Source organism: Acinetobacter sp. YH12069 (assembly GCF_013419675.1).
Classification (GTDB): Bacteria; Pseudomonadota; Gammaproteobacteria; order Pseudomonadales; family Moraxellaceae; genus Acinetobacter; species Acinetobacter amyesii.
The window spans coordinates 57672-168292 of the sequence record NZ_VOZS01000009.1 but is presented as its reverse complement, the minus strand read 5'-3'; the positions used below and the strand labels follow the sequence as shown (position 1 = coordinate 168292).

Below are 110621 nucleotides of genomic sequence, written 5' to 3'. Positions count from 1 at the left end.
AGCAAGAGTGAACCACCTGATCCCTTCCCGAACTCAGAAGTGAAACCTCTTAGCGCTGATGGTAGTGTGGGGTTACCCATGTGAGAGTAAGTCATCGCCAGCTCATTATTCGAAACACCCCCTGACTAGTCCAGGGGGTGTTTTTTTATGCAAGGGGAAAAAGGGAAGAAAAAAATAATAAGAAAAGCAGAAGAAAAAACAGGGAAATGATAGATATTTAAAAATAATACGGCTAAACAGCGCTAAAAATTTACATCAAGGTGAGTCTATATTCTTTATAGTGAAGTTCAGTCTCCAATGTATAAAAACAATAGGATGTGCAAATGCTCCAAGATCTCAATAAAGTCTCTATTTTAGAGATATTGCAGCAACGCTTTGAGGCAAATATGCAGCGTCATCCAGAATTGCTTTGGGATGATGTTAAAAAACAATTGATTGCACAGCCCTCAAAACTAAAAACTGTAATCGAAATGGAAAAAACAGGGGGTGAGCCAGATATTGTGAGGCTGAATCGGCAATCTCATGACCTGATATTTTATGATTGCAGCTTAGAGTCGCCAAAGCCTAGACGACGCTTATGTTATGACCGTGATGCCTTGGAGAATCGGAAGGATCATCCTCCCAAAAATAACGTAATAGACATGGTTCGAGACATCGGTGCTCAGCTGCTTACAGAAGAGGACTATCGAGCGATACAGCAAGTTTTTCATTTCGATTTAAATACTTCGAGCTGGATCGTGACGCCAGCAGATATTCGGCAAAAGGGTGGGGCACTGTTTTGTGACCGACGTTATGATCATGTATTTAGCTACCATAATGGCGCACAGTCATATTATGCGTCTCGTGGATTTCGCTGTAAGCTGGTGATTGCTTAATCTCAGCGCTATCAAGGTATTTAAAACAATCTAGAGTGTTCAAACGAACTTTTCTAAAGATATATTTTCGTTTGTTTTTTAGACATTTAAAATTTTTCTAAACTAAAGATAGAAATAAATGATGGTGTGTCGTTCTGAAGTTGAATGAAAGAATAGAAGAATTAGACCTAAAAACAAGGACATTATTATTTAAAAAAAGAAGTTAAATAATCATATATTGATAATGTTTAATAATTAAACTAAAGCATGAAAAATAACACAATTAACATGTACTTATAAGAGACTAGATTTATTAAACATACGTCTAATATCCCTAGAAAACACTGTTCCGTATATTCCGTGGCTGTTGAATTTTACTTAAAAATTCAATGAATGTTATGGACAAGTACTCATGGGAGATGAGAACGATGACAACGGAAAAAATAGACATAAATTCTGTAGTCGATAAGGCTAAATTTACCCCGTTCCACTTCAATGTAGTGGCTTGGTGCTTATTGATTATTTTATTTGATGGCTACGATTTAGCGATTAATGGCGTGGTTTTACCATTATTGATGCAAGACTGGGGCTTAAGTGCAATGCAAGCGGGGATGCTTGCCAGTACTGCGCTCGCAGGGATGATGTTTGGTGCCATGTTCTTTGGTTCTTTAGCAGATAAGATTGGCCGTAAAAAAGTCATCATGATCTGTATTGTTTTATTTAGTGGTTTGACCTTTGCCGGTGGTTTTGCGTCAAATCCAACAGAATTTGGTATTTTGCGTTTCTTGGCTGGTTTAGGGATTGGCGGTGTAATGCCTAACCTTGTGGCTTTAACGTCGGAATACGCGCCGCAGAAGATGCGTAGCACACTAGTAACGACGATGTTTAGTGGTTATGCAGTCGGTGGTGTGATGGCGGCACTTTTAGGTTCATGGTTCACCCCTGACTTTGGTTGGCAAATCATGTTTTTTATTGCAGGTATTCCACTTTTCCTTTTACCTGTCATTTGGAAATTCTTACCTGAATCTTTGGCATTTATGGTGAAAGAAAACAAACAGGAAAAAGCCCGCAGTATCGTGAAGCGCTTAGCGCCTGAAGTGAAAGTGACTGAAAATACAGTGTTCACTTTACCGCAAGAAAATGTACCTGAAGCTGCTAACGTGGTGAGTTTGTTCCGCCGTGGTCGTGCCGTAAATACATTGCTGTTTTGGGTGGCGTTCTTTACGTGCCTATTGACCATGTATGCGCTAAGCAGCTGGTTACCAAAACTGATGATGGCAGCCGGTTATTCTATGGATAACAGCTTGATGTTCATGATGGTCATGAACGTTGGCGCAGTTGTGGGTATTGTTGGCGGTGGTATTTTGGCTGACCGTTTCCATTTAAAACCTGTGCTGATGGTTTTGGGTATGATGGGGGCGATTGTGATGAGCTTGATGGGCTTCCAATCGAATCAGTTCTTGCTATACATCTTGGTGTTCTTGGCAGGTGCTGCGTCTATTGGTTCGCAAATGCTGCTGTACAGCTATGTGGCGCAGTATTACCCACTTGCTGTACGTTCGACAGGTATTGGTTGGTCTTCTGCCATTGGTCGTATGGGTGCGATTGTAGGGCCGATTCTGATTGGTGGTTTGCTTGGTATGAACTTACCTGCGCATTTCAACTTTATGGCGGTGGGTTTACCTGTACTGATTACTGCGATCGCGGTTGCATTGATCATGCATGAAAACGACAGTGATAAAATTGATGTTAAAGAGGCAACTACAGCCAAAGCTTAAGTTGTTATTCTTTAAAAAGAAAAGCCTCCGAAAGGGGGCTTTCTTTTGTAGATATAGGAATTTTTTTTCTCTAACAACTTAATATTTAGAAAACTTAGTTATATATTTAGTACTAATTTCTTAATTAAAATCAGAAATTTGGTATTTTTAATGGAAGCAGAGGAATTAGAAAGTTTATTAAATGAAGATAAAGAAAATTTAAAAAATTTTATAAAACGTCTATTTGAAGATAATCCTAATATGTATTTATCCGATTTCTATATGTTAGGTGCAGTAAAACGTAGTTATGGAAATATTAATGGACTCAGTACGCTTATTCATTCTAGAAATATGAATGCTACTCGTTGTTTACTTAGAGTCCATTTGGATACGGTCTTACGGTTTCAAGCATTCTGGTATGTAGAAAATATAGATCAGTTTGTCCAAAAAATATTGCAAGGAGAGAGTGTAAGCAAATTCAAAGATAAATTAGGTAATAACTTAACGGATAGCTATCTTGCTGATATTTTGTCTAAAAACCATCCTTGGGCAAAAATGTATATAAAAATTTGTGTAGTTATATCCATTTTTCAGATGCACATATTTGGGATGGAATTGATCCAAAAAATTTTAATAATGGAAAGTTCACTTTTCAAATCACGGAGCAAGATACAAAGTATCCTGAATGGAGTTGGAATGAAATTTTAGAATGTACACATAATATTAATATAATTTTTCAAAATCATTTGGAAAGCTATTTATTATCTCGAAATAATCTTTTAAAAGGTGAGCATAAGTGAAACTCAATTCCATCTCCCCAACCCCTGAAGACGATGAAGAACTGCATCTGCCTGAACTGGTGTACTGGGCATCTTTAGGTGAACTCGCAGAAGTCGAAAAATCTTTAGCGAATGGCACAGACGTAAACACTGCCGATGAAGAAGGCTATAGCGCACTGCATGCAGCCGCAGAAAACGGCTATTTAGACGTAGTGAAGCTTTTGGTAGCTAATGGTGCAAATGTACAGCATAAGACCCAATACACAGCATTAGAGCTTGCAGAAATGGCAGGCAATGATGATGTGGTAGCTTACTTAAAAAATTTGTAAGCCATAATATTTTATGAATCAACATTATAAAATACCCGCATGCAATATGCGGGTATTTTCATTTTAGTATTATTGTTGCTGTTGCTGTTGCTGTTGCTGTTGCTGTTGCTGTTGCTGTTGCTGTTGCTCAAGCTCCTGCTGAATCGCTTGATTAAACGCAGGCAAGTCATCTGGACAACGAGAAGTAATGAGCACCCAACCACCCGTATTACAGCGGTGCACCTGCTCATCGACCCAATGTGCACCCGCATTTTCCAAATCCAAACGAATACTTTTATAAGACGTCAGAGTTTTATCACGAATTCGTTCAGCATTAATGAGCGCCCAAGGACCATGACAAATTGCAGCAATAGGTTTTTGATGGTCAGCAAAGTTTTGAATAAGTCGCAGTGCATCTTCATCGATCCGTAGATGATCTGCATTGACAGTTCCGCCTGGAATTACTAACACATCATAGTCTTCAGCATTTACGTTGCTCAATTGGGCATTGGGTTGAACTTCAGCTTCGACCTTTTTGTCGGCTTTTACTGTTTGGACAACCGCATGTTTAATAGCGGCATGAATGGCTTCAATTCCCTTTTCATTTAAATAATTTAATGGTTGGATCAGCTCGTCATGTTCAACACCGACATTTGAAGTTATCACTAAAGCTTTTAAAGTCATGATTGACTCCTTGCAATGAGGATTGTCTACCACGCTAACAAGCTGACGGATTTGGGTATGTAATAATTTCGCAGGAAACTGTAAGAAGTTTTGACAGAGATGTTATGCGAAAGTTCTAGATTAGAGCGAACTTTTAAAAATCAGCTAGAAAAAGAAAACCCCAACATCCTGTTGGGGTTTTCTTCGTATTTCGTATTTTAGATACAACTCCATGTCATATCTCACGTCCTGATGCAGAAACTTATTGTTATTGTTTTATGTTTCGGAAACTTCCTGTTTCCTGATAACTGTAGATTAGGCCTGTTTGAATAAATTGAATAGCAGCAATTTTCTGCATGCCATGTAAGCCAAAACGTACAAAATTATTCTGTTACCTTTCCAAAGAAAAATCATCTGATTAATTGATTAGAATCAAATGATTATAAAAGGGAAGGGAACAATAAATGAAACAATGTATACAATATTTTCGAACGCCTAGCCTCATCGTCGGTATCTTGATGACAGCCGCATGCCATGCGGAAAACACCACAACTACAGCACAAGATCAAACACCAAGACAAGCTCAAAAATCGGCACAAATCCAGCAAGAACAACGCTTTAAAATACAAAAAATCGCTCAATTTAATGAACCTTGGGCGTTTCAACAACTCCCAGATGGACGCTTATTGCTAACTGAAAGAAAAGGTCAACTGATCATCTTTAACCCGCAAAATCAGCAGAAAATACAGGTGAAAAACCTTCCCAAAGTAGCCTATGGTGGACAAGGCGGCTTAGGTGATATTGCACTTGATCCACAGTTTGAAAAAAATCATCAGATATACCTGAGCTATGCAGAAGCAGGACAGGGCGGTTTTGGCGCTGTCATCGAAAAAGCCACATTAAACCTCAATGAAGCTGTGCCAAGTTTAAAACAGCGAAAAATCATTTGGAGGCAAATTCCAAAAGTAGAAGGTCAAGGCCATTATTCACACCGTATGCAATTTGGAACAGATGGAAAATTATGGGTGAGTTCGGGCGAACGTCAGAAGTTTGATCCTGCACAAGATCTGCAGTCAAATTTGGGTAAAGTGTTGCGCTTAAATAGTGATGGAACGCCTGCTGCGGATAATCCATTTCAGACCCAAGGCGAAGTTGCCAAGCAAGTCTGGAGCTTCGGGCACCGTAACCCTTTAGGCATGGCATTTGATGCAAAACAGCAGCTTTGGGTGGCTGAAATGGGCCCGAAAGGCGGTGATGAGTTAAATCTCGTGCAGCGAGCGAAAAACTATGGCTATCCGCATGTGTCGAATGGCGATCATTATGATGATCAACCGATTCCTGATCATCATACACGGCCTGAATTTGAAGCCCCTGCCATCAGTTGGACACCGGTGATTTCACCGTCGAGTTTGATGTTTTACCAAGGGCAAAAGTTCCCCTTGTGGAAAAATAAAGCGCTGATTGGTGGTTTGTCGTCTCAAGCAATCGTGATTGTGGACACAGCACATCAACCGGCAACAGAAATCCAGCGTATCGACATGAAACAGCGGATCCGTGGCTTGATTGAGGCCAAAGATGGCGCAATTTGGGGGATTGAGGATGGTGAAAAAGCATGGTTATTCAAAATTGAGCCAAAATAGCGACTAAAAAATAAACAAAAAATTCAAAAAATAAAAAAAAGCCCCTCCGGGGCTTCTCACATACAGGCCTGCACGAATTTCAAATCCGTCACCTAAGCCGCATAGTGCTCATCGGCATTAAATGCATTGGCTTGAATTTGAATTAATTTACGATTTCCTTGTTCTCCATTCATTCGCCAATGCGCAATTTTAATATTATCGACGATCGCAACATCACCTTTATGCCACTGCAAAAGCAGGGCATCTTTATACATCGCATCAAAAAATTGCTGCTTTTCGGCATCGCTCCATTCAATTTGTTGACCTTCTGGCGTGTAAATTTCCCAAGTCAGTTGCATGCCGTCCGCTGTCGAATCGATTTCAATCTCCCCGCGATTTTCAAAGCAATTTTTGGCCGCCTGATGGGCAAATGGATTGGTATTATTAGCAAAAGCCCACGGCTGAATCACATGCTTTTTCGTATCGGGGTGATGAATCACCAGTGGCGAACGCTGCAAGGTCAGTTTGGCTTTTTTATCTTGTCGAATCTCTAGACTAAACGGGCTCTTTTTCAGCAATAATCGGTCAAATAGCCCCACCTCGCGCGCCGAGACATAAGAAAAATGGTTCCATGCACCAAGATATTTTTCCTGTAGATGTTTCGGAAAATTCTCCCAAATCTGCTCTAAGTTATTAAATCCTGTTTCTGCCAAATACGTCGAAGGTTCCTGACAAAATAAGGCGATATAACGCGAGCGTTCTGAGCGCACGCCACCTTCAACATGTGGGCCTTGTACCGAGTTTTCGACTGGACCCAATTGCACTGTGTTGCGATCGATATAACGACGGTAGTCGCCTGCGCCGAGCAATTTCTCGCTGTATTTTCGCATCCAAGATGCAACCCAGCTGGGCATGTTGGGGTTAAATGCATTCCATGGCGTAAACTGAAAATATTGTTCAATCAGTTGGTTAAATTGTTCGGGTTGCTCGATGTTAAAACCACGGAACAGCAAGATGCCATTTTCATGGATTTGTTGTAAAAGCTCTTGTCGATGCGCGCCAATATATTGTGCAAGATCTTGCGGGCTATTGTGTTCTGGAGCGGCATGAAAAATGCGGGTAAAACTATTCAGTTGTTGCTGTTGCAATTGCATAGGTCATTCTCTAATTTTTTAATTCAATTTTTATTGTTGTCGCCTAATCCCTAAGCGCTGACAGTTCGAGCTGCTGAACTCGCAGCCGTTATTCTGTCTAAAATCTCTGCCGATTATAAGTACAGTTTTACTGTTGCGATGTAAGTATTGTTGATAAATTGCGATTTTTCGACGAATAGAGTGCGATAGCTGAATGAATGACGACATGAAAAAAGCCCTCGACATCCTATCGAGGGCTTTTTAGATTCATTCTAAAGATATGACTCCTGTCATACCGATCAGCGTTCCTGCTGCATGTGCATTATTTATTTTTATTGCAAGACATCCTGTCTCTGTATGTTCTTACTATAGGCGCGTTGCTGTTGAGGCCATAGGCGTAAATACTGCAAGCGCTGTAGGTAAATGCCTACAGCAGAACGTCGCTAAATCCTGCTAGTGTAGTGATTTAAATAACAACAATGAGTTTCGCGCATGCCTGCAACACAAATCGATATACGGATGCAATACAGCATAGAACAAGAACAACAGTTGATAAATGCTGTCTTTGACGCCTTACAACAGAGTTTTCAACTACCTTCATATGACCGCAATATGCGTTTGCAAGTGCATGCGCCACATCGGTTTCAGGTGTTTGATCATTTGACGCAGCCTGAGCGCTTTACACATATCACCATTGATTGTTTTGCGGGACGAACCGTAGCAACCAAGCGTAAGTTATATCAAATGTTGGTGCATAATTTGGTGGAATTTGGCATTCCAGCCGACCATATCATCATAACATTACGTGAAAGCCCTCTAGAAAATTGGGGGATACGAGGTGGTCAAGCCGCTTGTGATGTCGATTTAGGTTTTCAGGTCGATGTTTAGTCTGTGCAAATACATGGAATGTTGCTTTCACATCGCCTAAACGAAAAAAGCCCCGACATCCTGTCGGGGCTTTTTCGGATTCATTCTAGCGGTATAACTCCTGTCCTACCGTAAGCTTCCTGCTCATTGTCTTATCATTGTTGTTTTATGTTCAGTGACATCCTGTCGCTGTATGACCTTAATATAAAAGTAATCCAATAACGTGAATAGTGTCTATTATCCGCATCTGATGTAAGCCAAAACGTACAACACCTAAATTATCATTCTGTCCGTCGCGTCAATATATTGCACAGCATTAAGGCTCTCGATCGTTAGATCTATGTATCCATATTGATCTAAACCGCTTTTAAAACAGCAGGAAGCTGGTTTTGAAGTGACTAAAAGCTTTATCAGCGGTGTTACATATTTTTGCGATTAATTGGTTGAATGGTGAACTAATTTATCAGACATTAAAAATTCATAATGAAAAATATACAGGGAATAAGATCGATGCTAAGAATACTTACACAACAACGGACGACATCAAATCTTCAGCTCGCATTAGGCTGCGTTATTGCGCTTAGTGCTTCAGCAAGTTGGGCAGCATCTCCACAAGAGATTAAGCAAATTGCGGAAAGTCAAAAGCAAAGTTATTTAGAGACCTTGAAAACCTTGGTCAATATTGAATCTGGCAGTAAAGATATTGAGGGTTTGAATCAAATTGCTAAGGTGGTCGCAGAGCAATTAAAAGCCACAGGGGCTGAGGTGAACGTGATTCAGCCCAAAGACATCATGAAACTCGATGGTGCGCCAGATCAGACAGGGCCGATTGTCAAGGCGGTACTGAAAGGCAAAGGTAAAACGAACATTATGTTGTTGGCACATAATGATACGGTGTATCAAAAGGGCCAATTACAAGGTCAACCGTTTCGTATAGATGGTAATAAAGCCTATGGTTTAGGTATTTTGGACGACAAGCAAGGTGTTGCTGCAGTGATTCATGTCTTGGATATGCTGAAACAGCTGAAGTACCAAGATTACGGCACCATTACGGTGTTAATTAATTCAGATGAAGAAATCAGTTCACCCGGCTCGCGCCAATTGATTATGGATACAGCTCAAAATCAGGACGTTGTCCTCTCCTTTGAAACCGGTGGTTTAGAGGGAAGTTTGATGTTAGCCACTAGTGGGATTGGTGCGGCTTATTTAGATATTAAAGGGCGGGGTTCGCATGCGGGGGTAAAACCTGAAGCAGGGGTCAATGCCTTGACAGAACTGGCTTTTCAGATTCAACAATTAGAAAATCTATCCAATCCGAAAACGGGTTTAAAGCTGAATTGGACTGTTGCGACGGCTGGAAAAACCCGAAATGTGATTCCTGACCATGCGACAGCGCAGGCAGATGCTCGTTCCTTAAAACCACAAGATTTTGCTGAGTTGGAAAAAACCTTGAAGCAAAAAGTCAAAACCAAAAAATTGGCGGAAAGTCAGGTCGAGGTCAAATTTGAAGTCCGTCGACCACCTTTAGAAGCCAGTCCACAAGCCAAAAAATTGGCCGCGACAGCCCAGCAGATTTACACAAACGAATTAAAGCTGCCGATGAAAGTTGAAACGACCGCTTGGGGTGGTGGTACTGATGCCGCTTTTGCTGGGGTTAGTTCGAGAGCCGCGATCATTGAGGGACTAGGCATGTCAGGTGATGGATTACATTCAGATAAAGCTGAATATATTTTGACAGATTCTATCGTACCGCGTTTGTACCTGGTGACGCGTTTAATTGTGGAGAGTTCTAAAAAGTAATCGTATCCGATTGGGTGAGACCCATTGAGCCATGGCCCTGAGTTCGGTTGTGGCTCATGTTAGAGCTATTCTTGTGTAGCATTTGAAATGAAAAAAGCCTCGACATCCTGTCGAGGCTTTTTTCAGATTCATTCTAGCGGTATAACTCCTGTCCTACCGTAAGCTTCCTGCTTAGTCTTATCATTGTTGTTTTATGTTCAGTGACATCCTGTCTCTGTATGTTTTAACTTTATCGTGGATGATGCATGGGGTATAGCTGCCATCTGCCGAAAATAATGTAAGCCTGAACCTACAAAAGGCGGCATTTATCACGCGAACGGCAAGAATTAAGCACTCACATATTGCAGTAATTTTTTGAAAATCGCTTTAACCGCTTTGCTATCAAATTCATTCGGTTCGAATTTATCTGCTTGATTACGCGTGAAAATGTCACGAATTTCAACCACAGCATTACTGTCAATTAAGCCCAATTGGGTTGCCACTTGGCGAATTTGATCAATCGAACGTGAACCATTGGTGCCACCATAGCTAACGTATGCTGCAGGTTTTCCGCCCCATTCTTTACCGAGGTAATCCAACGCATTTTTGAGTGCAGGGCTATAACCGTGGTTATATTCAGGGCTAATGAAAATAAATGCGTCGCCTTGCGCGATTTTATCTGCCCATACTTGTTGTTTGGGTTGGTCATAAATTCCTGTTAATGGCGGATGTGCGCCTGCAAAAATTGGCAGATCCCATTCTTTTAAATCGACAATTTCAGTTTCTACGGTACTGTAGTCATAGCTTTCGATTTCTGAAAGTAGCCAGTTGGCAATTTTAATTGCCGTACGGCCTTCGCGGACACTGCCGACAATAATATGCAGTTTCATCATATTTCCCGTCTTGTTTTAAAGTCTTGCATTAAATTAATATGAATTCGGTCCGTTGCATATACAGAAAATGTATCGAGTCGATTGATAGTTATAAAAATAGTGATAAAAAAAGCTCCCGAAGGAGCTTTTCATTTGCTGAAACTTAGATCAGTTTTACGCCTTGTTGACCGGCAGGGGTCACTTTGAAAATTTCAACTTCAAAGGTGATATTTTTACCGGCTAGAGGGTGGTTGAAATCCACTTCGGTAATGTCTTCACCTACAGTTTTGATCACCCCATACAGACTTTGTTTGGCTTTATCTTCAAACTCAATCATATGGCCTTCAACAGGACGTTGCTCAAATTTGACAGTATCAAATTTTTGTACGTTTTCCGGGTTCCATGGACCAAAAGCATCTTCAGGAGGAAGGCTCACAGTACGGCGGTCACCTGCACGTAAACCGAATAAAGCTTTCTCAAAACCCGGTAATAAGCTGCCATCACCCATGACAAGGCTGACAGGTTCAGCACGGCTACGGGTATTGTCAATTTCTACGCCATTTTCAATAGCAACAGAAAAGTGAAGGTCTACTTTAGAACCTTCTTCAATACGAGTTTCCTCGTTAGGATTGATAAAATCAGTCATTTTGCGCTTCCGCACGTTGAATTCGGTGTTTTTCTAAGAAAAACGTATCGATAAGAAGCAGAATCGTGCCTAATGTAATGGCACTGTCTGCAATATTAAATGCAGGAAAGTGGCTGTTGTTGTAATACACGTGAATGAAATCCACCACATAACCTAAAGATACGCGGTCAATTAAGTTGCCTATTGCGCCGCCTAAAATCAGGGCAATGGCAATCGGAAGGACTTTCACGTTTTTTGGCATACGCATGAGCCAAAATACAAAAATGACAGACACAAGTCCTGCGAGTGAAGTAAAGAAATAACGTTGCCATCCACCGGCATCGGACAAGAAACTAAAGGCAGCGCCATAGTTATGTAGTAATGTCCAATTTAAAAAGGGCATGACAGGTACAGGATCTGCGTAGTTCAGATGTGTACTTGCAATCCATTTGGTCCATTGATCCAAAATAATGGCAACAATGGATAAGCCCACCCACACTAAATTGTGTGGGTAGAATTGAAAGAAGCCCTTTTTTTCTTGTGGATTAGGCATATTTTCTCTCTTCGCCTTGACCTGTAGGAAGGTTAATAATACAACGAGAACAAAGACCTGGATGTTCGTGATGTGTATTCACATCTGGCAGTACATGCCAGCAGCGTGCACATTTTTCACCGTCAGCAGCAGAGACTTTGACATTTAAACCGTCAAGGTCAGAGGCTTCGCCTTGTGCTGCGTCAAATTCATTAACAATCACTTGAGAGGTGATGAGGACAAAACGCAGTTCTTCACCGAATTTGTCTAAAACAGCTTTCAGTTCAGCATTGGCCCAAAGTTCAACTTTGGCAGACAAGTTTGAACCCACAGTTTTTGCAGTACGTGCAGCTTCAATAAACTTGTTTACTGCAGATTTGACGGTGATCAAGGTTTGCCATTCAGCTTCAGTCACCAGATTCGCTGTAGAGGCTACAGGAATGTCATACCACTCCGCAGTAAATACATATTTCTCAGATTGCTCTGGAATCAACGGCCAAGCTTCTTGTGCGGTAAAGCTCAAGATAGGAGACATCCAACGGACAAAGGCTTGAACCAAGTGATACAACGCCGTTTGTGCAGAATGACGCGCTGCTGAGTCTGCTTTGGTGGTGTACTGACGGTCTTTGATGATGTCGAGGTAGAAACCACCCAAGTCATTAATACAGAAGTTGGTCAATGCGCTAGTCACGATATGGAAGTTCATATCTTCATAAGCTTGTTGAATAGTTTTTTGTACTTCCGCAGCACGTTGCAAGATGTATTGATCCAGTGCGATCAATTGATCGACAGGCAAAGCATCAGTCGATGGTTTGAAGCCATTCAAGTTAGCCAACAAGAAACGCAACGTATTACGGATACGGCGGTAACCATCTGATGCACGGCTGAAGATTTCTTTACCTGCAGTCATTTCATAACGGTAGTCTGCAGACGCAATCCAGAAACGTAGGCCATCTGCACCCATGTCTTTAATGATGTCTTGCGGAGTGATCACGTTACCGATCGACTTCGACATTTTGCGGCCTTTTTCGTCCACAACGAAGCCGTGAGTCAATAAGCCTTTGTACGGTGCGCGGTTATTAATCGCCATAGATGTTAACAATGAAGATTGGAACCAGCCACGATGTTGGTCAGAACCTTCAAGGTACAAGTCAGCAGGGTCTTGCAATTCTTCACGTTCACGAAGTACTGCAAAGTGTGTTGTTCCAGAGTCAAACCAAACGTCTAGAGTGTCACGAACCGCATTGTACTGCTCTGCATCTGCACCGATAAACTCAGATGCATCACGGTTATACCAACCGTCAATACCTTCTTGTTCAATCAGCTTCGCGACTTCTTCGATTAGCTCAGGGGTACGCGGGTGAAGTTCGTTGGTATCTTTATGCACGAAGAATGGAATTGGCACGCCCCATGTACGTTGACGTGAGATACACCAATCTGGACGACCTTCAATCATCGATTGGATACGGTTTTTACCCCAATCCGGTACGAAGCTGATGTCATTTTCAATCGCGTTCAATGCACCTTGGCGTAAACCTTTTGCATCCATGCTGATGAACCATTGCGGTGTTGCACGGAAGATAATCGGTGTTTTATGGCGCCAGCAATGTGGGTAGCTATGTTTGATCACCACATGTGCCCAAAGTTTGCCTGCTTCGGTTAAAGCAGCAATGATTTTTGGATTGGCTTTGTAGATGTGTTCGCCTGCAAAAATTGGCGCAGTCGGTAAATATACACCGTTGCCGCCAACTGGATTGTCGACTTTCAGGTTGTACTGTAAGCCAACTTTATAGTCGTCCACACCATGGCCTGGCGCGGTATGTACAGCACCTGTACCACTGCCGTCTGTGACATGCTCACCTAAAATCACTGGTACTTGGCGTTCAGCAATTAACGGATGTTGTAGTACTAGATTTTCAAGTTTTGCACCAGCAAACTCAGCGATTACTTCAACTGCGTTAAAACCATAACGTTGCGTTGCAGATTCAACCAATGATTTTGCAAGGATGAAGTTTTGCGCTGCTTTGTCTTCGCCAGTTGCTTTCACCAATTGGTATTCAAGTTCAGCGTGTAGAGCAACCGCTTGGTTGGCAGGCATAGTCCAAGGTGTGGTTGTCCAGATTACGATATCTGTAGAATCGCTAACTGTAACACCTAGGCGTGCAGATAAATCAGCTAAATCAACAACGCTAAAACCAACGTCAATCGCATCTGATTTTTTGTCTTCGTATTCCACTTCAGCTTCAGCTAAGGCAGAACCACAGTCCAAACACCAGTTCACAGGTTTAAGACCCGGCTCAATATGGCCTGCTTTGGCAATTTCACCGAGCGAACGAACGATGTCGGCTTCTTGTTTGAAGTTCATGGTGAGGTAAGGGTTGTCCCAATCACCAAACACACCCATACGCACGAAGTCTTTTTTCTGTAATTCAACTTGGGTGTAGGCATATTCACGGCAGGCTTTACGGAAAGTTGAGGCATCTACTTTCACGCCGACTTTACCGACTTTTTCTTCAACTTTCAGTTCGATTGGAAGACCGTGACAGTCCCAACCTGGTACATACGGTGCGTCAAAACCGTCCATTACACGGCTTTTGATGATGATGTCTTTCAGGACTTTATTCACCGCATGGCCTAAGTGAATTTGGCCATTTGCGTATGGAGGGCCGTCATGAAGCACATATTTTTTCTTGCCAATACGCGATGCACGAATCTGCTGATAAATGTTGTCGGCATACCACTCTTCTAACCATTTCGCTTCACGTACTGCGAGATTTGCTTTCATCGCAAATTCAGTACCTGGGAGGTTTAGCGTGGCTTTATAATCCACTGCATTTTCAGGAGTTTGCTTATCGCTCATGCAAGTTGTCTTCCAAATTTATCAGCCCGTTGACTGACGCGTTTTACAATAAATAATCGGGGTTTAAAAGGGGAAATGAGGGTGCTGACCTCGAAACTCAAGGAGCTTTTCGACGTCGTCATCAATTCCGGCTTTCAGTGCTTCAAGCGAAGGGTAGTCCTTTTCGCCATGTAAAAAGTTCAAGAACGTCACCCGCATTAACAGGCCATACAGATTAGCAGAAACATCAGGAAAATGTACTTCTAATCGCCATTCAGGATGTTCCTGTTTAATTGCGGGACGCGTACCAACATGCCCTGCACCAAACAGGGCAGAGGGTGCATAACCTGCAACCCCTAATTTGTCAGCATTTTCGTTTTTTACTTTATCTGTTAAAGATTCGGTTTCACAAATGACATCGACTGCATAAATGCCATTTAAACAAGGTTTATGACGGTTTAAACGCACATTAATGGTAGGAAAATTAATGGTGCGACCGATTTGATCGCCATACTGCACACGACCGGTGATGCTATAAGGACGACCTAAAAGTTTTGCGGCATGGGCAAGGTCGCCTGCTTGTAATGTCTGACGAACCAGTGTCGAACTGACACGTTCGCCATCAACTTCGACATTTTGCAGGGCTGTGACTTGGAAGCCGTATTGGCGTAAAAATTCGCTATTGCCTTGGCGGTTTTTGCCAAAGTGATGATCTTCGCCCAAAACTAAACTTTGTGTATTGAGTTTATTTTTTAAAATATCGGCAAATTCTTCGGCGCTGAGATTACGAAAGGCATTGTCAAATTTCGCCACCACAATATAGTCGACGCCTAGTTCAGTTAAATATTCGACTTTTTCACGTAGTGAACTGATTCGAGGCGGTGCATCATAAGCTTTAAAGAATTCAAGCGGTTGTGGCTCAAAAATCATCACAGCTGTTTTTAAGTTTTGTTGCTGTGCTATGTCTTTGAGCTGGCTGACCATCGCTTGATGACCCAAATGTACACCATCAAAATTGCCAATGGTCACGGCAGTTTTGGGGAGTTCTAAGTGGGGCGCTAAAGCATTCAGACGGAGCAGCTTCATGGGCGAATCAATTGTTGAAAATGTTTGAGGGCTATATATTGCCATAATCTTCTGCGTTCGTCTTGTTGTTGTGTTTTTACTCAAGTTTTTTTATGCAGAGATGAATTTATTATCAATAAAATAAATTATAAAAATAAATATTAATCAATTTTTCTTATTTAATGGTGTGCTTAAACTATAGACATTCCATTTTGATGAGCATCATGCGATGAAAATGCCATTTTATCAACTCCAGCATAAACAAGACTTGATTCGTCATTTCACCCCAAACTGGTTTACGGTGGTGATGGGCACAGGTGTGGTGGCCCTCATTTTACCATCTATAGCGGTGGCGCCGCAGTGGATGTGGTCCTTCGGAGCAGCGCTGTGGCAGATCAGCATCGTGTTGTTCATATTGTTTAGTGGGATGTATCTCAGCCGATGGATATTGTACCCACAAGCAGATTTTCCAGCATCCAGTGATGAGTTTATTTCTTGGGGCGATCCCCATGGCACTGGCAACCCTGATCAATGGCGCATTGAAATTTGGCACCACGCTGTACACTGAGTTTTTGGGCGTAAGCATCATCACATGGGCTGAATATTTATGGTATGTCGATGTGTTGATGGCAATTGCGATTGCATGGTGTGTTCCCTTTCTGATGTTTAGTCGTCAGCAACATGCGCTGCAAGGCATGACCGCAGTATGGTTATTGCCGATAGTGGCTTGCGAGGTGGCTGCCAGTTCAGGCGGTTTATTGTTGGCGCATTTACCTGCACAGGCTCATGCTGTCCATATTTTGCTGGGGAGTTATCTGCTTTGGGGAATCTCAGTATTTCCAGCATTTGCCATCTTAAGCATCTTGTTGCTGCGTCTAGCTTTACATCAATTGCCAAGCAAGGATATGGCGATCAGCAGTTGGTTGGCCTTAGGACCGATTGGGACAGGGGCTTTAGCGCTGTTACTTTTGGGCGAGCAAGCCCCACGTATTTTGACAGCAGTAGATTTGGCTGATTTGGGACAGGTGTTGCTTCAAGGCGGTGTGTTTGCAGCCCTTGTTCTGCTCGGATTTGGTGTATGGTGGTTTGGAATCGCTATACTCATCACGCTAAAACATTTGCGAGATTTACCCTTTAATCTCGGGTGGTGGGCGATGACGTTTCCATTCGGCGTTTTTAGTTTGGCGGTCATCCATTTGGCGGAACAGACGCAATTACACGCTATTCAACAGTTCGGTACTTTTTTTGCAGTATTGCTCTGTACGCTTTGGTTATTGGTGATGCTGAAAACCATACAAGGGTTTTATCGCGGTAGCTTATTTTTTTCTCCGTGTTTAAAAGCGTATTGTGATGCTCAGAGCGCATCTTAAATGATGTCGGGTGAATATAAATCCGTTGAAGAAAACTATAGCGCGTTGGCTTTGACGGATTTCAGCAAACAAATATAGAGCTTGTGCAAGCGTGTGATGCAGTTACGTTATTTTGCTATCCAAGCAAAACATTCATGTATAAAATTTGCGCGTATTTTCAAGAGATCAACTGGCTTCGAGATATAAACTTGCTTGAAGTGTAGGAACTAGAGCAAGGCATATGGATTAAAACAAAAAGATAAAAATAAGGATCGAATTATGTGTAATCAAACCAGTTTTTGGGATGATGCCAAAGGATTATTAGAAGAATGGTATGTCGCTTGTACCTCTAAAGAACTCAAAAAAGATCAACCTTTTTCAGCCACCCTGTATGGTAAAAAAATTGTTCTGTTCCGACAAAAAGATGGAACAGCTGCTGCATTGCTCGATCAATGTGTACATCGTGGCGTGCCTTTGTCTCAGGGTAAAATGACTGATGGCTGCGTGACGTGTCCATATCATGGCTGGTCGTATCAGGGCGATGGGCATGTGGCGCATATTCCTAGTGTCAATGGACAATTTTTTCCAGAAAAACCGCATCCTTTTAAACAGCGTAGTTTTGATGTATGTGAGCAAGATGGGGTGGTATGGATTTATCTCGGTGAAAAGCCCAAACAGGAACGCCCGGAAATATTTAAATTACCGTTTTATGATCAAGCCGGCTGGGTCAGCTATTACATGGTCGGCAGTTATGATGGCGAGATGGGCGCTGTTGCACAGAATATAATGGATGTAACCCATACCATATTTGTCCATGAAGGCTGGTTTCGTTCAGAGTCGGGAAAAGCCGTGGATGCCACCATAGATGTCGGGCCGCGCAAAGTAGTCGTTGACTATCATGACCATGATGCAGATGTCGGCATGATGCCATGGCTGACCAATCCGCATGGTGCTGAACAGGTCCACCGCGACAGTTTTATCGCGCCGAATATTACCTTGGTGGAATACCATTGGGGAGAGCCATTGGGCATGGTGTTTAATAGTCTGATTAGCCCTGTGGGGCCGTATGAGTCACGGGTTTATACCTGTGTCAGTTATAAATTTCCGATTCCAAAATTGTTGTCTAAGGCATTGATGCCGGCTGTGAATGCCTATACTTGGGTGGTCAACAAACAAGACATTAAAATTTTGTCAGCGCGAAGAGCTGGCATCGAGCATATGCCGATGACCCATTCGCATAGTGTACGAGGGGATATGGCACATATTGCATTAGAGAAGATTTTAGATGCCTTACGTCATGACCAACAATTGGCACCATCTTTTATTGGCAAGCGGCCGATGCAATTTCAAATTTGATAGCATTCAAATCTGCGTGAGGAATTTATTTTCTGAGCAATGTGATTTTTGAAGATGATTTTTTCTGCGCACGTGCAAATGTATGCTATATGAAGGCATCAATTTGAGGAGACCGCTATGCGTCAGCAAATCGCTTTAATTATGGCACTGCCGAGTGAATCTAAAGGCTTGTTTGAAGCCGCAGGCATTGAAGTACATTACAGTGGTATTGGTAAAGTCAATGCCGCATTTAAAGCCTTTGATGTGATTCAAAAAACCGGATGTCATACTTTGCTGAATTTGGGCACTGCGGGAAGTTCACATTTTGATGCACATGCTTTGGTTGAAGTAGCTCAATTTGTACAACGGGATATGGATGTATCGCCTTTGGGTTTTGATGTGGGGGTGACGCCGATGGATACCGATCATCCTGCTGAAATTCAGCCAGAGAGCATGTTTAGCCATTTGCCTAAAGGAATTTGTGGTACAGGCGACAGCTTTGAAACTGGGCTGCCGAAAGTACCGTGTAATCTTGTCGATATGGAAGGCTACGCAATCGCTAAAGTATGTAAAAAACTGGGTGTTCGCTTTGTATCGGTAAAATATATTACCGATGGTGCGAATGACACAGCGCATCTGGATTGGGAAGAAAATTTATTATTCGGCGCAAAGAAATTATTGAAATTATATCAAACAGTCAAATAAGGCATTTAGCTAATTTCGGTCGGCGACCATAGAATGCTATGGTCGTATGCCAATTCGACCCAATTCAATTTACTTTTCTGGGCGTGGAATTACACCGTAAAGCATCATATGAACGGTATGTTGAATAATCCGTTGTTGCATACTGCGATTACGTAAGGTTTTTCCAGTGACCATTTCCATTTGGGTTGCAAAGTCAGCATAGTTTTGCGTAATTGCCCAAATGTTCAGAATTAAAAGTTCTGGATCAATATCTTTTGAAATTTTACCTTGCTCTTGCCAGTTGCTAATGACTTTGGCTTTGCGTTTCACTAATTTTTTTAGTGGGCCTTTTAAAATTTCAAGAATGTGTGGTGCGCCCTGAATGACTTCAAGTGCGAACAAACGTGAGGCTTTCGGTTGCGTACGAGATACTTCAATTTTCTGCAATAGATAATTGGTGATCGCTTCTTCAGGCTCAAGGTCTGCTTCCAACATTTGTAGCGGAGCAAGCCACTTTTGTAGAACCGTTGTCAGAACTTCAACATAAAGCGCTTCTTTATTTTCATAGTAATAGAAAATATTCGATTTATGCATTTCTGCAATCTGTGCGATCTCATCCAAGCTGGCGCCATTGAAGCCATACAGGGAAAAGACATCCAGTGCTGCATTAAGCAACTGGTGGCGTTTCTGGGTACTCTTTTTTTGTTCCATTAGCTCTTTTAAGAAAATGAAAAGGGAATATTGAATTGTACGGCAAATCAACAGATTTGTGCACAATCATCGTTTCTAATTTTATGAATTTTGGCAGTTTATTCTGTTCAACGGTCAAATAAATACGACGAATACCATAATATTTCAAATAATCATTTTAGGGTGAAATTTAAATAAATCATTATTTTTAGTCATGGATTTATATGATTTATCGTAATTTTTGTGATGTATTTGTCAACAGGCGATAAATCTCCCCTAAATGCTAAACGTGGTTATGTTGCGATATTGCTCTAGAACAGGACAGGAAGTCACACAGTTTAAGTGATGATTTCCTGCACAAGTACAGCTTAAGTGGCCAACACTGCTTGTAAGACCTGTTGTTCAAGTTCAGTAAATTCAATGCCTTTTTTTCGTGGACGGGCCAAATCGACACGAAATTCTTTGGCAATATGGCCTTTATCGAGCAAGATTATACGGTCTGCCAACTGCACGGCTTCACTTACATCATGTGTGACCAAAATTGCGGTAAAACCTTGTTCAGTCCAGAGTTTTTCAATCAAATTCTGCATATCTAAACGTGTTAAGGCATCGAGCGCACCCAGTGGTTCATCTAGCAGCAAAATGCGTGGTTTATGTGACAAAGCACGTGCCAGTGCAGTACGTTGACGTTGCCCCCCTGACAGCTGTGTTGGCCAAAGCCCCGCTTTGTCTTTTAAACCGACTTTTTCGAGGAGTGCTGTAGCATTGGCGTGTTGGTCTTTGCTTAAACCAAGTTGTACATTTTTCTCAATGCTACGCCAAGGCAGGAGGCGAGGGTCTTGGAACATCACACGAATATCATCACTGGTGATGCCTTCACGAATATGACGTGCAGACTTAAATTTAATTTCGCCATAACTCGGTTTTTCTAAGTCGGCGATGAGGCGAAGCAGGGTACTTTTACCACAGCCACTACGACCGACAATCGCCAAGAATTCACCGGGTTGAATATGCAGGTCAAGGTCTTCAAGGACTTTAACATCGCCATAAAATTTGTGTAGTTGTTCAATCAGGATCTCTGCGCCCAACACTGCATGGGGATTGATATCCTCGACAGAAGAACGCTGAGGTTGGGTTGAGTCGTCTGCATGACGGCTTATGCTTAAATCGGTCATCACATGCTCCTTATTTTTGGTAACCCGAGTGCCAACGGAGTAAATATTTTTCTAAGGCAACAGCCAGTACATCGGCTAATTTACCGAGTAGGGCATACAATAAAATCCCGACCAAGACGATATCGGTTTGTAGAAATTCGCGTGCATTCATGGTCATATAACCGATGCCGGCTTGTGCAGAAATGGTTTCTGCCACAATCAACAAAACCCAAACGAGCCCGAGTGAAAAACGCAGACCAACCAAAATAGACGGCATCGCCCCCGGTAGAATGATTTCTTTATACAGTTGCCAGCCACTCAAACCGTAGCTTTTGCCCATTTCAATCAGTTGAGGGTCTACAGAACGAATACCATGATAGGTATTGATATAAATGGGAAAGAATACGCCAATAGCGACTAAAAAAAGTTTGGCCGATTCATCGATCCCAAACCATAAAATCACCAAGGGAATCAGGGCAAGAGCAGGAATATTACGGATCATTTGCAGCGTGGTATCGAGTAGCGTCGATGCTGTTTTGGATGAACCATTCAGCAGCCCTAAAAAAAGACCTAATCCACCGCCGACTAAAAGCCCAACCAAAGCACGACCGGCACTGATTTGAACATGCTTCCACAGTTCACCACTGATCAGTAAGTTCCAAAAGGCCACCACCACCGCACTTGGCGCAGGCAAAATACGACTTTCTAACAGCCCTGTAACAGAGGCAATTTGCCAAACAATAATTAATGCAATAGGAAACAACCAAGGCAGCAAACGCTGCCCGAGTTGTGTTCCACGTGAAACCTTCGGTGCTTTGAAGGTTTCAACAGAAACAGTTTTGGACATTAGGCCGGCTCCTGAATCTTTTCAGCTTTTTTATTTTCATCTGGTGTGTAATTGTTCGCGACAATCTCACCAAATGGGCCGGTTAAGTTAGGTTGAACCAATTTCTGACGTGTTTCCAATGGCAGTAATGGGAACACTAATTCTGCAAAACGGATCGACTCTTCAAGGTGTGGGTAACCAGAGAAAATAAAGGTGCTAATCCCGAGATCGGCATATTCTTGGATACGTGCGGCGACGGTTTCAGGATCACCAACGAGTGCCGTACCTGCACCACCACGAACCAGACCAACACCGGCCCATAAGTTTGGCGATACTTCTAATTTGCTACGGTCGCCATTGTGCAGTTCAGCCATACGGCGTTGACCAACAGAGTCCATGGTTTTGAACTTGGCTTGCGCGGCTGCAATGGTGGCATCGTCGACATATTGGATCAGCTCTTCTGCTGCTTTCCATGCCTCTTCATTGGTTTCGCGCACAATGACATGTAAACGAATGCCATAATTCAGTTCACGTCCTTTGGCTTTGGCTTTTTCACGCACCACTGCAATTTTTTCTTTTACCGCAGCAGGTGGCTCACCCCAAGTCAAATAGGTGTCAACTTGATCTGTTGCCAGTTCAACAGCAGCCTCTGAAGAACCGCCAAACCATAATGGTGGGTACGGTTTTTGTAGCGGCGGATAGAGTAATTTGGCGTCGTCCACACTCAGACGTTCACCATGGAAGGTATAGCTTTCACCGGTATGTGAGCGGGTTAAAATTTCACGCCAAATGGTGGTGTATTCCGCGGCAGTTTGGTAACGCGTTGCGTGATCTTCATAGACACCATCACCCTTGAGTTCCTGCTCATCACCGCCTGTAACTAAGTTCAGTAAGATACGGCCGCCAGATAAACGGTCAAAAGTTGCAGCCATACGTGCAGTTAGTGCAGGCGTTGTCACCCCCGGACGTAGCGCCACTAGAAATTTTAAATTTTTAGTGGCATCAATCAAGCTTGCAGCTGTAAGCCATGGATCTTCACATGAACGACCTGTTGGAATCAGAACGCCTTCATAGCCAAGATTATCCACCGCTACTGCAATTTGCTTCATGTAGGCATGATCGACTTGGCGTGCACCTTTACTTGTTCCTAAGTAGCGACTGTCACCGTGGGTAGGGATAAACCAGAAAATTTTCATGTTCAGTTCCTTGTATTTTTGATGGCTCGGGTATCAATGTGATGAAGGTGTCCAAACTTGCTTTTGGACTTGAATGTTGTTTGGAATCAGTTGGACTTGTTTAAATAAGTCCGCAATATTTTGCTGTGCTTGTATGACCTCAGGTGTCAGCGAGCGCACAGGAGATGGTTTGGATCGGCGTGAAAAGGCTTGCGCAGCAATATTCTTTTGCAGCCCTGTGCTGTTTTTATAAATCTCTAAAGCCACATTTTGGTTCTTCACAATCCACTGATCGGAAGCGTCTAAGGCCTTTAAAAATTTAGCTGGGGCATCAGGGTGCGCTTGAACGACTTTTGGATTTGCCACATAAAATGAATAGGTCTTTGGAAAATCACCAGATTGAATCAGCACTTTAGCTTGAGCATCCAACTCCGCTGCAGATAAAAACGGGTCCCAAATGGCCCATGCATCAATTGATTTTTTATCAAATGCGGCACGTGCATCTGCTGGTGGAATCCAAATTGGTTGAATGTCATTCCAAGTCAAACCGGCTTTTTCTAAAGTCTTGGCTAATAACTCATGCGCACTCGAGCCTTTTTGTACAGCAACGCGTTTGCCACGTAATTCTTGAATGGTTTTGATTGAGCTATCCGCTGGAATCACGACAGCAAGCGACTGTTCAGGCACCACTTCATAGCCAATATAATTCAGGTCTTTATTGGCAGCTTGGGCAAAAATAGGCGGGGTGTTGCCGACATAGCCATAATCCACCGCACCGACCGCAAGGGCTTCTAACATTTGTGGGCCAGCAGGGAACTCCTTCCACTCAATGTGAGCGCCGGGAAATTGTTGTTCAAAGAGTTTTTGTTCACGGGCAACCAGCAAATTTAGGGCTGATTTTTGAAAACCAATAACCAAGGTTTTTACGGCTGTTTCAGTTGGTTTTTCACGATCCTGCTGTGCTGTTTCTTGTTTTTGGCACGCACTGAGTCCAAGGCCAAAAGTGGCTAAAGTCAGTATGGAAAATGTTCTTAGAATACGCATGGCATCGCCCTTATGCTGTGGTCGGCTTATTTGATAATGGCCGACTCAATATTTAATTTATTTGGAATTAATTTTTCGTTATAAAACGCATCAGCGACTTGCTGCTGTTCTTGCGCCACTTGTGCAGTAATCGGCGTCACTTGATTGCCTAAGCGAGAAATTGATGTTTTAAGCACATCTAGACCTAAGCCGGTTTTGCCTTCGAGTAACTTGGCCGCTTCGTCTTGATTTTTTGAGACCCATTGCGCGGTCAAATTCAACTCATTCACCACAGCTTGCAGGACTTTTGGATTTTCCTGAGCAAATTTACGATCGGCCAAATAGAACTGGTAGTTCTTCACCAAGTTTTCGCCATTGGCAATGGTGCGAGCATTAAGTTGATGCTCAGCGGCAGAAAGGAACGGGTCCCAAATTACCCATGCATCAACTGCACCTTTTTCAAAAGCAGCACGTGCATCGGCAGGTGGTAAATACACGACATTGATGTCGCTAAATTTGAGTTGATTGGCTTCCAACAACTTGAGCAAGAGGTAATGCACGTTTGAGCCTTTGTTTAAGGCCACACGTTTACCTTTTAAGTCCTGAATACTGTGAATAGCCGAATCTTTTTGCACAATTAACGCTTCAGCTTTTGGAACTGCAGGTTGGTTGGCAATGTAAACCAAATCGGTTTGAGCGGCTTGAGCAAAGATAGGCGGTGCTTCACCGACTTCACCAAATGACACGCTGCCCACATTGAGGCCTTCAAGCAGCTGTGGACCCGCAGGAAATTCCACCCATTTGATATTTACACCTTGGCTTTTTAAGGCTGTTTCTAAAGTTCCGCGTTCTTTTAAAATTGGCAATAAGCCATATTTTTGGAAGCCGATATTTAAGGTGACATTTTCTTCAGCCTCTTTTTTGCCACAGCCCGACATCATCATGGCACCCACAACCGCTGTAGACAGTACAAGTGTTTTTGTCCAAAGTTTTGCTTTGTGCGTACGCATGTGTTGCTCCTATAAAGGCCTAAAGTTGCAGAACTGTTGATTTATGAACACATAAGCTAAAGAGTTTTCTTTTTCGAAAAAAATAAGAAAACTTAAATTTAAAATCAGGAAAAAAGATAAATAAAAATCAGCAAAACTTATGAAAAATTATGATTTTAGAAAAACATATAATGTGCAGAGGTATTATTTTAAGTTGTTGAAATTATTTTATTTATTATGGTTATTTAAATGGCAGATATAGTTATTCTGTGGCTTGCAAAGTGATTGAAGGGTTATGCCAAGGGATTCGGCATAACCTTATGCAAAATAATGCTATTCAGCGCATAAAAAAAGCCACTTTAAAGTGACTTTTTACAAACCAATGAGTTTCTTTGATAGTTATATAAGGCCTGACGGGCATTCGGTAAGTCATCGACACTGACTTGTTCAAAACCTTGTTCAAGGAACCAATGCGCTGTTCGTGTGGTCAAAATAAACAATTGTTCGATACCTAAATCTCGCGCTTTTTCTTCTAAATAATGCAAAATTTGGCTACCGCGATTTGATTTTCGATACCCTGGATGCACAGCTACGCACGCGATTTCAGCAGAGCGTTTTTCATTCCCTGTGACAGGAATCGGGTATAACGCAGCGCAGGCCAAAATCGTACCGTCACGTTCAATCACTGCAAATTGTCCAATTTCATTTTCCAGACGTTCGCGTGAGCGATAAACCAAGATACCTTCTTGTTCGAGAGGACGTAAGAGATTGATTAAGCCGCCAACATCTTGAATATCGGCAGTACGTACTTCTTCATAATGCGCATCAGTGATCATGGTGCCAGAACCGTCACGTGTGAACAATTCTTCGATCAATGCGCCATCATAAGCATAGGAAATGAGATGAACACGATGTACGCCTTGAAGGGAGGCATCTTTGGCAACGCTTAAATGCAGGGCAATATCGGGGTTAGAATCTTGATATTGCAAAATATGCTGATCAAGTTGATGAGGCGTAATTTCGCGTTGTAGCTGCCCATGTTCATTGTGTAAACCATGTTGTTTGCCCAAGAAAATTAACTTATCCGCTTTTAAGCTAATGGCGGTTTTGGTCGCAACTTCTTCAGCCAATAAATTAAACACTTCACCTGTCGTGGAATAACCTGTTGGCGCAAGCACCACAATATTTTGGCTCTCTAAATGACGTTGAATCGCATCGATATCGACGGAACGAACTTCACCAGACAGTTGAAAATCGATACCGTCACGAATGCCATACGGTTTTGCCGTGACCAAATTGCCTGAGACCACATCAATACGCGCGCCGTACATCGGTGAGTTGGCTAAACCCATAGATAGGAGGGCTTCAATTTGCAGACGAATGGAGCCAACAGCATTCATCACAGCAGGTAAAGATTCGCGAGTGGTGATGCGACGATGATGATGAAATGGTGTCTGGATGCCGCTGCTTTGTAAATTATAATTGATTTGCGGACGAGCACCATGCACCAAAATTAGACGAATACCAAGTGAGTGTAATAAGGCAATATCATGAATAATGTGTTGAAAATTTTCATGTTGCAGCGCTTCACCATCAAACATGATGACAAAGGTTTTGTTACGATGCGCATTAATATAGGGTGCAGAATGACGGAACCAATGCACATACTGTAAGGTTGTGCTGGAAGATGGTTCAGTGATATTCGTTTGCATGCCTATGCCTGTTTATTCGCTCTGTTATGGATGATTCTAAACAAAAACAGATGACAGCGGAAAGCAAATATAAAAAAACACCTGAACAGTGTTCAGGTGTTGGGAAAGGGACTCAAGAGATCGTTGAATGATTAGCCATTCTTAATTCGAATGATGCGATCGGTACGATCATTGACTAGCACGTAATCACCATTGATTTTGTACCATTGTTGATAACGACCGGTGTTCGGTAAGCGGCGTGCTTCACGATCACTCACTTTGTAGCGGCTTGAGTCGAAATAACGTGGAAAGCTTTGACCGACACGCCAATCACGGCTTGGGTTTACACGACGAGAGTCATTACGGTCGTAGCGATTATTGTCATAACGGTTGTTGTTATTCCAATTGCTCGGACGGTGGTCATTGTTCCAACGGTTATCTTGATGTTGGTATGACGGATGGTAACGGCGGTCATCTTGACGATGGTCTGGTGCAGCGATTGCTGCTGTCGTTGCCATTAAAGCCGATACTGAAAGAACTAAAGTCGATACGATTTTGTTCATGGGACACCTCTATACATTTCTAATCTGTTTTTCGATGATTCAAAATTAGCGAGAAAGTTCAGAGAAAGCGTGGGGGTAATATAGTTGAATTGTGAAATGTATGGAGGAAATTTGAAGGTGTGCAAATGACCTGAAAGCTAGGCAGCATCAGGCTTTTCGGTTAAATGTTGAAAAACCTCATAAAAAAACCCAGAGTTAATCTGGGCTTTAAAAAATATGGCGAAATTTAATTCAAAATGGCTTACATACCTAAAATTTTCAGAATACTGTTACTATCTGAGTTGACCAATATGTAGTCATTATTGATTTTATACCATTGCTGATTACGCGATGGTTTAGGTAAGTTATGGTCTTTATAATCGACTTTATAACCATTACCACGATAATGCTGTGGCATCACATAGCCCGTTTGCCATTTATGTTGTTGCAAACGTTTGACTCCACGTTGTTCACGCATACGGCGTCGATCTTCAAGATCGTCATCGTCCTGATAACCACGGAAATCACGATCTTTTTTCATTTGACCATATGCATTGCCGCGTGGGCCATCAAAGCCACGTTCATCGTTCTTGAAGTGAGGCGCTGCAGACGTGATGCTGCTTGCTATTAAAGCACTGAAAGAAAGAGCCAAAATTGGCAAAATCTTTTTCATGTTCAACCCTCATGAGTAATTTATCTTCAATATCACTACTGTACGCATTAAATGCAGAGAAACTGTGAAGAAAGATGAATATTTCTTTAAATAAAACGAAGAGATTGCGGATATTATGCGATAAATTTCGCGCTGAGAACAATCTTTCCATATTGAAAGCGATGGTCCGATAATGCGTGCTTTTTATCCTTGCAATGCAGTCTTGATCAAATTTGAGGTCTATTGTAAGCACGATCAAAAACGCCCATCAAGTCTTGATGGGCAAATGGGGTAGAGATACTGGACTGGAAAAGGTGAGTAAATCCGGGTTTTAGTACCACTGCTCATTGAGGCATTGGAGTGAATAAATCGCTTGAGCCACAGATTCAGCTTGCTCGGCATCGTCCATTGCAGAGATCAAATTTTCAGTCAGTTGTAAGTTTTCAATTGAACGAATGGTTTCAATTTTGCGTGTTTGATCAGCCATTTGGGTCTCCTTGCCGTCGGTCTATGTCATGGCCAGCAGTCTATGCTTTTATACTTAATTTGAAAAACCGAATATTATTATAAAAATAATTTAAAAATACGATCAATGGAAAGTTGGGTAATGAAGCTGTCTATTGATCAAAGCTTGTTGAATTTCAAATGCTAATCTAAGGGTTTAAAAAAAGGGCATCAAATGGCCCTTTTTAAACATGAATTTTTCACTTGGAACACACTTAGTATGCGTATTTCAGGTCAGTATAATCCGTTAATGATTTTTGAATATGAGCTTGAATAAATTCATTAATATCTTCAGGTGTCATTGCTGCACCTTGTTTGGTAATCACATGCTCAAACGGTGCTTGATCTTGCGCAATGATGCGATAAACAAAGTTAGTGATCACTTGAAAGCCTGCTTCTTGCTTTTGAATGCAAGTGATATAGAAATAGGCATGCTCAAAGTTTAAGTCAGTATGCGAAAAAATAAATTGTTCAAATAATTTTGCATTTTGACCGACATCTAATCCTTTTAAATCGTCCACGATACTCGGGTCGAATTTCATCCCATATTTTGCTGAAATCGGTTGACCATCGACCAGTAGGTTAACCATGCCATCCTCAGTTGGAGTCACTGTAATATTGCTAAAGTCAGACATGTATCAATCCAATGTTTTTAAAGAATGCCCCAAGTATCGGCAAATTTGCTAAAAACTCAAGTCGACTTTCGCGTGGTCACTGCAAAATCAGTCGGTTAATGATGCGTTGTAAAGATTCAAGACATAAAAAAAGGAAGCGCGATCTTCCTTTTTAAATTGGGTTTTCACCCTATTCATCTTGGGCATCTATGCTGGCACCGGTTAAATGCAAGCTGTCGTCACCCATTAAATATAAATATGCAGGCATGATGCTTTCAGGCGTAGGCAAAGTTTTTGGATCTTCGTCTGGATAAGCTTTTGCACGCATGGCAGTACGTGTCGCACCAGGGTTAATACAGTTAAAACGAATATTGGGGTGTTCATTTTCTTTAGCGAACAATGTGCTTACGGCTTCAATGGCAATTTTTGAAACCGAGTACGCGCCCCAACGTTCACGGGCTTCACGTCCCACACCCGAACTGGCAAAGACCACTGAGGCATGCTCAGATTTTTGTAGTAGTGGCATCAGCTCTTGAGTCAGTACAAAGGGCGCGCGAAGGTTCACCGCCATGACATCATCCCATACATCCACAGGATAATGTTCTAGTTCAGTTCGCTCACCCAAAATCCCAGCATTATGCAAAATGCCGTCTAGGCGACCAAATTGCTTTTCTAAGGTATCGACCAACAGCTCATAATCACGAGGAGAGGCACTAGACAGTTGTAGCGGTAAAATCGCCGGTTGGGGGGCACCCAAGCCTTCAATTTCATCGTAAATCACTTCTAGTTTATTCAGTGTGCGTCCATGTAAGACCACGGTTGCGCCATGTAAGGCATAACTGAGGGCAGCCGCACGGCCAATACCATCGCCCGCACCTGTAATCAGGATAATGCGATCTTTGAGCAGATCGGGGCGAGGTTGATATTCTGAATATTTCATCCGTACCTCCTCGTTTTATTGTGTTGTGTTCTATCGTTATAAAGTCGCTGTGTTGAGCGTTTTCGGTTTGATGACCAAATCATGAATGGCTTCATGCAGGTCAGCAACAGTCTTCACTATACAATCTGCATGCCAAGCTGTTAAGTCATCTTTGTGTTGTAAAGGTAAATAGCCATAAGCCGCAAGAATCGTGTACATCTGCGCATTACGACCTGCATCGATATCACGTGGATGATCACCGACATAGATACAGTCTTGAGCATCTAGATGAATGTGCTTGGCGGCTAAATACATCGGCTCTGGGTCTGGCTTGGTTTTACTGACATCATCTGGGCAAACCAATACCGAGCAGCGCTCAGTCAAATTCAGCGCTTTGAGCAACGCTTCACTGAGTGAGCGCGGTTTATTGGTGACGATACCCCACGGAATTTGATGTTGTTCTAACTCTGCGAGTAGTGGATACATGCCTTCAAACAGATCGGTATCAACTGCAATATCAGCACCATACAGATCTAGAAAGCGTTGACGATGTGCCAGAAAGACAGGATCTTCAACGTCTAACTCTGGATAGACCAGTTTGACCATGGCACGCGCGCCTTCAGATACTTGTACACGAATGTCTTCTGCACTGACCACCGCAATGCCTTTGTCACGGCACATGTCTTGAATAATACGAATAAAATCAGCCGCGGTATCAATCAGTGTACCGTCAAGATCAAAGAGTACAGCTTTCATTAGGCTTCTTTCACCGTATGAACCATGTAGTTCACATCCACATTCGGTGCGAGCCAATAGCGTTTGGTGATTGGGTTATAATGTAAACCCGTCATATCTTTGAGTTTTAACTGGGCTTGACGAATATCATGAGCTAATTCTGAAGGCTTAATAAACTTCGAATAATCATGTGTGCCTTTAGCCAACATGCGTAAAACATATTCCGCACCAATAATCGCAAACAAATAGGCTTTAGGATTACGGTTAATGGTCGAGAAGAATACATGACCACCCGGTTTTACCAGTTTTTGACACGCTAAAATAATTGATGCTGGATCAGGTACGTGTTCCAGCATTTCCATACAGGTAACGACGTCATATTGACCTGCTTGCTCTTCTGCCAATTGCTCTACAGGCACTTGGCGATATTCAATATTTTGCACATTTTCTTGTTCGGCATGTAGGCGTGCAACATTTAATGGCGCTTCGCCCATGTCGATACCCAATACTTGCGCACCGCGACGTGCCATACTTTCAGCTAAAATACCGCCGCCACAGCCCACATCTAATACTTTCTTGCCAGTGATGCCATTTGAATGCTCATCTATCCAGTTCAAACGCAAAGGATTAATCATGTGCAAAGGGCGGAACTCAGAATGCTGATCCCACCATATGGCTGCGAAAGCTTCAAATTTGGCAATTTCTTGTGGATCAACATTCAATTGCGACATCGGTTGCACCTCAATCAAGTCTTTATATTTTAGAAAAAAGTTTATGGGAGTTAGTGTAGCGCGTCCTGAAAAAAAAGCGATAAAAGCCTTAAAAAAGTTCACAGAATGAAAACGAAATCGACAGATTTGATTTATAGTGTTGCCATAAACTAATCATAATGATTTTGAGGACGATAAGTTCAATGAAAAAATTCCTTTTAGGCACGATTACAACAGCTATTTTGGCTTTTTCCGGCAGTGCGATGGCAGCACAATTTGTCGCGGGGACTGATTACACGGTTATTCCAAAACCGATTAAAGTCGAACGTCCGGGTAAAATCGAAGTCCGTGAGTTCTTTTGGTATGGCTGCCCACATTGTTTTACATTAGAACCGCATATGCAAACGTGGTTAAAGCAATTGCCTAAAGATGTACGTTTTGTCCGTACACCTGCAGCAATGAATCCACTTTGGGAACAAGGCGCGCGTGCTTACTATGCATCGGAAGCACTAGGTGTTCGTCAAAAAGCACATTTACAATTGTTCCATGACATTCATGTGGGTCAAAAAAATATCTTAGAACAAGGCGCATTTGCTAAGTTCTACACCCGTTATGGTGTTCCTGAAGCGAAATTTAACAGCACATTTAAATCATTTGCTGTGTCTTCAAAAATTGCTCAAGCGAAAAGCTTAGCGGCTCAATATCAATTGAGCGGCGTGCCTGCGATTACCGTCAATGGTAAATACATCGTACAAGGTGAAGATGCACGTACCGTTGAAATCGTGAAATTCCTTGTTGATAAAGAACGCAAAGCGAAATAACAGATATCATAAAAAAGCCGCACTCGATGCGGCTTTTTTATGGCGATAAATTTTGTGGATCAGAGATTTGAGCCAAAGATCGATCCCAATGTAAGATGCCACGAAATAAGAGCTGAACTTGAGTCTGAGCTTGGCGGCGAAATTGTTGTAGCGCATCAGTACGTTGTGGAAGGTCAATATGTCGATGTATGTCAATCCACTGCATTGCCCAACTTAAGGCCAATTCAAACAAAATTTGTCCCAATACTTTGAGGTCTTGTTCGGATTGAATATGTTGAGTCGCTTCAACTTGAGCCAGTGCATGGGCCAAATCGGTACTGAGAAAATTAAACTCACGAGTAATGGCTTGTCTTAAGAATGCTGAACCACCCCAACGTTCAGCAATAAGAAACATCCATGCCTCAGGAAATTGCTCAACGGCATGAAATAAATAATCCAGACTTTGTCGTGTGCGTGCATCTGGTGCTTGAAAGCATTGCTGACTCAGTTGATTGAGGACATTCCGAAGGTGCAGGGCCATTTGGTCGACTAGTTCCAAACCGAGCTCATCCATGTCCTGAAAATGGCGATAAAACGCAGCAGGAACCAAGCCGACATGACGGGAAATTTCGCGTAAGCTCAGACTGCTAAAAGAACGGCCTGTGGTACTCAATGCAAGCGCTGCATCAAGGATAGCTTTACGACTTTGTTGCTTACGTTCTTCCCGTATCGACATGCAATTCGTCCTGAATTTTGCGTGGCTTCAGTCTAACAAATTTCCTGATGTCGTACGATGGGCCTATCAAAACTTGGATGAATGGATTTTGTAAATGCACACGAATGCGTCCCGAATCTGGCTGTACCTTCTGTTATAATGTGCCGCAATCAATTTTGTCAGATTAAGGACTCATTATGCGTATCGACCAACGAGCATTAGATCAATTACGTGAAGTAAAAATTACCCGTAACTACACACGTTATGCGGAAGGTTCTGTATTGGTTGAATTTGGTCATACAAAAGTTCTTTGTACTGCAAGTGTTGACAACTCAGTACCGCGTTTCCTTAAAGGAAAAGGTCAGGGTTGGGTGACTGCTGAATATGGCATGTTACCTCGTTCAACACATACACGTACTGACCGTGAAGCGGCGCGTGGTAAACAAAGCGGTCGTACTCAAGAAATTCAACGTCTGATTGGTCGTAGCTTACGCGCGATGGTGGATTTGAAAAAATTGGGTGAAAATACCATCAGTATCGACTGTGATGTGATTCAGGCAGATGGCGGTACACGTACAGCATCAATTACAGGTGCAGCTGTTGCCTTGGTTGATGCAATGAATGTCTTGCTTGAAAATAAAAAAATTAAACAAGATCCATTAAAAGGTTTAGTTGCTGCGATTTCTGTAGGGATGTATCAAGACGAAGCATTACTTGATCTTTGCTATGAAGAAGATTCAAGCTGCCAAACAGACATGAACGTAGTGATGACACAAGCTGGTGAGTTCATTGAACTTCAAGGTACAGCAGAAGACAAACCGTTTACACGTACACAGTGTAATGAAATGCTTGAACTTGCTGAAAAAGGCATTCAAGAATTGATCAAAAAACAACAAGAAGCTTTAGGCTGGTAAGTTGTTTGATTCAGTTCAAACTGAATAAAGAACGCATCTTCGGATGCGTTTTTTTATGCGTTGAATATAGAAAATCCAACACGAATCGGCTATTCAGTAGCGTGTCTTTGGCTCAAATTAATAGGATCAGGATGCTTTGAAGGACTAAAAATGAAAAATTGGATGATGTATTTTTCTTTGTTCATCGTATTGTTGATCAGTGGTTGTGATTTTTTTGGAAATCAGGATCAAGAGCGTGAAGGTGGTCGTTTTTCTGAACAAAGTGAAAACTCAAAAGATCAGGACGATGATCAAGATGAGCGCGAGCAGCATGAAGACGATGCGGAGCATGAAAAGGACTCCGAGCATGAAGATGAAGCTCGACGAAGTTCAAAACAACAGCAAGATGATGATTAAGTCATGCTAGATCTTAAGCATCAAAAAGGGTGCTACAGCACCCTTTATTTATGTTTAGAGTAAGTCTAGAGCGTTAGGCATTAAAGCGCATCGATAAATCAATCGCTGTGACATCTTTGGTGAGTACACCCATCGAAATATAATCGACCCCTGTCGTTGCCACTTCACGTAAGTTTGCAATGGTGATATTGCCTGAGGCTTCAAGTTTGCAGCGACCATTCACGTGTTTGACAGCATCAATCATTTGTTGCTGACTAAAGTTATCCAACATCACAATATCCGCACCTGCTTCCAACGCTTGGTTGAGTTCGTCCCAAGTTTCTACTTCCACTTCAACGGGTTTACCCGGAGCAATGGTATGCGCTTTAGCAATAGCTTGGCTAATGCCACCAGCAGCCATGATGTGGTTTTCTTTAATTAAAAACGCATCAAATAAACCTAAGCGATGGTTTTGACCACCTCCGACAGCAACTGCATATTTTTGTGCAATACGTAGGCCTGGTAAGGTTTTACGGGTATCGAGTAGACGAGTATTCAAACCTTCCAGTTGTTGAACATATTCAGCTGTTTTAGTGGCTACAGCCGATAATGTTTGCACAAAATTCAGTGCAGGGCGTTCAACGGTTAATAGGCTACGTGCAGAACCTGCTAATTTTAAGAAAGCCTCACCTGCTGAGACACGTTCCCCATCATTTTTTAACCATGTGACTTGTACACTTGCATCAAAAGTTTGAATGAGCGCATTGACCCACGGTTGCCCTGCTAGCACCATATCTTCACGACTAATAATTGTTGCGGTCGCTTGTTCATCTTCTGGAGTTAACAGGGCTGTAATATCGCCTTCGCCAATATCTTCTTGTAGTGCGTGTTGAATATTGATTTGGATTGATTGTTCAAGCAAAGATTGCGATATGCTCATAAGAAGTTCCGTATCTTTTTAACCCAGGAAAATGTGCGCGTTATATTAGCATTGTTCCTTAAAAATGAGCGATTTTTAACTCCTTTCACAGACTTGAATTGAGATTTCAATGTGAAAGTTTTAGCATTAAAACTTTCAAGTAGGGCTCGGCGTTTTGATCTGCAGCATTGCAGGCCGGCTTAGACACAGGATTTTTTTATGTCACAAGCAACAACATTTCAGGTGCAGGATGGGCAATTGCTAGGTGCGCGTCAAGTTCCATCACCGAATTTTAACCAGCGTCCTGAAGATACCGAAATTCAGCTTGTCGTCATTCATAATATTAGTTTGCCACCTTCTCAGTTTGGCGGTGGTTATATCGAACAATTTTTCCAAAATCAGTTGGATTGGTCGAAACATCCTTATTTTCAAACCATTGAAGGGATGCAGGTATCGACACATTTATTGATCCTGCGTACAGGCGAAGTCCTACAGTTTGTCAATTTTAATGATCGGGCTTGGCATGCTGGTCGTTCAACCTATTTAGCGCAAAAAGAATGTAATGATTATTCGATAGGTATTGAGCTCGAAGGAAGTGATGATTTACCTTTTGAAGCTGCACAATATGCCGTGCTGACAGAGGTCGTGGCGTGTTTACAACAGGCTTATCCTAAAATTCAACAACATATTGCAGGGCATTCAGATATTGCACCGGGACGTAAAACTGATCCGGGTCCATTTTTTGAGTGGAACGCTTTTCGTCAGCAGCTGCATCATTTTAAAAACAAATAAACAATACACACTGCGTTTAATAAACCAATGAAATTCCTTGACGAGTTTCATTACAATAGGCGCACTTTCAAAAGTGAGAAATACCGATGGCGCTTTGGCGTTCGACAGTTATTGTCAGTGCAATGACTATGTTGTCCCGTGTATTGGGACTGGTACGGGATATTGTCCTGTTAAATGTATTTGGTGCAGGTAAAGACTTCGATACCTTCGTGGTTGCCTTTCGTATTCCTAACTTTTTTAGGCGCTTATTCGCAGAAGGGGCATTTTCACAAGCCTTTATTCCTGTATTGACTGAATATAAAACCAGTCGAACCCATGCCGAAGTCCAGATTCTGATTAGCCGTGTTTTTGGCTGTTTAGGTCTGGTGATGACTAGTTTGACGTTCATCGCAATGGTGGCGGCACCCGCGATTATTTATATCTATGCACCGGGTTTCCATGGTGATGCAGACAAGTTTGCGTTAGCTACCGATATGTTCCGCCTAACGATTCCTTACTTACTGTTTATGTCCTTAACGGCATTTGCCAGCAGTATTTTGAATAGTTATGGCTCATTCAGTACACCTGCGTTCGCTCCAGTGTTACTTAATGTCGCGATGATTGCCGGTGCGCTATGGTTAACCCCTTATATGGCCGAGCCAATTATGGCTTTAGGTTGGTCTGTTGTCGCTGCAGGCTTCTTACAATTGGCGATTCAGATTCCAGAGCTGTGGCGTAAAAAATTACTGATTCCACCGAAAGTTGACTTCAAACACGAAGGTGTTGATCGCATCATGAAGTTGATGCTGCCAGCACTGTTTGGTGTCTCAGTGACGCAGATCAACCTACTGTTGAACACCATTTGGGCGTCTTTCATGCAAGATGGTTCGGTGTCATGGTTATACAGTGCCGAACGGATGACCGAATTGCCATTGGGCTTAATTGGTGTCGCGATAGGTACCGTAATTTTACCTTCGTTGTCTGCGCGTCATGCTGAACAAGATCAAGAAAAATTCCGTCGTATGATTGATTGGGCAGCTAAGGTCATTATCTTGGTGGGTGTGCCTGCAAGTATTGCGCTTTTCATGCTCTCTACACCTATTATTCAGGCCTTATTTGAACGTGGTCAATTTAGCTTTGAAGATACACAGATGACCGCATTGGCATTGCAATGTATGAGTGCCGGTGTGATTTCATTCATGCTCATTAAAGTGTTTGCACCAGGGTTTTATGCGCAACAAGATACCAAAACTCCTGTACGTGTAGGTTTAATGGCGGTCGCAGCCAATGCCATTCTTAACGTGGTGTTTATTGGATTCTTTAAACTGATTGATTGGCATGCTGAGCATATGGCCTTGGCATTGGCATCCTCTGGTTCCGCATTAGTGAATGCAGGGATGCTGTATTTTTATTTACATAAGCGCAATATTTTTCGCTTTGGCGCACATTGGAAAAAGTTGGTGATTCAGTTTGCGATAGCCAATGCTGTGATGATTGCTGCACTGTGGTATGGCTTAACATGGTACAACGGTGATGTATCTGCGTGGATGCGTGTCGCGGAAGTGATCATCTTATGTGTGATTGGTGTTGCTGCTTATGGTATCGCCTTAATTGCAACAGGCTTTAGACCACGTCACTTAAAACCATAAAGCTAAAACCATACAACGTAGTAAGTTTACGTGGATGTAAAAAAATAAGAGCCTATAGGCTCTTATTTTTTTGATTGAGACTCAAGATGATAAAAACATACGTTTCTGATTCATGAGTCTGAGGGGAGTAATTTGTAGTTTAAAACGACATTCAATCAGTCGCCTAAACTTTTCCTCGAGAGAGGAAACCAACAATTGCGAGAATGACTGCAATAACCAAAAGAATAACAGCAAAGTCTTTGGATAAGCCTGCCACACCACCAAAACCTAGCAGACTCGCAATCAAAGCAATTACAGCGAAAATAATAGCCCAGCGGAACATAGTTTTATCTCCATGTGATTTTTTATTCTGTCTCATCAGTATAGGAGTCACAGAAAGCATGCTATGTATTCTTTTGTTTATTTAATGTTCAATATTCGGTAACTTAAACAAGGAATTTATGTGCGGGTTCAGTTAATATGCCTGCCACCTTCGTTGCGAGCGAGAAGATGACCGATACTCTACGCCCACATTTTTGGAAAAAGCATGCTTTGACTGAACTCACCCATTTGGAGTGGGAGTCCCTCTGTGATGGTTGCGGGCTTTGTTGTTTAATCAAGCTTGAAGATGAAGATACGCAAGAGGTGGCTTACACCAAAGTGGCATGCAAACTTTTAGATTGTGAAACCGCCAGTTGTTCCGATTATCCAAATCGCAAATCACACGTTGCAGACTGCATACAGCTGACACCTGAACAAATTCACCAATTTCATTGGCTACCGCCGAGCTGTGCTTATCGTAGAATTTCTGAAGGGAAAGATTTACCGCGTTGGCATCATCTAGTGACGGGAAGTCGTGACAGTATTTTGAAGGCACGAAAGTCTGCCGCAGGGCGTTGCATCAGTGAAGAAGACGTCAACCCTGATGATATTGAAGATTATATTGTGCGTTGGGTACGCTAAAGGACACAGATACGCTCAATTTTGGGTCTAGAGTTGATCTTGTATCATGGCCAGAAAGTCTTGTTCTGACAGAACCTGAAATCCATGCTGTTTAAGGAGTGCTGTGGTTACTCCATAGCCCTCAATTTTTGTACGCGTAAAGCTGCCGTCATAAATATAATGACTACCGCAAGACGGACTACGATCCTTCAATACCACCACATCAACCTTATGCAATTGGGCCAATTCCAACATGCGATGGGCACCCGCGATAAATTCAGCACTGACATCTGTGCCCAAGACATCTTTGACTTGGGCTGTGCCATTGAGCACATCACTGGCTTGACCATTTTGAATTTCTGCAGGAAAACGTGGACAGCTCAGGCCGCCCATCATTTCTGGGCAGGCCGTAATGACTTGGTGAGTCTGCATCAGTTGGCAAATTGCTTGTTGTGTATTTGATTTGGCATCATAACGAACGGGTTGGCCTGCCAGACAGGCACTGACTAAATACTTCAGTGTCATCGTGTCTTGCTCCACAAGTTTTAGTGACTCAAAAGTTCCATCGCATGGTCATAACTGAGCGGACGATAAAAGTAAAAACCTTGTCCAGTATGACAATTACATTCTTTTAAGGTATCGACCTGTTCCGGTTTCTCTATACCTTCGACTAATATATTCAGGGAAACACTCGCACCAATTTGTGTAATCGCTTTGACAATGGCAAGTGCTGAACAGTCGGTATGCATGCGTTCCACAAAATTACGGTCGATTTTAATACAGTCGACAGGGTAGTTACTTAGACGTGTTAATGATGAATGACCTGTACCAAAATCATCTAAAGAAATGTGGATGCCATGGTCTTTCAATAAATTGAGGGCGCGAATCACATAATTTGAGCCACGTTCTGACAGGCTTTGCTCGGTAATTTCGACCTCAATAATATCTGGTGATATACCAAACTGCTTTAAGCGATTCAGTAGTTTTTCCGCATAATCATCACGTAAAAATTCGACAGGTGCAGCATTTATTGAAATCGGTAGCGGTTGCAGTCCAAGTTCAATCCATTTTTGAATATCTTGAAAGATTTTAATTTGCATTGTTTCACTAATGCGTGAAGCCAATTCATAATCTTGAAATGCAGCAAAAATTTGAGAAGGTAATTGTAATTGTTGGTCTTTATCGTACCAACGCAGCAAAGCTTCAAAGCCGACCACTTGACTGTCAGAAAGGCGAACTTTGGGTTGATAAAACGGAATAATTTGATTGGACTTAATCAGGCTGCGGGCTAGCGTTAATTGGCGAGTGGTGTTTTCAAGAATTTTAAACATGGTGTGGTTGAACATTCGCACCCCACCACGACCACTGCCTTTTAAATCATTCAGTGCAATATCTGCGCATTTAAGTAAATTCGAGGAATTTTGTGCATCGCGTGGGTAGATCGCACAGCCAATACTCATACCTATATTGATGCTTTGTCCATTATAGAAAATCGGCATATCCATTTGCTGACAGGCGATGCTGGCAATATCTGTTAATTGTTGTTGCGATTTTAAGTTCGGAATAGAAATGGCAAATTCATCGCCACCTAAGCGTGAAACCACGATATTTGCATCAAAACAGTGCTGAAAACGCTGTCCAAGGGTATGCAGTAAATGGTCTCCAGCACTATGCCCTAAGGTGTCATTAATATGCTTAAAATAATCCAGATCGATCAATAACAAACCCAGTTGTTGCTGATGTTCTCGTGCCACTCTTAAGTGACTTTTAAAGACTCGACTAAACGCACGGCGGTTTAATAAACCTGTTAAATCATCCTGTTCAATGATCCGTTGGAGTTTATTTTCCGCCAGTCGCTGTACCGTAATATCACGGGAGACACAGAGAATTTCTTTGACTTGACCATATTCATTGAATACTGGGCTGAGCATGTTATCCCAATAAGCCATGGGTTCATCGGCCACTTGGCTCATGCCGACAAAGCGAGATATTTTGCCTTCTTTGGCTTCTGCAAAAGCATTCAGACACGCGTCGCGGACTTCTTCAGGCAATAATTTGTGCCATGACATACCAAACTCAGTTTCAGTCGGCGACACACCGAGAGCTAAGCAACCAGCGCGGTTCATATGCAGAATATGACCGTCTAGGCTTAATAATTTAATACAGTCGACACTGGCATCTAACATTTGATTACGGCTGTCGAGTTTTTCGCGTAATTCTGCACATTGGGTATGTTGTAATTGTATATTCTTGGCTTGAGGCATTTGTTGAAATGAATATATAGATAGATCAATGCCTTGTTGAACTTGAGGTATTTGCTTTTGCTTTAATGATTGCTTCATACAATCTGTCCAATTGGGTCAGGCAAGCTAAAAATGGGATATCTAGCCGATCATACTTTAATTTGATCGATAAGGGATAAGATCTCTTGTTACATTATAGTTAACATTCGCCTAAGGATTTTTACATGCAAGATACTTAAATAATGACATCAAACCAGCCTCTTAAATTGAATATCGAATAAAGCAAAGATTCTGCCAAGGCAGTGTTAGAATAGAAAAAACGTCCCCAATTGCCGGAAACGAAATAATAAGATGTCAGACAGCCAAATTCCTCTTCCTGAACGCATGCGTCCTCATGATTTATCGCAAATTATTGGACAAGATCACCTTTTGGGTGAAGATGCACCGTTACGCCAGATGATTGACCAAGGGCATTTGCCATCGATTATTTTTTGGGGACCTCCGGGTGTAGGTAAAACCACAATTGCATTGTTGTTAGCGCAGGCCGTTGACCGACCATTTATTAGTTTATCTGCGCTCAATACTGGGGTGAAAGAGTTACGTGAAATCATCGCCGATGGTGGAGATTTATTGACACCTGTGGTGTTTATTGATGAAATTCATCGCTTTAATAAGTCACAACAAGATGCCTTACTGAATGCTGTTGAAAAGGGCAAAATTACCCTGATTGGTGCAACCACAGAAAATCCCTCATTTGAAGTCAACAATGCCTTATTGTCGCGTTGTCAGGTGTATACCTTAAATGCTCTGGATAATGACGTAATTCAGCGCTTATTGGATCAAGCCATTCACCAAGATTCGTTTTTAAAAGAGCGTTATATTCAAATCGAAGAATATGAAGCTTTATTTCAATTTGCCGCAGGTGATGCTCGTAAAGCATTAAATCTTTTAGATTTAATCGCCAGTACGTTTGAGCCAGACTTAGAAAATATCATTAACAATGCGGTGGTGGTCAAAGTTGCGCAGCAAAATATTGCACGCTATGACAAATCGGGCGAACAGCATTATGATTTAGTTTCGGCTTTTATTAAGTCGATTCGAGGCAGTGATCCAGATGCCGCTTTGTATTGGATGGCTCGAATGCTCAAAGGTGGTGAAGATCCTGTTTTTATTGCCCGTCGTATGTTGATTGCGGCATCTGAAGATATTGGCAACTCAAATCCAAATGCTTTACTGTTGGCTGGAGAATGTTTCCGATCTGTGCAGGCAATTGGTATGCCTGAATGTCGAATCATTTTGGGGCAATGTGCGGTGTATTTGGCAACCAGTGCTAAAAGTAACAGTACTTATTTGGCCATCAACAAAGCCTTAGATTTGGCAGAAAAAACCTCGAATCTACCTGTGCCATTGCATTTGAGAAATGCACCAACCAAATTGATGAAAGAGCAAGGCTATGGCGTGGACTATTTATATCCACATAATTATCCTGAACATTTTGTCATGCAAGACTATATGCCGCCTGAACTGAAAGGCACTAAGCTGTATGAGTCTGCACGCAATAAACGTGAAGTCGAAGGTGAGCGTTTGCAGCAACGCCGTTGGATGCAACAACAACAGCAACAATGATTTGAATGATCATAATGAAAAGGCGCTTCGGTGCCTTTTTTTATGTCTAATTCACGCAAAAAAAAGCCCAACTCAAGGCGAGCTGGGCTGAAAAAATAGGATGCCTTTGGGGAGATACATCCTAGAGGGTAGATGGAAAATCTGGTCGGCATACACATTGGAAACTTATAGATCCTAATGCTGCCTGGTATGTGGCTATCTTAGTGTGAACTTGGCTAAATGTGAAACAGAGGATTTTTATGGTTAACATTTGTTTTTTCGATCATGGATTAATCGAGTAATATTTTATTAAAAAACCGAGCTAAAGAGCTCGGTTTTTTAAATCGATGAACGAATTAGATATCAGAAAGGTCGATACCTAAACGTGCAGCAACTTCTTCATACGCTTCAACCACACCGCCTAAACCTTGACGGAAACGGTCTTTGTCGAGTTTTTTCTTAGTGTCTTTGTCCCATAGACGGCAGCCGTCTGGAGAGAATTCGTCACCCAATACGATACGGTCGTGGAACACACCAAATTCAAGTTTAAAGTCAACAAGCAACATGTTGCCTGCATCGAATAGACCTTTAAGTACTTCGTTTACTTTATAAGTCAATTCTTTCATTTGAGCGAGTTGTTCTGCAGTCGCCCAACCTAAAGCAATCGCTTGTGATTCATTCACCATTGGGTCGCCTAACGCATCGTCTTTGAAGAACAATTCGAAAGTTGGCGGAGTAAGTTCTTTACCTTCTTCAACGCCTAAACGACGGCAAAGTGAACCTGCTGCATAGTTACGGATTACGCACTCTACAGGAACCATGGTTAATTTTTTCACTAAAACTTCAGTTGGAGAAAGAAGTTTTTCGAAATGAGTTTCGATACCAGCCGCAGCCAATTTTTCCATGATAAAGGCGTTAAAACGGTTGTTCACCTTACCTTTGCGATCCAGTTGTTCAATTTTTTCACCGTTGAATGCAGAAGCATCGTCACGGAAAACTAGGATGAGGTGGTCAGAACTATCTGTTTCATAAACAGATTTCGCTTTACCAGTATAGAGCAAGGTTTGTTTTAACATGAGGGAACCTTTTTCGAGAAAAAATGCCTAGTACGACTAGGCTGGCCAATTTTGGTAAATCTGAGCTAACAGATCTGCAGCTTTTTCTTTGTCTGCAAAACTGTTATCGGCATTGAACACAGCGATGTTATTGCTTGAACCTACAGAAGAAAGTCTTAAAACATAGGTCTGTTGATCGACCTTGACGGTTACTTCGTAACGGTTTTTGCTCTGACCAACAATGGTATGGTTAAGGCTGCTGAGGGTAGCAAGTGTGTATTGCCAAATTGTAGCAGAATTTCCTTCAACTTTGATCAGCGGATTTTGATTTCCATCCACCAATAGTTGAGGACGGCTAATATTTGTACTGTCTGTTGAAGAATCTGCGACGACATTATTTTTTTCCTCGGCTGGGCGAGGAAGGGCATAGCGGTTGCCGCGCTTGTTTTCAAGATTTGGCGCATGCTCAATTGCAAGCGGGTCAACCGATGGAGCTGGATACAAAGGCGTTGCAGGACGAACCATCGACCCTTCAGGGTATTTCAGTGGTTCAACATCTGTGGTTTGTTTATAGTCCAGTGTGCCGTTATTAAAGGCAAGTGAACTACAACCGGCTAATGTAAACACTGAAAGTGCCAGGCTAAGTCCTAAACGTAATTGCATGATGTTTGCTCTTCTTTATTTGATAACGCCCGCAGTGATGAGTGCTTCACGAAGCGGAGTGCGATATTGTTCTGCAAGGGGTGTTAATGGTAAGCGAATGCCTGTTTCAATCAGGTTCATCTCATGAAGTGCCCATTTCACAGGAATTGGGTTCGATTCGCAAAATAATATTTGATGTAAATTTGCAACAGTATTGTTTTGTTGCTCGGCTTGAACTGCATCACCTGCCAAAGCGCTTGCGCACATTTCGCTCATTTCTTTTGGCGCCACGTTCGCAGTAACCGAAATGTTGCCTTGAGCACCTAAACCCATCAACTGATAAGCCGTTGCATCATCACCTGAGTACACCACCATATCTTTGCCTTTTAGGCCTTCAATGAGTTCTTGACCACGTGGAACATCGCCAGTTGCGTCTTTAATCCCTACGATTTGTGGAATATCAGCAAGACGGATCACGGTGTCATTGTGCATATCTACACCGGTACGGCCAGGTACGTTGTATAGAATTTGAGGTAAATCAACAGCTTCAGCAATCGCTTTGTAGTGCTGATACAGGCCTTCTTGGGTCGGTTTGTTATAGTAAGGTGTTACTAATAATGCCGCATCTGCACCTAATTCTTTGGCTTCTTTGGTGAGTTCAATCGCTTCGTGGGTTGAGTTTGCACCTGTACCGGCAATAATTGGAATGCGTTTGTTCGCCACACGGATGATTTCTTTGATCACCTGAGTGTGTTCGGCCATGCTTAGGGTAGAAGCTTCACCTGTAGTCCCTACAGCAACAATACTGTTGGTGCCTTGCTTTATATGCCACTCAACCAGCTTCTCGAGGCTCTTCCAATCTACGCTGCCATCTTCAAACATTGGGGTGACGATTGCGACAATTGAACCTTGAATGGTCTGAGCTTGCTGAGTCATTTTGAAAAGCTATCCTATTTGTCCATCCGACAAGATGAAATATAGATTTCTGGATGGTTTCGAATTTTGATTTGTAGCATGTTCATTGGGCTATACCCAAATTGAATAATGCTTACGCAAATTATGACTGATCAAACGCATAAGAACAATATGCTTTGGTCAAAGCCATAAAATTCTTTATACAAATCAAACTTAAAACAATCAAGTGTAAAATAGCGGTTTTTTTGCAGTCTGAAAATTGTTCAGCAGGGCTGAATCTAGAAAATGTGTTATTCAATCGAGAGGGGTGGCATGGCTGATGGGGATTGATTAAATCATCAGCAAAGGGTTGATCTATCTCTATTCCGTGCTTTTTAATCAGAATTTAAGATTAAATAACAATGACTAAAGATTTAAAAACTATATCAATTCGCTCGGGTTTTATTACAAATGATTGTTAAAAACTTGGGTAATAATCTTTTTTATATCTAATAGAAATAGACATGTTTTTATGAGTGTTTAAAAAGATCGCTTGATTTGACTGTTCATTGCACGATTCATATTTTTTTATTTTAAATTTTTAATTGTTTTTACGACTTTGTGACTTAAAGCACAAAAACTATTACACCATGCACGTAATCCAATTTTGGACGAAAGGCTTCAACTTATTGGTAGTTATATCCTTTATAAGGCTCAGCGATGATGCGACTTAATTTGAACGCTGATGACAACAAGGATTCTCCAATGGAAAAGTCAGATAATAAGCATGCTATTGTCACGGTAGCAATCTGCTTCCTTATTGCCGTAATCGAAGGTCTGGATATTCAGGCTGCAGGTATTGCAGCAGCAGGGATTCGTGAATATTTCGGGCTGGATAGCTCGCAGCTAGGGGTGTTTTTTAGTGCCGGTATTTTAGGATTATTACCTGGTGCTTTGGTGGGTGGTCGGATTGCAGACCGAATGGGCCGTAAAAAAGTATTAATTTGGTCTACGGGGATGTTCGCCATCTTTACCTTATGTACGGTATGGGTAAATAGCTTCCATAGCTTACTCGCTGTACGTTTTCTTGCAGGTGCAGGTTTAGGTGCAGCAATGCCAATTTTAATTACCTTGGCATCTGAATCGGTAACGCCACAAAATCGTGGTCGTGCAGTCGGTTTGATGTACTGTGGTATGCCTGTGGGTGCGGCAATCTTATCATTGGTCGCAATGACGGACTTCGGTGCAAACTGGAAAAATATTTTCTATTTAGGCGGTTTATTACCGATTGTTGTGATTCCATTGATGATTTGGTTCCTGCCCGAATCGCGTGAATTCTTGAAAGCCAAAGATCAAGCGGTTCAAGCGACCGCCAATGGCGAAATGCAACAAGGTGCTTTCAAAAACCTCTTTAACACAGAAAACCGTTTACGTACTTTCTCAATTTGGGTGAGCTACTTCTTCACCTTGATGGTGGTGTACATCATGTTGAGCTGGTTACCGTCGTTGTTCACCGAACTCGGTTTCACTCGTAAAGATGGTGCAACTGCGCAGTTCTACTTCATGGTGAGTGCAACCATTGGTACGATCATTTTAGGTATGTTGACTGATCGTTGGAAGAAAGCTTATGTGATCATTTTGATGTACGGCGGTATTTTGGCAGGTCTATTTGCGCTGAATGGTGCAGGTTCATTGACTCAAATGTACATGGCGTCAGCTTTAGTCGGTGCATTCGTGATTGGTTGCCAAGGTGTATTGTATGCCTTCGGTGGTATCGTGTATCCGACACAGTTACGTGGTACGGGTGTTGGTGTTGCTTCAGCCGTTGGTCGTGTCGGTGCAATGTTAGGCCCTGCAATTGCGGGTCAGCTATTGGCAGCAGGTTTTGGTGCGGCAGGGGTGATTACCGCTGCAATTCCATGTATCGCAATCTCTGCAGTATTTATGTTGTTGTTGGTACGTCGTATTCCATCTTAAGGAACATGTCATATCAAAAAAAGCCCGCATCATGCGGGCTTTTTTTATGGCGACAATAGAAGTCGCACTAATGCTCTAAACCAATATAAATAAATGTATTTTATGTAAAAATACAGCAGAAAGAGAAAATAAAAAATCAACGTAGAGGGGCTATGTCAGCAAGAAAACTGGTCGCAATTTTTAAAGTTGATCAACGTGAATTCAGTTTGTATCTACATCAATACGAACTTATCTTGGAACTCAAACCTGTATTTCAAAGACATCGCCAACAGCCGAGACAAAATGCGTGGTTGGCCTTTGCCGATGAACCTACCCTAGAAGATGTTGCTGAAAAGATTAATGCGTTTGAGGTCATGCAGCAGACACGCAGCCATTTATTAAAATATATCTTTCAACATCAACCGCGATATTTTTATTTTCATGCTTCGACTCGGCGAAAAGCCCGTATTTACCCACGCTTTGCACAACGTTTGGTTGAGCATTTGCCCAAGTATCGGTATTGTCAGGAAGGACAGTCATTTTATTTTTATGCACAGGACTGAATACTAAGGCTTTTAAAATATGAGCGAATCAGTAGAGTCGCCGAAAATGCATGACAACGGATGGAGAGATATGCAAAAAAATACAGCGCTGATTGTGGTCGATGTACAAAATGGTTTTACCCCGGGTGGTCAGTTGGCTGTTGCCAATGCCGATCAAATTATTCCAGGGATTAATCAACTGGGGCAATACTTTACGAATATTGTGCTGACTCAAGATTGGCATCCAGCCGACCATATCTCTTTTGCTGAAAATCATCCTGAGCATGTACCTTATGACAGCATAGAGCTGAATTATGGAACGCAAGTATTGTGGCCGACGCATTGTGTACAAGGCACACAGGATGCCGAATTGCATCCTGATTTAAATTTACCAACGGCGCAGCTAATTATCCGTAAAGGTTTTCATCAGCATATCGACAGCTACTCTGCTTTTATGGAAGCAGATCAGAAAACTTCAACAGGTTTGGCGGGCTATTTGCGCGAACGTGGTATTGATACAGTCTTTGTGGTTGGGATCGCCACGGATTTTTGTGTTGCATGGACGGCAATGGATGCACGTAAGCTTGGTTTTGAAACTTTTGTGATTGCTGATTTGACCAAAGGGATCGATTTACAGGGTTCTTTACAGCATGCATGGCAAGACATGTTGGCGAATGGGGTGAAGCGTATTTACCTGAAAGATATTGTGCAGCAGCATGCACAGGCATTATCTTTGGCATGACCCAGTGGGCTCAGTTGAGAAAAGGCACAAGGGTGTGCCTTTTTTTGTCCCTGTATTTAAATGGAAGATGCCTATGTCGGCTTTCTTAAAATTCACTCAATTTGTGCAGAAAACATTTGCGATTTGGGTGGTGCTGTTTGCAGCGCTCGCCATGTTTTTTCCCGATGTATTTGTTTGGTTAAAAGCATATATCCCATGGATGCTAGGCATCATTATGTTGGGTATGGGCATGACCATGACACTGCAAGATTTTAAAAGTGTATTGCAAAGCCCTAAAGCTGTGATGATCGGGGTTTTGGCACAGTTTATTGTGATGCCGGGATTGGCTTTTTTCTTGTGTAAATTATTACAACTGCCGACAGAGATCGCGATCGGGGTCATTCTTGTCGGTTGCTGTCCGGGTGGAACGGCTTCTAATGTCATCACCTATATGGCAAAAGGTAATACCGCATTATCTGTTGCCTGTACCTCTGTTTCGACATTACTCGCACCGGTTTTAACCCCTGCGATTTTCTATTTGCTGGCAAGCCAATGGATCGAAATTAATGCGGCATCGATGTTGGTTTCAATTTTACAAGTGGTTTTATTTCCGATCATTGTGGGGTTAATGATTCGAACTGTCTTTAAGCACCGAGTGGATGCCTATATACAGGTCATGCCATTGGTTTCTGTTGTGGCAATTGTAGCGATTGTGGCAGCAATCATTGCGGGTAGTCGAACACAGATTTTGCAATCAGGTTTACTGATTCTTGGGGTAGTGGCCTTACATAATGGCTTGGGCTATCTATTGGGTTTTTGGGCCAGCCGACTGTTTAAATTGCCCTATGCAGACTGTAAAGCAGTGTCGATTGAAGTTGGGATGCAAAACTCAGGTTTGGGTGTGGCATTGGCGGCGACCCATTTTGCCGCTTCACCTCTGACCGCTGTGCCGAGTGCGATTTTTAGTTTGTGGCACAATATTTCGGGTCCCGCACTGGCAACCTATTGGGCAGCACGGACGAGTGAGCCCAAAGCATCGGAACAAGACAAGCCTGTTCAATAAACAAAAAAATTCAGTAAAAAAGAGGGTAATCTCCCTCTTTTTTGATGTCGAAAATAAATTTTACGATTTGATGAACACGGTTTTAGGGAGTTGCATGCTTTTTTAATTGATTAATGCTATTTGTAACATAAGTGTCATCTCCGCTGCCTAACATGCCGGCAACCACTTTAGATATAGACTGTTTCAAACAGCATTGAGAGGGTATGCAACATTTTCAGCATTCATCAGAGACCTATTATAATCGTGAATTGTCGCTTTTAGATTTTAATCGGCGGGTCTTGGCTCAGGCACTCGATTCAAGTTTACCGTTACTTGAACGCTTGAATTTTCTCATCATTTTTTCACGCAATTTAGATGAATTCTTTGAAATTCGCATTGCGGGGCTAATGAAACAACGAGATTTGAATGCGATTGCACGGACGCCAGATGCCATTCCGACTGAAGTGGTCTTAGATGAACTTTCCCTAGTGATTCATGGCACAGTTGCACAGCAATACCAGACCCTTAATCATGCTGTATTGCCTGCATTACAAAGTGAAGGCATTCGCTTTATTCAATTTAAAGATATTTTAGAAAAACATAGGGCGTGGATTAGCCATTATTTTAGTAAAGAAGTACAACCAGTTTTAACACCGATTAGCTTAGATCCATCTCATCCGTTTCCACGCTTGGTCAATAAAAGCCTCAACTTTATTGTGAGTCTAGAAGGCAAAGATGCCTTTGGTCGTGCCATTGAAATGGCGATTGTACCTGCGCCACGTTCGTTGCCGCGGTTAATCAAAATGCCAGCCGAGGTTGAAGGCAGTGCAGAGACACAAATTTTCCTGACCGCCATTATTCAGCAACATATCAATGACCTATTTCCTGGGATGAAAGCGACGGGCTGTTATGCCTTTCGAGTGACACGCAATGCAGATTTAGTTCTGGCTGAAGATGTGGATGACTTGGCGGTGGCATTAAAAGATGAATTGTCTTCACGGCGTTTTGGTCGGGCAGTTCGCTTAGAAATTGAAGATGATTGTCCGCAAAGCATTATTGATTATTTGTTAGATGAATTTGATTTGAGTGAGCAGGAGCTCTATCGCATTGACGGCCCGATCAATTTATCGCGTCTCAGTACAAGTTTTAATCGACCTGAACTGAAATATCCGGTCTATACACCAATTATTCCTAAAGTTTTTCGTAAACAAACCGCTATTTTTGATGTATTAAAAACACAAGATGTGTTGTTACATCATCCGTTTGACTCCTTTCAACCGGTCATTAACCTATTACGTGAAGCTGCAAAAGATCCTCAGGTTTTAGCCATTAAGCAGACGCTTTATCGCAGTGGGCCAGATTCGGACATCGTACAAGTTTTGGCGGAGGCGGCTCGCAACGGTAAAGAAGTTACCGCAGTTATCGAACTTCGGGCGCGGTTTGATGAAGAATCCAATATTACTGTGGCCAATATATTGCAAGAAGCTGGGGCTGTCGTGGTGTATGGCATCGTGGGCTATAAAACCCATGCCAAGATGATTTTGATTGTACGCCGTGAAAATAATCAGCTGCTACGCTACGCCCATTTGGGAACAGGTAATTATCACGCAGGCAATGCGCGGATGTATACCGATTATGGCCTGATGACGACGCATCCCGATATTTGCGAGGATGTGCATCGTATGTTTCAGGAACTGACCGGTATGGGCAAGATGGCGAAGCTGAAAGCTTTATTGCATGCACCATTTACCCTGCATACTGAATTATTGAAACTAATTGAACAGGAAATTGTTGCTGCACAAGCGGGAAAATACGCACGAATTATTGTGAAGGTCAATGCACTTACGGAACCGCAACTGATTGCTGCTTTGTATCGTGCATCGCAAGCAGGGGTACGTGTAGATTTAATTATCCGTTCGATTTGTTGTTTGATTCCTCAGGTCAAAGGTATGTCTGAGAATATTCATGTGAGATCTATCGTTGGGCGCTTCTTAGAGCACACTCGAGTGTATTATTTTGAGCATGCAGGCGAAAAACGATTGTACTGTGCCAGTGCCGATTGGATGGGACGTAACTTATTTTCACGGGTCGAAACCTGTTTTCCAATTTTAGAAAGCCGTTTGAAAAAACGCATTATGAAAGATGGTTTACTTAACTATTTGGACGATAATCAAAATGCATGGGAAATGCAGTCGAATGGGCAATGGGAGAAAGTCGCGGTGGAAGCAGGTGCCGAACCACATAACGCGCAAAAATATTTGATTGCACAGAAAATTTCGACTGTTTAAGACAAAAAAAATCCCGACTCAAGTCGGGATTTTTGATTGCGCTAAAACCTTTACGAGGCTTTTGACTGTTTGGATTTTAAAATTTCAGTTCTGAAGTTTTGAGCCAATTCAGCGGCATCACTGTCCATTCCATTGAGCATAAACGCATGACGCGTCAACACATTGGTCGGATTTGGCAAGCTGACCAATTGGAAATGATCTGAAATCTCTTTGAGCAAAGTTGTCGGCACATGAATGGCACTTTCTTTGGCAACCAATTGTTGGACTAAACGCTCAGCCGCTTGTACAGAAGACAATTGCATGGCTTCGACAGAGCTTGAAATCGCGCTACGGGTTTGTAAAACGAAACGTTTTTCTTCACGGTAGCGTTTATATAAAACATCTGAAAGCAATTGGAATACTGAGCTGATCATGGTGAGGCAACGCAGCGCATCTGGAGTGTCAGCGGTCATGCTGATGGTTGCACCATGTTCATCAAACTTATGTACCGTACTGATGTCAGAACTGTTCAATTTATAATGTTGAACACAGAGTTCTGTGGTTTTATTCAAGAAAATTTGGCAGAGATTAAAATACGGCACAGACACGGTTTTGTTGACGCTATCGAGAAGCTGTTTCGGATCATAAAATTGAATATTTAATGCCAAGCTGTTGCTGTCGAGAACCACTGGTTTCATGTCTTTATGCTGTTTTGCTTTGGCTTGCGCATTTTGCTGCGCTTGAGCAATCGCCACAGCGGCATTATGTTTTTCTTGTTCTAAGGCCTGCGCTAGCATTTGAATTTCATGTTTTAGACGTGATTCATTGTTGATTCGCGCTAAATATTCAGTACGACTTGGACGTGCAATAGCGCGATATGCCAACCATAACAAGCCATGTAAGAATAATGAAAATAGAATCGCAGCCCATTGCGTACGTAAGATTTCACCGATGCTTGGTTTAATTAAGGTGATTTCAACCGTTCCGACTTTCTTTTCATTTTGCAGCGCATCACGAACAAAGATTTCACCGTCACGGGTTTTGGTCAAACCGCCTGTGGCCAAAACTTGATTATTGGCATTTAAGATGCGGATGGAAGCCACGCTCGGGTTGGTTGCATAGCGGTCAGCAAGTAAGGCTAATGATACGGTATTGGCCGGCTCAAGCTCAGATAGGCTGTCTGTAACCAATTGACTGGTCATCAGTTGTCCCTGACTGGCACGGTTCTCGTTCAGTTGGTGGGTTGTTGCCAATACCAATAAAAAGGTATGCAAAGCAAAACAAACTACTAATAGGCTAGCAAATAGCCCTTGTCTAGGCGCATTCAACGTAAACTTCCAAGGCAATTCTATTCAATTTAGATTATGATTCTTACATTAGTTGTAGCTCAGACCCGAGTCAATTCATGCGAGAAATCATTCTTATATCACTTTTAGGACCTGACCAACCTAATCAATTTACACGATTAATGCAGGTTTTGTCCGCACATTCCTTACAGATTTTAGATGTCGGACAAGCAGTCATCCACAATCAGCTGACTTTAGGTATTGTTGTTTCGTCGGAAGACCAGACTGCGACAGCATTAGCCATGAAGGAGATGTTGATTTTAGCACATGATATTGGCTTAACTGTGCGCTTTAAACCAATCTCTACAACAGAATATCAACAATGGGTAAATGAGGGAGGCCGCACACGCTATATCGTTACGGCACTTGCGCCAGAATTACAGGCGTCTCATTTACAGGCAGTTACAAATATTGTGTCGAGCCAAGGCTTCAATATCGAAACTGTGACTCGTTTATCTGGCCGTCCAGAGTTAGATGGATCAAGCGAAGGTCCGCGCCGTGCCTGCGTTCAATTTGGTTTAAAAGGCCAAATGTTGGATGCCACTGCAATGCGTGCAGCATGTTTACGTCTATCTACCGAACTTGGAGTAGATGTTGCCGTTCAAGAGGACAATGCTTACCGTCGTAATCGTCGTTTGGTCTGCTTTGATATGGACTCAACGCTGATTGAGCAAGAAGTGATTGACGAATTGGCGATTGAAGCGGGTGTCGGGGCTCAAGTGGCTGAAATCACTGAACGTGCTATGCAAGGCGAGCTCGATTTCCAACAAAGTTTCCGTGCACGTGTGGCACTGCTCAAAGGTATGGATGCTTCGGTATTGCCTAAAATTGCAGAACGTCTGACTGTCACAGAAGGTGCGGAACGTCTGATTTCAACGCTTAAATCACTGGGTTATCGCACGGCTATTTTGTCAGGTGGTTTTCAGTATTTTGCCGAATATCTACAAGCAAAACTGGGTATCGATGAAGTGCATGCCAATGTACTGGACGTCCAAGATGGCGCGGTAACAGGTGAAGTGAAAGGTCATATTGTCGATGGTGCTCGCAAAGCCTTCTTGTTGACTCAAATCGCTGAAGAAATGGGGATTTCATTAGAACAAGCCATTGCTGTCGGTGATGGTGCGAATGACTTACCTATGTTGTCTTTAGCCGGCTTAGGCGTTGCTTTCCGTGCGAAACCTTTGGTTCGTCAAAATGCCAATCAAGCCATTTCAAGCGTGGGTCTAGATGGTGTTCTTTACCTGCTTGGTGTGCATGATAAAGATTTAAATCGTGCTTAAAACCATTTAAGGCACAGTCAAAAACGTAGCCAAAAGGCTGCGTTTTTTTATGCCAAGAATTCAGCTCATCCGATGAACGGTAGAAGAAAATTGTCGATAAAAACAACGATTAACAGCATTCGAAAAATTAATTTTTTTAGCCTAAAACCAGCTGTTTTTTTTGTAATGACACTCGAAACGAGATGCCATCATTGTTCTAGAATTTCTTTAAAAAGAAAAAATGTAATGACAAAATAATGTTGCGACAAGGTGTGTCGCATTAACAAAAAACGAGACTTTTTTTATGCAAAAAACTCAGCATAATGCTTGCAAGAGATTGAGATCGACCAAATCTATTTACTGAAGATACAGTAGTGAGACGGCTCAGCATCCTGTAAGACAAGAGATGTCAGCTGTCAAATGACGGAGGTTTTTATGTTAACAGCGAATTTAGCAACAATCGTTGGCCTGAGCTTGGTATCGGCGGCTGTGATTGCTGTTTTCTTCTCGCCTTATCGTCGCTGGTTAAGTTTTATGCTGGCGGGGATGCTGGTGTGGGGACTCATTGAAGTGATTCGATTTGGCACACAAACCATGTTTGAATTATCAGTGACTTATAGTTATTTAACGGCATTAATGGCCACAATGGTGGTATTCACTTTAGTATTGTTACGTGAAGACCGCCGTGCAGAGCGTGCGATGGCAAAGCGCCAATGTATAGAGCACACGCCTGTATATGATGAAGAACAGCAATGTTCGAGCCGATAAGTGCCAGAACAAAATTTCAATGAAAATGCGCCTAAGGGCGCATTTTTTTATGAACGCATTAGTCCGATTTGAGATACAAAGCCTTACTTCTCAAAAGCCAAGTTATGGTAGGATGAAGCCAGTCAATTTTCCAACAATTACAATAGGCTTTAAGTCATGAAACTATCATCAATTCCTGTCGTAAAACTACCTTTAGTTGATGTCAGCACGGATCCACTTGATTTACTCGTGGCAGGTTTAGCGCTTCGTATGAAACAGCTTGCACGTACTAGCCCTAAATTCATTGAATTGGTTCATGAACGTCAATTCCGTATTCAAATCGGCACGGATTTAGGTGTTGCACGTCAAATTATTGTAAATAACGGACAGATTGATACTGTTTCAGGCGATGCTGAAAAAGCAGACTTTATTTTGCAATTTGCGGACAGCGAACAGGGTGTAAAAACCTTGATGAAAGGTGACCCAACAGCATTTATGACGGGTATGCAAAATGGCAGTATTAAAATGGAAGGTGATTTTGGTCTACTTGTCTGGTTTAACCAAGTGGCGAAGTTAATTCCACCTAAACTTCCAAAACCGGTTAAAGAAAAAATCAAAATCGCACGTGCGTTTATTAAAGAAAAAACAGGTAAGTAAGATTTACGCCTTGTTCTCCTCCTTTAGTGGGAGGATTAAAAAAAAGCCCTCTTTTGAGGGCTTTTTTTATGCTTCAGTTGTTATTCAACTTCTAAATTAAAGGTCACTGGACCGTCATTAACCAAATGCACTTTCATGTCGGCGGCAAAGATGCCTGTTTGTACATGGTCATATTGGCGCTTGGTGTAATCGACCAACTGTTCATACAGTGCTTTGGCATCGCTTGGCGGCATGGCAGGGCCAAAATCAGGGCGCAGGCCTTTTTGCGTTTGTGCCATCAGGGTAAATTGAGACACCAAGAGGATACCGCCGCCGGCTTGACTGACATTCCAGCCCATCTTGCCTTGTTCATCATCAAAAAATCGGTATTTCAATATCTTATCGATCAGCTTTTTTCCTTTTTCTAAATCGTCAGCTTTGCCAAGGCCTAAAAACACCAAAATACCGTGATTGATTTCACCCGTGATTTCACCGTCGACCACCACTTTGGCTTCTAAAACACGTTGTAACAAGGCCCGCATAACTTCTTCCGAGTAGAAAATTGAACATAGGGCAGGGATTGTAGCAAATGCATCCTTCTTTCGAGGCGATGTGTAGAAATTTTTGGGCTCAAACATTTGAAAATGAACTGTATATTTTTTATAAATCTAACAATACGATTGAATTTATAAAAATAATCTGTTTTATCTATTTATTGAATGCCAGTATCTTTGCGTGGCAGGAAAGGTATTTAACAGAGAGATTAAGACGATGTTTAAGCGTTCTTTATTGGTTGCAATGTTAGCAACAGCAACAGCGGCGACTCAAGCAGCGCCATTAACTAAAGACAATGGTGCACCAGTAGGCGATAACCAAAACTCGATTACTGCGGGTCCAAATGGTTCAGTTCTACTTCAAGACGTACAATTGGTTCAAAAATTACAACGTTTTGGTCGTGAGCGTATTCCTGAGCGTGTGGTACATGCCCGTGGTACAGGTGCGTATGGTGAATTCGTTGCAACTAAAGATTTATCTGATCTAACCATTGCTTCATTGTTCAAAGCAGGTACCAAGACTCCAGTTTTCTTACGTTTCTCGACTGTAATTCACGGTAAAGGTTCTCCAGAAACTTTACGTGACCCGCACGGTTTTGCGATCAAATTCTATACACAAGAAGGCAACTGGGACTTAGTGGGTAACCAAACTCCAGTATTCTTTATCCGTGATGCGATCAAATTCCCAGACTTCATCCATGCGATGAAGCCTAGCCCAATCAACAACGTTCAAGACGCAAACCGCGTATTTGATTTCTTGTCTAGCCAGCCATGGGCAACCAACATGTTGACTTATGTGTATGGTAACCAAGGCGTGCCTACTAGCTACCGCGAACAAGACGGCTTTGGTGTACATGCGTACAAGCTTTATAACGACAAAGGCGAATACAAATACGTTAAATTCAACTTCCGCTCTAAACAAGGCGTGAAAGGTCTGAACGTTAAAGAAGCTGCTGAGCAACAAGGTAAAGATTTCAACCACTTGACTAACGATCTTTATAACAACATCAATGCTGGTAAATTCCCGAAATGGGATCTTTATATCCAAGTGTTAGATCCTAAAGATTTAAACAGCTTTGATTTTGACCCGCTTGATCCAACAAAAATCTGGCCTACAGATCTAGTGAAAGAAACCAAAGTGGGGACTTTAACGCTGAATCGTATGCCAAAAAACTTCTTCAATGAAACTGAACAAGTGGCATTGGCTCCAGGTAACTTAGTTCCAGGTATCGAGCCTTCAGAAGACCGTCTATTACAAGGTCGTATCTTCTCTTACTCAGATACTCAAATGTACCGTTTAGGCGCGAACCACCAGCAAATTCCAGTAAACCGTCCGCTTGTTGCTGTTAACAACAACAACCAAGATGGCTACATGAATGTTAGCGAGCGTGATTCTGACGTGAACTACGAGCCAAGCCGTAAAGAGCCTAAAGCTGCCACTGAGAAAGCACGTGCAGTTCAAACACCGCTGACTGGCACAGTTCAACAGATCGGTACCAAAGAGCAAAACTTCAAGCAAGCGGGTGAGCTTTACCGTTCATACTCTGCTAAAGAAAAAGACGATTTAATCATGAACTTGGCTGCGGATCTTGGCAACGTAAAAGATTCTGAGACCAAGCACATCATGTTGTCTTACTTCTACAAAGCAGATGCAGATTACGGTATGCGTATGACCAAAGCAGTAAACGGTAACCTTGCAACTGTAAAAGCCAAAGCAGCACAACTGAAAGACTAATTTCGATCAGTCTGAAGGATTGGTAACTAGGGTCTAGAACGTTACCTCAAAAAAGTCCTATGAAGCTCCATACCTTTCCTGCACCCTAGGGGGAGTTTCATAGGCACACCTTAAATATTCATTTTTTTTAATGAAATGAATTGTTTCCAATTCAATTCTACATTCGATTTCTGTTGGAGTTCATCATGAAAGTTATGCAGCATTTGACTTTAGCCAGTCTTCTTGCGTTTGGTTCCGCATTCGCAAACGTGGCAATCGCGGAAGATATCTCCCCCGCTAAAGCAACTGCAAGCGATCAGATGACCTCACAACAGGAATTGATCGCAATTTTCTTTGCTGCAGCCAAAACTGGCAATGAAGAAGTCATCAATGAATTTCTTAAGCACGGTTTTCCGGTCGATGTGCGCAATGCTTCGGGTTTTACACCACTGATGATGGCGACCTATTATGGTCATCAAAATATTGTGACTCGCTTGCTAGAACAAGGTGCAGACCGCTGCGCACGTGACAATAAAGGCAACACCGCATTGATGGGTGCCATGTTTAAATTAGAATGGGCGATTGCAAAGCAATTACGCCAAGTGGATTGCGATGCAAATGCCAAAAAAATGGGGCAAAAGACTGCAGAACAGTTTGCGCGTGAATTTGGTCAAGAAGAAAAATATCGACAGTTACTCAAAAAATAGTGAGCTTGATCGCGCTCAGCTTTAGCAAAAAAATTGAAAAAAGTCGATGAATCGCGGTGATTTATAAGTTATTCCACTAAATCAATCGGCTTTTTATCAATAAAGTATGCTTTAATGCAAAGAGTTGATAAAAACTGAAAGTCTTTATGTCTCCAATCATCCAATCGTTATTAGACACAGATCTGTATAAATTCACCATGCTTCAGGTGGTGTTACACAAATTTCCGCAAACCCATAGTGTGTATCACTTTCGCTGCCGTAACTTGGATGATACAGCCTATCCACTGGTTGAAATTTTGGATGATTTAAACATGCAGCTCGACATGCTTTGTCAGTTGAAGTTTAAAGAAGATGAATTGCAGTATTTACGCAGTTTACGTTTTATTAAAAGCGATTTTGTTGATTATCTTGAATTATTCCAGCTTAAACGCCGTTTTATTAAAGCCGGCATTGATGAAGAAGGTCGTTTAGATATTTGGGTAGAAGGCCCAATGGTTCAAGCGATGATGTTTGAAATCTTTGTCTTGGCGATCGTCAATGAACTGTATTTCCAACGTATTCGTACACCAGAAGTTTTAGCCGAAGGTGAGCGCCGTTTGCAACATAAGATTGCCTTGCTGAAGCAGTATGAAGCACGGCAAAATCCAAATGATCCACCATTCTTGGTCTCTGATTTTGGCACGCGTCGTCGTTATAGTTATGCATGGCAAAAGCATGTAATTGAAGAATTAAATCAGGCTTCACCGTATATTTTCCGCGGTACAAGTAATGTTCTGATTGCCAAAGACTTGAACATTACTCCAATTGGTACGATGGCGCATGAGTTCCTACAAGCATTCCAAGCGCTTGATGTTCGTCTACGTAACTTCCAGAAGTCTGCGCTAGAAACATGGGTGCAGGAATACCGCGGTGACTTAGGAATAGCCTTAACGGACGTTGTCGGTATGGATGCGTTCCTACGTGACTTCGATTTGTACTTTGCCAAACTATTCGACGGTTTACGTCATGACAGTGGCGACCCGTATGAATGGGGCGATAAAGCCTATGCACATTACAAAAAGCTTAAAGTCGATAGCAAAAGTAAAATGCTGACCTTTAGTGATGGTCTAAATATCGAAAAAGCGTGGGATTTGCATAATTACTTCAAAGACCGTTTCCAAGTTAGCTTTGGTATTGGCACCAACTTGACCAATGATATGGGACAAACTGCGCTGAATATCGTACTGAAACTGGTTGAATGTAATGGTCAATCTGTGGCAAAAATTTCAGATAGTCCGGGTAAAACCATGACGGATAATGATACTTTCTTAGCGTATCTACGTCAGGTGTTTGACATCTCTGAAGTTAGCGCTTAAACACAGCATTAGATAAAAATAAAAAAGCCGAATCAATGATTCGGCTTTTTTATATCTAAAATATTGCTAAAGGAATGCAAAAATTCAGAATAATAGTGAAAATGACTTATGCTAAGATCGAATTTAATCGCACAAAATACAACACGAACAACGATGACAGCATCTACACTGAATTTTGGTCTGCTGATTGAAGCGGAAGAATTGGTTCCACATCTTGGTAATGAAAAACTACGGATCGTCGATTTGAGTCGTCGTTCGGTTTATGACCAATTGCATATTCCACATGCACTGCATGTGCAGCCGAAACTGTTAGTGCGCCAAGAAGAACAAGCGATGGGGCTATTACCTGACCAAGCTGGCTTAGAACAGCTCATTCGCTATCTGAATATCAGTCCAGAACATCATGTAGTAGTGTATGACGATGAAGGTGGGGCATGGGCAGGCCGACTGATTTGGAACTTACATTGCCTCGGTTTTGAAAATACCAGTCTCCTCAATGGTGGCATCCATGCTTGGCTTGGGGCAGGCTTACCGACCTCGTCTGAAATTGAGCAATTTGAACCCGTGAGCCCATTGGTTGAAGTAAGTGCAGAGGCGCGTGCTCAGTATCAAACAAACTATGATGAGCTATTGGCTCGTGTACAGCAGGAGCAGATCCAAGTATGGGACTGCCGTACCGAAGATGAATATACAGGCTTACGTTTGGCTGCGCGACGCGGCGGTCACATTCCGGGGGCACGACATTTCGAATGGAGTACTGCCCTTAACCGAGAAAATCATTTAAAATTGCATCCTTTAGAACGCACACAACAACGCTTAGAACAATTGGGATTCAATTTAAACGAACCCGTGGTGGTGTATTGTCAGTCCCATCATCGGTCGGGCCTAGCTTATATACTGGGACGTTTACTCGGTTGGAATATTCGAGCTTATGATGGTGCGTGGAGCGAGTGGGGCAACCGACTCGATAGTCCTGTGATCACCGGAGAGTTGCCGTCTTGAGCCTTACATCTCAGTTAAAAAAACAAATTTTTATTCAAGCTCAGCGTGTTGTTCCACAGCACAAATTATCACGTATCGTGGGTAAATTGGCTGCAAGCGAAAACCCTGTGGTGAAAAATGCCGTGATTACCGCATTTAAAGCGCAGTATGGCATCGACATGTCGATTGCTGAGCAAAGCAATGCCTTAAAATTTAAATCCTTCAATGAATTTTTCACTCGCTCTTTAAAAGAAGGCGTGCGTGCAGTCGATGCTGATCCATCCAGTGTTGTTTCACCTGCAGATGGTGCGATTTCACAACTGGGTAAAATTGAAAATGGTGATGTATTTCAGGCCAAAGGCCAGAAGTTCACTGTTGAAAACCTAATTGCCGATCCACAATTGGCTGAACCCTTTAAAAATGGGCAGTTTGCTACGGTTTATTTGTCACCAAAAGACTACCACCGTGTACATATGCCATTTGCAGGGACATTGACAGAAACTTTGTATGTACCGGGTGAATTATTCTCTGTAAACCAAACCACTGCTGAAAATATTCCGGGTTTATTTGCTCGCAATGAACGCATGGTCTGCTTATTTGATACAGAAGTTGGTCGTATGGCGGTTGTACTGGTAGGTGCAATGATCGTGGCAGGTATTGAAACCGTGGCTACAGGTAAAGTTAAACCGACAGGGCGTTTGGAACTGAATCAACACGATTTATTCTTAGAAAAAGGTGCAGAATTGGGCCGTTTCTATTTAGGTTCAACAGCGGTTGTGTTGTTTGAAGAAAACAAAATGCAATGGGATGCGACCTTTAAAGCCAACTCGACTGTGGTGATGGGCGAAGCTTTAGGGCATACCATTTAATGAATTCCCTGTCCCTTTAGGAGAGGGTTAGGGAGAGGTTTTTGAGCTAAGCTGATGTATTCAAAAAAGAATCCCTTCTAACCTCCCTTTATTAAAGGAATGAATAAAAAAAAGCGCCTGATGGCGCTTTTTTTTAATTTCAAAATTTAGCGTTTTACGACAATCGAGTCGATACTGCTATGACGTAAAGTTTGCTGTGCAATCACAGCAGCTTCTTGTGAATCATAGGGGCCAGACACAACGCGATACCAAACTTTGCCGTTTTCATTACTTTGAATCACATCGGCAGATAAACCGTTCAAAATAATTTCAGCACGTCGTGCATCGGCTTGATCAGGATCATCATAACTGCGCACTTGCAGAATATAACTTGCAGCAACAGGCGCAGTTTCTGTGGTTTCTAGTCCAAGCTCTGTGGTTTCAACTGGCTTTTGTTCTGGTGCATCAACAATCACCACCGTTTCTTTATTTTCGGTTTCTGGAACAGCTTGTTCAGGAATTGGCGTCACTTGTTGCTGAGGCAATAGGTCGTAGAAACGATAGTCTTTATTGGTTTCTTCTTGGTAGTGTTCAGAGGTAATTTGACCTTTTGGCTTCACAGGCTCCCAAGGTTTCCAAAGCATGAGCGCAACTAAGAAACTCAACACGATTAAAATGATGACAAGTGTACCTAGCCATGCTGGAATCAATGGTTTTTTAGGCTTATTTGGCCGATCAGATACACCGCGCTGCGTTTTTCCAAACACGTGGAAACCTCATTTAATTTTAATTGTCACGAACCACTTTGGGGCAGCCCAAAGTAGCAAGTCTTGATTGTTATATATTACATGAGTGTCATCAGGAATTTGTTTAATTTTCACAATTTCAGCACAGCCAAGATGACACGGACATATTGCTGAATATAAACGAAATACAGGCTCATTTCGAGCCTGTATTGAAAAGGATTCTTTTTAGCACAATGCAATTGATGACGCTTAAACCCATGCGCTGTGTTTGTGCATGGGCGATGCCGATGAATTTCTATTGTGCTCGCAACATAAAGGGTTGCTTACATGCTTTCAGGCGCACTCACACCCAATAATTCAAGACCATTGCGTAAAACTTGCTGTACGTTTACAGACAGTAATAAGCGAGCTTGAGTCAGTTCTGCATCATCACCCAAGACTTTATTTTCGTTGTACCAACCATGGAACAACGCCGCCAACTCTTTCAAGTAGTTACCCACTTGGTGTGGTTCATAGCTGTTTGCTGCACGAACCACAATTTCAGGATAAGCCGCAAGTTTAGCAAGAACTTCAGTTTCAGCTTCTAACTCAAGTTTAGCTGCAAATTGACGTGCAGCTTCAGCAGAGAATTGAACGTCTGTCGCAGCAGCTTTTTCGAGCATACGGCAGATACGTGCGTGTGCGTATTGGATGTAGTACACCGCATTGTCTTTACTTTGAGACACAGCAAGGTCTAAGTCGAAGTCAATGTGTTGTTCTGATTTACGCATGACGTAGTAGAAACGAGCAGCATCGTTGCCCACTTCTTTACGTAAGTCACGTAAAGTCACGAATTGACCTGAACGAGATGACATTTGAACCATCTCGCCGCCACGCCATAGGCTCACAAATTGAACCAAAAGTACGGTCAATTTTTTAGAATCATAGCCAAGCGCATCAATCGCTGCTTTCACACGTGCAATATAACCGTGGTGGTCTGAACCCCAAATATCAATGATATCGGTATAGCCGCGTTGTAGTTTATTTAAGTGATAAGCAATGTCGGATGCGAAGTATGTAGTTTGACCATTACGACGTTTAACAACACGGTCTTTTTCATCACCAAATTCAGTCGATTTAAACCAAATGTTGCCATCTTTTTCATAAAGGAAGCCACGTTGATCCAGCATTTGTAATGCTTCATCAATTTTTTCAGTCAAAGTTGCTTCGCTGAACCATTGGTTGAAGGTCACACCAAACTCACCAAGGTCATCTTTAATATCATCAAGAATGGCTTTCAGCGCAGCTTGATGGAATACACGGTAGCCTGCAGCCAAATGGTTTTGAGAATTATGAATCAAACCATCAATATGCTTTTCTTTGTCGCCAGAAAGCACCACTTTGTTGCCTTCAGCATCAAGCTCAGCTGCATATTGAACGTCTTCTGGTACATCTTTATAGATGTCGGCAACAGGGCGTACATAAGCATCGCCATCTTTGTCGATAATGCTTTGAGCGATTTCTTTAACGTAGTCGCCTTGGTATGCATTTTTAGGGAAGACCAGTTGTTGACCGGTCAATTCTAAATAACGCAGGTAAGTCGATGTCGCCAAGATATCCATTTGACGACCAGCATCGTTGACGTAGTATTCACGGTCAACTTTGGCACCTGTTGCTTCAAGAAGATTGGCAACGGTCATACCGTAAGCTGCGCCACGACCATGACCCACGTGTAGGCTAGACGTTGGGTTGGCTGAAACGAATTCCACTTGAACACGTTTTTCAGCATTGGCCTGTGTGCGACCGAACTGATCTTTCTGAGCTTGAATTTGGTCTAAGACAGCAAAACGTTGGTCAGCATTTAAAAAGAAGTTAATAAAGCCAGGACCTGCAATTTCTGCTTTGCTGATATCTGCGACTTCTGGAAGATTTGCCAGAATTTTTTCGGCTAAATCACGCGGCTTCATACCTGCAGCTTTAGAGGCAATCATGGCAATGTTTGACGCAAAGTCACCGTGGCTTCGGTCTTTGGTTCGGGTCAAATTGCTAGTATTGTTCCAGTCATTTGGGAGTACACCTTCAGCTTGAAGGGATTGCACTGCATGATCGAGCGCTGCTTGTATTGCCGTATTCATAATCAGTCGAAAAATAAATGTCGCAGAAAAACGGTAAATATAGCAAATTTCAGGCTCTTTAGGTGAACCCATTTGTTGCGAATAAAAAATATTCGATAAAAGTGAAGCATTGCTTATATCGAAGTAAAACGATATAAGTGGTTTAGCGATTCAGGATCACTGCTTGAGTATATGGACATGTCACAACCCACCCCTAAAATTTTTGGCAATGTGCCGAAGTTAGCTGCACGCTGGGCGCTGATTATCGTGCCGTTTATTTTGTCTTGTCTCATGAGCGGCATTATTTCGTTTATTAATATGCTCAGAAATTTAGGTTGGTTTGAGGGTTTTCTTACCCTATGGCTGCATAATTGGATGATTTCTTGGGCAATTGCTTTTCCCATTGTGCTGATTTTATTGCCGTTTGTTCGAAAATTTACAGGCCTGTTGGTCGATATGTCAGGGCCACAGCCACCTGCAAAATAAGCCTGCATGTAAGTCACAGCTGAGTCAAAAGGTGACTTACTGCATTTCGTTTTAAATATTTATAGGCTATCGCGACAACTTACGGCTTTAGAGAGTAATTCGGCTTTGTTGTTTTGGAAGGTATAGAGTTTTGAGGAATTAAACACTTTAATGACTTTGGCCTGAGCGACAGCGGTTTTAAAGCTTTGGAACTTTTGCTGATGGGCTGTCTCAAACGGATTTCCAAAGTTTTTATTGTCGAGCAGAATTTGAATTTGCCCCACATTTGTATCATGTGCTTTTAGGATCTCTTGGCCATCCGCGTTGCTTATACTGAAAGTTGGGCGCTGAGTGCTGATTTTGCAATTCAATTTGAGGCTCAAGGTGAAATTGTCTGCCGATTTATTTTTGAGGGTAGATGTGCCTTGTTGATCATTTTCAATATAGACCCACTGATTTTTCGGCATATTGGTCAGTAGGGTTTCTAACTGTTGTTGGGTACTTTTGCTGATATCGACTGTGCCTTTTTTATCGATTTCAGGGGCTTTTTCTTTACCGAGCATGCCCATCACTTTGTCGCTGACTGTGCTACTGGTTTTGGAAATGGTCTGGCAAGCGCTTAAGCTACTGATGATTAGAATGAATGGTAGTGTATAGATGGCAGGTAAGTGCATAGATTTTATTGTTCTATTAAATTTTCGGATCGGCAAAGTTTAACGGTTCTACGCATAAAGCTCAAACCTGCGGCCAATCTCCTTTGAGGAGGACTGCTGCAGGCGGCTAAAGCAGCCATTCTACACAGGCACGAATAATCCCTAGTGCGAGGCCAATAAAACCACCGACCACGACACCATTGACTCGAATCATATGCAAGTCGCCACCGACTTCGTTTTCGATCTTATCGATCATTTCACGTGAGTCCCATTCATGTATACGTTCACTGATAAACCGAATGACTTTTTCACTATATTGGTCGGAGAGATTGATGGCAATATCACTCATTTTCTCATTCAGCAATTGGCGTACAGCGACATTAGAGACAATATTTTCGCCCACTTGTTGAATGGCGACGCGTAGGTTTTGTGCAATGCCTGAGTTGGGCTTTTCTAAATCAGAACGAATCGCGTCGCATAAAATCACCACTGCACCACTGATAAAATTCAACATTTGTGGACTATCGAGCATGGCATCTTTGGTGCTGTTTAGGCGTTGGCTGGCAACACTCTGATTGTCCGCCAGTTGCTGCATGAGCTGCTGTGCCATGTCTTCGATTTTACGGCGCCACGGATGTTCATGGTCGGCAAGCATGGACTCGACACGACTAACCAGTGAATCAATGGTTCGCTGCTGTACATCAATACCAATCCAGCTCGCACCTTTGGCGAGCTTCCAAACCCCGAGTTCTTTAAACAATTGACGAGATAAATCACGAGTTTGTTCGGGGTGCTGTAACATCCAATCATGGGCTAAATCTAGTCCACGTTGCAGGACGTCTTGATGGAAATCATTTTCTAAAACTGCCCGCAGCATTTCACTGGCAAGATGGTTGACTTGCGTATTGCGCACCCATTGCACGCTGTTATTTTGGATAAATCGTCCAATTTGTTCCTGACCGACAAATTCGAAAATTTTCGGTACCGTTTGCTGAATGACTTGGGTCACTTGCGCATTATTGTGCGGATTGGCCAACCATTTCCCGACGGCAAGTGAGAGATCCGTCTCCGCTAAGCTTTTTTCAACCACTTGAGGTGAAAGAAAATTTTCCTGAACAAAGCGGCCCATCGACTCGGCAATGCGTGCTTTATTGCGTGGAATAATTTCAGTGTGGTCACGTAAAAATTTGGGAATCGGAATCCGACCAAAAGGATTGCGAAATAAGACAGTTATCGCATACCAGTCTGCCAAACCACCAACCACGCCAGCTTCTGCTGAAAGCATCAAAATATGAATAAGCCAGACGTATTCAGGCAGCAATTTAGCTGCGATCATCAATGCAATCCACGCCAGCACCGCCACCACCAAAGCAATGGTGGCAAAGCGTTTACTGCGTTGCAGACTGGGTGAAACAGCGGGCTGTTCAGTTGGGTTCATCAATGATCGGGTCTCTATGGGTTGACTTATTTGGTGGCAGGCTCAGCGGCTACAGGCAAAGGATTTCCTTCGCTGTCTAGACCATATTTAGCCCCGAGTGACTGCAAAATCAAGCGAGCATCAAAGGCATCCTGAGGGGCTTTGGCACGATCTTTATAGCAAGTAATACTGTAGGAAACTTGAGTTGGATCGAGTGTGACCACCTGTGGAACGTCATAAAACGGGCCTGGCCAAAAGCCGGGATGGCGACGGTAATAGCCATATGGATAAGGCATAGGGTCTGGGTAAATCACTGCTTGGCGTGGCGGTTTTTGACTCCGGTTACTCGGGTCATCCATGACTTTAAAATATTGAAAGCCATTGTGTAGGGTGGTTTGAGCGGCTTTAACCAAGGTGATTTCTTCGGCAGTGCCATAGCTCATATTGGGTCTAGCTTGGAAGCTAATCCGATAGCTTTGAGCATTTAATGGCGTTGCAGTATAACGACCCAATTGTTCGAAGGTTAAAGGCTTCGATGGGGTGCTTGCACAGCCGGTGAAGCCCAGTGCTGCGGTCATGGCTGCTGCGATAATGAGTTTGTTCATGCGCATACTCCTGTTCAGTCGGTTCATGGCAAGGGGAGATACTGGCCAAAAGCCGTCAATTAAAAGCTAGAATTGGGCTGGGTTAAAAATTCCAATTCCTCTGCTGTGGATGTTCTGCCCAATACCGCATTGCGATGCGGGTAACGTCCAAATCGATCGATAATCACTTTATGCTTTTTTTCAAATTCTAAGTTGATCGGATTGCCCAGTTGCTCAAATAATTTTAACGCGCTTTGATGGATTTTTGTCGATTCGCTATGCATAAAGGGCATATATAAAAATGAGCGCTGTTCAGGGCTTAATTGTAGATCTAAACCCTGCGCGATAGCTTCTTGTGCAAGCGCCAAAGCCAGTGCATCTTGGGCAAAAGCCAAGCCAGAATCACGGAATAAATTTCTAGAAAATTGATCTAAAATAATAATTTCAGCCAAACGACCTTCAGCAGTCGTACGCCATTGCCACAGTTCTGCTTGACTGGCTGCTTGATGGATGTCTTTAAACTTTTTTTCGATTAAAACATCAAAATTATTGCTTTTAGCGAACCAATTAGGCTGATTTTCTGGGTTAAACCAAAATTCGAGAATATCTTGATAATTCATAAGTTTTAAGCATTATTAGCATATATTTGTTTATAAAATCACAAATTTCAAATGTCATATAGAGTAAGTTTGTGATAAAAAATTGCCAAAATAAAATCACGGTTTGTCTCAAAACTATACAGTGGGTCATATGCCCACTTCAAATCGCGTTATACTGATATAAACTGATGATTTTATTTTAGTAGTTTCTTCCATTTAAGCGAGATAGCAATGAGTCAACCCGAATCGACCTCTCAAGACATTTTACCGACTTGGGTAGATTCTTCGCTGATTAAAGGAATGTTGCGCGGTATTGAGCGTGAAAGCTTACGTATGCAAAGCAACGGTTTCTTGTCTCAGGCCGACCATCCCCAAGCCTTGGGTGCGGCATTGACTCATCCGCATATTACGACAGACTATTCTGAAGCTTTAATGGAATTTATCACGCCACCAAAAGAAACTATTACAGAGGCGTTGAACTATCTGCAAGATATTCATGCTGTTGCGCATACGCATTTGGAACATGGTGAAAAACTTTGGCCGTTGTCGATGCCGTGCATGTTGGATAAAAACGAAGACAGTATTCGTTTAGCGCAATATGGCAGCTCGAATATTGGGCGCTTTAAAACCTTGTATCGTCGTGGTTTAGGGGTGCGCTATGGTCGCCGTATGCAGACCATTTCAGGGGTACATTATAATTTATCTTTCCCAGATCATTTCTTTGAAGCACTGCAACAGCACGAAACTGACGATGCCCTTAAAGCATTGAGCTTACAGGATTATCGCAGTCATCGTTATTTCGGCCTGATCCGTAATTTTATCCGTTTAACGCCATTGGTGATGTTTTTGGTTGGGGCGAGCCCGTCGGTGTGTAAATGTTTTATGACTGGACGTGAACATCAGCTGTTACCGCTCTTAAAAGGCACGCTATTTTTACCCTATGCAACGGCGCTGCGTATGGGAAATTTTGGCTATCAAAATTCAGCACAAAAACAGTTAGGGATTCACTACAACGACATTCAGGCGTATTTGGAAGGTTTGCAAAAAGCGGTACATACGCCGTATGCCGCATTTAGTCATTTAGGTTTAAATGATGAACAGGGTGAACCGATTCAAATTAATGACCATGTGTTGCAAATTGAAAATGAATACTACAGTTTGGTTCGTCCGAAACAAGTGCCGCAGGATGGTGAAACACCGTCTGAAGCCCTGCAAAATCGTGGCGTAGGTTATGTTGAATTACGCGCGGTAGATGTCAATCCTTATAGCCCAATTGGGATCAATGAAGACACGGCAGGCTTGCTCGAAGTGGTGGCTTTATACTGTTTATTGCAAGACAGCCCAGCATTGTTAGATGCCGAACAAAATGAAATTGAGAAAAATCAGGCGGAAGTAGTAAACCGCGGTCGTGCGCCAAACGCAGTGATTTTACAGCAAGGTCAAGCGGTTCCAATTGAAACATGGTGTCGTACACATGTCGCTGCGATGCAACCGTTGGCTGAATTGCTGGATGATTCTTACAATACAGATATTTACACTCAGGCAATGGCTGTGATGCAATCACGCATCGATGAAGTCGATGAAACATTGTCGGCACGTATGATTAGCGATACTTTAGAACAAGGTGGAACTTGGGGCTTTGGTAGCTTTATGGCCTTACAACATGCTGAAGTGTATGAGCAGCATGTCTTGAGCCCAGAAATTGCAGCATATTTTGCACAAGTTGCTGAGCAGTCTTTAGAAAAACAGGCTCAACTTGAGCAAGACTGCACCTTGAGTTTTGAAGAATATTTGAAAAACTTTAGATAAAAAATTTTAAGAGGATTTACCATGAAATGGAGTTTCCGCTTCGTGAGTGGTTTGTTGTTTTTAGCCAGCGTGATCGGTATGTCTTTTGCGCTGTTTTTAGAACATGTACAAGGCTTAGAACCTTGTCCGTTGTGCGTATTCCAACGTATTGGTTTGATTGGACTCGGCATTATTTCATTGATTGCATTGATTCACAATCCAGCATCGAATTGGGGTAAACGAATTTACGCATTGTTGGGGACACTGTCAATTCTATGGTCTGCTGGGGTGGCTGCGCGTCATATTTGGCTGCAAAACTTACCGCCAGATAAAGTACCGAGTTGTGGTCCGGGACTGGATTATTGGGTAGAAACGCTGCCTTTAAAATCGGTCTTTGAGCAAGTACTGACGGGTTCTGGTGAATGTGCCAAAGTGGATTGGGCGTTCTTGGGGCAATCGTTACCGGTTTGGTCATTGGTGTTTTTTGCGGTATTAACCTTGCTCAGTCTTTGGCAGTTATTGCGTAAATATCCAAGCAGACCAGTGCCACGTTTACGTGATAAATTTTAATTTATTGATACATAAAAAAGCCCTCAGTTGAGGGCTTTTTTTATGAGTCTGAATGGGGGTACGTTAGGTTAGGGCAATGCCTTCCACACTTTCCAAGTCCATCATAAATTCATAGATATGATCACAAGCTTTATCGTCATTGTTTGGATAGAACCAATGCACGATTTGCTCAGCCACTTGCGGATGATGCTGAATTTCGAAATGGTTCAAGCCATAAAAAATCGCTTTATGTGAATCTGGCACTTTCAGTTGATACCGTGCATTTGGGTGTTCCCCCAATGCACTTTTTACACTGACCAAGTAATCTCCAATCACATGTCGAGTTTTATTGCGACGATGTTCATATTCGATGGTCCCTGCCACGAGGTAGGTATTGATATGTGAAGGAATCGGGGCAGGTTTACGGTTGTCGTCCATGAGCCCAATGCGAACATCATTATGTTCCCAATCATCATCACGCACGCTGCCATAGCGCAAATCTAAAATGCCGTTACTGCGAATATTCACCACGTGACCTACGATTTTGACCAAGGGGAAACGCCCCAATTGATCTTGCAAATGAAATCCGATACGTTCAAGCACAGCACCATGATGTGGTGAGCCCAAGCAGACTAGATTTTCAACTTGATGAATCCATTGGTACATATTTTGTTTGCCATAAAAAATGGCACTACGGGACACTAAGCCCCCCATACTATGACCAATTAAGTCGATACTGGTAATACCCGGGTTACGACGGACCAAATCTTCTAATGTATTGGCTAGGCTGCGACCATTGGTCGAGATACGACGACCTGTATTGTAATTTAAATACAGCATGGTGTTATGGTCACGTTGAGAAAGTAATTTTTCACCAATGCCGCCATATTTGGCTGTCGACCATGACAGATGATTCATGCACAGCCCATGAATTAACAGGGTAATACGACCGTTTAATTCGCCTTTTTGTACCGCACCATAATGGTCGTAAACCACCATCGGTAAGGCCATCGGGTTGTGATATTTCAGTAAATAGTCGCCTAAGACCCCATTCAGTGCGCCCACTAAAAAATGTAAAGACGGGGTGAGGGGTTTGTCGTGTAAGCGTGGGAATTTTTCTATAATGCTACGCAGCGTTGGTGCAAGTAAATAATTGCCATAATTGAAAAAGGTGTTGTAAGAAAATTCGTAAATCCGTGCAATGGTTGGCTGCTTATGAAAGGCTTTCGAGCCTTGTTCGCTCATTCCAAAAATACTGATTAAAATTTCACGTTGAATGTTTTTGATCAAGTCATGCACGACATCACTAAAACGCATTGTCACGAGTTGTGCCAAACCTTCCAGCACATCTGCTTGACTGGGTGGCGTGCGGTCCCATTTACAATAGGTTTCATGCAATGGTGTTAAGCTAGGCATAATGTTCCTATCCTTACATTCAATGCTATTCCTCGATTGTATTTATTACTGGAATAGCCTGAAGTTTCATTGTTTATTTTATAAAATTCTCACGAACAGCTTTTACAATACCGATAACAGACCTGTCGGTGAATGCCTTTTGTCTGACAATTTTACTAAAAATTCAAATTTAGAAAATGTGACGCAGTTAGCACTTATATGCCACTTTTAAAGCAATTTAAAGATCAATTTGGAATCAAAATGATGAATATTGTGTATTTGCATGGTTTTCAAAGTAACTCAAATTCAGTGAAAGGACAGATATTGCGGCGCTATTGCGCAGACTTAAATGGTCTGCATGTGCATTTGCCAGATTTGAATATGCCACCGCTACAGGTGATGCAGCAGATGTCAGAGCTGATTGAAGGTTTGGATGATGTGGTTTTGGTGGGCAGCAGTTTAGGTGGTTTTTATGCGACGCAGTTGATGGCACGGCATCATATTCCTGCAGTGCTCATCAATCCTGCGGTCTATCCATGGCAATTATTTCGTGATTTATTTGGCGAGACGGCATTGCCCTATCAGGTGACTGAAACGTGGTGCTTGGATGATGCACAGCTCAATCAAATGCAGGCTTTGGCGGTATCTAAGGTTGAGAACGCAGATCAACTGTTGGTCTTGCTCCAACAAGGCGATGAAACCTTGGATTATCGAGATGCCACTGGTTTTTATAGTGCGGCTCAAGCCGGTATGGCTATGCTGATTACGGAGGTGGGAGGAACACATGGCATGGATGATTTTGCAGAAAAAATACCGATGCTCTTGCAGTTTTTGTCCGATGCTGTCAAAAATATGCCTAAATAAAATGATCCAATCCAAATGCTGAAAAGCTAGATCCAACATACAAAAAATGGGCAGTTACGACATCATTTGACGTTTAAATTGTTTAAGAAAATGGCGGCTGATCGCAAGAGATATGCATTTTAATAAAAAAGCATATACTGTAGCGCTTGAAGAAATGTTTTAACCAAAAAAGCAGGGAATTTTGCAACGTGACGCAATATACGGCTCAATCACTTGAAGTTTTATCTGGCCTAGATCCGGTACGTCGTCGTCCGGGGATGTATACAGACACTACACGACCAAACCATTTGGCGCAGGAAGTGATAGATAACGCCGTCGATGAAGCGCTTGCAGGACATGCCAATAAAATTACCGTGACAGTGTATAAAGATGGCTCATTGTCAGTTGAAGATAATGGTCGTGGGATGCCAGTTGACATCCATCCTGAGTATGGTCAAAGCGGGATTGAAATCATTCTGACCAAACTACATGCCGGCGGTAAATTCAGCACAGACAATTATCAATTTTCAGGTGGTCTGCATGGTGTGGGGATTTCTGTCGTCAACGCATTGTCCAACCGTGTTGAGGTGGAAGTTCAACGTCATGGCAACCTGTATAAAATGGCCTTTGAACACGGTGAGCCAGTTGCGCCACTGGAAGTTTTAGAAGGTAAATGTGCCAAACGTGCGACTGGAACAACCGTGCATTTTTGGCCTGAAGCGAAATATTTTGACTCGCCTAAATTTGCCTTAAAAGCACTTAAACATAATTTAAAAGCCAAAGCAGTATTGGCAGCCGGTCTACAAATCATTTATGTAGATCAAATCAATAACGAAAAAATTGAATGGCAGTTTGAAAATGGTCTGGTCGACTATTTGATGGATGAGCTACAAGACCGTGACATCGTTCCTGTTCCTGCATTTGTGGCGACTGGTGAAGCTGAACGTGCTAGTGCTGAATTTGCCATTTGCTGGAACGTTGAAGGCGGCGAACAGATTCAAGAAAGTTATGTCAATTTGATTCCAACTGCGCAAGGCGGTACACATGTCAACGGTTTACGTTCGGGTGTGACAGATGCGATTCGTGAATTCTGTGAATTACGGAATTTATTGCCACGGAATATGAAACTGTCTGCCGAAGATGTGTGGGATGGCGTCAACTTTATTCTGTCTTTGAAATTCCAAGAGCCACAATTTTCGGGTCAGACCAAAGAACGACTTTCAAGCCGTGAAGCCTCTGGTGTGGTGTTAAATATTGCCAAAGATGCCTTTGCACTGTGGCTGAATCAAAACTCCGATATTGCCATGCAACTGGCTGAAATGGTGATTGCCAAGGCCGGTCGCCGTTTAAAAGCTGCGAAAAAAGTTGAACGTAAAAAGATCGTTTCAGGTCCAGCTTTACCAGGTAAATTGGCTGACTGTGTAGGTCATACCCTCGAAGAATCAGAACTGTTTATTGTGGAAGGGGATTCTGCAGGTGGTTCTGCCAAGCAAGCACGTGATAAGAACTTCCAAGCGATCATGCCGATCCGTGGTAAGATTTTAAATACTTGGGAAGTGTCTTCAGACGAAGTTTTGGCATCGCAAGAAGTACATGATATTGCGATTGCCATTGGCGTTGATCCGGGCAGTGACGACTTGTCAGAACTCCGTTATGGCAAGATTTGTATCTTGGCCGATGCCGACTCGGATGGTTTGCACATTGCAACTTTACTTTGCGCACTGTTCGTCAAACATTTCCATACTTTGGTTGAGGAAGGGCATCTGTTTGTGGCGATGCCACCGCTGTTCCGTATAGATGACAATAAAGATGTGCACTATGCCTTGGATGAAGATGAACTAGAAAGCATCTTAAAGAAATGTAAAACCAAAAATCCTCAAATCACTCGATTTAAAGGATTGGGCGAGATGAACGCGAGTCAGCTGCGTGAAACGACTATGGATCCCGATACACGTCGTTTAGTGCAACTGGACTTGGATGACGTACAGTTTACTTCAGGTTTACTCGACAAATTATTGGCGAAGAAGCGCTCTTCAGACCGTAAATATTGGTTGGAACAGAAGGGTAATTTGGCCGATTTAGCGGTTTAAAATTGCAACAAGGAAAAAACCACGCAAGTGGTTTTTTTTTGCTTCAAATTTAGGAAAAGCTGCATGATTTGTGTGCCAAAACACCGTGTTTTTTGAAAAACGTCGCAAAATTGTTCAATTATAGGTCAAATGTTGGATACAAGTTTGTATGCATCTTTGCGGTGATTTTACGATTTTTGAATCGACCCATAAAAAATTAAAAGCAAATTTTATGATTGTAACTATGTGAAAAATAACATTTAAAAATAAATAAAAGCACTCAATCAAAATAAAAAATAAGGCTTGGCACAGTTATTGAATTGCTCTGTTGTGATGAAAGACAACAAATGCATTTTAAAAATGTGAATTACAAGCTTAGGTTGGGAGTGTGAATAATGTTTCAACGCAATGTATTTGCTAAAAGTATTTTAGCGGCAACGATGACTGGGGCGATTGCTTTAACGGGCTGTTCAAAACCTGCAGAAGAAAAAACAGAAAGCGCTACATCAGAACCAAAAGCCGCTGCAGCAAGTGGCGATACTATTAAAGTCGGGATCTTACATTCGCTGTCAGGCACGATGGCGATCTCAGAAACTTCTCTAAAAGATACGGCCTTGATGGCGATTAATGAAATTAATGCCAATGGCGGGGTATTGGGCAAAAAACTAGAACCTGTGGTGGTGGATCCGGCATCGGACTGGCCACTATTTGCGGAAAAAACCCGTCAGTTGATTACCCAAGACAAAGTAGCCGTGATTTTTGGTTGCTGGACGTCGGTATCTCGTAAGTCGGTTTTACCCGTGGTTGAAGAATTAAATGGCTTATTGTTCTACCCTGTTCAGTATGAAGGTCAGGAACAGTCTAAAAATATTTTCTACACAGGTGCAGCACCGAATCAGCAAGCGATTCCTGCTGTTGAATATCTGATGAGTGAAGAGGGTGGTAAGGCAGAACGCTTTGTACTATTGGGCACAGACTATGTTTACCCACGTACCACCAACAAAATCTTACGTGCATTTTTGAAGTCGAAAGGCATTGCCGATGCAGACATCATGGAAGAATATACCCCATTTGGTCATAGCAACTATCAAACCATTGTGGGCAATGTGAAGAAGTTTGCGGCAGGGAAAAAGACTGCTGTGATCTCGACCATTAACGGCGATTCAAATGTGCCGTTCTATCGTGAATTGGGCAACCAAGGCATCAAAGCTGCGGATATTCCAGTGATGGCGTTCTCTGTGGGTGAAGAGGAATTACGCGGTATCGATACCAAGCCGCTGGTAGGACACTTGGCGTCGTGGAACTACTTCATGTCGGTGAAAAATCCAGTGAATACTGAATTCACCAATAAAATGAAGCAGTATGCCGTGGAATACAAACTGCCAAATGCCGATAAATTTGTGACCAATGACCCGATGGAGGCTACCTATGTCGGCATCAATATGTGGAAACAAGCGGTAGAAAAAGCAGGAAGCACAGATGTCGATAAAGTGCGTGAAGCTATGGCCGGCCAAGAATTTAAAGCGCCATCGGGCTATACCTTGCAAATGGATGCGTCGAACCATCATTTGCATAAACCAGTCATGATTGGTCAGATCCGTGCCGATGGTCAGTTTGATGTGGTGCACAAAACCGCAAAAACCATTGCTGCAGAGCCATGGAGCCCGTACATCCCGAAATAATTCAATCCAAATGCCTACTGCCATTGTGTAGTGGGCATGTTTTGATGTGATCCCTAGATGGGGTTGTTCTATTACTCAATAGGGATGCTTATAAGATGAAAAAATTACGCAATTTCCCGATCCTTTTTCTATTCCTGAGCCAATTATTCTGTCTGCAAATCGTGCATGCAGAAACTGCAGCGAATGTCGTGCCTACGGTGCAATCTGTGCAGCAAGGTGACGCCATTCAGCAATTTGTTCGCGGTAGTTTTACCGAGCGCCGCAGTTTACTGAATCAATGGCCGGGCGATATTGAATCCTTAGATCAGTTGGCCGCATTGGTCGAAAAAGACCAGTTATATAGTGGTCAAAGCGGTCAAACCTATATTTTAGAAACTGACGAAAAATTATTGAGCTATCCTGATTTGCAAACCGTGACGGATTGGCCTGCCGATTTATCTCAAGTCACCTTGGTGAATACCCTTCGTAAAGCCTTAACGTTTGCGCAAGCGAAAGAAAAGCTGCAATCGGATGATTTAAACCAACGTTTGGATGCAATTGATATTTTAGAAAATAACTTGGCTGAGTTGGATGTTAAAAATATTAATCAATTGTATTTAAATGAAAAAAATAACAAAGTTAAAGCCCGTTTAGCGCAGCTCAAAGCACGCTTGGATTATCAAAACCCTGATGTTTTACAAAAAATACAGGCGGCCAAAGTGCTGCAAGATTCTAACCGTCCCGATGTGTTGGCGATGGTGGAACAGGAATTACAACAAGCCAACCTGCATCCTGAGTTAAAAGCCGCACTGACAGAAGCCAAGAGCAATATTAAAACTCGTATTCAGGCCAGTGAATGGACTGGACATGTCTTTTCAGGTCTCAGCACGGCCAGTATTTTACTACTGGCGGCGTTGGGCTTAGCCATTACGTATGGTCTGCTAGGCGTGATTAACATGGCGCATGGTGAACTGATCATGATCGGGGCCTATACCACTTATGTGGTGCAAAGCCTGTTTAGGAGTTATCTCAGTAGCTATGTCGACTGGTACTTGATTGCCGCGATTCCTGCTGCATTTATTGTAAGTGCTTTGATCGGCATGTTGATTGAACGTACTGTTATTCGTCCCTTGTATGGCCGTCAATTGGAAACTCTATTAGCCACCTTTGGTGTGAGCTTAATTTTAATGCAAGTGGTGCGCATGGTTTTTGGTGCGCAGAACGTTGAGGTGTCAAATATTTCTTGGCTGTCAGGAGGGGTCGCTGTGACACCGAGCCTGATGCTGCCTTATAACCGCATTGCCATTATTGGCTTTACCGTTGCGGTACTGTTGTTGCTGGTTTATTTACTGAATAAAACCCGTTTTGGTTTATTTGTTCGTGCCGTGACGCAAAACCGTCAAATGGCACAGGCCGTAGGTATCCGTTCTAGCCGCATTGACATGATGGCTTTTGGTTTAGGTTCGGGGCTTGCAGGTCTGGCAGGCTGTGCCTTAGCACAAGTCGGCAATGTCGGTCCTGACCTAGGACAAAACTATATTATCGATGCGTTCTTGGTGGTTGTGGTTGGCGGTGTTGGCCAAGTATGGGGCGCAGTATTGGCGGCTTTAGGTCTAGGTGTCAGTGGCACAGTGCTGGAAATCGGCATGGGTGCAGTCTTAGCGAAAATTATTCTACTGGTTCTTGTGATTTTGTTTATTCAAAAACGTCCACAAGGTTTGTTTGCCATCAAAGGCCGTTTTGTGGAGTAAGCGCATGAAAATCACTTCGTTATTATCGGATAAACCCTATAGCGGTATGGCGATTGCCGTGTGCTTTGCCATTTTACTGATTTTACCTTGGTTACATGTATTACCCGCCGATTCAGCACTGCATTTATCAGCGTATTGGGTCACGCTCATTGGCAAGATTATGTGTCTCGCCTTGGTGGCATTGGCCTTAGATTTGGTTTGGGGCTATGCCGGCATTTTAAGCTTAGGGCATGGTCTGTACTTTGCCTTGGGCGGCTATGCCTTCGGTATGTATCTCATGCGTGAAGCGGCAGGCGATGGCTTACCCGACTTTATGCGCTTTTTGAGTTGGACCGAGCTACCGTGGTACTGGATGGGTACTGAACATATCGTGTGGGCATTGGCTTTGGTGGTTTTGGTCCCAGGACTGATTGCCTTCATTTTTGGCTTCTTTGCCTTCCGCTCAAAAATTAAAGGCGTGTATTTTTCAATTATTACCCAAGCCATGACCTTTGCTGCGGCGCTACTGTTTTTCCGCAATGAAACAGGCTTTGGCGGTAACAACGGCTTTACCGGTTTTAAAACCATCTTAGGTATGGATATTACCTCTGCACCAATGCGTGCAACCTTGTGTTTCCTCACGGCACTGACTTTGCTTATCTGTTTTGTCGGTTTACGTCACCTGATGAATAAACCCTATGGGCGCGTCCTTGGTGCAATTCGTGACAGTGAAAACCGTTTGCAATATTTAGGTTACCGTACCTTATGGTACAAGCTCTCTGCATGGGTTTTGTCCGCAGTGATTGCAGGGATTGCAGGCGCTCTGTATGTCCCCCAAGTAGGCATTATTAACCCGAGTGAAATGAACCCTGTCAATTCGATTGAAATGGCGGTGTGGGTGGCTGCAGGTGGTCGCGGTACGCTGATTGGCCCGATACTGGGTGCAGGTTTAATCAATGGGGTGAAGACCTATTTCACGGTGGCTTATCCAGAGGCATGGCTATTGATTTTAGGTGCGCTGTTTATTGTGGTAACGATATTCCTGCCAAAAGGTGTGATTGGGTTATTAGAGCGGTTTAAAAAGGAGCGCAGCGAATGAATGATCAATGGGTTCAACCGCATGGCGGTCATGCTGCTGAAGGTTATGGACGACCAAAGGAGCAGGGTGCGGATTTCAGTCACGGCATTGCCTTGTATTTAGAAAAAGTCAGTGTCTGGTTTGATTCTTTCCGTGCATTAAATGATTTGTCGTTATATATCAAAGAAGGTGAGCTGCGCTGCATCATTGGTCCCAATGGTGCAGGCAAAACCACGCTGATGGATGTGATTACAGGGAAAACTCGTCCGACAGAAGGTTCGGCTTTTTTTGGGCAAACCTATGATTTGGCAAAAATGAGTACAGAGCAAATTGCAGAAGCTGGGATCGGTCGTAAGTTTCAAAAGCCTACTGTATTTGAAAATTTTACTGTGATGGAAAACCTGTTATTGGCAGCACCGAAAGATAAACGGGTGAAAAAGAGTTTCTTCAGCAAACTCGATCCAGATGCGCAAAATGCCTTGGACGAATCTTTAGCACAAATCCGCTTAGAAGAATTAATCCATAAACCGGCAGGGCTGTTGTCACATGGTCAAAAGCAGTGGTTAGAAATAGGCATGCTACTGATGCAGCGTCCAAAGTTGATTCTGCTAGATGAACCCGTAGCAGGGATGACCGATGCTGAAACAGAGCGTACCGCAGAGCTATGTTTAGAGTTGAAAAAGAACCATACCCTTATCGTGGTTGAACATGACATGAGCTTTATTGACACCATCAGTGAAAAAGTCACCGTGTTGGCGCAAGGTGCGATTTTGGCAGAGGGTACATTGGCCGAAGTCCAAGCCAATGAAGATGTCATTGAAAAATATCTCGGACGTTAAGGAGCAGACCATGTTAGAAGTCAAAGACGTCAATCAGTTTTATGGTGGCAGTCATATTTTAAGAGATGTGACATTTGCCGCTCCCGTGGGGGCATGTTCAGTGGTGCTCGGGCGAAATGGTGTGGGTAAAACCACCCTCTTAAAATGTTTAATGGGCATTTTACCGATCAAGTCTGGGCAGATCTTACTGGATGGCAAAGACATTTCTAAACTGAGTCCAGAGCAACGTGTACGTGAAGGCTTGGCTTATGTACCGCAAGGACGGGACATTTTTTCAACCTTGACCGTTGAAGAAAATATTTTGATTGGGATGGCAAAATTTAAAGGCGCTAAAACCCGAAAAGTGCCAGAACATCTCTATGAGATTTTCCCCGTATTGGATGAAATGAAACATCGTCGAGGTGGAGATTTATCTGGTGGTCAGCAGCAACAATTGGCGATTGCCCGTGCGCTCGCTTCCGAACCGCGGGTATTGATTTTAGATGAACCGACTGAAGGCATTCAGCCCTCGATTATTAAAGACATTGGTCGTGTGATTCGTCAGTTAGCTGATGGCGGAGAAATGGCGATTGTTTTGGTTGAACAGTTTTATGATTTTGCAGAAGAACTGGCAGATGAATATACCGTGATGGCGCGGGGGCAAGTGATTGCACAAGGTGTCGGTAGTGAAATGCCCGAAAAAGGTATTCGGGAACTGGTGGCGATTTAGGTTGTTTAATACCCTCTTTTGCTCCATATTTTGGGGCAAGAGAGGGGGTAGGTATTTTACTCACGGCTGTAATGCTTAAAGGGAGGAAATTTTTATGTGGATTAAAGTTCAATGTTTTCAGGCCAAAGAAAATAGCCACCATATTGATTGGGCTTGAATTCTCCTCCAATGAATTTACCTGAATCTGTAAGCGTATGCTTACCTTCTGCTTTTTCTTCAAGTAACCCTTTACTCACCAATAGTTCTAATAATTCAGGGGGTTTTAATTTGTGCTTTGCGGCGAGTTTTGAACTGGTTAATTTAGATTGTAAAAGTGATTCTTCTTCATTTTTTTCAATAGTAGGTTTTTCTGCTTTCACCTCATCTAAAGTAATGCGTACTTCATCACTGATGCGAATAATACGTTGGGCTTCTTCATAGGCATCTTTAAAGACTTCATCATCTTCGTATTTACGAACTAAAATCCCCATTTCATTGTTATTTACTTGGCTAAATTCATAAAGATTTAAACTTGAAATAATGCATTCACCTTCATTTAAATAGCACTTTGCATGCAAATTTTTACAAAAGCTCACGCGGACATAATCCAGTTTTTGCATCCATTTTATTTCATCTGGATGTAAGTCACTCTTACCGTAGACAATACGAATATCAATTTTCATACGGTCTTTATCTTCAAGAAGCTCCTTAATACGGTCATTTAAACGTAAATAGGGGCTGATTAAAATCAAACGCTCTTTGGCATTTTTGATTAACTCTTCAAGAAAGAAGTTAGTGCCACTGGTATTTAAGAATTTTGCCATTTATCCCCCTGATTAATTTTGATAATTTTAAATTTTAGCGCATAAAATTCATACTTTGAAATAATTCGCTTTTAAACTTTAGACATGCATTTGTTTTTTGATAGCAGGTGGTCTAATTGAATTGGCGGTAAGCATAGTAATAGTGAGTTACTTATGATTTCAGTCGGAATAGATTGGGCTATACATGAATTGAATAAGTCAGCTGATATACAAAAAATTGTATAATTATTGCTCAATAAAAGTTAATCTTAACTAAATACATAACAAGAAGATAAGAATATGGACGCGATATTATATTTGATCCCACCGAATGATTTGGAAACTCTGATTTTAGAAGCAGAAACCCCTCAAGATGTCTTGGATTCACCTTTTGTACAACACTCCTTTTTTTTAGGGGAAGCGTGGCAAGAGTTGAATCCATTATTAAGCGTGAACAGTGATTCAGTTGCGGCACTGAGTTATGCCATTCAGGCAGAACATCCTTTGTCAGAGCGACGACCGGGACTGAGCCTTGCAGTGCATTACAATACTGTAGTTCGCGTTGCAGAAATCCATCAGGCATTACAACAGTTAAGCGTGGATGAAATCAAAAAACGTTATTTGGTCACGATTGCAGAAACCGCACCTGAGCAAGAGCTTCAATTGGCCGAATTAAAACTACTTTTTTTACAGTTACAAGACCTTTATCGTGATGCGGTGCGTCATAACTTATCGGTGCTGAGTGTAATTCAAGATGGTATTCGTTTGGATAAATTACCATAAACACAGCTCAACACGGGTTATAACTGAAGTTGCATCAGGACCAGATCACGCCATTCACCAAACTTTTGTCCCACTTCAGGCATATAACCTGTTTGCTTAAAGCCTAATTTTTTGTGCAGGGCAATCGAGGCGCTATTGCCGTGATCAATGCCTGCAATCATGACATGCATATTTTGGCTTTTGGCATGCTGAATTAGGTGCTCTAATAATTGCTGACCGAGACCTAGTCGAGCATAGTTTGGGTCAATATAGACAGAATGCTCAACAGTATGTCGATAGCCAGCAAAATGACGGAAAGAACCATAGTCAGCATAACCGGCGATTTGCTGTTGATCCTGATCTTCAATCACCACAAAAGGAAAATTTTGCTTTTGGAAATCCAGCAATTTCTGTTGAAAAGAGTCAAGAGTGTAAGCTTGATCATTCCATGTCGCAAAGCCGTTGAGAACTTCATGATTATAGATTGCGAGAATGGCTGCTAAGTCTTGTGGAGTTGCAGGTCGAATGAGAAAAGACATGCGCAAATTTCTGATAAAAATAAAGTCAATTTAAAAACTTAGGCATAAAAAAAGCAAGGTGATGAACCTTGCTTTTTTCTTCATCGCGTTCTGAGTCGAACTTAGAAGTGGTATTTCACCAAAGCGCTGACATCGTTTTGGTCCTGACCTTTCAGGCCATATTTGTTGTTCCAAACCGAGTGTTCAACACCTACGTAGAGCTTAGTCTTAGGAGAGATATGCTTACCTATATTCCATTTATATTGGCTTGTCCAGTTTAATTCACTAGCTTGCGCCCCTTTTTCAGCTGTTGACCAGTCAAGGAAAGCATCTACTAGAAAATCTTCAGAGCCAATTTTAAATGGCACAGAATAAGTGATCGTCATTTGATAATCATCTTTAGTACCGGCTGATTTAGAATCATTATCGGCTTTATAGAAGTTGATGTTTGCATACTGTGTATATGGAATGTCTAAAGCAAAGCCAATACCATACAAGAAGTTATTAAACTCAGAATTTTTGTCGTAGCCGGCATTATGTTCCCAAGTCGTTGCAATCAGAACGTCTTTGATCGGCCCCATAGAAAGGTCTTTACCAGAAACTTCGCCTAAGCTAAGGCGCGGTGCAAGCTCAAGGTAAGTCGATGCTTCATCATCTTTGTCCCAAGCTTGGTCAACGAAGAAGAATATATCTGAATATTTCAGTTTAGCGGCATATTCAGCTGTGATCGTTTTCTGTTCATTGTTGTCACCATCAAAAGGCACAACATAATTTTCACCATATAGGCCAGTTAAGCTGAAATCTTGCCATACGATAGGTGAAGCTTGAGTGAAAGCAGCAGCAGATGCTAATGCACATGATGCAACGATTTGTGTAAGTTTCATTAAAAAATATCTCCCCCGAGAAGCACTGAAAGCATACAGATTATTAAGCAAAAATAAAGCCAAATTTTACTCAACGGCAAAATTGTTTTGTAATTTGAAGGGGAAATACGCTGTGAATGATCGATGACGGTAAAAGCGAGATTTTGAGTTTGAATGGAATTGTGCAAATAGAAGGTGGGCGTCGAGGAAATGCACAAAAATATGACCCAAATCAATTAAAACAATGCAAATCTACAATAAAGTCTTACTTTTTTTATGGATATTAAAAAAATATCAAAATAGCACTTGCAAAATTCTAACTTAAGACCGATATTCGAAGTATAAGGACACGGATCTGCAGACTCTAAAGTGTTCATCATTCAATGTGGAGGACGACGTTCCATACAAAGTTGAAGATGGTCATTGCTGTAACATTTACAGCAAATGTAACGTGCCAAGATAATAAGTTTTGCACAAATTTTTATAGCTAATACAGATAGATATGAGGATGATATTATGAACATTGAAATCCGTACAGATAAAAACATTATAAACAGTGATCGACTAATTACATACGTTCGTGCAGAACTTAATGAAGAATTTCAGCGCCATAGTGAACGCATTACCCACTTTTCGGTGCATTTAAGTGATGAAAATGGGGACAAGGGCGGCAGCGACGACATCAAATGTATGATTGAAGCGCGTCCAGCAGGTTTGAAGCCTGTCGTGGTCAACCATCGTGGTCATAATGTAGATACAGCTATTCACGGTGCAATTGATCGACTTAAACGTAGTCTTGAACATGTGTTCGAAAAGAAAGAGAACCCACGCAGTACGCAACCTGCTTTTGCTGAAGCGGATGATATCGTAGACGACGAATAAGTCTCAAAATTTAAAAAAAGCCCTGCGGGGCTTTTTTTGTGTGTTTTGTATTTTGTTTTACATGAAATTCAAACAAACGCAGCTTTATTCGGCATAATAGATCAAAATAAATTGAAGTGAGCTTTCCAGATGTTAACAGCGCAACAACAGCTTTTTGTGCAAGCGTTAGAAGAACAAGATCTTGCACAGGTGCAACGCCTGTTGGCAGATGGTCTTAATCCAAATTTTATCGACTTTGAGAAAGGACCTGCGGTTTCTGTATGGTCTGATGGTTTGTTTAAATGGTGGGAAATGGTTTGCGAAGCGTATGAAGCAGGCCAACCTTTAACAGCAGAACAGAAAACACAACATTTAGATGTACATATGCAAATCTTGGAAGCGCTGATTCAAGCCAAAGCCAATGTGCATTTATGGGATGCTGAAGAAATTTATGGTCCATTATGGGATGCTGCGAGTGCAGCATGTGTCCCTGCGGTACAGCGTTTATTGGATGAAAAAGTGAATCCAAATATGATTGATAGCGATGGTTTAACCATTTTATCGTCGATTAGTGAATTATTTTTTGACTGTGATTTTGATGCGGTAAATTGGTCAGAAGCATTGGAAGAAGAAAAACAAACCTTGGAGCTTTTGCGTAGCCATGGCGCAAAAATGACCAAAGAATTAGCATAATTGTGAGTAAAAACATGACTGTATTTAAAGTTTTAAGCATTGCAACATTATCCAGTTTGAGCCTGTCTGCATTTGCGGCAGATTTTTCATTTGATCGTCCGGGCGCGGGTATGGGTACAGGCATTACCCCTGTTGGTCGTTTGGCATGGGAACAAAGTTTGCCAGCAGCGAGCTATAGTGAAAGTCGTGATGAAAATGGTGAAAAAGTAAAAAACACCACTTTAAATGCAGACATGTTGTTCCGTACTGGTTTGGCAAAAGATTTGGAATTGCAATTGGGTTGGCAAGGTCCGGCATGGTCTAAAACCAAAGTTGCGGGTCGCTCAGTTGAAGACGATGGTTTGGGTGATGTCAGCATTGGTCTGAAAAAAGCCATTGATTTGAATGATGAGAAATTGTCGATGGCTATTCTTGCTGAAGCGATTATTGCAACAGGCAATGAAGGTTTTAGTGCTGAGGACGATATTTATAGTCTGACTTCCGCTGTGGCTTATGATTATAGCGATACAATTGGGACTTCAATGACCATGCGTTATGAAGTTCAAGATGGTGATTGGGCTGTGAGTGCCATTCCGGGAATGGAATATCACATTGCGGGTAATTTATCGGGTTTTTCTGAGCTGGTTTATCGCAAAGCAGAGAGTACGGATCAGGAAGTTTCTTTGGCTTCCGGTCTAACGTATGCCGTTTCGGATCGTATGCAGTTGGATGCGAGTGTCGGTCTAGAACTCACTGGCGGTCATAAAAATTATCAGTCAGGTTTGGGCGTATCTTACCTGTTCTAAAAAAACCTAAATTTTAAAACGTAAAAATACAGACTGAGGATGAATTCAGCTGAATGAAACAATGGACTTATGTTGCGGCAGCGGCTGTGCTGTCGTTCAGTATGGGCGTCTCTGCTCAGGATGCATTACTTTCAGCTGAAGATGCTTTTCCTTTCTCGGTCGTCTCCGATCGTGCAGATCAGGCGGAGCTGAGTTGGGATATTCCAGCGCATTATTATCTGTATCAGCACAAAATAGAGGTGAAGCAGGGCAATCAAGTTTTGGCTTTGGATTTGCCTGCTGCTGAGGATTTAAAAGACGATAACTATGGTCATACGCAGGTGTATTACCAACAGTTGAGTTTTAAAATTCCAACTCAAAAACTGCAGACTTATCAAGTCAGTTGGCAAGGCTGTGCCAAGGATCGGGTGTGTTATCCACCACAGAGCATCAGCTTTGAAACGGATGCTTCTGGTTTGGTCACACAGCAAAATCTAGCCACTCCAAGCAAACGTTTACTCGACTTTGCAGCAGAAAATAATGCTGAACAGCCTACGGCGAATCGTTTAGATCAGCAGAGGGCAGATAATGCTGCACTGGCTTCTGAACGCTATACCGCAAGCGACCAAATGTGGTCTGAAAAATTAGCGCAAAGCTCTATATTTTATGGACTTTTGCTGTTTTTTGGCCTGGGTTTTTTGCTGGCTTTTACCCCTTGTTCATTGCCAATGCTGCCGATTTTAACCTCACTGATTGTCCGCGACAGCCGAGGTTTAAAAGCATGGATGATTGCACTGACTTTTGTCACCAGTATGGCGATGGTGTATGCCATTCTCGGCTTGGTGGCGTCGTCTGCAGGTTTGAATTTCCAGCGTTGGTTGCAACAACCCTCGACCTTAATTGCCTTTAGCGTACTCTTTGTGGTTTTTGCCCTGAATTTATTTGGTTTATTTGAACTGAAATTGCCACGCAGTTGGGTCAATCGCTTAGACCAAGCTCAGTCGATGCAAAAGGGCGGTAGTCTCGTTGGCGCTGGGGTCATGGGGATGATTTCAGCATTACTGGTCGGTCCTTGTATGACAGCACCGTTGGCAGGCGCATTATTATTTATTTCCCAAACCCAAAGTCAGTGGCAAGGTGCGTTATTGTTATTCACCCTCGGCTTTGGCATGGGGACCCCGCTATTGTTGGCCAGTGTCCTTGGCTCACGGGTATTGCCTAAAGCGGGTTTGTGGATGAATCAAATCAAGGTGCTCTTTGCTTTCATTATGTTGGCATTGGCTTTGTATTTTATTCGACCATTGATCAGTGAAGCTTGGTTACAGTGGTTATCCCTTGCTCTGGGTCTGGTGTTTAGCGCTTATGTGCTTTGGCGCATTTTATGGCGCAGTACTCAGCTCAAATGGCTGTATATCTTGGTGTTCTGTGCCGCCGTACCTTATATTGTGTACAGTCAATATCAACATAGCCAACGTTTTTTAGTCGAAGAAAATCAACAACAAAGTGCTTGGCATGTGGCACATACAGCGGAAGAGTTTCAACGTTTATTAAGTGAAATTCCTCAAGGTCAATCCGCAATTATTGATGTCTATGCCGATTGGTGTGTGGCCTGCCAGCCGATTGAACATAAAGTTTTAAAATCGACAGTAGTGCAACAGGCTTTGGCACCGTATTACTTAATTAAGTTGGATTTGAGTCAGTATGATGCAACCCATCAAGTACTGCTCAATCAATGGGATATTTTAGGGCCACCGACCTATTTATTTTTAGATACAGCGCATCAAGAGATACGTGGACTGCGCTTGACGGGTGCTTTTAGCGAGAAAGAATTGCTAGCGCAATTGGAAAAATTTAAATCGCGTGGAGAATAAAAATGATGCAATTATATATTGCCAATAAAAACTATTCGACGTGGTCTATGCGACCGTGGTTGGTGTTACATGCGTTTAATTTACCCTTTCAAGAGATCTTGATTCCTTTTTCTGAAGAAGCAGATGGCGGAGCGTTCAAGCAGCAAATGTTAGCCCTACATGCCAATGGCAAGGTGCCCCTACTGCAACATGACGGTGTGATGATTTGGGACTCATTGGCGATTTGTGAATATTTGGCAGAGCAGTTTCAAGAACTCCCGTTGTGGCCAAAAGCTGCTACACAACGTGCATGGGCACGGAGTATTTGCGCGGAAATGCACAGTAGTTTTATGCAATTGCGTAGCTTATGCAGTATGAATCTGCAGGCGGATTATGGTCGGCATGGTCAGAGATTATGGTCTGAACATGCTGAATTACGTGCTGAAGTAGCGCGAATCGAGCAGATTTGGTCGAGTCGTCCTGCGGTGGATGGCTTTCTATGCGGTGAATTTACTATTGCCGATGCTTTTTTTGCACCCGTGGTAACACGTTTACAGACCTTTCAGTTACCTGTGAGTGACAACACACAGCGTTATATGCAAAAGATTTTGCAGCATCCTTCTGTGGTGGCATGGATCGCGGCTGCTCAACTGGAACAGCCAGTCCGTCGTATGGAACAGTATCCACGGTAAAAGTTTAATGTCGCGTCTTACCTATATAAAAGTTTTAAACCAAATGGCTAAAGCTTTGTTGTTCGGTGTAGGCCATCACCATGTTGCGGCCGCCAGCTTTAGCTGCGTATAGCGCTTGATCTGCATGGGTCAGCAATTGTTGCGGTACCAATTCTGGCGTAGAAATCGCAATGCCAAAACTGGCTGTCACATGAATTGACTGACCTTCATGCCCCCAAATTTCAAGCTGCTCAATGGCTTTTCGACAGCGCTCTGCAATGAATATCGCTTGTTCTAAGTTAGAGTTTTTTAACACCAAAATAAACTCTTCGCCGCCAAAACGCCCAACCACATCACTACCGCGTAAATGTTGGTTTAATACTTGGCTGACGAGAATCAGGGTTTCATCGCCTTTATCGTGTCCGAATTTATCATTGATACGTTTGAAATGGTCTAAGTCCAATAAGACCAGTGCATATGTAGCTGTTTTAGCATTATCGAGCTGTTCCAAACACTGATTGATACTGCGTCGATTAAATAAATTGGTCAGTGGGTCGACTTGACTAAGTTTTTGAATCAAATGCTCTCGATGACGCCATTGGCTGAGTAAGATTTCAAATAAAGCCAAACAGGTTAATAAAATAGGAACAATGAAAAAGATCATTGAGAAGAGCCAAAAACTATTTTGATAGCCATAGGCATGAGGTTGAAAAATCGGGGCATAGGGGATAATGCCGCGGATGCTTAAATACATACAAATGGATAAAAAAATCGTGGCTGGGATCAGCATGCTATAGACGATTTTTCGTGTAAATAGCACCAATCCAACGGTCACAAGGCTCACGTAGGAGATCATGGTGGCTGGACTCATGACGCCAATTAAATAACCATCACGACATAAAGAAATGACGAATAAGCCGACCGAAAGATAAGGCAAAATTAGCTGAATCTTGGGATTATCTTTTCCAGCATAGCAAGGCCAAATCAGCAGGACCATTAAGCAAAAAAAGACGATGTTGGTCCACAATTGAGAGTGGATGAGATCAAGGTTAACCCACTGCCAAAGTTCTGGCGTGACATAAACATAAAATTTCCAAATAATCCAAAGCAGATGAATGGCTGAGCCAAGCATCAGAATGAGCATACACTTTTTCAGGATACTCCAATTCATCACCACTTCATCTTCCAGTAAATACTGGGCGATTCTATTGCGGAGGATCATGTCACGTATGCTTGATTTCACCGTCATCCTGTGTCATTGCCCTGTTCGAGTTATCAGTTTTTTTCTTAAAGTTTATATAGATATCATTTTATAGGCTTACATTAGCATGAAAATTTACACTTGATAACGGTCAAGAACCGCTCAGTAATTTTAAATTTTTTGCGAGTTCAAAATGATTGTTCTAAAAATAAAACATAGTGTCATAAGGATCGGGATTATTCTATTTATGAAAAGTGATTACACTAGGCTCAAGTTAATAACAACAGCTTTAGGTTTTAGTCATGAAAATTCTGCATATTGATTCAAGCATCATGGGCGACGCTTCAGTTTCACGTCAACTCAGCGCTGAAATTGTACAACAGTTACAGCAAAAACATGGTGATGCTGCACAGGTTCAACGTCTCGATTTAGCAGTACAGCAGATTCCACATCTCAGCAGTGAAATTTTGATGGGTCAAAATGCAGAACAATCGGCTTTAGGCGAGCAGTTGTTACAACAATATTTAGATGCCGATGTGGTTGTGGTCGGTGCTGCTATGTATAACTTCGGTTTGCCATCAACTTTGAAAGCGTGGATTGACCGTATCAGTGTTGCAGGTCGTACCTTTAAATATACAGAACAAGGTCCAGTGGGCTTGGCAGGTGACAAAAAAGTCTATATTGCCAGCAGTCGTGGCGGTGTGTATGGCGATAACAGCCCTGTAGATTATCAAGAAGGTTTATTAAAAGCCGTGTTTAATTTTACAGGTGTCAGCGATATTGATGTGATTCGTGCCGAAGGTGTCAATATGGGACCAGATATGAAAGCACAGGCAATGGCGACAGCTCAGACTCAAATTCAAGCCATTTAATAGATTGACATTTCCCTCTTAGGTCAGCATCTGCTGACCTTTTTTTATGGTGACTTTGATCTGTTCTTAAGGAATTAGTTTTCAGGGATTAGTCCTGATCTAGTCGGTGTGCAAAATCGGCTAAATCACTCAGCGCACGCTGTCCTTCTTCAAACCATGGGCTAAACATTTGGAAGTTATGCCACATGCCAGTGTATAACTTGAATTCGACATCTAGGCCGGCTTCTTCTGCTTTGACTTTAAAACGCTGCGCATCATCCAATAAAATTTCTTTAGAACCCACTTGAATATGAATCGGAGGTAGTCCTTTGAGCTCTGCAAAAAAAGGCGAGACCAATGGATCAGCTCGATCGACCGAGCGGGGTACATAATAATTAATACCTGTTTCGAGGGCTTCTATGCTTAACAGCGCATCATGCTTACGGTTATAGCGTAGGGATTCACTGCTCAGCGTCAAGTCTAAAAACGGTGACATTAACACCAAACCACTGACTTGTGGAAGTTGGTCCTGTTGAATTTTAAGGGCTAAGGCAAGCGCCAAGTTTGCACCACAAGAGTCGCCTGACAAAATAATATCTTTGGCTTGAATCCCTTGATCTAATAACACCGCATACACATCAAAAAGGGCATCGAGTGCTTCAGGAAACTGTGCTTCTGGGGATAAAGGATAATCCAAATGTAACACTTGCATTTGCGTGCGTGCGGTAACTTGAGTCAGAAACGCCCGATGTGTGTTCATCGAACCCAAGAAAAATGCGCCCCCATGAATATGAAAAATTAATTGGGTCGATGCCTGTTGCGGTTTGATTTCTTCGGCTTTTAAGCCGGCTAAGCGAATCGGGCGAATTTGTACATCCGGGTTTTGGGGAAATGCACGACACATTTGTTCCAAAGCAAAACGTAAAGTATTGGGCGGTAAATTGAACTGGCTCGGCCCACGGATTGTGGTTTTTAAAATGCTTTCTGTAATCAGTTGTTTCGTCAGTGGCGATATCTTCATTGTCTTTCCATCTTTTTCTATTTTAGGAATCGTGTGAGCATATTTACCAACACAAATTACAAGGTTACACTAAACGGTCACATACAAAAATTGATAAATTGTTGTGACTTTTGGATACTAATGTCGTCTATATCAGACCAGGGAAATAAACAAAAATGAAAAAAATTGCACTAGCATTAGGATTGATGAGTTTAGCCGCATTTGCAAATGCTGCAGACCCGCTAAATGGTACAACTTGGAAAACCATTGATGATAAAACCAAGCAGCCAAAAGCGATTGTAAAATTCACTGAGCAAAAAAATGGTACGCTTTCAGCGAGCATTCAGTCAGTTTTGACACCAGGTGAAGAGAATGCATGTAAAAAATGTGAAGGCCCATATCACAACAAATCATTAAAAGGCTTGCGTATTGTGACCGGTCTTAAAAATGTTGGTGGTACAAGCTATGAGAGCGGTTCAATTTTGGATCCTCAATCAGGTAAAACTTACAAGTTAAAAGGTCAATTGGCTGATGGCGGCAAAAAATTAGAGCTTCGCGGCTTTATTGGTGTTGCTGCTTTAGGTCGTAACCAAACATGGATCCGCGCCAACTAATTTGACGTGATTCCAACAAAAAGCCTGACGATGTCAGGCTTTTTTTATGACTGCTTGCTCAGTCAAAATTGAACAAGGGCAGTGCATGAGTGTGATGAAAACATTTATTTCAATGCACGGTAAGCGTTTTCATCATAGCCAACCAATAAGTCGCTACCTGTATCCAGTACTGGGCGTTTAATCATGCTGCTATGCGCTGTTAAGCACTGAATCAAATTTTCTTCACTGGCTAAGGCTGTCTGTTGCTCTTCTTCACTGAGTCTTTTCCATGTGGTGCCTTTTTTGTTGAGAATCACATCAGCACCTTTGGCATCGAGCCATTTTTTTACGGTTTCAGCATCAATCGCTTGTTTTTTATAGTCATGAAATTCGTAGGTCAGGCCTAATTCGTTGAGCAAGTCGAAAGCTTTTTTCATGGTATTACAGTTTTTGATGCCATAAATTTTAAGCATGAACAGGTGTCCTCAATTATTCAAAACAATATGATAAAAAATACAATTCAGCATTATCCTACAGGCTAATTCATCAATGCTCAAAGCCCGATCGTGATGTGGATTGAGAAATAAATGTTTTGCTGTAAAAGTCGCATGCTGTAAATATTAGGTATTGTCATCAAAACGACATTTTGGTCTTTTAGAATAGCCTACAGAACAAAACGAATCAGAAAAGAAAGCGATGCAATAACAAGAAAATTCAGCTTAAGGTTGCACAGTCAAAAGTAGAAAGAAAGCGAGAATAAGAAAATGCTGTGCAGATCGAATTTTTAGCTGTTTTATTTGGGGGATGTTTGAGTCTATAGATGTGGGGACTAGATAAGAGAAAACCCGCATTTAATCATCCTGATCATGCGGGTCTCAATCCAACGTCCATTGTCACATCCTTGAAAACAAGCTAAATCATTTAGTTTGTTTTTATACTTCCTTCGGCGTCCAATCCTTTTATGTCATCCTGACATGTCCCTTTGCCGTGCGACCATAATGCTATGTTCAAGTTATGAGATAAATCCACAAATTCGTCATGTAATGTGAGAAATAAGCTCTAATTGAGTAAACAATCGTTCACTCAATTAATTGTTGGAAGCTTAAATTTTATAATCAATAATGACAGGGGCGTGGTCGCTAAACCATTCATCTTTAAATATCCAAGCATTGACTGTACGTTCTTTCCAGTCTGGTGAACATGCATGGTAGTCGATACGCCAACCCACATTTTTGGCACGCGCTTGTCCTCGGTTAGACCACCAAGAGTAAAGCTCGGCTTCTTTACGTACTTCACGGAAGGTGTCGACATAGCCAAGCTCATCATAAATATGATCGAGCCATGCACGTTCATGTGGTAAGCAGCCTGAAGCCTTTTGGTTCCCAGACCAATTTTTAATATCAATACGTTTATGCACGATGTTGTAGTCACCGCAAACAATCACTGACTTATTTTCAGCACGCCATTGCTTCAAAATTTGTTTGTATTCGTTTAAAAATAAATCTTTACGTGCCTGAGCTTCTTCACCCGATGAACCAGAAGGCAGGTAGAGCGAGCAAATATGTGCAGTTTGTCCAAGTCCTAAATCGAACTCAGCAGAAATAAAGCGGCCTTGGCTATCGGCTAATTCAAAGCCTAAGCCATCTTTCACTGATACAAAGGGTAGGCGGCTATAAATCGCAGTACCGGCATAGCCTGGGCGTTCTGCAGGGAAAAGGTGTGTAAACCAACCTTCGGGTTTAAATTTATCGGTCCATTGTTCATGGGTAATGCGGCTTTCTTGCATGCAGATGACATCGGCATCTGAAGTTGCCATCCAGTCAAAAATACCTTTTTTTTCAGCGGAACGCAGACCATTCACATTAATTGAAACGACACGTAAAATTTTTTGATCACTTGGATAGCTACTCTTTGGTATCATGCTCAGGTTTAACCTCAAACTTAAAAAAATGGAGCACCTCATGACAGCGCAAGCGGCATTTAATCCACAAGCTTTTATCGAACTCGCATTATCACGTGGTGTGCTTAAATTTGGTGAGTTTACTTTAAAATCGGGTCGTGTGAGTCCTTATTTTTTTAATGCAGGTCTACTAAACGATGGCGAAGCCTTATCATTATTGGCTTCTGGCTATGCAGCTAAATTAACAGAATGCGATAATGTGGAAGTGGTCTTTGGCCCAGCTTATAAAGGTATTCCATTTGTAGCAGCAACGGCTGTCGCACTGTCACAGAACCATGGTGTGAGCGTACCTTGGGGCTTTAACCGTAAAGAAGCGAAAGACCATGGCGAAGGCGGTGTATTGGTTGGTGCGTCTGTTGAAGGTAAAAAAGTCTGGATTATTGATGATGTGATCACTGCGGGTACAGCGATTCGTGAAGTGGTGACTATTTTGAAAAATGCTGGCGCGCAAATTGCGGGCGTATTGGTTGCACTAGACCGCCAAGAAAAAGGTCAAGGCGACTTATCTGCGATTCAAGAAGTACAAAAAGAACTCGAAATCCCAGTTCATGCTTTAATTACCATGAAAGATTTGATGACATTCTTAGAGGCTAAAGGTGAGACTGAAGCTTTAGCGAAAATGGAAGCGTACCGTGTTAAATACGGCATCTAATTTTTCGGGATTTCAAAAGGCAGCTGAAGCTGCCTTTTTTACGTCTTTAAATGATGATTGTTGCATCTAACTAACAAAAAACGTGAAATATTGCTTAAAAAGTAGGCGTTAAACGTGAAGAATCAATAAAAAGCCGTCTCAGTGCGCTATTTACTGAAACGGCTTTAGTTAAAGTATTGATGCTTATAGAAAATTTAAAGAATTTCGTATAACGTGTGTTATGTTAATTTAGGAAAACTTACAAAATGTATATGTTAAAGATTATTGTTTGGGTGATCCTCATTTTAGTAATCTTATGGGGAATACAATGGATGTTTCATGGCTTTCCAACAGGAAATTAATATTAAACATTTATAAAAAAATTCATAAATTAGACTTAAGGTAAACATAATAATTAAGGCTTATCTAGATAGCCTAACATCTTAATGTCATGCTTATTACTCTTGAAAGCATCTATATTTTTAAAGGAATTTTCTGAAATAGCTTCAATACTAGGTGTTATATTACTTGAAGAAATGTAATATAAATCATTAAATTTTTTAATAAAAATTTTTATAGAAGTTTCATTGTTCCCCATAACTAAAGAGTTCGTATATTTCATTTTTGCATACTTATTTCCATATTTAGCGTAGATATAATAATCACTATATTTATTGATTTTAGTATTTCTATATTCTTGAATCTGAGCATCCTTATATAAAAATAAACACGTATTTGTCTGACCAATATGTTTACTTGGCTCATAACCATCTAGTAAATAACCATATGTATTTATTATTATTTTTAAATTTTCTTTCCTTATATCTTCATCTAAGTCAATACTGATCTGAGTTTCATATTTCTTTTCAAAATTAGCAGCTATTACCATAATTAGGCCTATAAGGATGATAAAAATTCCAATTTTTTTCTTCAATTTACGTTATTCCTATGATCATTAAATTGATTTTGGAATGCTGTTTCTATTAATACACCATTGATAAATTTTTTCATGGGTAGAGCAGGTGGAGAAGATAGTGGCACACCACGAGTTGCAGCAAAACCATCACCGAATTAATTTCTACAGATTTACAGAATCTATATATTGATTTAAAAGACTATTCAGAATTTTCTAATCCAGTAGAATGGATCAACTTCTATATAAACCGTCTCGCTCCAATTTACCACAAGCAAAGTCAACAAGATTCACTGATGAGTCAGAGTTTTGATTTCTTTTTTCAGACGAAGGATGAATATGTTTATGGCCATATTCCCAACACCCAAAAGTCAGCCCTAGAATTCAAAGAAATTTCATCAAATTTTAAGTCTATTTAACATAAAATCTCTTCATCACACTTCTTACATTCCAACATTACCCCTAACTTTTCGTTCCGTCCTTGCTCAGTGATAACCCAAGGACGGTTTTGCCAAGGCGGATCATGCCGGACATGCTGTGTATGGCCACAAGCTAAAATAGCATACCAATGATTTTCATCATCCAAGGCAAAATCAACAATGGCTTGCTGCATATCGGACACCTATCTAAACTGAACTTATGTTGAAAAGGGGAGAGAGCTCATGCTGAGCAATCACAACGGCTTGAATATCAAATTGCTAAATAGACTGTGAAATTTGGTTTATTTCTGGCGCACGCTTACGCCGCGACAATTCTATTTTTCCCGCCATGTTTGGCTTTATACAGCGCTAGATCAGCACGCTTAATTGTATCTTCGTAGGTACAATCTTCAGGCATGATGGTTGTTACTCCTATGCTCACGGTGACATGGGCGTTATCTATTGAAAACCGACTTAATTCTTTTCTGGAATGTTCATGAATCCGTTTGGCAAATTGAATGGCTTGTTCACAGCCCGTGTTGGGTAATGCGACCACAAACTCATCTCCACCTAAGCGGCAGGCGCAATCAGTCTTGCGCAGCGTTAAACGAAGAATATCTGCGACTGCTCGGATTGCCTCATCACCGACATGATGACCTTTGCTGTCGTTGATTTTTTTGAGGTTATCAAGATCGAACATCAAGATCGAGGTCTGTATGGAATGCCGTAGGTATGACTCATAATGTAATGCTAAGTCATGCTCTAATTTTCTTCGGTTGAAAAGACCAGTTAACTGATCGGTATGGCTGAGTTCCTTCAGCTTGATTTCCAAGTTGTGACGCGCTGAAATATTACTTGCGACCCAAAGCACAACGTCTTCTTCATCTACTGAAAAACTAAGGGCTTGGATGCGCACTTCAAACCAAATGGGCTCTTCAGGACCATAATCGGGCAGACCTTTTACATCCCTATTGCTCAATTCGTACTCTTCGATGAGTAGATTTCCTGACGCTAGAGCTTGGTCGATCAGTTGCATAAAAAAGTTGGCTTTATCTGGCTTGATCACATCTGAAATATAGGTACCAACAAGACCGGAACCATCGTGGTAATAGCGATTATCGCGCCCACCAAAAACCGCAACGTATTTTCCACTACGCGATATGACAAAAGCAGGGTCTGGCAAAGCATTAAGAATGATAGCCATCTGCTCAATGTTGATCATTAATTAATTCTATTTCTTTATTTACAATAATTAACACAATAGCTAAAAAAAAATAAAAAGCACGTGTTTTTTTACCAAAAATAGTGATGAGTGAGATGTAGGTGTGATGAATATCTGTATCGAGGTTTGGCATCGATTTACGCAGGCTTAACGCCATAATATTTTCACAGCTTATTTCCTTTATGGAGATAAGGCCGATGATAGAAATATATCGAATTATCGCCTGCATCACACGAATCCATACATACACATGCAAAATCAGAATAAACAAAAGAAAAATCTCGGCTATACTCATTCATAAATTGATAATGAACAGAGCACTGAATAATGCGTGTACTTGTTGTGATGGATCCCATCGAAAATGTAAACCTAAAAAAAGATACCTCAATGGCGATGCTATGGGCAGCAGCACGTCGTGGACATGAGCTAGGCTATGCATTACAGCAAGATTTATATATCGATCAAGGCAAAGCCTTTGGTTTGATTTCACCGCTAAAAGTTTTTGAAGACTACAACCACTATTACGAACTCGGCGAAAAACAAAAAGAATCAATTGCTGCTTATGACGTGGTTTTGATGCGTAAAGATCCGCCGTTTGACATGAACTTTGTCTACACCACCTATATTTTGGAACAGGCTGAACGCGAAGGTGCATGGATTATTAACAAGCCACAAAGCCTACGTGACTGCAATGAAAAATTGTTTGCGACACAATTCCCTGAACTTCAAGTACCAACCTTGGTGGCTTCACAGCAAAGTCTGATTCGTGAATTTTTACAAGAACATGGCGATGTGATCGTGAAACCATTAGATGGCATGGGTGGTATGGGTATTTTCCGTTTATACCAAGATGGCGTTAATATCGGTTCAACTATTGAAATCCTGACCAATAACGGCACACAGCCGATTATGGCGCAGAGATACATCCCTGAAATTGTGGATGGTGACAAACGCATTTTGATGATCAATGGAGAGCCAGTGGCGTATTGTTTGGCGCGTATTCCGCAAAACGGTGAAGTGCGTGGCAACTTGGCGGCAGGTGGTTTGGGCGAGGCGCGTCCATTGACCGAAAATGATAAAGCTATTGCAGCCAAAGTCGGGCCATTCCTTCGTGAAAAAGGTTTAGTCTTTGTCGGTCTGGATGTGATTGGTAATTACGTGACTGAAATCAATGTCACCAGTCCAACCTGCGTACGTGAAATTGATGCGCAATTTGGAACCTCGATTGCCGATGATTTATTTGATGTCCTTGAGGCAGGTTTAAAAGCTTAATTTTGCACTAGATTTAAAAGAGTCCTCCACGGGCTCTTTTTTTTGTCCTGCGCTAAGGGGAGGGGGAGCTTAAAAAGCAAAAAAAATGTAAGTGAATGCAATTAAAGTGAAAAATTGTCTGATTTTTTTTCAATTCTCATAGATTAATAATAAAACTAGTTTAAACTTTTAAAATAGTAGAAAAAAACAATCATACGCCTGTTGAAAAAAAGTAAATTACCTTTCACGGTCATGCGTTTGTGATTACAATTGTTTGCTTAAAATCGAATATCATTAGCCTCTTTTTAGAATTGAAGAATTAGACAGTGACCGAAGTAACGCAAGTAAAGCCGAAACATGTCATGATGATGGCTGCCGGAACCGGTGGTCACGTCTTTCCAGCGCTCGCTGTTGCCAAAGAGTTGCAACAACAAGGCTGTGAAGTTTCTTGGCTCGCAACGCCAACAGGTATGGAAAATCGCCTGCTTAAAAATCATAATATTCCAATTTATCAAATTGATATCCAAGGCGTACGCGGCAATGGAGTCGTGCGTAAGCTGATGGCACCATTTAAAATTCTCAAAGCTACATTGAGTGCCATGCGTTATATGAAACAACTCAAAGTCGATGCAGTTGCAGGCTTTGGGGGGTATGTGGCTGGGCCGGGTGGCTTGGCAGCTCGTGCATTGGGCATTCCAGTCATTATCCATGAACAAAATGCGGTGGCAGGTTTTACCAATACGCAGTTGTCGCGTGTGGCTAAAATTGTTTGTCAGGCATTTCCAAATACCTTTCCAGCACAAGATAAAATCGTAACCACAGGGAATCCTGTACGTAAAGAAATTACAGAAATTTTAAATCCGTCATGGCGTTACCAAGAGCGTGAAAAAGCTGGGTTGCCATTACGGGTTTTAATTGTGGGTGGCTCACTGGGCGCACGTGCCTTAAATGAATGTGTGCCGGCAGCCTTGCAGCAATTAGAACAGCCACTCAGTGTATATCACCAGTGTGGTCAAAATAACGCTGAAAGCACATTGGCTCGTTATGCAAATGCACCTGAACATATGCAAGTTGAAGTTCAGCCGTTTATTGAAGATATGGCAGCAGCCTATTCTGCAGCGGATTTGATTATCTGCCGTGCTGGTGCGCTAACCGTCACTGAAATTGCGACAGCAGGTGTAGCAGCCGTGTTTGTTCCTCTGCCAAGTGCAGTGGATGACCATCAAACTGCAAATGCAGGGTTCTTGGCCAATATCAATGCTGCAAAAATTTGCCCACAAGCGGATATGACCGCAGAAAGTTTAACAGCGTTGTTGAAGCCGCTGATGAATCGCCAACGACTTATGGAAATGGCGGTTAAGGCTCGACAACAGGCACAACCCGATGCGACACAGCACGTGGTTGGTTTAATTCAAGATTTGTAAAATTCGAGTAATCTATGTCTCCATCAACGCCTGCCGATCAAGCGAAAAAGCTCATTAAAGTGCCAGAAATGCGCCGTATTAAACACATCCATTTTATTGGGATTGGTGGTGCGGGCATGTGCGGTATTGCCGAAGTATTGAAAAACCAAGGCTATAAAGTTTCAGGTTCAGATATTAAAGCGTCGAAAACTACGGCTCAGCTTGAAGAAAACGGCATTCAAGTTTTCATCGGTCATGCTGCTGAAAATATTCAAGGCGCCAATGTAATCGTGGTATCAACAGCCATTGATTCTGAAAACCCAGAAGTGAAAGCGGCGATTGAAACCCGTACACCTGTTGTACGTCGTGCAGAAATGTTGGGTGAATTAATGCGTTACCGTCATGGTATTGCCGTTGCTGGGACGCATGGTAAAACCACGACAACCAGTCTTGTGACCTGCATGTTGGCAGAAGAAAATCTGGATCCAACTTATGTCATTGGTGGTTTGTTAAATCGTACTGGTGTGAATGCTGCATTGGGTGCAAGCCGTTATATCGTGGCTGAAGCAGACGAGTCAGATGCGTCATTCCTGCATTTACAGCCGATGGCAACGATTGTCACTAATATCGACGCGGACCATATGGATACCTATGGCGGTAGCTTCGATGTATTGAAAGATACCTTCGTACAATTCTTACAGCGCCTTCCATTTTACGGTTTAGCTGTGATGTGTGGTGATGATGCCAACATCCGTGAAATTATGCCGCGTATTGGTCGTCCTGTCGTGACGTATGGTTTCAATGAAGACAACGACATTCGTGCCGTTGATGTGGCTCAAGAAGGCATGCAATCACACTTTACCGTTTTGCGTAAAGACCGTGAGCCGTTACGTTTAACCATTAACTTGCCGGGTCTGCATAATATCTTAAATGCCTTGGCAGCGATTGGTATTGCAACGGATGAAGGCGTTTCTGATGCTGCGATTGCACGTGCCTTAGAAAGCTTCAGTGGCGTAGGTCGTCGTTTCCAAGTCCAAGGCGAATTTGAAGTTGAAGATGGCTTGGTGAAATTGGTCGATGACTATGGTCACCATCCAAAAGAAGTGGAAGCGACCATTAAAGCTGCACGTGCAAGTCATCCAGATCGTCGTTTGGTGATGATGTTCCAGCCACACCGTTTTAGTCGTACGCGTGACTGTTTTGATGACTTCGTTGATGTATTGTCTCAAGTTGATCAACTGTTGTTATTAGAAGTTTATCCTGCAGGTGAAAAACCAATTGTGGGTGCGGATAGTCGTGCGTTGGCTCGAAGCATTCGTCTCCGTGGTGAAGTTGAGCCGATTCTCATCGATCCAGTAGAAGGCAACTTACAAGCAGTAATGAAAAAAGTGTTACAAGCAAATGACTTGTTATTAACACAGGGCGCAGGTAATGTTGGAGCAATCTCAATCGAACTTGCTCAAAACAATCTCTATGTAAAATGATCATCGCTTGGTGATCCAAAGTTTGTTTAGACCGTAGATAAAAGTTTAAGGATATAAACGTGTCAAATGCTTCAAAATTCGGCAAAGTTGCCGTGTTATTAGGTGGGAAATCTGCCGAACGTGAGGTTTCTCTCGATAGTGGTAAAGCTGTACTTGAAGCATTGGTGCGTTCGGGTGTAAATGCCGAAGCATTCGATCCGCAGCAACGCAGTGTGACTGAGTTGGTGGCTTATGACCGTGCATTTATCGTACTTCATGGTCGTGGTGGTGAAGATGGTCAAATTCAGGGTACTTTGGAATGGTTAAACATTCCGTACACTGGAACGGGCGTTCAAGGCTCGGCGATTGGTATGGATAAAGTTAAAACTAAACAAGTTTGGCAAGGTTCAGAACTACCGACAGCACCTTATCGTATTGTCAGTAAAGATTCAGATTTACAAGAAATTGTAGATTCAATTGGTTTGCCATTTATCATCAAGCCCGTGCATGAAGGTTCAAGCATTGGTATGAGCAAAGTTGAAAAAATTGAAGACTTTGCAACCGCAATTGCAAAAGCGACCCAGCATGATGCAGTCGTGATGGCTGAAAAATGGATTACCGGACGTGAATTTACTATTGTGATTTTAAATGGTCAGGCTTTACCGGTGATTCGTTTAGAACCGCCTGCAGATGTGGCTTTTTACGATTACGAAGCGAAATATAACCGTAACGATGTGCAATATGGTATTCCATGTGGCTTGACTGAAGATGAAGAAAAGCGTTTACAAGCTTTATCTTTACGCGCTTTCCAAGCGGTAGGTGCGAGTGGTTGGGGTCGTATTGACGCGATGCAGGATGCAGAAGGAAACTTTTGGTTACTTGAGGTAAATACCGTTCCGGGTATGACTAGTCATTCTTTAGTGCCAAAAGCTGCTAATGCTGTAGGTTATAGTTTTGAAGATCTTTGTGTTGCAATTTTGGAACAAACCCTAACAGGTGCGGCACACTAAATTATGGCTCAACTTCCTGCGTCTATGCGCCGTAAACGTGCAGCAACGACATCGATACATGACAAACCACCGACACGTAAGGAAAAGCTTACCAATGTGGGTGGATGGCTGTTGTTGTTTATTGCATGTATGGTCTTGATTGCCGGAATTTGGGGGCTATATAAAGTCATGACGGATGCACGTGTGGCTGAACTTGATGTGGTGGGTGTGCGGAGCGTCCAAGAAAAACAACAAGTCATGTCATACGTTTCACCGATGATGACTCAAAATTATTTTACCTCTGATTTACGTGTCATTCGTGACCGTACTTTAGAAATCTCGTGGGTCGATCGCGTGGTGGTATCGCGTGCTTGGCCAAATGCAATTCGTGTACGGGTGATGCCGCGTCAAGCAATTGCACGTTGGGGAACTGGGCGACTGTTAAGCGACAGTGGTGATGTATTTGCCGAATTAACCCCGACCAATCATCAGAATTTGCCGTTATTGCATGGGCCGACGAGTCAGTCCAAAATGATGATGCGTCGCTATAATGAAATTAATCAATTATTTATACCTGTTGGCATTCGTTTAAAAGAATTATATTTAACCGAACGAATGACTTGGTTTATGCAGTTTGATTCAGGCTTACGCGTGATTGTCGATCAAGATCAGACCATGAGTAAGTTGCAGCGTTTAAGTTATCTCGCACACAGTGACTTAAAACCTGTATGGCCACGAATTTCTGCCATCGATTTGCGCTACCGAAATGGTTTAGCGATTCAATGGAAAAACTCTGTGCCAGCAAAGTCGGTAAATGGTCAGTTTGTTGTAACCAGTGATGACATAGGCATTGCGAATGCAGCGCCGGTAAAGCCATAATGATCGGCTTTATAAGTAGAGGCTTTAAGCCATAAATTAAACAAACATGTGAATGGTAGTAGTAAATAATGAATGAAGCTGTTCCCTCGGTTGTTGCGATTGACATTGGGACACACAAAGTTTCAGTTTTGATTGGTAAGGTACACGCGCCAGACAATATCCAAGTGGTAGGGATGGCGACCGCTCGTAACCGCGGCATGAATAAAGGGAAAATTGTCAGTCTCGATAAAGTTGTTACCGCAATTAAAAATGCAGTGCAGGAAGCGGAAGATATGGCGGAATGTCGTGTACATTCTGCGTGGATTTCCATTCCAAGTGCTGAACTAAAAAGTTTTTATGCCTCTGGTCGCACTCCAATTGAAAATAATGACCATGCGATTACCACCAATGAAGTGGTGCGTGCATTAGAACTGGCTAAAGCCAGTCATTTAACGTCTGACCACTATTTGGTGAGTGCTGTACCTTTAGGTTTTGAACTAGATGATGAACCTGAGTGGGTATTAAACCCGATTCGCATGTCAGCACGGAGTATGACAGGGCATTATCATTTGATGATGTTGCCTATCAGCACCATGCAGAATTTGGATCGTGCATTAAAAGGCGCCAATATTGGTGTTGAACGCATGGTCATTTCATCATTAGCAACAGCTGAAGCCAGCTTGCTTAAAGATGAAAAAGAATATGGTGTGTGCTTGGTCGATATTGGTGCTGGTACGACCAATATCGCGGTGTATTTAGATGGTCGCTTGGCGATGACACACACCTTGCAACGTGGCGGTGAGCATGTAACACGTGATATTGCTGCTGTATTGCAAACCACAACAGAAGAAGCTGAACGCATTAAGCTGTTGTATGGTTGTGTTGACCTGAAAGTGGTTAAACCTGAAAGTATGATTCAGTTCCAAGGGATTGATGGTCCACAAACCATTAGCCGTATTGAACTGACCGAGATCATTATTGCGCGCTATGAAGAAATCTTTAATCAAGTGCGTAATGAATTGGTCGATCATGGTGCGATTCATGGTTTATATCATGGTGTTGTACTCACAGGTGATGCCTGCCAAATTGAAGGGATGGTGACATTTGCACGTCGGATTTTAGGTGTCTCTGCACATTTAGGTAATCCACCTATGCAAGTGTATGCCGATGATCAACAGCAAGCCGCTTTACGTCGTTCACAATACGCGACTGCCGCAGGTCTGTTAATTTTCAGTCAAAGCGAAACACAAGATACGATCGTTGAGCCAGAAGATACGGAAAAACTTTCAGTATTGAATCGGGTAAAACGTGCATGGTCGGGCTTCAATGACACCTTGAAGTCGATCTTTTAAGTTGAAATATTTGGGAATATTGTTGGGAAGTTGTACGGATTATTGCTTGTACTTGACAAGCTGGAACTTGGACAGCATTCTAAAAAACAATTTTTATTAAGATCAAGGCAGTATACGGGCTGAAGTGTCTGCCAATTATGGATTAGGAATTTTTTAGGCATGGCCTCATTTGAATTTTTAGAAGATGATCAAAGCGACAGCAACGGTCAAGCCCGTTTCACAGTATTCGGTGTAGGTGGTGCTGGTGGTAACGCTGTGCAACACATGTTGGAATCAGATATCGAAGGTGTGAAATTTGTTTGTGCCAATACAGACAAACAAGCACTCGACCGCATGAATGCGCAATTTAAAATCCAACTCGGTGAGCAAAGTACACGTGGTTTGGGTGCAGGTGCAAATCCACAAGTGGGTCAAACTGCTGCTGAAGAAAGCCGTGAGTTGATTCGCCAACACCTTGAAGGTACGGACATGGTGTTCGTGACTGCAGGTATGGGCGGTGGCACAGGTACAGGTGCTGCGCCAGTTGTTGCTGAAATTGCCAAAGAAATGGGTATCTTAACGGTAGGTGTGGTGACGACTCCGTTTAACTTTGAAGGTAAACGTCGTCAGCAATCTGCTGAGAAAGGTATCGAAGCACTTGAGCAACATGTTGATTCTCTAATTATTATTCCGAACCAACGCCTGCTAAAAGTGTTCCGTGATATCTCGATGAAAGATGCTTACAAAAAAGCAGACGACGTACTGTTAAATGCTGTACGTAGTATCTTCGATCTTGTGGTGCGTCCTGGTCATATCAACCTTGACTTTGCCGATTTGAAAACTGCGATGAGTACCCGTGGTTATGCCATGATGGGTGCAGGTTCAGGCCGTGGTGAAAACCGTGCACGTCAAGCAGCTGAACAAGCGATCCGTAGCCCATTGTTAGATAACGTGACGATCATGAATGCAAAAGGCATTTTGATTAACGTCACTGGTGGCGATGACGTAACCTTTGGTGAAATTGAAGAAATCACTGATGTGGTGAACCAAATTGTGGATCTTGATGAAGGTCAAGTGTTCTACGGTACGGTATTTGATCCAGATGCACGTGATGAAATCAGCGTAACTGTAATCGCAACGGGTTTAACTCGTAATTCTGCCGATTCTGCTGAGCCAGTGAAACGCCCTGTCGCACAAGCAACGCGTACAGTCGCTTCTGCACAAGCTCCTGTAGATGAAGATGATGTCCCAGCGATTCAACGTCAGCATAATGAAGCAGCTGCTCCGGCGGCTGCGGCGGCGTCAGCATCGAATTCACGCCCTACGCCAATGAGTATTCAAGACTACTTGAAAAATCAGCAACGTAAATAAAACAAATTCAATGACTTAGGTGTCTATTGATTACAAAAGGTAGCTGATCAGCTACCTTTTTGTTTTTTATCAATGGCTAAATATGCTAACGTATAGCGGTTTTGTGAACTGATGATAGAAGACACATGTTGAAACAACGTACCCTGAAACGCATCGTGAAAGCGAGTGGCATCGGACTGCATAGTGGGCAAAAAGTGATGATTAACTTTGTGCCACATCATGCCGATGGGGGCATTGTGTTTCGTCGTATCGACTTAAATCCACCGATTGATATTCCAGCTGATGCTATGCTGATTCAAGAAGCATTCATGTGTTCTAACTTGGTGCAAGAAAACGCCAAGGTGGGCACAATTGAGCACATTATGAGTGCGATTGCTGGTTTAGGGATTGATAACCTGATTGTGGAAGTGTCGGCGTCTGAAGTGCCTATTATGGATGGGAGTGCAGGCCCGTTCATTTATTTGCTTATGCAAGGTGAACTACAAGAACAAAATGCACCTAAAAAATTCATAAAAATACTTAAACCTGTCGAAGCACTGATTGATGATAAACGTGCTGCCTTTCAACCGCATGACGGTTTCCAATTAAATTTTACGATTGATTTTGACCATCCTGCATTTAAGAAAGAATTTCAATCGGCAACCATCGACTTTTCAACCGAAACATTTGTCTATGAAGTCAGTGAAGCGCGGACTTTTGGCTTTATGAAAGATTTGGATTATCTCAAAGCCAATAATTTGGCTTTGGGGGCGAGTCTCGAAAATGCCATTGGCGTAGATGAAAATGGTGTGGTCAATGAAGAGGGTTTACGCTTCTCGGATGAGTTTGTTCGTCACAAAATATTAGATGCTGTGGGTGATTTATATTTGCTTGGTCATCAAATTATTGCGAAATATGATGCCTATAAGTCAGGTCATGCATTAAATAATCAGTTATTACGCAATGTCAAAAGTGATCCAGATAGCTATGAAATTGTAACATTTGATGACATTAATGATTGCCCAATTAGTTATGTGAATGTGACATAAGTCATTGTCTTATAATAGTGATGTTATATTGTATCATTTTTAAGTGTTAAGTCTGTCACATTCTGAATATTCAAATTTATCTGTTACAACTCGGTGGTTACTTTTTATTGCTTGCCAAACGCAGCATTGCTTGGCTAAGCTTAGGGTCGCTCACAAAGTCAGCAGCATTACGGAGTAAATCCTGAGTTTCTGTACTGAGGGTTCTTGAAATTTTTTCAGGGGAATGGGGCGTTGGAGACGGAGTTCTCAGACGGACTTGAATCTTGTGTAAATCCTTGAATTCGTATATTTGTGATAACTGTGCAATATATTGCTTTTGTAAATAGGCCAACTGACTTATCAGTGCCTGATTTTCTCCAGTTAATATAAGTACACCGTTTATATAACAAACGACTTGCCATTGATCCGGTTGGGGTAATAGCGGTTGGACAATTTTCGTAAGCTTCTGCCATGCAGCAACTTGCGTTGAGAGAAACGAAAAGTTTCCTGTTTTTATGTGTTTTCTTGTTGGTTGAAAGACGTTGACAGGTTCTGACATACATATTTCCTACATGTTTATGTCTTAATCTTATGCGCTCCTTTTGGCTGATATCAAGGACGAAATCACACAAGGAACAAAAGAGAACAGTTTATAGAGGTTTTTTATGCATTTACGACGTATTTTATTGGCGTTTTCATTGGCTGCTTCGGCCGCTTCAGTCGCTTTTGCAGATTTAGTTGAATTAAATCAAGCAGATTCATCATCAGATCGTATTGAACAGTTAACTCGCACTTTGTCTCAAGGTGCTTACTCTGAAAGCAATGATATTGATATTCCAGCAGAAACAAAGTTGAATGTTCAAATTCGTGAAAAATCAATTGAACTCAATAATGCGACAATCGCAAAAAAATACGGTTCAAGCAATTCCTCTAAAAACTATTCAGCAAGTTCAAATAATCCATATTCATGGTTAATTGCCCACCCACTTCCAGACATGAAGCGTGTAAGTTCAAACTATGGTGGTCGTACCATGGGTGGCCGTGCAGAAAATCATTCAGGTTTAGATCTTTCTGCGGCAAGCGGTACGCCTATTTATGCAACAGGTCCAGGCATTGTAACCAAATCTGGCTGGGGCACAGGTTATGGCCAATATGTTGAAATCAACCATGGTAACGGTTACCTGACACGTTATGCACATGCATCACGCTTAATTGCACGTGTAGGCGACCGTGTTGCTGCGGGTGAACATATTGCTAACGTTGGTTGTACTGGTCGTTGTACTGGCCCACATTTGCATTACGAAGTAGTGAAAGATGGTCAACGTAAAAACCCATCGACGTATTTAGCGATGTTGCCATAAGCGCATACAACATCTATATACGAAGCCATTGTCTGAACCTCTACAGACAATGGCTTTTTTATTTATCGCTAATAACTATAAAATTATCACTCTAAAAAATATTGTCTGTATGAAATATGGCGAAAATTGACCCAAAAATGTAAATTTGTGTAATTGTTAATCAATAAGTATTTAGTAAATAAATAATAGAGCTATTTCGTATTCATCTGTGGCGATAACTGAGCCTAGCCAAAATATGGTACTAATAGAGCCATATATTTAGCACATAGGATAGGTGAAGTATGGCGTTTTATGGCGATACAGATGCGCAAGAAACCCAAGAATGGCAGGACGCATTTGATTCAGTTTTACAGCACATGGGAACTGACCGCGCTGCATTTTTGCTTGAAAAACTCTATCAACAAGCGATTGCTAAGCACGTTCCCATTCAGCGACTAAATACTCCTTACTTAAATACCATTTCAGTTGAAGAACAACCGCCTATGCCGGGTGATTCGGATATGGAGCGCCGTATTCGTGCGCTGATCCGCTGGAATGCCTTAGCGATGGTACTGCGTGCCAATAAAACCGGTGATGACTTAGGTGGTCACTTGGCAAGTTTTGCATCATCTGCCACTTTATATGACGTGGGTTTTAACCACTTCTTCCGTGCCAATAGCGACAGCTTTGGCGGTGACATGATTTATTATCAAGGTCACTGTGCGCCAGGTATCTATGCACGTTCGTTCTTAGAAGGTCGTTTGACTGAAGAACACTTAAATAATTTCCGTCGTGAAGTTGGCGGTAAAGGTTTGCCGTCATACCCACATCCGTACTTGATGCCAGATTATTGGCAGTTCCCAACCGTATCGATGGGTCTAGGCCCAATCATGTCGATTTATCAAGCACACATCCAAAAGTACTTGATGAACCGTGGGCTGATCAAAGAAGAAAACCGTAAAGTTTGGGCTTACCTCGGTGATGGTGAGATGGATGAGCCTGAAAGTACAGGTGCCATTTCACTTGCAGGCCGTGAAAAGCTCGACAACCTGATTTGGGTCGTGAACTGTAACTTACAGCGTCTAGATGGCCCAGTTCGTGGTAACGGTAAAATTATTCAAGAACTTGAATCATTGTTCCGTGGTGCAGGCTGGCGTGTGATTAAAGTGGTATGGGGTCGTCATTGGGATCCGCTACTGGCAAAAGATGATACAGGTGCCTTAAAAGCTGTGATGGAAGAAGCAGTTGATGGTGACTTCCAGCGCTATCAAGTGAAAGGCGGTGCGTATACGCGTGCGCATTTCTTTGGTAAATATCCTGAAGCTGAAGAGTTGGTTCGCAACTTAAGCGATGAAGATATTGATAACCTGAACCGTGGTGGGCATGACCCGTACAAAGTGTATGCGGCGTATGCAGAAGCGATGAAGGCCAATGGTCAGCCAACTGTAATCCTAGCGAAAACAGTGAAAGGCTATGGTTTGTCTGAAGAGATTGAAGCCGTCAACAAGACGCATCAAATCAAGAAAATGCAGCTTGAGTCGTTGAAATATGTACGTAATCGTTTCAATTTGCCATTTACCGATGAACAGCTTGAAGAAGTGCCATTCTATCGTCCGAGCGAAAACTCACCTGAATTGAAATACATGAAGGCGCGTCGTGAGGCATTGGGTGGTTATTTACCTGCACGTCGTAAAGAAAGTGAGCAGCTGGCGATTCCTGAGTTGTCTGTGTTTGATGCGGTACTGAAAGGCAGTGGCGGTAAAGAACAATCGACGACTATGTTGATGGTGCGTTTGATTTCTTCGTTATTGAAAGAAAAAGCCATTAAAGACCGTGTCGTGCCAATCGTACCAGATGAAGCGCGTACTTTTGGTTTGGAAGGTATGTTCCGTCAGTTGGGGATCTATGCAGCGCATGGTCAAAAATATACCCCTGAAGACCAAGAGCAGTTGATGCACTATCGTGAAGCCAAAGATGGTCACATGTTACAAGAAGGGATTAACGAAGCAGGTGCGATGAGTGCTTGGGCTGCGTTAGGAACCAGTTATTCAACCAATAACTTGCCAATGATTCCGATGTATATGTACTACTCGATGTTTGGTTTCCAGCGTATTGGCGATATTGCATGGGCTGCAGGTGATGCGCAGGCGCAAGGCTTCTTGCTCGGTGCAACTGCGGGTCGTACAACACTGAACGGTGAAGGTTTACAGCACCAAGATGGTCATTCACATATCTTGGCAAATACGATTCCAAACTGTATTTCTTATGACCCATGTTTTGGTTATGAGTTGGCAGTGATCGTACATGATGGTTTAAAACGCATGTACGTGAACCAAGAGCGCGTGTTCTATTACTTAACAGTAATGAATGAAAA

At 42.3% G+C, this 110621-nt stretch carries 108 protein-coding genes, 1 rRNA gene and 2 pseudogenes (1 of these 111 only partly in view); 61 read left to right on the top strand and 50 right to left on the bottom strand.

Translation table 11 applies throughout. The features are described from left to right. The 5 genes from rrf to FTU16_RS08760 form a co-directional block, all read left to right on the top strand. Positions 1–103 (top strand): 5S ribosomal RNA (rrf, locus tag FTU16_RS08780); the annotation flags it as partial. 220 nt (positions 104–323) lie between these two features. Continuing rightward, entirely contained in the window at positions 324–875 is a 552-nt protein-coding gene (locus FTU16_RS08775; protein WP_180110344.1) for a DUF4256 domain-containing protein, read from the top strand. Positions 876–1282: 407 nt separating this feature from the next. Further along, the gene (locus tag FTU16_RS08770; protein WP_180107421.1) at positions 1283–2632 is read left to right on the top strand and encodes an MFS transporter; all 1350 of its coding nucleotides are present in this window, start codon (positions 1283–1285) and stop codon (positions 2630–2632) included. Between the two features lie 150 nt (positions 2633–2782). Continuing rightward, on the top strand, positions 2783–3319 hold the full coding sequence (locus FTU16_RS08765; protein WP_180147573.1) for a hypothetical protein: 537 nt from the start codon (positions 2783–2785) through the stop codon (positions 3317–3319). 88 nt (positions 3320–3407) lie between these two features. Further along, positions 3408–3719, top strand: a complete 312-nt coding sequence (locus FTU16_RS08760; protein WP_180163094.1) for an ankyrin repeat domain-containing protein — start codon at positions 3408–3410, stop codon at positions 3717–3719. Positions 3720–3788: 69 nt separating this feature from the next. On the opposite strand, the gene FTU16_RS08755 is transcribed toward FTU16_RS08760, so the two are convergent. Continuing rightward, positions 3789–4382 (bottom strand): type 1 glutamine amidotransferase domain-containing protein, encoded by a 594-nt coding sequence (locus FTU16_RS08755; RefSeq protein WP_180163093.1) that lies wholly within the window; start codon positions 4380–4382, stop codon positions 3789–3791. 443 nt (positions 4383–4825) lie between these two features. Here FTU16_RS08755 and FTU16_RS08750 point away from each other — a divergent pair, with 443 nt between their 5' ends. Further along, on the top strand, positions 4826–6001 hold the full coding sequence (locus FTU16_RS08750) for a PQQ-dependent sugar dehydrogenase (RefSeq protein WP_373683473.1): 1176 nt from the start codon (positions 4826–4828) through the stop codon (positions 5999–6001). A 92-nt stretch (positions 6002–6093) separates the two neighbouring features. Here the strand turns inward: FTU16_RS08750 and FTU16_RS08745 are convergent, their stop codons facing one another. Next, positions 6094–7134, bottom strand: a complete 1041-nt coding sequence (locus FTU16_RS08745) for a TauD/TfdA family dioxygenase (protein ID WP_180005606.1) — start codon at positions 7132–7134, stop codon at positions 6094–6096. 471 nt (positions 7135–7605) lie between these two features. Here FTU16_RS08745 and FTU16_RS08740 point away from each other — a divergent pair, with 471 nt between their 5' ends. Both FTU16_RS08740 and FTU16_RS08735 read left to right on the top strand, forming a co-directional pair. Then, positions 7606–8001 carry a tautomerase family protein gene (locus FTU16_RS08740; RefSeq protein WP_180005605.1) on the top strand — a complete coding sequence of 132 codons (396 nt, stop codon included), beginning with the start codon at positions 7606–7608 and terminating at the stop codon, positions 7999–8001. Between the two features lie 489 nt (positions 8002–8490). Next, positions 8491–9780 (top strand): glutamate carboxypeptidase, encoded by a 1290-nt coding sequence (locus FTU16_RS08735; protein WP_180063067.1) that lies wholly within the window; start codon positions 8491–8493, stop codon positions 9778–9780. 326 nt (positions 9781–10106) lie between these two features. On the opposite strand, the gene FTU16_RS08730 is transcribed toward FTU16_RS08735, so the two are convergent. The 5 genes from FTU16_RS08730 to ribF all read right to left on the bottom strand — a co-directional run bounded on the left by FTU16_RS08730 (position 10107) and on the right by ribF (position 15713). Continuing rightward, complete coding sequence (locus FTU16_RS08730) at positions 10107–10649, bottom strand: NADPH-dependent FMN reductase (protein ID WP_180051195.1); 543 nt, start codon at positions 10647–10649, stop codon at positions 10107–10109. A 145-nt stretch (positions 10650–10794) separates the two neighbouring features. Beyond that, positions 10795–11277: a peptidylprolyl isomerase gene (locus tag FTU16_RS08725; RefSeq protein ID WP_078190656.1), complete on the bottom strand. Its 483-nt coding sequence runs from the start codon at positions 11275–11277 to the stop codon at positions 10795–10797. Continuing rightward, on the bottom strand, positions 11270–11809 hold the full coding sequence (gene lspA / locus FTU16_RS08720) for a signal peptidase II (RefSeq protein ID WP_078190655.1): 540 nt from the start codon (positions 11807–11809) through the stop codon (positions 11270–11272). The genes FTU16_RS08725 and lspA overlap by 8 nt, the downstream gene beginning before the upstream one ends. Next, positions 11802–14648 carry an isoleucine--tRNA ligase gene (gene ileS, locus FTU16_RS08715; RefSeq protein WP_111886017.1) on the bottom strand — a complete coding sequence of 949 codons (2847 nt, stop codon included), beginning with the start codon at positions 14646–14648 and terminating at the stop codon, positions 11802–11804. The genes lspA and ileS overlap by 8 nt, the downstream gene beginning before the upstream one ends. Before the next feature lie 63 nt (positions 14649–14711). Next, positions 14712–15713: a riboflavin biosynthesis protein RibF gene (ribF, locus tag FTU16_RS08710; protein WP_168379800.1), complete on the bottom strand. Its 1002-nt coding sequence runs from the start codon at positions 15711–15713 to the stop codon at positions 14712–14714. A 208-nt stretch (positions 15714–15921) separates the two neighbouring features. On the opposite strand from ribF, the pseudogene FTU16_RS08705 reads away from it, so the two are divergent. From FTU16_RS08705 to FTU16_RS08695, 3 genes and pseudogenes are all read left to right on the top strand, one after another. Then, positions 15922–17062: pseudogene (locus FTU16_RS08705) on the top strand (TDT family transporter). Positions 17063–17320: 258 nt separating this feature from the next. Continuing rightward, on the top strand, positions 17321–18397 hold the full coding sequence (locus tag FTU16_RS08700; protein ID WP_180163092.1) for an aromatic ring-hydroxylating dioxygenase subunit alpha: 1077 nt from the start codon (positions 17321–17323) through the stop codon (positions 18395–18397). A gap of 117 nt (positions 18398–18514) precedes the next feature. Continuing rightward, positions 18515–19081, top strand: a complete 567-nt coding sequence (locus FTU16_RS08695; protein ID WP_111886021.1) for a 5'-nucleosidase — start codon at positions 18515–18517, stop codon at positions 19079–19081. A gap of 69 nt (positions 19082–19150) precedes the next feature. Here the strand turns inward: FTU16_RS08695 and FTU16_RS08690 are convergent, their stop codons facing one another. The 14 genes from FTU16_RS08690 to ubiG all read right to left on the bottom strand — a co-directional run bounded on the left by FTU16_RS08690 (position 19151) and on the right by ubiG (position 31305). Then, on the bottom strand, positions 19151–19771 hold the full coding sequence (locus FTU16_RS08690; protein WP_078190649.1) for a TetR/AcrR family transcriptional regulator: 621 nt from the start codon (positions 19769–19771) through the stop codon (positions 19151–19153). A 347-nt stretch (positions 19772–20118) separates the two neighbouring features. Then, positions 20119–20925, bottom strand: a complete 807-nt coding sequence (locus FTU16_RS08685) for an ABC transporter ATP-binding protein (RefSeq protein ID WP_078190648.1) — start codon at positions 20923–20925, stop codon at positions 20119–20121. Between the two features lie 10 nt (positions 20926–20935). Then, on the bottom strand, positions 20936–21751 hold the full coding sequence (ssuC, locus tag FTU16_RS08680) for an aliphatic sulfonate ABC transporter permease SsuC (protein WP_078190647.1): 816 nt from the start codon (positions 21749–21751) through the stop codon (positions 20936–20938). Next, on the bottom strand, positions 21751–22926 hold the full coding sequence (gene ssuD, locus FTU16_RS08675) for an FMNH2-dependent alkanesulfonate monooxygenase (protein ID WP_180009570.1): 1176 nt from the start codon (positions 22924–22926) through the stop codon (positions 21751–21753). Before ssuD ends, ssuC begins: the two co-directional genes overlap by 1 nt. 33 nt (positions 22927–22959) lie before the next feature. Further along, a complete protein-coding gene (locus tag FTU16_RS08670) occupies positions 22960–23949 on the bottom strand; it encodes an aliphatic sulfonate ABC transporter substrate-binding protein (protein ID WP_180163091.1) in 990 nt (329 codons plus the stop codon). A 26-nt stretch (positions 23950–23975) separates the two neighbouring features. Then, positions 23976–24938, bottom strand: a complete 963-nt coding sequence (locus FTU16_RS08665; RefSeq protein ID WP_180163090.1) for a sulfonate ABC transporter substrate-binding protein — start codon at positions 24936–24938, stop codon at positions 23976–23978. A 338-nt stretch (positions 24939–25276) separates the two neighbouring features. Continuing rightward, entirely contained in the window at positions 25277–26629 is a 1353-nt protein-coding gene (gene argA / locus FTU16_RS08660) for an amino-acid N-acetyltransferase (protein ID WP_180163089.1), read from the bottom strand. 131 nt (positions 26630–26760) lie between these two features. Further along, the gene (locus FTU16_RS08655; RefSeq protein ID WP_180004327.1) at positions 26761–27171 is read right to left on the bottom strand and encodes an RcnB family protein; all 411 of its coding nucleotides are present in this window, start codon (positions 27169–27171) and stop codon (positions 26761–26763) included. Positions 27172–27412: 241 nt separating this feature from the next. Further along, the gene (locus FTU16_RS08650; protein ID WP_180008591.1) at positions 27413–27823 is read right to left on the bottom strand and encodes an RcnB family protein; all 411 of its coding nucleotides are present in this window, start codon (positions 27821–27823) and stop codon (positions 27413–27415) included. A gap of 310 nt (positions 27824–28133) precedes the next feature. After that, positions 28134–28289 carry a hypothetical protein gene (locus FTU16_RS08645; protein WP_168379727.1) on the bottom strand — a complete coding sequence of 52 codons (156 nt, stop codon included), beginning with the start codon at positions 28287–28289 and terminating at the stop codon, positions 28134–28136. 232 nt (positions 28290–28521) lie between these two features. Then, the gene (locus tag FTU16_RS08640; RefSeq protein ID WP_180063057.1) at positions 28522–28941 is read right to left on the bottom strand and encodes a hypothetical protein; all 420 of its coding nucleotides are present in this window, start codon (positions 28939–28941) and stop codon (positions 28522–28524) included. Positions 28942–29110: 169 nt separating this feature from the next. Then, complete coding sequence (locus tag FTU16_RS08635; protein WP_078190639.1) at positions 29111–29860, bottom strand: YciK family oxidoreductase; 750 nt, start codon at positions 29858–29860, stop codon at positions 29111–29113. A 36-nt stretch (positions 29861–29896) separates the two neighbouring features. Beyond that, positions 29897–30595, bottom strand: coding sequence for an HAD family hydrolase (locus tag FTU16_RS08630; protein WP_180163088.1), 699 nt, complete (start codon positions 30593–30595; stop codon positions 29897–29899). Then, the gene (gene ubiG, locus FTU16_RS08625) at positions 30595–31305 is read right to left on the bottom strand and encodes a bifunctional 2-polyprenyl-6-hydroxyphenol methylase/3-demethylubiquinol 3-O-methyltransferase UbiG (RefSeq protein ID WP_111885096.1); all 711 of its coding nucleotides are present in this window, start codon (positions 31303–31305) and stop codon (positions 30595–30597) included. The genes FTU16_RS08630 and ubiG overlap by 1 nt, the downstream gene beginning before the upstream one ends. A 182-nt stretch (positions 31306–31487) precedes the next feature. Between ubiG and FTU16_RS08620 the strand changes: the two genes are divergently transcribed. Beyond that, the gene (locus FTU16_RS08620) at positions 31488–32105 is read left to right on the top strand and encodes a thiol:disulfide interchange protein DsbA/DsbL (protein WP_111885097.1); all 618 of its coding nucleotides are present in this window, start codon (positions 31488–31490) and stop codon (positions 32103–32105) included. Positions 32106–32142: 37 nt separating this feature from the next. On the opposite strand, the gene FTU16_RS08615 is transcribed toward FTU16_RS08620, so the two are convergent. Beyond that, complete coding sequence (locus FTU16_RS08615) at positions 32143–32820, bottom strand: TetR family transcriptional regulator (RefSeq protein WP_180004330.1); 678 nt, start codon at positions 32818–32820, stop codon at positions 32143–32145. Between the two features lie 176 nt (positions 32821–32996). Here FTU16_RS08615 and rph point away from each other — a divergent pair, with 176 nt between their 5' ends. Further along, a complete protein-coding gene (gene rph, locus FTU16_RS08610; RefSeq protein WP_078190634.1) occupies positions 32997–33713 on the top strand; it encodes a ribonuclease PH in 717 nt (238 codons plus the stop codon). 150 nt (positions 33714–33863) lie between these two features. After that, the gene (locus FTU16_RS08605) at positions 33864–34109 is read left to right on the top strand and encodes a hypothetical protein (protein ID WP_180008601.1); all 246 of its coding nucleotides are present in this window, start codon (positions 33864–33866) and stop codon (positions 34107–34109) included. Positions 34110–34182: 73 nt separating this feature from the next. Here the strand turns inward: FTU16_RS08605 and nadC are convergent, their stop codons facing one another. Beyond that, positions 34183–35028: a carboxylating nicotinate-nucleotide diphosphorylase gene (gene nadC / locus FTU16_RS08600; RefSeq protein WP_180008603.1), complete on the bottom strand. Its 846-nt coding sequence runs from the start codon at positions 35026–35028 to the stop codon at positions 34183–34185. A gap of 198 nt (positions 35029–35226) precedes the next feature. On the opposite strand from nadC, the gene ampD reads away from it, so the two are divergent. Then, the gene (gene ampD, locus FTU16_RS08595) at positions 35227–35799 is read left to right on the top strand and encodes a 1,6-anhydro-N-acetylmuramyl-L-alanine amidase AmpD (protein WP_180008605.1); all 573 of its coding nucleotides are present in this window, start codon (positions 35227–35229) and stop codon (positions 35797–35799) included. Positions 35800–35885: 86 nt separating this feature from the next. Continuing rightward, a complete protein-coding gene (gene murJ / locus FTU16_RS08590; RefSeq protein ID WP_078193266.1) occupies positions 35886–37427 on the top strand; it encodes a murein biosynthesis integral membrane protein MurJ in 1542 nt (513 codons plus the stop codon). 163 nt (positions 37428–37590) lie between these two features. Here murJ and FTU16_RS08585 read toward each other — a convergent pair whose 3' ends face one another. Beyond that, positions 37591–37749 (bottom strand): DUF1328 domain-containing protein, encoded by a 159-nt coding sequence (locus FTU16_RS08585; RefSeq protein ID WP_005006601.1) that lies wholly within the window; start codon positions 37747–37749, stop codon positions 37591–37593. Positions 37750–37916: 167 nt separating this feature from the next. On the opposite strand from FTU16_RS08585, the gene FTU16_RS08580 reads away from it, so the two are divergent. After that, positions 37917–38369: a YcgN family cysteine cluster protein gene (locus FTU16_RS08580; RefSeq protein WP_168379729.1), complete on the top strand. Its 453-nt coding sequence runs from the start codon at positions 37917–37919 to the stop codon at positions 38367–38369. 27 nt (positions 38370–38396) lie between these two features. Here FTU16_RS08580 and FTU16_RS08575 read toward each other — a convergent pair whose 3' ends face one another. Next, on the bottom strand, positions 38397–38873 hold the full coding sequence (locus tag FTU16_RS08575) for a DUF523 domain-containing protein (protein WP_180022315.1): 477 nt from the start codon (positions 38871–38873) through the stop codon (positions 38397–38399). A gap of 20 nt (positions 38874–38893) precedes the next feature. Then, a complete protein-coding gene (locus FTU16_RS08570; protein ID WP_180008609.1) occupies positions 38894–40690 on the bottom strand; it encodes an EAL domain-containing protein in 1797 nt (598 codons plus the stop codon). A gap of 252 nt (positions 40691–40942) precedes the next feature. Between FTU16_RS08570 and FTU16_RS08565 the strand changes: the two genes are divergently transcribed. Then, positions 40943–42217, top strand: coding sequence for a replication-associated recombination protein A (locus FTU16_RS08565; protein ID WP_180054159.1), 1275 nt, complete (start codon positions 40943–40945; stop codon positions 42215–42217). Positions 42218–42552: 335 nt separating this feature from the next. Here FTU16_RS08565 and purC read toward each other — a convergent pair whose 3' ends face one another. Genes purC through dapA form a run of 3 tightly spaced genes read right to left on the bottom strand, consistent with a single transcriptional unit; the run spans position 42553 to position 44829 of the window. After that, positions 42553–43272: a phosphoribosylaminoimidazolesuccinocarboxamide synthase gene (gene purC / locus FTU16_RS08560; RefSeq protein ID WP_078190626.1), complete on the bottom strand. Its 720-nt coding sequence runs from the start codon at positions 43270–43272 to the stop codon at positions 42553–42555. Positions 43273–43308: 36 nt separating this feature from the next. Beyond that, positions 43309–43914, bottom strand: coding sequence for a lipoprotein-34 precursor (NlpB) (locus FTU16_RS08555; RefSeq protein WP_180004340.1), 606 nt, complete (start codon positions 43912–43914; stop codon positions 43309–43311). Between the two features lie 15 nt (positions 43915–43929). Beyond that, the gene (gene dapA / locus FTU16_RS08550; protein WP_180163087.1) at positions 43930–44829 is read right to left on the bottom strand and encodes a 4-hydroxy-tetrahydrodipicolinate synthase; all 900 of its coding nucleotides are present in this window, start codon (positions 44827–44829) and stop codon (positions 43930–43932) included. A gap of 723 nt (positions 44830–45552) precedes the next feature. On the opposite strand from dapA, the gene mhpT reads away from it, so the two are divergent. The 5 genes from mhpT to ppk1 all read left to right on the top strand — a co-directional run bounded on the left by mhpT (position 45553) and on the right by ppk1 (position 51336). Beyond that, positions 45553–46764: a 3-(3-hydroxy-phenyl)propionate transporter MhpT gene (mhpT, locus tag FTU16_RS08545; RefSeq protein WP_180135756.1), complete on the top strand. Its 1212-nt coding sequence runs from the start codon at positions 45553–45555 to the stop codon at positions 46762–46764. 152 nt (positions 46765–46916) lie between these two features. Next, positions 46917–47306 (top strand): hypothetical protein, encoded by a 390-nt coding sequence (locus FTU16_RS08540; RefSeq protein WP_180049689.1) that lies wholly within the window; start codon positions 46917–46919, stop codon positions 47304–47306. Positions 47307–47376: 70 nt separating this feature from the next. Beyond that, complete coding sequence (gene pncA / locus FTU16_RS08535; RefSeq protein WP_078193259.1) at positions 47377–48027, top strand: bifunctional nicotinamidase/pyrazinamidase; 651 nt, start codon at positions 47377–47379, stop codon at positions 48025–48027. A gap of 73 nt (positions 48028–48100) precedes the next feature. After that, the gene (locus FTU16_RS08530) at positions 48101–49069 is read left to right on the top strand and encodes a bile acid:sodium symporter family protein (RefSeq protein ID WP_078190620.1); all 969 of its coding nucleotides are present in this window, start codon (positions 48101–48103) and stop codon (positions 49067–49069) included. A 203-nt stretch (positions 49070–49272) separates the two neighbouring features. Continuing rightward, on the top strand, positions 49273–51336 hold the full coding sequence (gene ppk1, locus FTU16_RS08525; RefSeq protein WP_180163086.1) for a polyphosphate kinase 1: 2064 nt from the start codon (positions 49273–49275) through the stop codon (positions 51334–51336). Positions 51337–51386: 50 nt separating this feature from the next. On the opposite strand, the gene FTU16_RS08520 is transcribed toward ppk1, so the two are convergent. Continuing rightward, positions 51387–52643, bottom strand: a complete 1257-nt coding sequence (locus tag FTU16_RS08520) for a hypothetical protein (RefSeq protein ID WP_180163096.1) — start codon at positions 52641–52643, stop codon at positions 51387–51389. A gap of 77 nt (positions 52644–52720) precedes the next feature. Here FTU16_RS08520 and serB point away from each other — a divergent pair, with 77 nt between their 5' ends. The 3 genes from serB to FTU16_RS08505 all read left to right on the top strand — a co-directional run bounded on the left by serB (position 52721) and on the right by FTU16_RS08505 (position 55324). Next, the gene (gene serB, locus FTU16_RS08515) at positions 52721–53941 is read left to right on the top strand and encodes a phosphoserine phosphatase SerB (protein WP_078193257.1); all 1221 of its coding nucleotides are present in this window, start codon (positions 52721–52723) and stop codon (positions 53939–53941) included. A 414-nt stretch (positions 53942–54355) separates the two neighbouring features. After that, positions 54356–54688 carry an AciT family ciprofloxacin tolerance protein gene (gene aciT / locus FTU16_RS08510; protein WP_180163085.1) on the top strand — a complete coding sequence of 111 codons (333 nt, stop codon included), beginning with the start codon at positions 54356–54358 and terminating at the stop codon, positions 54686–54688. Between the two features lie 156 nt (positions 54689–54844). Beyond that, complete coding sequence (locus tag FTU16_RS08505) at positions 54845–55324, top strand: SCP2 sterol-binding domain-containing protein (protein ID WP_078190615.1); 480 nt, start codon at positions 54845–54847, stop codon at positions 55322–55324. 80 nt (positions 55325–55404) lie between these two features. On the opposite strand, the gene dtd is transcribed toward FTU16_RS08505, so the two are convergent. Beyond that, entirely contained in the window at positions 55405–55845 is a 441-nt protein-coding gene (gene dtd / locus FTU16_RS08500) for a D-aminoacyl-tRNA deacylase (RefSeq protein ID WP_180036027.1), read from the bottom strand. Between the two features lie 229 nt (positions 55846–56074). On the opposite strand from dtd, the gene FTU16_RS08495 reads away from it, so the two are divergent. The 5 genes from FTU16_RS08495 to asd all read left to right on the top strand — a co-directional run bounded on the left by FTU16_RS08495 (position 56075) and on the right by asd (position 61483). After that, positions 56075–57592: a catalase gene (locus FTU16_RS08495; protein WP_168379708.1), complete on the top strand. Its 1518-nt coding sequence runs from the start codon at positions 56075–56077 to the stop codon at positions 57590–57592. A gap of 185 nt (positions 57593–57777) precedes the next feature. Further along, positions 57778–58278 carry an ankyrin repeat domain-containing protein gene (locus FTU16_RS08490; RefSeq protein WP_078193253.1) on the top strand — a complete coding sequence of 167 codons (501 nt, stop codon included), beginning with the start codon at positions 57778–57780 and terminating at the stop codon, positions 58276–58278. Positions 58279–58424: 146 nt separating this feature from the next. Further along, entirely contained in the window at positions 58425–59633 is a 1209-nt protein-coding gene (gene pncB, locus FTU16_RS08485) for a nicotinate phosphoribosyltransferase (RefSeq protein ID WP_180163084.1), read from the top strand. A gap of 153 nt (positions 59634–59786) precedes the next feature. Further along, a complete protein-coding gene (locus FTU16_RS08480) occupies positions 59787–60635 on the top strand; it encodes a sulfurtransferase (protein ID WP_180024687.1) in 849 nt (282 codons plus the stop codon). Next, positions 60632–61483: an archaetidylserine decarboxylase gene (gene asd, locus FTU16_RS08475; RefSeq protein WP_078190610.1), complete on the top strand. Its 852-nt coding sequence runs from the start codon at positions 60632–60634 to the stop codon at positions 61481–61483. Before FTU16_RS08480 ends, asd begins: the two co-directional genes overlap by 4 nt. Before the next feature lie 146 nt (positions 61484–61629). Here asd and FTU16_RS08470 read toward each other — a convergent pair whose 3' ends face one another. Both FTU16_RS08470 and argS read right to left on the bottom strand, forming a co-directional pair. Then, positions 61630–62229, bottom strand: coding sequence for an SPOR domain-containing protein (locus tag FTU16_RS08470; protein WP_180004357.1), 600 nt, complete (start codon positions 62227–62229; stop codon positions 61630–61632). 302 nt (positions 62230–62531) lie between these two features. Beyond that, positions 62532–64322 carry an arginine--tRNA ligase gene (gene argS, locus FTU16_RS08465; protein WP_180163083.1) on the bottom strand — a complete coding sequence of 597 codons (1791 nt, stop codon included), beginning with the start codon at positions 64320–64322 and terminating at the stop codon, positions 62532–62534. Positions 64323–64499: 177 nt separating this feature from the next. On the opposite strand from argS, the gene FTU16_RS08460 reads away from it, so the two are divergent. Continuing rightward, positions 64500–64787 carry a DUF2798 domain-containing protein gene (locus FTU16_RS08460; RefSeq protein WP_372491143.1) on the top strand — a complete coding sequence of 96 codons (288 nt, stop codon included), beginning with the start codon at positions 64500–64502 and terminating at the stop codon, positions 64785–64787. 59 nt (positions 64788–64846) lie between these two features. Here FTU16_RS08460 and FTU16_RS08455 read toward each other — a convergent pair whose 3' ends face one another. The 4 genes from FTU16_RS08455 to FTU16_RS08440 all read right to left on the bottom strand — a co-directional run bounded on the left by FTU16_RS08455 (position 64847) and on the right by FTU16_RS08440 (position 68040). After that, positions 64847–65440, bottom strand: coding sequence for a hypothetical protein (locus FTU16_RS08455; RefSeq protein WP_180036023.1), 594 nt, complete (start codon positions 65438–65440; stop codon positions 64847–64849). A gap of 106 nt (positions 65441–65546) precedes the next feature. Further along, positions 65547–66857 (bottom strand): DUF445 domain-containing protein, encoded by a 1311-nt coding sequence (locus FTU16_RS08450; RefSeq protein ID WP_180022347.1) that lies wholly within the window; start codon positions 66855–66857, stop codon positions 65547–65549. Between the two features lie 26 nt (positions 66858–66883). Next, positions 66884–67441 carry a hypothetical protein gene (locus tag FTU16_RS08445; RefSeq protein WP_180022322.1) on the bottom strand — a complete coding sequence of 186 codons (558 nt, stop codon included), beginning with the start codon at positions 67439–67441 and terminating at the stop codon, positions 66884–66886. Between the two features lie 59 nt (positions 67442–67500). Further along, positions 67501–68040, bottom strand: a complete 540-nt coding sequence (locus FTU16_RS08440; protein WP_180163082.1) for a DUF924 family protein — start codon at positions 68038–68040, stop codon at positions 67501–67503. Positions 68041–68250: 210 nt separating this feature from the next. On the opposite strand from FTU16_RS08440, the gene gshA reads away from it, so the two are divergent. Next, positions 68251–69828 carry a glutamate--cysteine ligase gene (gene gshA, locus FTU16_RS08435; protein WP_180163081.1) on the top strand — a complete coding sequence of 526 codons (1578 nt, stop codon included), beginning with the start codon at positions 68251–68253 and terminating at the stop codon, positions 69826–69828. 21 nt (positions 69829–69849) lie between these two features. Beyond that, positions 69850–70377: a disulfide bond formation protein B gene (locus tag FTU16_RS08430; RefSeq protein ID WP_180106736.1), complete on the top strand. Its 528-nt coding sequence runs from the start codon at positions 69850–69852 to the stop codon at positions 70375–70377. Between the two features lie 63 nt (positions 70378–70440). Here FTU16_RS08430 and FTU16_RS08425 read toward each other — a convergent pair whose 3' ends face one another. Further along, positions 70441–71772, bottom strand: coding sequence for an alpha/beta hydrolase (locus FTU16_RS08425; protein ID WP_078193243.1), 1332 nt, complete (start codon positions 71770–71772; stop codon positions 70441–70443). 243 nt (positions 71773–72015) lie between these two features. Here FTU16_RS08425 and FTU16_RS08420 point away from each other — a divergent pair, with 243 nt between their 5' ends. The 7 genes from FTU16_RS08420 (at position 72016) to urtE (ending at position 80680) form a co-directional block, all read left to right on the top strand. Further along, entirely contained in the window at positions 72016–72615 is a 600-nt protein-coding gene (locus FTU16_RS08420; RefSeq protein ID WP_180008667.1) for a YqiA/YcfP family alpha/beta fold hydrolase, read from the top strand. A 188-nt stretch (positions 72616–72803) separates the two neighbouring features. Beyond that, positions 72804–74684 carry a DNA topoisomerase IV subunit B gene (gene parE, locus FTU16_RS08415; RefSeq protein ID WP_180163080.1) on the top strand — a complete coding sequence of 627 codons (1881 nt, stop codon included), beginning with the start codon at positions 72804–72806 and terminating at the stop codon, positions 74682–74684. A gap of 374 nt (positions 74685–75058) precedes the next feature. Then, a complete protein-coding gene (gene urtA / locus FTU16_RS08410; RefSeq protein WP_180004371.1) occupies positions 75059–76345 on the top strand; it encodes an urea ABC transporter substrate-binding protein in 1287 nt (428 codons plus the stop codon). A gap of 95 nt (positions 76346–76440) precedes the next feature. After that, entirely contained in the window at positions 76441–78075 is a 1635-nt protein-coding gene (gene urtB / locus FTU16_RS08405) for an urea ABC transporter permease subunit UrtB (RefSeq protein ID WP_180004372.1), read from the top strand. A 4-nt stretch (positions 78076–78079) separates the two neighbouring features. Continuing rightward, positions 78080–79153, top strand: coding sequence for an urea ABC transporter permease subunit UrtC (gene urtC / locus FTU16_RS08400; RefSeq protein WP_180054174.1), 1074 nt, complete (start codon positions 78080–78082; stop codon positions 79151–79153). Continuing rightward, positions 79150–79971: an urea ABC transporter ATP-binding protein UrtD gene (urtD, locus tag FTU16_RS08395; protein ID WP_068532837.1), complete on the top strand. Its 822-nt coding sequence runs from the start codon at positions 79150–79152 to the stop codon at positions 79969–79971. The genes urtC and urtD overlap by 4 nt, the downstream gene beginning before the upstream one ends. A gap of 10 nt (positions 79972–79981) precedes the next feature. Beyond that, positions 79982–80680 (top strand): urea ABC transporter ATP-binding subunit UrtE, encoded by a 699-nt coding sequence (gene urtE / locus FTU16_RS08390; protein ID WP_068532840.1) that lies wholly within the window; start codon positions 79982–79984, stop codon positions 80678–80680. A 101-nt stretch (positions 80681–80781) separates the two neighbouring features. On the opposite strand, the gene FTU16_RS08385 is transcribed toward urtE, so the two are convergent. Next, positions 80782–81483 (bottom strand): phospholipase D family protein, encoded by a 702-nt coding sequence (locus FTU16_RS08385; protein ID WP_180022327.1) that lies wholly within the window; start codon positions 81481–81483, stop codon positions 80782–80784. A gap of 279 nt (positions 81484–81762) precedes the next feature. Between FTU16_RS08385 and FTU16_RS08380 the strand changes: the two genes are divergently transcribed. After that, on the top strand, positions 81763–82245 hold the full coding sequence (locus FTU16_RS08380) for a DUF1877 family protein (protein WP_180163079.1): 483 nt from the start codon (positions 81763–81765) through the stop codon (positions 82243–82245). A 17-nt stretch (positions 82246–82262) separates the two neighbouring features. On the opposite strand, the gene FTU16_RS08375 is transcribed toward FTU16_RS08380, so the two are convergent. Continuing rightward, positions 82263–82763 (bottom strand): GNAT family N-acetyltransferase, encoded by a 501-nt coding sequence (locus FTU16_RS08375; RefSeq protein ID WP_180163078.1) that lies wholly within the window; start codon positions 82761–82763, stop codon positions 82263–82265. 101 nt (positions 82764–82864) lie between these two features. Then, entirely contained in the window at positions 82865–83626 is a 762-nt protein-coding gene (locus tag FTU16_RS08370) for an outer membrane protein OmpK (RefSeq protein WP_180163077.1), read from the bottom strand. A 495-nt stretch (positions 83627–84121) separates the two neighbouring features. Between FTU16_RS08370 and FTU16_RS08365 the strand changes: the two genes are divergently transcribed. The 5 genes from FTU16_RS08365 to FTU16_RS08345 all read left to right on the top strand — a co-directional run bounded on the left by FTU16_RS08365 (position 84122) and on the right by FTU16_RS08345 (position 88465). Further along, complete coding sequence (locus tag FTU16_RS08365; protein WP_168379689.1) at positions 84122–84487, top strand: HPF/RaiA family ribosome-associated protein; 366 nt, start codon at positions 84122–84124, stop codon at positions 84485–84487. A gap of 129 nt (positions 84488–84616) precedes the next feature. Then, positions 84617–85159, top strand: a complete 543-nt coding sequence (locus FTU16_RS08360; RefSeq protein WP_078190592.1) for an ankyrin repeat domain-containing protein — start codon at positions 84617–84619, stop codon at positions 85157–85159. Between the two features lie 14 nt (positions 85160–85173). Beyond that, entirely contained in the window at positions 85174–85944 is a 771-nt protein-coding gene (locus FTU16_RS08355; protein ID WP_168379690.1) for a transporter, read from the top strand. Between the two features lie 53 nt (positions 85945–85997). Then, a complete protein-coding gene (dsbD, locus tag FTU16_RS08350) occupies positions 85998–87794 on the top strand; it encodes a protein-disulfide reductase DsbD (protein WP_180106729.1) in 1797 nt (598 codons plus the stop codon). 2 nt (positions 87795–87796) lie between these two features. Continuing rightward, entirely contained in the window at positions 87797–88465 is a 669-nt protein-coding gene (locus FTU16_RS08345; protein WP_180163076.1) for a glutathione S-transferase family protein, read from the top strand. A 34-nt stretch (positions 88466–88499) separates the two neighbouring features. Here FTU16_RS08345 and FTU16_RS08340 read toward each other — a convergent pair whose 3' ends face one another. Continuing rightward, positions 88500–89666, bottom strand: a complete 1167-nt coding sequence (locus tag FTU16_RS08340; protein WP_257227106.1) for a GGDEF domain-containing protein — start codon at positions 89664–89666, stop codon at positions 88500–88502. Positions 89667–89947: 281 nt separating this feature from the next. Between FTU16_RS08340 and FTU16_RS08335 the strand changes: the two genes are divergently transcribed. Then, positions 89948–90517 (top strand): FMN-dependent NADH-azoreductase, encoded by a 570-nt coding sequence (locus FTU16_RS08335; protein ID WP_180163074.1) that lies wholly within the window; start codon positions 89948–89950, stop codon positions 90515–90517. Positions 90518–90605: 88 nt separating this feature from the next. On the opposite strand, the gene FTU16_RS08330 is transcribed toward FTU16_RS08335, so the two are convergent. Beyond that, positions 90606–91517: an alpha/beta hydrolase gene (locus FTU16_RS08330; protein WP_180163073.1), complete on the bottom strand. Its 912-nt coding sequence runs from the start codon at positions 91515–91517 to the stop codon at positions 90606–90608. Between the two features lie 155 nt (positions 91518–91672). Here FTU16_RS08330 and FTU16_RS08325 point away from each other — a divergent pair, with 155 nt between their 5' ends. Continuing rightward, complete coding sequence (locus FTU16_RS08325; protein WP_078190586.1) at positions 91673–92110, top strand: DUF2147 domain-containing protein; 438 nt, start codon at positions 91673–91675, stop codon at positions 92108–92110. Positions 92111–92214: 104 nt separating this feature from the next. Here FTU16_RS08325 and FTU16_RS08320 read toward each other — a convergent pair whose 3' ends face one another. Then, on the bottom strand, positions 92215–92562 hold the full coding sequence (locus tag FTU16_RS08320; RefSeq protein WP_168379696.1) for a Spx/MgsR family RNA polymerase-binding regulatory protein: 348 nt from the start codon (positions 92560–92562) through the stop codon (positions 92215–92217). A gap of 629 nt (positions 92563–93191) precedes the next feature. Beyond that, positions 93192–94010, bottom strand: a complete 819-nt coding sequence (locus FTU16_RS08315; protein WP_180121070.1) for an exodeoxyribonuclease III — start codon at positions 94008–94010, stop codon at positions 93192–93194. Between the two features lie 40 nt (positions 94011–94050). Between FTU16_RS08315 and pyrE the strand changes: the two genes are divergently transcribed. Beyond that, entirely contained in the window at positions 94051–94701 is a 651-nt protein-coding gene (gene pyrE / locus FTU16_RS08310; RefSeq protein WP_078190583.1) for an orotate phosphoribosyltransferase, read from the top strand. 394 nt (positions 94702–95095) lie between these two features. Here the strand turns inward: pyrE and FTU16_RS08305 are convergent, their stop codons facing one another. Beyond that, a complete protein-coding gene (locus FTU16_RS08305; RefSeq protein WP_257223147.1) occupies positions 95096–95614 on the bottom strand; it encodes a hypothetical protein in 519 nt (172 codons plus the stop codon). Positions 95615–95748: 134 nt separating this feature from the next. On the opposite strand from FTU16_RS08305, the pseudogene FTU16_RS16520 reads away from it, so the two are divergent. Continuing rightward, positions 95749–96012, top strand: a pseudogene (locus FTU16_RS16520) (hypothetical protein); the annotation flags it as partial. On the opposite strand, the gene FTU16_RS08300 reads toward FTU16_RS16520, so the two are convergent. The 3 genes from FTU16_RS08300 to FTU16_RS08290 form a co-directional block, all read right to left on the bottom strand. Beyond that, positions 96009–96206, bottom strand: coding sequence for a DUF3565 domain-containing protein (locus FTU16_RS08300; protein WP_180163072.1), 198 nt, complete (start codon positions 96204–96206; stop codon positions 96009–96011). The pseudogene FTU16_RS16520 and the gene FTU16_RS08300 overlap by 4 nt on opposite strands. 125 nt (positions 96207–96331) lie before the next feature. Further along, positions 96332–97234 carry a GGDEF domain-containing protein gene (locus FTU16_RS08295; protein ID WP_180002672.1) on the bottom strand — a complete coding sequence of 301 codons (903 nt, stop codon included), beginning with the start codon at positions 97232–97234 and terminating at the stop codon, positions 96332–96334. Further along, positions 97221–97463, bottom strand: a complete 243-nt coding sequence (locus FTU16_RS08290; RefSeq protein ID WP_180163071.1) for a hypothetical protein — start codon at positions 97461–97463, stop codon at positions 97221–97223. The genes FTU16_RS08295 and FTU16_RS08290 overlap by 14 nt, the downstream gene beginning before the upstream one ends. A 98-nt stretch (positions 97464–97561) precedes the next feature. Here FTU16_RS08290 and gshB point away from each other — a divergent pair, with 98 nt between their 5' ends. From gshB to lpxC, 8 genes are all read left to right on the top strand, one after another. Further along, a complete protein-coding gene (gshB, locus tag FTU16_RS08285; protein WP_180160083.1) occupies positions 97562–98506 on the top strand; it encodes a glutathione synthase in 945 nt (314 codons plus the stop codon). A gap of 305 nt (positions 98507–98811) precedes the next feature. After that, positions 98812–99909, top strand: a complete 1098-nt coding sequence (murG, locus tag FTU16_RS08280) for an undecaprenyldiphospho-muramoylpentapeptide beta-N-acetylglucosaminyltransferase (protein ID WP_168379398.1) — start codon at positions 98812–98814, stop codon at positions 99907–99909. Positions 99910–99923: 14 nt separating this feature from the next. Next, complete coding sequence (murC, locus tag FTU16_RS08275) at positions 99924–101372, top strand: UDP-N-acetylmuramate--L-alanine ligase (protein ID WP_078190576.1); 1449 nt, start codon at positions 99924–99926, stop codon at positions 101370–101372. A 59-nt stretch (positions 101373–101431) separates the two neighbouring features. Beyond that, a complete protein-coding gene (locus FTU16_RS08270; RefSeq protein WP_180008768.1) occupies positions 101432–102361 on the top strand; it encodes a D-alanine--D-alanine ligase in 930 nt (309 codons plus the stop codon). 3 nt (positions 102362–102364) lie between these two features. Further along, positions 102365–103219, top strand: a complete 855-nt coding sequence (locus FTU16_RS08265) for a cell division protein FtsQ/DivIB (protein WP_180063029.1) — start codon at positions 102365–102367, stop codon at positions 103217–103219. Between the two features lie 68 nt (positions 103220–103287). After that, positions 103288–104550: a cell division protein FtsA gene (gene ftsA / locus FTU16_RS08260; protein ID WP_078190573.1), complete on the top strand. Its 1263-nt coding sequence runs from the start codon at positions 103288–103290 to the stop codon at positions 104548–104550. Between the two features lie 159 nt (positions 104551–104709). Next, entirely contained in the window at positions 104710–105900 is a 1191-nt protein-coding gene (gene ftsZ / locus FTU16_RS08255) for a cell division protein FtsZ (RefSeq protein ID WP_168379400.1), read from the top strand. Between the two features lie 125 nt (positions 105901–106025). After that, positions 106026–106928 (top strand): UDP-3-O-acyl-N-acetylglucosamine deacetylase, encoded by a 903-nt coding sequence (lpxC, locus tag FTU16_RS08250; protein WP_168379401.1) that lies wholly within the window; start codon positions 106026–106028, stop codon positions 106926–106928. Positions 106929–107025: 97 nt separating this feature from the next. On the opposite strand, the gene FTU16_RS08245 is transcribed toward lpxC, so the two are convergent. After that, complete coding sequence (locus FTU16_RS08245; protein WP_111884464.1) at positions 107026–107466, bottom strand: DciA family protein; 441 nt, start codon at positions 107464–107466, stop codon at positions 107026–107028. Positions 107467–107572: 106 nt separating this feature from the next. Between FTU16_RS08245 and FTU16_RS08240 the strand changes: the two genes are divergently transcribed. Both FTU16_RS08240 and aceE read left to right on the top strand, forming a co-directional pair. Next, entirely contained in the window at positions 107573–108268 is a 696-nt protein-coding gene (locus FTU16_RS08240; RefSeq protein WP_180008772.1) for a M23 family metallopeptidase, read from the top strand. Positions 108269–108549: 281 nt separating this feature from the next. Further along, positions 108550–110621, top strand: the 5' portion of a protein-coding gene (aceE, locus tag FTU16_RS08235; RefSeq protein ID WP_180163070.1) for a pyruvate dehydrogenase (acetyl-transferring), homodimeric type. Its footprint extends 631 nt past the window's final position; 2072 of the gene's 2703 nt are visible here — the first part of the coding sequence; it begins with the start codon at positions 108550–108552; its stop codon lies off the right edge, out of view.

Bases quoted from the DNA above. Each gene is read 5' to 3' on its own strand.
- FTU16_RS08620 (WP_111885097.1), top strand. From the start codon at position 31,488: ATGAAAAAATTCCTTTTAGGCACGATTACAACAGCTATTTTGGCTTTT.
- rph (WP_078190634.1), top strand. From the start codon at position 32,997: ATGCGTATCGACCAACGAGCATTAGATCAATTACGTGAAGTAAAAATT.
- FTU16_RS08645 (WP_168379727.1), bottom strand. From the start codon at position 28,289: ATGGCTGATCAAACACGCAAAATTGAAACCATTCGTTCAATTGAAAAC.
- argA (WP_180163089.1), bottom strand. From the start codon at position 26,629: ATGCAAACGAATATCACTGAACCATCTTCCAGCACAACCTTACAGTAT.
- FTU16_RS08745 (WP_180005606.1), bottom strand. From the start codon at position 7,134: ATGCAATTGCAACAGCAACAACTGAATAGTTTTACCCGCATTTTTCAT.
- serB (WP_078193257.1), top strand. From the start codon at position 52,721: ATGCGAGAAATCATTCTTATATCACTTTTAGGACCTGACCAACCTAAT.
- FTU16_RS08570 (WP_180008609.1), bottom strand. From the start codon at position 40,690: ATGAAGCAATCATTAAAGCAAAAGCAAATACCTCAAGTTCAACAAGGC.
- FTU16_RS08505 (WP_078190615.1), top strand. From the start codon at position 54,845: ATGAAACTATCATCAATTCCTGTCGTAAAACTACCTTTAGTTGATGTC.
- FTU16_RS08335 (WP_180163074.1), top strand. From the start codon at position 89,948: ATGAAAATTCTGCATATTGATTCAAGCATCATGGGCGACGCTTCAGTT.
- FTU16_RS08730 (WP_180051195.1), bottom strand. From the start codon at position 10,649: ATGAAACTGCATATTATTGTCGGCAGTGTCCGCGAAGGCCGTACGGCA.
- ppk1 (WP_180163086.1), top strand. From the start codon at position 49,273: ATGCAACATTTTCAGCATTCATCAGAGACCTATTATAATCGTGAATTG.
- urtB (WP_180004372.1), top strand. From the start codon at position 76,441: ATGAAAAAATTACGCAATTTCCCGATCCTTTTTCTATTCCTGAGCCAA.
- FTU16_RS08430 (WP_180106736.1), top strand. From the start codon at position 69,850: ATGAAATGGAGTTTCCGCTTCGTGAGTGGTTTGTTGTTTTTAGCCAGC.
- FTU16_RS08775 (WP_180110344.1), top strand. From the start codon at position 324: ATGCTCCAAGATCTCAATAAAGTCTCTATTTTAGAGATATTGCAGCAA.
- FTU16_RS08460 (WP_372491143.1), top strand. From the start codon at position 64,500: ATGTCACAACCCACCCCTAAAATTTTTGGCAATGTGCCGAAGTTAGCT.
- FTU16_RS08615 (WP_180004330.1), bottom strand. From the start codon at position 32,820: ATGTCGATACGGGAAGAACGTAAGCAACAAAGTCGTAAAGCTATCCTT.
- mhpT (WP_180135756.1), top strand. From the start codon at position 45,553: ATGGAAAAGTCAGATAATAAGCATGCTATTGTCACGGTAGCAATCTGC.
- FTU16_RS08440 (WP_180163082.1), bottom strand. From the start codon at position 68,040: ATGAATTATCAAGATATTCTCGAATTTTGGTTTAACCCAGAAAATCAG.
- FTU16_RS08565 (WP_180054159.1), top strand. From the start codon at position 40,943: ATGTCAGACAGCCAAATTCCTCTTCCTGAACGCATGCGTCCTCATGAT.
- FTU16_RS08360 (WP_078190592.1), top strand. From the start codon at position 84,617: ATGTTAACAGCGCAACAACAGCTTTTTGTGCAAGCGTTAGAAGAACAA.
- FTU16_RS08555 (WP_180004340.1), bottom strand. From the start codon at position 43,914: ATGCAATTACGTTTAGGACTTAGCCTGGCACTTTCAGTGTTTACATTA.
- argS (WP_180163083.1), bottom strand. From the start codon at position 64,322: ATGAATACGGCAATACAAGCAGCGCTCGATCATGCAGTGCAATCCCTT.
- FTU16_RS08385 (WP_180022327.1), bottom strand. From the start codon at position 81,483: ATGGCAAAATTCTTAAATACCAGTGGCACTAACTTCTTTCTTGAAGAG.
- ileS (WP_111886017.1), bottom strand. From the start codon at position 14,648: ATGAGCGATAAGCAAACTCCTGAAAATGCAGTGGATTATAAAGCCACG.
- FTU16_RS08770 (WP_180107421.1), top strand. From the start codon at position 1,283: ATGACAACGGAAAAAATAGACATAAATTCTGTAGTCGATAAGGCTAAA.
- FTU16_RS08725 (WP_078190656.1), bottom strand. From the start codon at position 11,277: ATGACTGATTTTATCAATCCTAACGAGGAAACTCGTATTGAAGAAGGT.
- FTU16_RS08580 (WP_168379729.1), top strand. From the start codon at position 37,917: ATGACCGATACTCTACGCCCACATTTTTGGAAAAAGCATGCTTTGACT.
- FTU16_RS08380 (WP_180163079.1), top strand. From the start codon at position 81,763: ATGGACGCGATATTATATTTGATCCCACCGAATGATTTGGAAACTCTG.
- FTU16_RS08650 (WP_180008591.1), bottom strand. From the start codon at position 27,823: ATGAAAAAGATTTTGCCAATTTTGGCTCTTTCTTTCAGTGCTTTAATA.
- FTU16_RS08455 (WP_180036023.1), bottom strand. From the start codon at position 65,440: ATGCACTTACCTGCCATCTATACACTACCATTCATTCTAATCATCAGT.
- FTU16_RS08530 (WP_078190620.1), top strand. From the start codon at position 48,101: ATGTCGGCTTTCTTAAAATTCACTCAATTTGTGCAGAAAACATTTGCG.
- ftsZ (WP_168379400.1), top strand. From the start codon at position 104,710: ATGGCCTCATTTGAATTTTTAGAAGATGATCAAAGCGACAGCAACGGT.
- gshA (WP_180163081.1), top strand. From the start codon at position 68,251: ATGAGTCAACCCGAATCGACCTCTCAAGACATTTTACCGACTTGGGTA.
- murJ (WP_078193266.1), top strand. From the start codon at position 35,886: ATGGCGCTTTGGCGTTCGACAGTTATTGTCAGTGCAATGACTATGTTG.
- FTU16_RS08245 (WP_111884464.1), bottom strand. From the start codon at position 107,466: ATGTCAGAACCTGTCAACGTCTTTCAACCAACAAGAAAACACATAAAA.
- FTU16_RS08635 (WP_078190639.1), bottom strand. From the start codon at position 29,860: ATGAAATATTCAGAATATCAACCTCGCCCCGATCTGCTCAAAGATCGC.
- ssuC (WP_078190647.1), bottom strand. From the start codon at position 21,751: ATGTCCAAAACTGTTTCTGTTGAAACCTTCAAAGCACCGAAGGTTTCA.
- nadC (WP_180008603.1), bottom strand. From the start codon at position 35,028: ATGAGCATATCGCAATCTTTGCTTGAACAATCAATCCAAATCAATATT.
- FTU16_RS08585 (WP_005006601.1), bottom strand. From the start codon at position 37,749: ATGTTCCGCTGGGCTATTATTTTCGCTGTAATTGCTTTGATTGCGAGT.
- FTU16_RS08495 (WP_168379708.1), top strand. From the start codon at position 56,075: ATGTTTAAGCGTTCTTTATTGGTTGCAATGTTAGCAACAGCAACAGCG.
- FTU16_RS08240 (WP_180008772.1), top strand. From the start codon at position 107,573: ATGCATTTACGACGTATTTTATTGGCGTTTTCATTGGCTGCTTCGGCC.
- pncA (WP_078193259.1), top strand. From the start codon at position 47,377: ATGCAAAAAAATACAGCGCTGATTGTGGTCGATGTACAAAATGGTTTT.
- FTU16_RS08370 (WP_180163077.1), bottom strand. From the start codon at position 83,626: ATGAAACTTACACAAATCGTTGCATCATGTGCATTAGCATCTGCTGCT.
- FTU16_RS08320 (WP_168379696.1), bottom strand. From the start codon at position 92,562: ATGCTTAAAATTTATGGCATCAAAAACTGTAATACCATGAAAAAAGCT.
- FTU16_RS08375 (WP_180163078.1), bottom strand. From the start codon at position 82,763: ATGTCTTTTCTCATTCGACCTGCAACTCCACAAGACTTAGCAGCCATT.
- urtA (WP_180004371.1), top strand. From the start codon at position 75,059: ATGTTTCAACGCAATGTATTTGCTAAAAGTATTTTAGCGGCAACGATG.
- murC (WP_078190576.1), top strand. From the start codon at position 99,924: ATGTCTCCATCAACGCCTGCCGATCAAGCGAAAAAGCTCATTAAAGTG.
- pyrE (WP_078190583.1), top strand. From the start codon at position 94,051: ATGACAGCGCAAGCGGCATTTAATCCACAAGCTTTTATCGAACTCGCA.
- FTU16_RS08325 (WP_078190586.1), top strand. From the start codon at position 91,673: ATGAAAAAAATTGCACTAGCATTAGGATTGATGAGTTTAGCCGCATTT.
- FTU16_RS08365 (WP_168379689.1), top strand. From the start codon at position 84,122: ATGAACATTGAAATCCGTACAGATAAAAACATTATAAACAGTGATCGA.
- FTU16_RS08665 (WP_180163090.1), bottom strand. From the start codon at position 24,938: ATGCGTACGCACAAAGCAAAACTTTGGACAAAAACACTTGTACTGTCT.
- ampD (WP_180008605.1), top strand. From the start codon at position 35,227: ATGTCACAAGCAACAACATTTCAGGTGCAGGATGGGCAATTGCTAGGT.
- FTU16_RS08750 (WP_373683473.1), top strand. From the start codon at position 4,826: ATGAAACAATGTATACAATATTTTCGAACGCCTAGCCTCATCGTCGGT.
- FTU16_RS08630 (WP_180163088.1), bottom strand. From the start codon at position 30,595: ATGAAAGCTGTACTCTTTGATCTTGACGGTACACTGATTGATACCGCG.
- dsbD (WP_180106729.1), top strand. From the start codon at position 85,998: ATGAAACAATGGACTTATGTTGCGGCAGCGGCTGTGCTGTCGTTCAGT.
- FTU16_RS08685 (WP_078190648.1), bottom strand. From the start codon at position 20,925: ATGACCGATTTAAGCATAAGCCGTCATGCAGACGACTCAACCCAACCT.
- lpxC (WP_168379401.1), top strand. From the start codon at position 106,026: ATGTTGAAACAACGTACCCTGAAACGCATCGTGAAAGCGAGTGGCATC.
- FTU16_RS08575 (WP_180022315.1), bottom strand. From the start codon at position 38,873: ATGACACTGAAGTATTTAGTCAGTGCCTGTCTGGCAGGCCAACCCGTT.
- ubiG (WP_111885096.1), bottom strand. From the start codon at position 31,305: ATGTCGCAATTGAATGTTGATCCACAAGAAATTGCCAAATTTGAAGCT.
- ssuD (WP_180009570.1), bottom strand. From the start codon at position 22,926: ATGAAAATTTTCTGGTTTATCCCTACCCACGGTGACAGTCGCTACTTA.
- FTU16_RS08265 (WP_180063029.1), top strand. From the start codon at position 102,365: ATGGCTCAACTTCCTGCGTCTATGCGCCGTAAACGTGCAGCAACGACA.
- FTU16_RS08420 (WP_180008667.1), top strand. From the start codon at position 72,016: ATGAATATTGTGTATTTGCATGGTTTTCAAAGTAACTCAAATTCAGTG.
- FTU16_RS08490 (WP_078193253.1), top strand. From the start codon at position 57,778: ATGAAAGTTATGCAGCATTTGACTTTAGCCAGTCTTCTTGCGTTTGGT.
- FTU16_RS08605 (WP_180008601.1), top strand. From the start codon at position 33,864: ATGAAAAATTGGATGATGTATTTTTCTTTGTTCATCGTATTGTTGATC.
- FTU16_RS08315 (WP_180121070.1), bottom strand. From the start codon at position 94,010: ATGATACCAAAGAGTAGCTATCCAAGTGATCAAAAAATTTTACGTGTC.
- FTU16_RS08700 (WP_180163092.1), top strand. From the start codon at position 17,321: ATGTGTAATCAAACCAGTTTTTGGGATGATGCCAAAGGATTATTAGAA.
- FTU16_RS08425 (WP_078193243.1), bottom strand. From the start codon at position 71,772: ATGCCTAGCTTAACACCATTGCATGAAACCTATTGTAAATGGGACCGC.
- FTU16_RS08330 (WP_180163073.1), bottom strand. From the start codon at position 91,517: ATGAAGATATCGCCACTGACGAAACAACTGATTACAGAAAGCATTTTA.
- FTU16_RS08480 (WP_180024687.1), top strand. From the start codon at position 59,787: ATGACAGCATCTACACTGAATTTTGGTCTGCTGATTGAAGCGGAAGAA.
- FTU16_RS08640 (WP_180063057.1), bottom strand. From the start codon at position 28,941: ATGTCTGACTTTAGCAATATTACAGTGACTCCAACTGAGGATGGCATG.
- urtE (WP_068532840.1), top strand. From the start codon at position 79,982: ATGTTAGAAGTCAAAGACGTCAATCAGTTTTATGGTGGCAGTCATATT.
- FTU16_RS08445 (WP_180022322.1), bottom strand. From the start codon at position 67,441: ATGAACAAACTCATTATCGCAGCAGCCATGACCGCAGCACTGGGCTTC.
- lspA (WP_078190655.1), bottom strand. From the start codon at position 11,809: ATGCCTAATCCACAAGAAAAAAAGGGCTTCTTTCAATTCTACCCACAC.
- FTU16_RS08345 (WP_180163076.1), top strand. From the start codon at position 87,797: ATGATGCAATTATATATTGCCAATAAAAACTATTCGACGTGGTCTATG.
- FTU16_RS08755 (WP_180163093.1), bottom strand. From the start codon at position 4,382: ATGACTTTAAAAGCTTTAGTGATAACTTCAAATGTCGGTGTTGAACAT.
- urtD (WP_068532837.1), top strand. From the start codon at position 79,150: ATGAATGATCAATGGGTTCAACCGCATGGCGGTCATGCTGCTGAAGGT.
- ftsA (WP_078190573.1), top strand. From the start codon at position 103,288: ATGAATGAAGCTGTTCCCTCGGTTGTTGCGATTGACATTGGGACACAC.
- FTU16_RS08340 (WP_257227106.1), bottom strand. From the start codon at position 89,666: ATGATCCTCCGCAATAGAATCGCCCAGTATTTACTGGAAGATGAAGTG.
- aciT (WP_180163085.1), top strand. From the start codon at position 54,356: ATGTTAACAGCGAATTTAGCAACAATCGTTGGCCTGAGCTTGGTATCG.
- FTU16_RS08540 (WP_180049689.1), top strand. From the start codon at position 46,917: ATGTCAGCAAGAAAACTGGTCGCAATTTTTAAAGTTGATCAACGTGAA.
- FTU16_RS08765 (WP_180147573.1), top strand. From the start codon at position 2,783: ATGGAAGCAGAGGAATTAGAAAGTTTATTAAATGAAGATAAAGAAAAT.
- pncB (WP_180163084.1), top strand. From the start codon at position 58,425: ATGTCTCCAATCATCCAATCGTTATTAGACACAGATCTGTATAAATTC.
- dtd (WP_180036027.1), bottom strand. From the start codon at position 55,845: ATGCGGGCCTTGTTACAACGTGTTTTAGAAGCCAAAGTGGTGGTCGAC.
- FTU16_RS08735 (WP_180063067.1), top strand. From the start codon at position 8,491: ATGCTAAGAATACTTACACAACAACGGACGACATCAAATCTTCAGCTC.
- gshB (WP_180160083.1), top strand. From the start codon at position 97,562: ATGCGTGTACTTGTTGTGATGGATCCCATCGAAAATGTAAACCTAAAA.
- FTU16_RS08295 (WP_180002672.1), bottom strand. From the start codon at position 97,234: ATGATCAACATTGAGCAGATGGCTATCATTCTTAATGCTTTGCCAGAC.
- FTU16_RS08690 (WP_078190649.1), bottom strand. From the start codon at position 19,771: ATGGAACAAAAAAAGAGTACCCAGAAACGCCACCAGTTGCTTAATGCA.
- FTU16_RS08670 (WP_180163091.1), bottom strand. From the start codon at position 23,949: ATGCGTATTCTAAGAACATTTTCCATACTGACTTTAGCCACTTTTGGC.
- urtC (WP_180054174.1), top strand. From the start codon at position 78,080: ATGAAAATCACTTCGTTATTATCGGATAAACCCTATAGCGGTATGGCG.
- FTU16_RS08450 (WP_180022347.1), bottom strand. From the start codon at position 66,857: ATGAACCCAACTGAACAGCCCGCTGTTTCACCCAGTCTGCAACGCAGT.
- FTU16_RS08355 (WP_168379690.1), top strand. From the start codon at position 85,174: ATGACTGTATTTAAAGTTTTAAGCATTGCAACATTATCCAGTTTGAGC.
- dapA (WP_180163087.1), bottom strand. From the start codon at position 44,829: ATGACTCAGCAAGCTCAGACCATTCAAGGTTCAATTGTCGCAATCGTC.
- FTU16_RS08655 (WP_180004327.1), bottom strand. From the start codon at position 27,171: ATGAACAAAATCGTATCGACTTTAGTTCTTTCAGTATCGGCTTTAATG.
- FTU16_RS08740 (WP_180005605.1), top strand. From the start codon at position 7,606: ATGCCTGCAACACAAATCGATATACGGATGCAATACAGCATAGAACAA.
- FTU16_RS08695 (WP_111886021.1), top strand. From the start codon at position 18,515: ATGCGTCAGCAAATCGCTTTAATTATGGCACTGCCGAGTGAATCTAAA.
- purC (WP_078190626.1), bottom strand. From the start codon at position 43,272: ATGTTAAAACAAACCTTGCTCTATACTGGTAAAGCGAAATCTGTTTAT.
- FTU16_RS08300 (WP_180163072.1), bottom strand. From the start codon at position 96,206: ATGCAGCAAGCCATTGTTGATTTTGCCTTGGATGATGAAAATCATTGG.
- FTU16_RS08290 (WP_180163071.1), bottom strand. From the start codon at position 97,463: ATGCAGGCGATAATTCGATATATTTCTATCATCGGCCTTATCTCCATA.
- ribF (WP_168379800.1), bottom strand. From the start codon at position 15,713: ATGAAGCTGCTCCGTCTGAATGCTTTAGCGCCCCACTTAGAACTCCCC.